General features: G+C 65.8%; 103 protein-coding genes, 2 tRNA genes and 2 pseudogenes (1 of these 107 running past the window's edge). 66 read left to right on the plus strand and 41 right to left on the minus strand.

The annotated features are described in order from the left end of the window. Together JHL17_RS29785 and JHL17_RS29790 are read left to right on the plus strand one after the other, a co-directional pair. Positions 1–374, plus strand: partial view of a TRAP transporter small permease subunit gene (locus JHL17_RS29785; protein ID WP_200198233.1) — the 3' portion only. Its footprint begins 166 nt before the window's first position; the window shows 374 of its 540 coding nt (coding positions 167–540); its start codon lies beyond the left edge, outside the window; the stop codon is at positions 372–374. A gap of 20 nt (positions 375–394) precedes the next feature. Beyond that, positions 395–1906 carry a TRAP transporter large permease gene (locus JHL17_RS29790; RefSeq protein WP_200198234.1) on the plus strand — a complete coding sequence of 504 codons (1512 nt, stop codon included), beginning with the start codon at positions 395–397 and terminating at the stop codon, positions 1904–1906. Between the two features lie 88 nt (positions 1907–1994). On the opposite strand, the gene JHL17_RS29795 is transcribed toward JHL17_RS29790, so the two are convergent. The 4 genes from JHL17_RS29795 to metC all read right to left on the minus strand — a co-directional run bounded on the left by JHL17_RS29795 (position 1995) and on the right by metC (position 5484). Further along, positions 1995–2468, minus strand: coding sequence for a PRC-barrel domain containing protein (locus JHL17_RS29795; protein WP_200198235.1), 474 nt, complete (start codon positions 2466–2468; stop codon positions 1995–1997). A gap of 132 nt (positions 2469–2600) precedes the next feature. Then, a complete protein-coding gene (locus JHL17_RS29800) occupies positions 2601–3281 on the minus strand; it encodes a calcium-binding protein (RefSeq protein ID WP_200198236.1) in 681 nt (226 codons plus the stop codon). 560 nt (positions 3282–3841) lie between these two features. Beyond that, positions 3842–4276: a phosphoribosyl-AMP cyclohydrolase gene (hisI, locus tag JHL17_RS29805; protein WP_200198237.1), complete on the minus strand. Its 435-nt coding sequence runs from the start codon at positions 4274–4276 to the stop codon at positions 3842–3844. Positions 4277–4305: 29 nt separating this feature from the next. Beyond that, positions 4306–5484: a cystathionine beta-lyase gene (metC, locus tag JHL17_RS29810; RefSeq protein WP_200198238.1), complete on the minus strand. Its 1179-nt coding sequence runs from the start codon at positions 5482–5484 to the stop codon at positions 4306–4308. 357 nt (positions 5485–5841) lie between these two features. Here metC and JHL17_RS29815 point away from each other — a divergent pair, with 357 nt between their 5' ends. From JHL17_RS29815 to JHL17_RS29835, 5 genes are all read left to right on the plus strand, one after another. Further along, complete coding sequence (locus JHL17_RS29815; RefSeq protein ID WP_200198239.1) at positions 5842–6861, plus strand: amino acid ABC transporter substrate-binding protein; 1020 nt, start codon at positions 5842–5844, stop codon at positions 6859–6861. A 214-nt stretch (positions 6862–7075) separates the two neighbouring features. Further along, a complete protein-coding gene (locus JHL17_RS29820; RefSeq protein WP_200198240.1) occupies positions 7076–8275 on the plus strand; it encodes an ABC transporter permease subunit in 1200 nt (399 codons plus the stop codon). A gap of 5 nt (positions 8276–8280) precedes the next feature. Then, the gene (locus tag JHL17_RS29825) at positions 8281–9387 is read left to right on the plus strand and encodes an amino acid ABC transporter permease (RefSeq protein ID WP_200198241.1); all 1107 of its coding nucleotides are present in this window, start codon (positions 8281–8283) and stop codon (positions 9385–9387) included. 30 nt (positions 9388–9417) lie between these two features. Next, on the plus strand, positions 9418–10203 hold the full coding sequence (locus JHL17_RS29830; RefSeq protein ID WP_200198242.1) for an amino acid ABC transporter ATP-binding protein: 786 nt from the start codon (positions 9418–9420) through the stop codon (positions 10201–10203). Between the two features lie 162 nt (positions 10204–10365). After that, a complete protein-coding gene (locus tag JHL17_RS29835) occupies positions 10366–11451 on the plus strand; it encodes a pyridoxal phosphate-dependent aminotransferase (protein ID WP_200198243.1) in 1086 nt (361 codons plus the stop codon). A gap of 347 nt (positions 11452–11798) precedes the next feature. Here JHL17_RS29835 and JHL17_RS29840 read toward each other — a convergent pair whose 3' ends face one another. The 8 genes from JHL17_RS29840 to JHL17_RS29875 form a co-directional block, all read right to left on the minus strand. Continuing rightward, on the minus strand, positions 11799–12041 hold the full coding sequence (locus tag JHL17_RS29840; protein WP_345773904.1) for a hypothetical protein: 243 nt from the start codon (positions 12039–12041) through the stop codon (positions 11799–11801). A gap of 140 nt (positions 12042–12181) precedes the next feature. Then, positions 12182–12799 (minus strand): GNAT family N-acetyltransferase, encoded by a 618-nt coding sequence (locus tag JHL17_RS29845; RefSeq protein WP_200198245.1) that lies wholly within the window; start codon positions 12797–12799, stop codon positions 12182–12184. Beyond that, positions 12775–13209, minus strand: a complete 435-nt coding sequence (locus JHL17_RS29850; RefSeq protein ID WP_200198246.1) for a GNAT family acetyltransferase — start codon at positions 13207–13209, stop codon at positions 12775–12777. The genes JHL17_RS29845 and JHL17_RS29850 overlap by 25 nt, the downstream gene beginning before the upstream one ends. After that, positions 13206–14108 carry a rhodanese-like domain-containing protein gene (locus JHL17_RS29855; RefSeq protein WP_200198247.1) on the minus strand — a complete coding sequence of 301 codons (903 nt, stop codon included), beginning with the start codon at positions 14106–14108 and terminating at the stop codon, positions 13206–13208. The genes JHL17_RS29850 and JHL17_RS29855 overlap by 4 nt, the downstream gene beginning before the upstream one ends. A gap of 78 nt (positions 14109–14186) precedes the next feature. Then, on the minus strand, positions 14187–14894 hold the full coding sequence (locus tag JHL17_RS29860; protein ID WP_200198248.1) for an alanyl-tRNA editing protein: 708 nt from the start codon (positions 14892–14894) through the stop codon (positions 14187–14189). A 28-nt stretch (positions 14895–14922) separates the two neighbouring features. Next, complete coding sequence (locus tag JHL17_RS29865) at positions 14923–15924, minus strand: cysteine synthase A (protein WP_200198249.1); 1002 nt, start codon at positions 15922–15924, stop codon at positions 14923–14925. A gap of 157 nt (positions 15925–16081) precedes the next feature. Continuing rightward, on the minus strand, positions 16082–16693 hold the full coding sequence (locus JHL17_RS29870; protein ID WP_200198250.1) for an NUDIX domain-containing protein: 612 nt from the start codon (positions 16691–16693) through the stop codon (positions 16082–16084). Positions 16694–16791: 98 nt separating this feature from the next. After that, the gene (locus JHL17_RS29875; protein ID WP_200198251.1) at positions 16792–17838 is read right to left on the minus strand and encodes a S1C family serine protease; all 1047 of its coding nucleotides are present in this window, start codon (positions 17836–17838) and stop codon (positions 16792–16794) included. A gap of 240 nt (positions 17839–18078) precedes the next feature. Between JHL17_RS29875 and JHL17_RS29880 the strand changes: the two genes are divergently transcribed. Beyond that, positions 18079–18258: a hypothetical protein gene (locus tag JHL17_RS29880; protein ID WP_200198252.1), complete on the plus strand. Its 180-nt coding sequence runs from the start codon at positions 18079–18081 to the stop codon at positions 18256–18258. A 112-nt stretch (positions 18259–18370) separates the two neighbouring features. After that, entirely contained in the window at positions 18371–18613 is a 243-nt protein-coding gene (locus JHL17_RS29885) for a hypothetical protein (protein WP_200198253.1), read from the plus strand. Positions 18614–18620: 7 nt separating this feature from the next. Here the strand turns inward: JHL17_RS29885 and JHL17_RS29890 are convergent, their stop codons facing one another. The 3 genes from JHL17_RS29890 to JHL17_RS29900 all read right to left on the minus strand — a co-directional run bounded on the left by JHL17_RS29890 (position 18621) and on the right by JHL17_RS29900 (position 19507). Beyond that, positions 18621–18872, minus strand: a complete 252-nt coding sequence (locus JHL17_RS29890; RefSeq protein WP_200198254.1) for a hypothetical protein — start codon at positions 18870–18872, stop codon at positions 18621–18623. 264 nt (positions 18873–19136) lie between these two features. Next, a tRNA-Asn gene (locus tag JHL17_RS29895) sits at positions 19137–19212 on the minus strand. 221 nt (positions 19213–19433) lie between these two features. After that, positions 19434–19507 (minus strand) — tRNA-Cys (locus JHL17_RS29900). Between the two features lie 316 nt (positions 19508–19823). Between JHL17_RS29900 and JHL17_RS29905 the strand changes: the two genes are divergently transcribed. The 5 genes from JHL17_RS29905 to JHL17_RS29925 all read left to right on the plus strand — a co-directional run bounded on the left by JHL17_RS29905 (position 19824) and on the right by JHL17_RS29925 (position 25818). Then, positions 19824–20480, plus strand: a complete 657-nt coding sequence (locus tag JHL17_RS29905) for a protein-L-isoaspartate O-methyltransferase family protein (RefSeq protein ID WP_200198255.1) — start codon at positions 19824–19826, stop codon at positions 20478–20480. Between the two features lie 102 nt (positions 20481–20582). Beyond that, positions 20583–20909 carry a rhodanese-like domain-containing protein gene (locus tag JHL17_RS29910; RefSeq protein WP_200198256.1) on the plus strand — a complete coding sequence of 109 codons (327 nt, stop codon included), beginning with the start codon at positions 20583–20585 and terminating at the stop codon, positions 20907–20909. Positions 20910–20911: 2 nt separating this feature from the next. Further along, positions 20912–22315, plus strand: a complete 1404-nt coding sequence (locus JHL17_RS29915) for a TolC family outer membrane protein (protein WP_200198257.1) — start codon at positions 20912–20914, stop codon at positions 22313–22315. A 126-nt stretch (positions 22316–22441) separates the two neighbouring features. After that, positions 22442–23104, plus strand: a complete 663-nt coding sequence (locus tag JHL17_RS29920; RefSeq protein WP_282189377.1) for a DUF2497 domain-containing protein — start codon at positions 22442–22444, stop codon at positions 23102–23104. Positions 23105–23169: 65 nt separating this feature from the next. Further along, positions 23170–25818 carry a valine--tRNA ligase gene (locus JHL17_RS29925; RefSeq protein ID WP_200198259.1) on the plus strand — a complete coding sequence of 883 codons (2649 nt, stop codon included), beginning with the start codon at positions 23170–23172 and terminating at the stop codon, positions 25816–25818. Between the two features lie 84 nt (positions 25819–25902). Here the strand turns inward: JHL17_RS29925 and JHL17_RS29930 are convergent, their stop codons facing one another. From JHL17_RS29930 to purM, 3 genes are all read right to left on the minus strand, one after another. Further along, positions 25903–26046 (minus strand): hypothetical protein, encoded by a 144-nt coding sequence (locus JHL17_RS29930; RefSeq protein WP_200198260.1) that lies wholly within the window; start codon positions 26044–26046, stop codon positions 25903–25905. Positions 26047–26170: 124 nt separating this feature from the next. Further along, entirely contained in the window at positions 26171–26824 is a 654-nt protein-coding gene (gene purN, locus JHL17_RS29935; RefSeq protein WP_200198261.1) for a phosphoribosylglycinamide formyltransferase, read from the minus strand. A 124-nt stretch (positions 26825–26948) separates the two neighbouring features. Then, complete coding sequence (purM, locus tag JHL17_RS29940) at positions 26949–28010, minus strand: phosphoribosylformylglycinamidine cyclo-ligase (RefSeq protein WP_200198262.1); 1062 nt, start codon at positions 28008–28010, stop codon at positions 26949–26951. A 142-nt stretch (positions 28011–28152) separates the two neighbouring features. Between purM and JHL17_RS29945 the strand changes: the two genes are divergently transcribed. From JHL17_RS29945 to JHL17_RS29975, 7 genes are all read left to right on the plus strand, one after another. Further along, entirely contained in the window at positions 28153–29493 is a 1341-nt protein-coding gene (locus JHL17_RS29945; RefSeq protein ID WP_247893891.1) for a DUF2066 domain-containing protein, read from the plus strand. Continuing rightward, complete coding sequence (locus JHL17_RS29950; protein ID WP_200198264.1) at positions 29490–30050, plus strand: CDP-alcohol phosphatidyltransferase family protein; 561 nt, start codon at positions 29490–29492, stop codon at positions 30048–30050. Before JHL17_RS29945 ends, JHL17_RS29950 begins: the two co-directional genes overlap by 4 nt. Continuing rightward, a complete protein-coding gene (locus tag JHL17_RS29955) occupies positions 30047–31114 on the plus strand; it encodes an AI-2E family transporter (protein WP_200198265.1) in 1068 nt (355 codons plus the stop codon). Before JHL17_RS29950 ends, JHL17_RS29955 begins: the two co-directional genes overlap by 4 nt. A gap of 13 nt (positions 31115–31127) precedes the next feature. Continuing rightward, positions 31128–31850, plus strand: coding sequence for an HdaA/DnaA family protein (locus JHL17_RS29960; protein WP_200198266.1), 723 nt, complete (start codon positions 31128–31130; stop codon positions 31848–31850). 39 nt (positions 31851–31889) lie between these two features. Further along, a complete protein-coding gene (locus JHL17_RS29965) occupies positions 31890–32669 on the plus strand; it encodes an SDR family oxidoreductase (protein WP_200198267.1) in 780 nt (259 codons plus the stop codon). 203 nt (positions 32670–32872) lie between these two features. Further along, positions 32873–33361 carry a MarR family winged helix-turn-helix transcriptional regulator gene (locus JHL17_RS29970; protein ID WP_109443402.1) on the plus strand — a complete coding sequence of 163 codons (489 nt, stop codon included), beginning with the start codon at positions 32873–32875 and terminating at the stop codon, positions 33359–33361. 472 nt (positions 33362–33833) lie between these two features. After that, on the plus strand, positions 33834–35504 hold the full coding sequence (locus tag JHL17_RS29975) for an ATP-binding protein (protein WP_282189378.1): 1671 nt from the start codon (positions 33834–33836) through the stop codon (positions 35502–35504). Positions 35505–35610: 106 nt separating this feature from the next. On the opposite strand, the gene hutG is transcribed toward JHL17_RS29975, so the two are convergent. Then, positions 35611–36435 carry an N-formylglutamate deformylase gene (gene hutG / locus JHL17_RS29980; RefSeq protein ID WP_200198268.1) on the minus strand — a complete coding sequence of 275 codons (825 nt, stop codon included), beginning with the start codon at positions 36433–36435 and terminating at the stop codon, positions 35611–35613. A 368-nt stretch (positions 36436–36803) separates the two neighbouring features. Here hutG and JHL17_RS29985 point away from each other — a divergent pair, with 368 nt between their 5' ends. The 5 genes from JHL17_RS29985 to JHL17_RS30005 all read left to right on the plus strand — a co-directional run bounded on the left by JHL17_RS29985 (position 36804) and on the right by JHL17_RS30005 (position 41947). Then, positions 36804–37307, plus strand: a complete 504-nt coding sequence (locus JHL17_RS29985) for a hypothetical protein (protein ID WP_200198269.1) — start codon at positions 36804–36806, stop codon at positions 37305–37307. A gap of 58 nt (positions 37308–37365) precedes the next feature. Beyond that, positions 37366–38610 carry a hypothetical protein gene (locus JHL17_RS29990; RefSeq protein WP_200198270.1) on the plus strand — a complete coding sequence of 415 codons (1245 nt, stop codon included), beginning with the start codon at positions 37366–37368 and terminating at the stop codon, positions 38608–38610. Between the two features lie 64 nt (positions 38611–38674). Then, the gene (locus tag JHL17_RS29995) at positions 38675–39907 is read left to right on the plus strand and encodes a glycosyltransferase family 4 protein (RefSeq protein ID WP_200198518.1); all 1233 of its coding nucleotides are present in this window, start codon (positions 38675–38677) and stop codon (positions 39905–39907) included. Then, on the plus strand, positions 39900–40892 hold the full coding sequence (locus tag JHL17_RS30000; protein ID WP_200198271.1) for a GumC domain-containing protein: 993 nt from the start codon (positions 39900–39902) through the stop codon (positions 40890–40892). The genes JHL17_RS29995 and JHL17_RS30000 overlap by 8 nt, the downstream gene beginning before the upstream one ends. Beyond that, positions 40889–41947 carry a glycosyltransferase family 2 protein gene (locus tag JHL17_RS30005; RefSeq protein WP_200198272.1) on the plus strand — a complete coding sequence of 353 codons (1059 nt, stop codon included), beginning with the start codon at positions 40889–40891 and terminating at the stop codon, positions 41945–41947. The genes JHL17_RS30000 and JHL17_RS30005 overlap by 4 nt, the downstream gene beginning before the upstream one ends. Here the strand turns inward: JHL17_RS30005 and JHL17_RS30010 are convergent. The 3 genes from JHL17_RS30010 to JHL17_RS30020 form a co-directional block, all read right to left on the minus strand. After that, the gene (locus tag JHL17_RS30010) at positions 41857–42324 is read right to left on the minus strand and encodes a helix-turn-helix domain-containing protein (RefSeq protein WP_200198273.1); all 468 of its coding nucleotides are present in this window, start codon (positions 42322–42324) and stop codon (positions 41857–41859) included. The two genes, JHL17_RS30005 and JHL17_RS30010, sit on opposite strands and share 91 nt — an antisense overlap. A 135-nt stretch (positions 42325–42459) precedes the next feature. After that, entirely contained in the window at positions 42460–43254 is a 795-nt protein-coding gene (locus JHL17_RS30015) for a glycosyltransferase (RefSeq protein ID WP_200198274.1), read from the minus strand. Next, a complete protein-coding gene (locus JHL17_RS30020; protein ID WP_247893892.1) occupies positions 43251–46091 on the minus strand; it encodes an SLBB domain-containing protein in 2841 nt (946 codons plus the stop codon). Before JHL17_RS30020 ends, JHL17_RS30015 begins: the two co-directional genes overlap by 4 nt. A gap of 328 nt (positions 46092–46419) precedes the next feature. On the opposite strand from JHL17_RS30020, the gene JHL17_RS30025 reads away from it, so the two are divergent. Further along, a complete protein-coding gene (locus tag JHL17_RS30025; RefSeq protein WP_200198276.1) occupies positions 46420–47454 on the plus strand; it encodes an arginase family protein in 1035 nt (344 codons plus the stop codon). Between the two features lie 77 nt (positions 47455–47531). After that, positions 47532–48107, plus strand: coding sequence for a putative metalloprotease CJM1_0395 family protein (locus tag JHL17_RS30030; RefSeq protein WP_200198277.1), 576 nt, complete (start codon positions 47532–47534; stop codon positions 48105–48107). Positions 48108–48153: 46 nt separating this feature from the next. Here JHL17_RS30030 and aguB read toward each other — a convergent pair whose 3' ends face one another. Further along, positions 48154–49062, minus strand: coding sequence for an N-carbamoylputrescine amidase (gene aguB / locus JHL17_RS30035; protein WP_200198278.1), 909 nt, complete (start codon positions 49060–49062; stop codon positions 48154–48156). A gap of 535 nt (positions 49063–49597) precedes the next feature. Between aguB and JHL17_RS30040 the strand changes: the two genes are divergently transcribed. Further along, positions 49598–50140, plus strand: coding sequence for a MarR family winged helix-turn-helix transcriptional regulator (locus tag JHL17_RS30040; RefSeq protein WP_345773905.1), 543 nt, complete (start codon positions 49598–49600; stop codon positions 50138–50140). 192 nt (positions 50141–50332) lie between these two features. On the opposite strand, the gene JHL17_RS30045 is transcribed toward JHL17_RS30040, so the two are convergent. Continuing rightward, a complete protein-coding gene (locus tag JHL17_RS30045) occupies positions 50333–51640 on the minus strand; it encodes a pentapeptide repeat-containing protein (protein ID WP_200198279.1) in 1308 nt (435 codons plus the stop codon). 176 nt (positions 51641–51816) lie between these two features. Between JHL17_RS30045 and phoU the strand changes: the two genes are divergently transcribed. Together phoU and JHL17_RS30055 are read left to right on the plus strand one after the other, a co-directional pair. Then, entirely contained in the window at positions 51817–52539 is a 723-nt protein-coding gene (gene phoU / locus JHL17_RS30050; protein ID WP_200198280.1) for a phosphate signaling complex protein PhoU, read from the plus strand. Between the two features lie 308 nt (positions 52540–52847). Further along, the gene (locus JHL17_RS30055) at positions 52848–55088 is read left to right on the plus strand and encodes an anthranilate synthase (protein WP_200198281.1); all 2241 of its coding nucleotides are present in this window, start codon (positions 52848–52850) and stop codon (positions 55086–55088) included. Between the two features lie 61 nt (positions 55089–55149). Here JHL17_RS30055 and JHL17_RS30060 read toward each other — a convergent pair. Next, positions 55150–55269: pseudogene (locus JHL17_RS30060) on the minus strand (DUF2312 domain-containing protein); the annotation flags it as partial. A gap of 112 nt (positions 55270–55381) precedes the next feature. Between JHL17_RS30060 and JHL17_RS30065 the strand changes: the two are divergent. The 15 genes and pseudogenes from JHL17_RS30065 to JHL17_RS37775 all read left to right on the plus strand — a co-directional run bounded on the left by JHL17_RS30065 (position 55382) and on the right by JHL17_RS37775 (position 74161). Then, positions 55382–56842, plus strand: a complete 1461-nt coding sequence (locus JHL17_RS30065) for a hypothetical protein (RefSeq protein ID WP_200198282.1) — start codon at positions 55382–55384, stop codon at positions 56840–56842. Positions 56843–56848: 6 nt separating this feature from the next. Then, positions 56849–60340: a VPA1269 family protein gene (locus JHL17_RS30070; RefSeq protein WP_200198283.1), complete on the plus strand. Its 3492-nt coding sequence runs from the start codon at positions 56849–56851 to the stop codon at positions 60338–60340. A 2-nt stretch (positions 60341–60342) separates the two neighbouring features. Next, entirely contained in the window at positions 60343–61122 is a 780-nt protein-coding gene (locus JHL17_RS30075; protein ID WP_200198284.1) for a hypothetical protein, read from the plus strand. Positions 61123–61209: 87 nt separating this feature from the next. Further along, a complete protein-coding gene (locus JHL17_RS30080; protein ID WP_200198285.1) occupies positions 61210–61677 on the plus strand; it encodes a hypothetical protein in 468 nt (155 codons plus the stop codon). Then, on the plus strand, positions 61674–63956 hold the full coding sequence (locus tag JHL17_RS30085; protein WP_200198286.1) for an AAA family ATPase: 2283 nt from the start codon (positions 61674–61676) through the stop codon (positions 63954–63956). Before JHL17_RS30080 ends, JHL17_RS30085 begins: the two co-directional genes overlap by 4 nt. 517 nt (positions 63957–64473) lie before the next feature. Continuing rightward, positions 64474–64827, plus strand: a pseudogene (locus tag JHL17_RS30090) (toprim domain-containing protein); the annotation flags it as partial. Continuing rightward, complete coding sequence (locus JHL17_RS37910; protein WP_345773918.1) at positions 64804–64950, plus strand: topoisomerase DNA-binding C4 zinc finger domain-containing protein; 147 nt, start codon at positions 64804–64806, stop codon at positions 64948–64950. The pseudogene JHL17_RS30090 and the gene JHL17_RS37910, both read left to right, overlap by 24 nt. Before the next feature lie 20 nt (positions 64951–64970). Beyond that, the gene (locus tag JHL17_RS30095; RefSeq protein WP_200198288.1) at positions 64971–65849 is read left to right on the plus strand and encodes a Hachiman antiphage defense system protein HamA; all 879 of its coding nucleotides are present in this window, start codon (positions 64971–64973) and stop codon (positions 65847–65849) included. A 104-nt stretch (positions 65850–65953) separates the two neighbouring features. Next, on the plus strand, positions 65954–68854 hold the full coding sequence (locus JHL17_RS30100) for a DEAD/DEAH box helicase (RefSeq protein ID WP_200198289.1): 2901 nt from the start codon (positions 65954–65956) through the stop codon (positions 68852–68854). Between the two features lie 141 nt (positions 68855–68995). Further along, a complete protein-coding gene (locus JHL17_RS30105) occupies positions 68996–69253 on the plus strand; it encodes a hypothetical protein (protein WP_200198538.1) in 258 nt (85 codons plus the stop codon). A 136-nt stretch (positions 69254–69389) separates the two neighbouring features. After that, complete coding sequence (locus tag JHL17_RS30110; RefSeq protein WP_200198290.1) at positions 69390–70082, plus strand: vWA domain-containing protein; 693 nt, start codon at positions 69390–69392, stop codon at positions 70080–70082. An 8-nt stretch (positions 70083–70090) separates the two neighbouring features. Beyond that, a complete protein-coding gene (locus JHL17_RS30115) occupies positions 70091–70933 on the plus strand; it encodes a PP2C family serine/threonine-protein phosphatase (RefSeq protein ID WP_200198291.1) in 843 nt (280 codons plus the stop codon). Then, positions 70930–72936: a protein kinase domain-containing protein gene (locus JHL17_RS30120; RefSeq protein ID WP_200198292.1), complete on the plus strand. Its 2007-nt coding sequence runs from the start codon at positions 70930–70932 to the stop codon at positions 72934–72936. The genes JHL17_RS30115 and JHL17_RS30120 overlap by 4 nt, the downstream gene beginning before the upstream one ends. Positions 72937–73428: 492 nt before the next feature. Then, on the plus strand, positions 73429–73635 hold the full coding sequence (locus JHL17_RS30125; protein ID WP_200198293.1) for a hypothetical protein: 207 nt from the start codon (positions 73429–73431) through the stop codon (positions 73633–73635). Positions 73636–74029: 394 nt separating this feature from the next. Beyond that, on the plus strand, positions 74030–74161 hold the full coding sequence (locus JHL17_RS37775) for a hypothetical protein (protein WP_282189379.1): 132 nt from the start codon (positions 74030–74032) through the stop codon (positions 74159–74161). 738 nt (positions 74162–74899) lie between these two features. On the opposite strand, the gene JHL17_RS30130 is transcribed toward JHL17_RS37775, so the two are convergent. After that, complete coding sequence (locus JHL17_RS30130; RefSeq protein ID WP_200198294.1) at positions 74900–75157, minus strand: DUF2312 domain-containing protein; 258 nt, start codon at positions 75155–75157, stop codon at positions 74900–74902. Positions 75158–75258: 101 nt separating this feature from the next. Then, entirely contained in the window at positions 75259–75426 is a 168-nt protein-coding gene (locus tag JHL17_RS30135) for a DUF2312 domain-containing protein (protein ID WP_425599659.1), read from the minus strand. A 385-nt stretch (positions 75427–75811) separates the two neighbouring features. On the opposite strand from JHL17_RS30135, the gene JHL17_RS30140 reads away from it, so the two are divergent. The 8 genes from JHL17_RS30140 (at position 75812) to JHL17_RS30170 (ending at position 82235) form a co-directional block, all read left to right on the plus strand. Then, on the plus strand, positions 75812–76960 hold the full coding sequence (locus tag JHL17_RS30140) for a Re/Si-specific NAD(P)(+) transhydrogenase subunit alpha (RefSeq protein ID WP_200198295.1): 1149 nt from the start codon (positions 75812–75814) through the stop codon (positions 76958–76960). A 26-nt stretch (positions 76961–76986) separates the two neighbouring features. After that, positions 76987–77406: an NAD(P) transhydrogenase subunit alpha part 2 gene (locus tag JHL17_RS30145; protein WP_200198296.1), complete on the plus strand. Its 420-nt coding sequence runs from the start codon at positions 76987–76989 to the stop codon at positions 77404–77406. Between the two features lie 4 nt (positions 77407–77410). After that, the gene (locus tag JHL17_RS30150; RefSeq protein ID WP_200198297.1) at positions 77411–78805 is read left to right on the plus strand and encodes an NAD(P)(+) transhydrogenase (Re/Si-specific) subunit beta; all 1395 of its coding nucleotides are present in this window, start codon (positions 77411–77413) and stop codon (positions 78803–78805) included. Positions 78806–78919: 114 nt separating this feature from the next. Further along, positions 78920–79207, plus strand: coding sequence for a DUF1330 domain-containing protein (locus JHL17_RS30155; protein WP_200198298.1), 288 nt, complete (start codon positions 78920–78922; stop codon positions 79205–79207). A gap of 150 nt (positions 79208–79357) precedes the next feature. Next, entirely contained in the window at positions 79358–79486 is a 129-nt protein-coding gene (locus JHL17_RS37780; RefSeq protein ID WP_282189380.1) for a hypothetical protein, read from the plus strand. Positions 79487–79668: 182 nt separating this feature from the next. Next, entirely contained in the window at positions 79669–80697 is a 1029-nt protein-coding gene (locus JHL17_RS30160; protein ID WP_200198299.1) for an ABC transporter substrate-binding protein, read from the plus strand. 30 nt (positions 80698–80727) lie between these two features. Further along, positions 80728–81480, plus strand: a complete 753-nt coding sequence (locus JHL17_RS30165) for an ABC transporter permease (protein ID WP_200198300.1) — start codon at positions 80728–80730, stop codon at positions 81478–81480. Next, positions 81468–82235, plus strand: coding sequence for an ABC transporter ATP-binding protein (locus JHL17_RS30170; protein ID WP_200198301.1), 768 nt, complete (start codon positions 81468–81470; stop codon positions 82233–82235). Before JHL17_RS30165 ends, JHL17_RS30170 begins: the two co-directional genes overlap by 13 nt. An 11-nt stretch (positions 82236–82246) precedes the next feature. Here the strand turns inward: JHL17_RS30170 and JHL17_RS30175 are convergent, their stop codons facing one another. The 3 genes from JHL17_RS30175 to JHL17_RS30185 form a co-directional block, all read right to left on the minus strand. Beyond that, the gene (locus tag JHL17_RS30175) at positions 82247–83461 is read right to left on the minus strand and encodes a threonine ammonia-lyase (protein WP_200198302.1); all 1215 of its coding nucleotides are present in this window, start codon (positions 83459–83461) and stop codon (positions 82247–82249) included. Beyond that, positions 83458–86241 (minus strand): penicillin acylase family protein, encoded by a 2784-nt coding sequence (locus JHL17_RS30180; protein ID WP_200198303.1) that lies wholly within the window; start codon positions 86239–86241, stop codon positions 83458–83460. Before JHL17_RS30180 ends, JHL17_RS30175 begins: the two co-directional genes overlap by 4 nt. A gap of 172 nt (positions 86242–86413) precedes the next feature. Then, positions 86414–88780 carry an MHYT domain-containing protein gene (locus JHL17_RS30185; protein ID WP_200198304.1) on the minus strand — a complete coding sequence of 789 codons (2367 nt, stop codon included), beginning with the start codon at positions 88778–88780 and terminating at the stop codon, positions 86414–86416. A gap of 215 nt (positions 88781–88995) precedes the next feature. On the opposite strand from JHL17_RS30185, the gene JHL17_RS30190 reads away from it, so the two are divergent. Continuing rightward, a complete protein-coding gene (locus JHL17_RS30190) occupies positions 88996–89520 on the plus strand; it encodes a hypothetical protein (protein WP_247893893.1) in 525 nt (174 codons plus the stop codon). A 4-nt stretch (positions 89521–89524) separates the two neighbouring features. Here the strand turns inward: JHL17_RS30190 and cbiB are convergent, their stop codons facing one another. After that, a complete protein-coding gene (gene cbiB / locus JHL17_RS30195; protein ID WP_200198306.1) occupies positions 89525–90487 on the minus strand; it encodes an adenosylcobinamide-phosphate synthase CbiB in 963 nt (320 codons plus the stop codon). A gap of 68 nt (positions 90488–90555) precedes the next feature. Here cbiB and cobD point away from each other — a divergent pair, with 68 nt between their 5' ends. Together cobD and JHL17_RS30205 are read left to right on the plus strand one after the other, a co-directional pair. After that, a complete protein-coding gene (cobD, locus tag JHL17_RS30200; protein WP_200198307.1) occupies positions 90556–91641 on the plus strand; it encodes a threonine-phosphate decarboxylase CobD in 1086 nt (361 codons plus the stop codon). 175 nt (positions 91642–91816) lie between these two features. Next, positions 91817–93478 (plus strand): diguanylate cyclase, encoded by a 1662-nt coding sequence (locus tag JHL17_RS30205; protein ID WP_200198308.1) that lies wholly within the window; start codon positions 91817–91819, stop codon positions 93476–93478. A 93-nt stretch (positions 93479–93571) separates the two neighbouring features. Here the strand turns inward: JHL17_RS30205 and JHL17_RS30210 are convergent, their stop codons facing one another. Together JHL17_RS30210 and JHL17_RS30215 are read right to left on the minus strand one after the other, a co-directional pair. After that, on the minus strand, positions 93572–94540 hold the full coding sequence (locus JHL17_RS30210; protein WP_345773906.1) for a response regulator: 969 nt from the start codon (positions 94538–94540) through the stop codon (positions 93572–93574). 97 nt (positions 94541–94637) lie between these two features. After that, positions 94638–98180, minus strand: a complete 3543-nt coding sequence (locus JHL17_RS30215; RefSeq protein ID WP_247893894.1) for a response regulator — start codon at positions 98178–98180, stop codon at positions 94638–94640. Between the two features lie 360 nt (positions 98181–98540). Between JHL17_RS30215 and JHL17_RS30220 the strand changes: the two genes are divergently transcribed. Further along, complete coding sequence (locus tag JHL17_RS30220) at positions 98541–99287, plus strand: substrate-binding periplasmic protein (protein ID WP_200198522.1); 747 nt, start codon at positions 98541–98543, stop codon at positions 99285–99287. 81 nt (positions 99288–99368) lie between these two features. Continuing rightward, entirely contained in the window at positions 99369–99995 is a 627-nt protein-coding gene (locus JHL17_RS30225; protein ID WP_200198309.1) for a glutathione S-transferase family protein, read from the plus strand. Between the two features lie 68 nt (positions 99996–100063). On the opposite strand, the gene JHL17_RS30230 is transcribed toward JHL17_RS30225, so the two are convergent. The 3 genes from JHL17_RS30230 to JHL17_RS30240 are packed head-to-tail and all read right to left on the minus strand — an operon-like array spanning position 100064 to position 101930. After that, positions 100064–100390, minus strand: a complete 327-nt coding sequence (locus JHL17_RS30230; protein WP_200198310.1) for a DUF1244 domain-containing protein — start codon at positions 100388–100390, stop codon at positions 100064–100066. 32 nt (positions 100391–100422) lie between these two features. Next, positions 100423–101661: a DUF2478 domain-containing protein gene (locus JHL17_RS30235; protein ID WP_200198311.1), complete on the minus strand. Its 1239-nt coding sequence runs from the start codon at positions 101659–101661 to the stop codon at positions 100423–100425. A 47-nt stretch (positions 101662–101708) separates the two neighbouring features. Then, positions 101709–101930, minus strand: a complete 222-nt coding sequence (locus JHL17_RS30240) for a sulfurtransferase TusA family protein (RefSeq protein WP_345773907.1) — start codon at positions 101928–101930, stop codon at positions 101709–101711. 224 nt (positions 101931–102154) lie between these two features. Here JHL17_RS30240 and JHL17_RS30245 point away from each other — a divergent pair, with 224 nt between their 5' ends. Both JHL17_RS30245 and JHL17_RS30250 read left to right on the plus strand, forming a co-directional pair. Beyond that, entirely contained in the window at positions 102155–103192 is a 1038-nt protein-coding gene (locus JHL17_RS30245; protein ID WP_200198313.1) for an SDR family oxidoreductase, read from the plus strand. 104 nt (positions 103193–103296) lie between these two features. Beyond that, positions 103297–104547 (plus strand): Hsp70 family protein, encoded by a 1251-nt coding sequence (locus JHL17_RS30250; RefSeq protein WP_200198314.1) that lies wholly within the window; start codon positions 103297–103299, stop codon positions 104545–104547. Between the two features lie 55 nt (positions 104548–104602). Here the strand turns inward: JHL17_RS30250 and apbC are convergent, their stop codons facing one another. Further along, a complete protein-coding gene (apbC, locus tag JHL17_RS30255; protein ID WP_200198315.1) occupies positions 104603–105751 on the minus strand; it encodes an iron-sulfur cluster carrier protein ApbC in 1149 nt (382 codons plus the stop codon). 172 nt (positions 105752–105923) lie between these two features. Here apbC and hflK point away from each other — a divergent pair, with 172 nt between their 5' ends. From hflK to JHL17_RS30270, 3 genes are all read left to right on the plus strand, one after another. Next, positions 105924–107183 carry an FtsH protease activity modulator HflK gene (gene hflK / locus JHL17_RS30260; protein WP_200198316.1) on the plus strand — a complete coding sequence of 420 codons (1260 nt, stop codon included), beginning with the start codon at positions 105924–105926 and terminating at the stop codon, positions 107181–107183. A gap of 13 nt (positions 107184–107196) precedes the next feature. Further along, positions 107197–108129 carry a protease modulator HflC gene (gene hflC / locus JHL17_RS30265; RefSeq protein WP_200198317.1) on the plus strand — a complete coding sequence of 311 codons (933 nt, stop codon included), beginning with the start codon at positions 107197–107199 and terminating at the stop codon, positions 108127–108129. A gap of 367 nt (positions 108130–108496) precedes the next feature. Then, entirely contained in the window at positions 108497–109975 is a 1479-nt protein-coding gene (locus tag JHL17_RS30270) for a DegQ family serine endoprotease (RefSeq protein WP_247893933.1), read from the plus strand. Positions 109976–110090: 115 nt separating this feature from the next. Here JHL17_RS30270 and JHL17_RS30275 read toward each other — a convergent pair whose 3' ends face one another. Continuing rightward, positions 110091–110264, minus strand: a complete 174-nt coding sequence (locus JHL17_RS30275) for a hypothetical protein (protein ID WP_200198318.1) — start codon at positions 110262–110264, stop codon at positions 110091–110093. A gap of 525 nt (positions 110265–110789) precedes the next feature. Here JHL17_RS30275 and JHL17_RS30280 point away from each other — a divergent pair. Further along, positions 110790–111479, plus strand: a complete 690-nt coding sequence (locus tag JHL17_RS30280; RefSeq protein ID WP_200198319.1) for a LuxR C-terminal-related transcriptional regulator — start codon at positions 110790–110792, stop codon at positions 111477–111479. Between the two features lie 191 nt (positions 111480–111670). Here JHL17_RS30280 and JHL17_RS30285 read toward each other — a convergent pair whose 3' ends face one another. Further along, positions 111671–113077 carry an ATP-binding protein gene (locus JHL17_RS30285; protein WP_200198320.1) on the minus strand — a complete coding sequence of 469 codons (1407 nt, stop codon included), beginning with the start codon at positions 113075–113077 and terminating at the stop codon, positions 111671–111673. Then, entirely contained in the window at positions 113074–113775 is a 702-nt protein-coding gene (locus JHL17_RS30290; RefSeq protein WP_200198321.1) for a response regulator, read from the minus strand. Before JHL17_RS30290 ends, JHL17_RS30285 begins: the two co-directional genes overlap by 4 nt. Before the next feature lie 167 nt (positions 113776–113942). On the opposite strand from JHL17_RS30290, the gene JHL17_RS30295 reads away from it, so the two are divergent. After that, positions 113943–114290, plus strand: coding sequence for a hypothetical protein (locus tag JHL17_RS30295; protein WP_200198322.1), 348 nt, complete (start codon positions 113943–113945; stop codon positions 114288–114290). 6 nt (positions 114291–114296) lie between these two features. On the opposite strand, the gene JHL17_RS30300 is transcribed toward JHL17_RS30295, so the two are convergent. Then, positions 114297–114809, minus strand: coding sequence for a MarR family winged helix-turn-helix transcriptional regulator (locus JHL17_RS30300; protein ID WP_200198323.1), 513 nt, complete (start codon positions 114807–114809; stop codon positions 114297–114299). Positions 114810–114865: the final 56 nt, after the last annotated feature.

The following is a 114865-nucleotide window of genomic DNA, read 5'->3' on the forward strand; positions in this document are numbered from 1 at the left end:
ATTTGTTCGCCGGAGTTTTCCTGTTGTGCGCAGGTTATACCTTCCTGCGCAACGAACATATCCGCATCGACATCGTGCTGGGCCGCTTTTCCCGGCGGGTCCAGGCCTGGGTCGACATCTTCGGGATCATCGTCTTCATGTTCCCGATGACGATCCTGATCATGGTGCTGTCCTGGCCGATGTTCATGGACAGCTTCGTCACCGGCGAAATGTCGAGCGACGCCGGCGGCCTGATCCGCTGGCCCGCGAAGATCCTGGTCCCGATCGGCTTCTTCCTGCTCACCGCCCAGGGTGTGTCGGAACTGATCAAGCGCATCGCCTTTCTCACCGGCCATCGTGACGAGCCGGGCGAGAAGATGCACAGCCATTCCTAAGGACCGGGAGCGCCCCCCAGATGGTAGAGTTCATATCCACCAACATGGCGCCGCTGATGTTCGGCGCCTTGGTGCTTTTCCTGTTGATGGGATTCCCGGTGGCCTTCGCACTGGCCGCCAACGGCTTGGTGTTCGGCCTGATCGGCATCGAACTGGGACTGCTGACACCGGCATTGCTGCAGGCGCTGCCGGAACGCGTGTTCGGCATCATGCGCAACGACACGCTGCTGGCGATTCCCTTCTTCACCTTCATGGGCCTGATCCTTGAGCGGTCGGGCATGGCCGAGGATCTGCTCGACACCATCGGGCAGCTGTTCGGACCCATCCGCGGCGGTCTGGCCTATGCGGTGATCTTCGTCGGCGCGCTGCTTGCGGCAACCACCGGCGTGGTCGCCGCCTCGGTCATTTCCATGGGCCTGATCTCGCTGCCGATCATGCTGCGCTACGGCTATGACCGCCGCCTGGCGTCGGGCGTCATCGCGGCGTCGGGCACGCTGGCCCAGATCATCCCGCCGTCGCTGGTGCTGATCGTGCTGGCCGACCAGCTCGGCCGCTCGGTCGGCGACATGTATGCCGGCGCGCTGATCCCCGGCCTCGTGCTGACCGGACTCTATGCCGGTTACATCCTGCTCACCAGCATCATCAAGCCGGAGATGGTGCCGGCGCTGCCGCCGGAAGCCCGCACCTTGCGCGGGGCAAAGCTGCTGCTGCGCGTCATCACCTCGCTGGTCCCGCCGCTGGTGCTGATCTTCCTGGTGCTTGGCACCATCTTCGTCGGCATCGCCACCCCGACGGAGGGCGGCGCGATGGGAGCGGCCGGCGCCATCCTGCTGGCGCTCGCCAAGCGGCAGCTGAGCTGGAACCTGATGCGTCAGGCGATGGACTCGACCGCCAAGCTGTCCTCCTTCGTGGTGTTCATCCTGATCGGTTCGACGGTGTTCGGTCTGGTGTTCCGGGCCGTCAACGGCGATCTGTGGGTGGAGCATCTGCTGATCGGCCTGCCGGGCGGCGAGCTGGGCTTCCTGATCGTCTGCAACATCCTGGTCTTCGTCCTCGCCTTCTTCCTCGATTTCTTCGAGCTGGCCTTCATCATCGTGCCCCTGCTGGGGCCGGTGGCGGACAAGCTGGGCATCGACCTGATCTGGTTCGGCGTGCTGCTGGGCGTCAACATGCAGACCAGCTTCATGCACCCGCCCTTCGGCTTCGCGCTGTTCTTCCTGCGGTCGGTGGCGCCGAAGACCGATTACATCGACAAGGTCACGGGCCGGAAGATCGGGAAGATCACCACCGGCCAGATCTACTGGGGTGCGGTGCCTTTCGTGGTGATCCAGATCATCATGGTCGCCCTGGTCATCTCCTTCCCGCAGCTGGTCGATGCCGGCCGCGACAAGGGGCCGGTGATCAACCTGAACGACGTGAAGATCGAGATCCCGGCCTTCGACAACCAGGATGTCGCGCCGCCCTTCGGGGATCCGTCGCAGCCGGAACAGAACCCGGCGGACGACATCATGAAGCAGCTTCAGGGGAAGTGACGGCGACCGCCACCGTCCCTGGATACGAAAAGGGGAGCCGGTTCGTCCGGCTCCCTTTTTTATTGGTGTGCTTCCAGCTGGGAAAGGGTCAGCGCGGCCGGGTGGCTCCGGCCCAGTTTGTCGGCGCGGTGCCGGCGGGCAGGGCGCTGCCCATCGAGACCATGCGGTCGCTTCCGCCGACCGGCGGCAGCGCGGCGAATTCCTCCGCCGTCATGCCGGTCAGGATCACGGCCTGGCGGTTGCGGGCGTAGCGCAGATTGTCACTGGCCACCGTCACCTTGTGCTCGTTCGGGAAGCGGGGCGCGCCGACGGTGACGATCGCCTGCTCCACCCGGTTGCTCGGCCCGATCACCAGGTCGGTGACGTTGCCGAGGATGCGGCGGCCGTCCGGCGTCTGGACGGTCAGCCCGACCAGTTCGATCGGCGGCTTCGTCGCCACCTCCGCCGATGGGACGCCTCCCATGTCGGCACTGGCGCAGGCGCCCAGCGCCAGGACCGGCAGGACGGCCAGAACCGGCAGGGTGGGAAGACGCTTGCGCAGGGAAAGGCGGCGGTGGTCCATCGTTCTTGGCCCTTTTGCTGACGGCGCGGAAATGTCCGCTCCTATAACAGCGTAAGCATGGCCGGAGGTCCGCTGCGCCGACGGGGTGATCCCATCGGCGGCCGGAGATCTCCATTCGGACAGGGGGGAGGGTCAGGTAAAGATGAAATCGTGGCCGGCAGTCAGCCCGACTTGATCCACCGTCAGCGACGAGCCGTCGGCAAAGGTGAAGACCGACGAGAAGCCGACGCTGGACAGCGACATCTGAGCCGCGGTGTAGCCGTGGAACTCGATCTGGTCGATCCCCCTCTCGAAATAATTGATGGTGTCCTTGCCGAAGCCGCCGGTCGCCTGCTCCATCAGGAAGCGATCGACCTGACCGTCGGTGTAGCTGACCATGAGGTCGTCGCCGGTGCCCGGACGGAACAGGTCGGCGCCGCCGTCGCGATAGCTGTCATAGAGCGTATCGTTGCCGGCGCCGCCGATCATGGTGTCGTCGCCGCGCATTCCCTTCAGGATGTCGTCGCCGGTGCCGCCGTCCAGCCAGTCGTTGCCGTCGCCGCCGAACAGCTGGTCGTTGCCGGCATCGCCCCACATCGAATCGTTTCCGGCCTCGTTCCCGTAGGGATCGCCGAGCCAGTCGTTGCCGTCGCCGCCATGGAACTGGTCGTTGCCCAGCCCGCCGATCAACGAATCATTCCCCCGTTCGCCATACAGCAGATCGTTCCCGCCGGCGCCGTTGATGCGGTCGTCCCCATCCAGACCGTCGAGACGGTCGTCATAGGCGGTGCCGGTCATGGTGTCGTTGTACGAAGTCCCCCAGAACTGGCGCATGGCGTCTCTCCATCAGTGCCGTTAACGTGCTGTTAACGATTAACCAGATGTTAACCATGGGCCTCGGGCTGTCGAAAAGCGATAAAGGGGCAATACAAAGGGGACCTGTACAGATGACACAGATAACTGGAACTTGCTGAAATTAACGAAGCAAAATATTTATATATCAGAACTATTTGTGGCCGGATGGAGGAGGTTTCTGTGACAGAAAGAAGATTTTCTTCCCCTTCCGGACAGGTTTTGGACGGCGGAAGGGCACAGGGCCGCATGCCGAACGCGATGTATGAATGGGGAAGGCGGTAGGCCGCAGGCAAAAGGCACGGCAGGAACGGATCGACCGAAAGAGGAACCGAGACGCAAACGCGTCGATCGATACCTGCGATTGCGGATCCGTCAGCCTAGACAAAAAATAACCGGGCGCCCAAGAGAGCGCCCGGTGCAGTCGTGTATAGGGAGGGTTAGAGACAAGAAAGTGTATATACCCTTCGGCAGGGGTGCTGCGTTGATGTGGATCAACATGTCCTGCAGGAGCGCCGAATCCGCCACCGGCGTTCCGTTCGTCAGCCGTGGCCGTGCGAATGCCCGCCATAGAGAATGGCGGGATCGGTTTCGACCTCCTGGATCGTCTCCAGCCGTCCGTCGCGCCAGGCACGGAAGAAGCAGCTGCGCCGGCCGGTGTGGCAGGCGACACCGTCCTGTTCGACGATCAGCAGCAGGGTGTCGCCGTCGCAATCCACCCGGAAATCCTTCAGCCGCTGGACCTGGCCGGAGGTCTCGCCCTTGCGCCACAATCCGCCGCGCGACCGGGACCAGTAGCAGACGCGGCCGGTGGTGAGCGTTTCCACCACCGCGTCGCGGTTCATCCAGGCCATCATCAGGATCTCACCCGTGCCGTCGGCCTGGGCGATCGCGGGAACCAGCCCGTCGGCGGTGAAGCGGATGGCCGCCAACGCGTCTTCATAAGCGGCGGAATCGACCGACGGTGTGTCCGTCATGGCAAATCACTCCTCAACTGGTCCGCCCCTCACAGGGCGGCGGCCATCCGGCGGAAGCCGGCCTCGAGATCGCGGATCAGGTCTTCGGGGCTTTCCAGACCGGCGTGCAGGCGCAGCACCTGTCCCGGATCGTTCCAGCGGGTGGCGGAGCGCACCGCCGACGGCCGGGTGGGCAGGATCAGGCTTTCGAACCCGCCCCAGCTGTAGCCCATGCCGAATAGCTCCATGCCGTCCAGCATCGCCGCCAGCGCTTGGCGCGGCACCTGGTCGATGATGATGGAGAACAGGCCGCTCGAGCCGGTGAAATCGCGCTTCCACAGCGCGTGGCCGGGAAAGTCGGGGCGGGCGGGATGCAGCACCCGCGTCACCTCCGGCCGGGCCTCCAGCCAGTCGGCAAGCGCCAGCGCGCTTTCCTGATGCTGGCGCATGCGCACCGACAGGGTCCGCAAGCCGCGCAGGCCCAGATACAGGTCGTCCGGCCCGCCACAGACGCCGAAGCGGGTGGCGGTCTTCTTCACCACGGTCCAGTGCGCCTCGTCGCGGCAGGTGATCACGCCCAGCATCGCATCGGCATGGCCGACCATGTATTTGGTCGCGGCATGGATCGACAGGTCGACGCCATGGTCGAAGGGGCGGAAGAACAGCGGAGTCGCCCAGGTGTTGTCGATCATCACCGTGGCGCCGACGGCCTTGGCCGCGGTGGCGATGGCCGGCACATCCTGCACCTCGAAGGTCAGGGAGCCCGGCGATTCGAGGAAGACGACGCTGGTGTTCGGCCGCAGCAGCGCCGAGATGCCGGCGCCGATGCAGGGATCGTAGAACTCGACCTCCACGCCATAGGGGGCCAGCGTCTCCTTGGCGAAGCGTCGGGTCGGGCCATAGGCGCTGTCGGTGATCAGCACATGGTCGCCGGCCTTGGTGAAGGCTGACAGCGCGATGGCGATCGCGGCAAGGCCGGAGCCGGTGTTCACCGCCCTGTATCCGCCCTCCAGCGCCGCCGCCGCCTCCTCGAAGGCGAAGGTCGTCGGCGTTCCCATGCGACCGTAGTTCACGCTCGTCAGCATGTTCCGGTCGCTGTCCTCCAGCGCGTCCAGCGTCGGGAACAGCACGGTGGAACAATGGTAGACCGGCGGATTGACGATGCCGTGGTTGTTCCGCGGATCGCGGCCGGCGTGAACCAGAATCGTGTCCTTCGTGACGTCCTTCATCGACTGTCCGTTTGGCTGGAGCGGCAATCCGGCCCGTCCGATGCCGCCGTTGCAGGAACCCCCGGGGCGACGCGGGCGCGGCCGAACATTGTGTCATCCCGGAAGCCCTGCGGCCATCGCCGATTGCACGGAAAAGCCATCCGGGACCGGGATGTTTTGGTAACACCACCAATGCACTGAGGATTCGACAAGCCGGATCAAGTTGATACACTCTTGTCCCACGCGCATGGCAGCGTCGCGATCCTCACAGGGTGGGTCCTGCGGGGCTGTCCCACTGGATCATCAAGCCGGCGTGACCAAGCGCGTCGTCAGACCGCTCAAATGCGAAGAACGCAAGAACAGGGTGGAGTTCATAATATGAAGTCAGGGTTCCTCGCCGCCGCCGCGGCGGCTGTGGTCGTTTCCGCCAGCGCCGTCGCCGGTGCCGCCACGCTCGATACCGTCAAGCAGCGCGGCTTCGTGCAGTGCGGCGTCAACGCCGGCCTGCCGGGCTTCGGCAACCCCGACAGCGCCGGCAATTGGACCGGCCTGGACGTCGATTACTGCCGTGCCGTCGCGGTCGCCATCTTCAACGACCCGAACAAGGTCAAGTTCACCCCGCTGTCCGCCCAGCAGCGCTTCCCGGCCATCCAGTCGGGCGAAGTCGACCTGCTGTCGCGCAACACCACCGCCACGCTGACCCGCGACACCTCGGTCGGCCTGAACTTCGCCCCCGTCACCTATTATGACGGCCAGGGCTTCATGGTCCCGAAGAAGCTCGGCGTGAAGAGCGCCAAGGAGCTGAACGGCGCCACCGTCTGCGTCCAGTCCGGCACCACGACCGAACTGAACCTGGCGGATTATTTCCGCGCCAACAACATGACCTACAACCCGGTCGTCATCGAGTCGAACGACGAGGTGAACGCCGCCTATTTCGCCGGCCGCTGCGACGTGCTGACGACCGACGTGTCCGGTCTGGCCGGCACCCGCGCCGGCGTGGCTCCGGTTCCGGACGACCACGTCATCCTGCCGGAAGTCATCTCCAAGGAGCCGCTGGCCCCCGCCGTGCGCCATGGCGACGACCAGTGGTTCGACATCGTCAGGTGGACGGTCTATGCGACCATCCAGGCGGAGGAGTTCGGCATCACCTCCAAGAACGCCGACGAGTTCAACAGCTCCAAGAACCCGGACATCCAGCGCTTCCTCGGCGCCTCGCCGGGCATGGGCAAGGCGCTCGGCCTGGATGAGAAGTGGGCCTACAACATCGTGAAGAAGGTCGGCAACTACGGCGAGATCTTCGACCGCAACGTCGGCCCGGGCACCCCGCTGAAGCTGGAGCGCGGCCTCAACGCGCTGTGGACCAAGGGCGGCCTGATGTACGCGCAGCCGTTCCGGTAAGGCCCGTTACCGCTTGAAGGCCGTCCCCGCCGGGATCTCGGCGGGGACGGCCCTCCGGTCGAGGAGCGGTCGCGAAGGGCGTCAATGAAACGTCCGCGCATCCGGCCGCATTTGGGAGACATGTCGCATCCCCTACGGTGTGGGAAATGCCCGGAAGAACGTCCGGAACCGCGTGGGCACCGCATGGGACGCGATGTTTGGGGGAGAGTAGTCCGTGGCGACCGAGACCCGGACCACCCAAGGCGCTCCGCCGCCGGGTGGCATATCGTTTTCCCTCAGCGACCCGACGTTCCGTGCCATTGTCTACCAGATCCTGGTGGTCGGTGCGGTCGTCCTGGTCGGCTGGTTCCTTATTTCAAACACGCTCGACAACCTCGCGCGGCGCTCGATCGCGACCGGTTACGATTTCCTGGGGCGTGAAGCGGCCTTCGGCATCGGCGAGTCGCTGATCGACTATTCGCCGAAGGATTCCTATGGCCGGGCGTTCCTGGTCGGTGTGCTGAACACGCTGAAGGTGTCGATCATCGGCGTCCTCCTGGCGACGATCATCGGCACGGTCATCGGCGTCGCCCGGCTGTCCAGCAATTGGCTGATCGCCAAGCTGGCCTCGACCTATGTCGAGATCATCCGCAACATCCCGCCGCTGCTGCAGCTGTTCTTCTGGTACGCGCTGGTGTCGGACGGACTGCCGCCGGTGCGTCAGGCGCTGAACCCGATCCCGGGCGTCTTCCTGTCGCAGCGCGGCCTGCGCGTGCCGACGCCGGCCCCCGATCCGGTCTGGGCCAACATGGGCATCGCATTGCTGGTCGCCATCGTCGCCGCCTGGGGCGTGTCGCGCTGGGCCAGGGCGCGGCAGGCCCGAACCGGACAGCCTTTCCCCGCCGGCTGGACCGGCCTCGGCCTGATCGTCGGCCTGCCGGTCCTGACCTGGCTCGCCGGCGGCGCGCCGCTCGCGATGGACGTGCCGAAGCTGACCGGCTTCAACTTCACCGGCGGCGCGGCCATCTCGCCGGAATTCTTCGCCATCCTGACCGGCCTGACTCTCTACACCGCGGCCTTCATCGCCGAGGTGGTGCGCAGCGGCATCAAGGCGGTCAATTGGGGCCAGACCGAGGCGGCCCGCGCTCTCGGCCTGCCGGGCAGCCCGACCCTGCGCCTGGTGATCCTGCCGCAGGCGCTGCGGGTGATCGTGCCGCCGCTGACCAGCCAATACCTGAACCTGACGAAGAACAGCTCCCTGGCGCTCGCCATCGGCTATCCCGATCTGGTGTCCATCGCCAACACGACGCTGAACCAGACCGGCCAGGCGATCGAGGGGGTGACGATGATCATGGGCACCTATCTGGTCATCAGCCTCAGCATCTCGATCTTCATGAACTGGTACAACAAGCGCATCGCGCTGGTGGAGCGGTAACGGCCATGACCGACAACGTGCAAAGCGTCGGCCTGCCGGACGAGCGTCCGCCGGCCAACACCGTCGGCCCGATCGCGTGGCTGCGGAACAACCTGTTCAACAGCTGGTACAACGCCATCCTGACCGTCCTGGTCCTGGGTCTGCTGGCTTCGGCGATTCCACCCTTCGCCAACTGGCTGCTGATCCGCGCCCACGGCTTCGATGCGACCTCCACGGTCTGCCGCCAGGATGCCGGCGGCGCCTGCTGGGGCTTCATCAGCGAGAAGCTGCGCTTCATCATGTTCGGGATGTTCCCGTGGGATGAGCAATGGCGCCCGCTGGTGACCATCGGCGTCTTCATCGCCTTGCTGGTTGCCAGCTGCGACCGCCGATTCTGGAAGCCGTGGTTCGGACTGGTCTGGGCCGCCGGACTGGCGCTGGTGGCGATCCTGATGTGGGGCGGCGTCTTCGGCCTGACCTATGTCGAGAACACCCTGTGGGGCGGCCTGCCGCTGACCATCATCCTGTCGGTGATCGGCCTGGCGGTGGCCTTTCCGGTGTCGATCCTGCTGGCGCTGGGCCGGCGGTCGAACATGCCGGCGGTGAAGGTGCTCTGCGTCACCTACATCGAGCTGATCCGCGGCGTGCCGCTGATCAGCCTGCTGTTCATGGCGTCGGTGATGCTGCCGCTGTTCCTGCCGAACGGCGTGTCGATCGACAAGCTGCTGCGGGCGCAGATCGCCTTCATCATGTTCGCCGCCGCCTACATGGCCGAGGCGATCCGCGGCGGCCTGCAGGCGATCCCGAAGGGGCAGTACGAGGCGGCTGACGGGCTGGGGCTCGGCTATTGGCAGAAGATGCGCAAGATCATCCTGCCGCAGGCGCTTGCCGTCGCCATCCCGCCGCTGGTGAACACCTTCATCAGCTTCTTCAAGGACACCTCGCTCGTCATCATCATCGGCCTGTACGACCTGCTCGGCACCGCCAAGGCCGCGCTGTCCGATCCGTCCTGGCGCGGCTTCTACCGCGAGGCCTATCTGTTCATCGGCGTGATCTACTGGATCTTCTGCTTCAGCATGTCGAAATACAGCCAGAAGCTCGAACGCGATCTCAATCGCGGCCACCGTCGCTAGATCCTCGCCGTCAAGGGAGACGCAAGACCCATGTCCCAGGCCATGTCCCAGGCCGCCAAGCCGAAGCACACCCTCAGCGGCGAGGAAATCATCCGCTGCACGGGCGTCAACAAATGGTACGGCGAATTCCACGTCCTGAAGAACATCAACCTCAGCGTCCAGAAGGGCGAGCGCATCGTCGTCTGCGGTCCGTCGGGGTCGGGCAAATCGACGATGATCCGTTGCCTGAACCGGCTTGAGGAGCATCAGAAGGGCACGATCGTCATCGACAAGATCGAGCTGACCAACAACCTGAAGAACATCGAGCTGGTCCGCCGCGAGGTCGGCATGGTGTTCCAGCATTTCAACCTGTTCCCGCATTTGACCGTGCTGGAGAACTGCACGCTCGCCCCCATCTGGGTCCGCAAGATGCCGAAGGCCGAGGCGGAAGAGCGGGCGATGAGCTACCTGAAGCGGGTGCGCATCGCCGAGCAGGCCAAGAAATACCCCGGCCAGCTTTCGGGCGGACAGCAGCAGCGCGTCGCCATCGCACGCTCGCTGTGCATGAGCCCGAAGGTGATGCTGTTCGACGAGCCGACCTCCGCCCTTGACCCCGAAATGGTCAAGGAGGTGCTGGACGTCATGATCGGGCTGGCCGAGGACGGCATGACCATGCTCTGCGTCACGCACGAGATGGGCTTCGCCAAGTCGGTCGCCGACCGCGTCATCTTCATGGACCGCGGCGAGATCGTCGAACAGGACACGCCGGACGCCTTCTTCTCGAACCCGAAGTCGGACCGCACGCGCCTCTTCCTCAGCCAAATCCTGAACCACTGATCCGGGCGGCAGGCGGGCGGTTCCATCCGGCCTGCCATCTGGAAACAAAACACCTCGATTCCGGGTGCGCGACGCAATGTCCTGTGGCGTCGCGCACCGGTTTGCGGTTCAATCGGTCGCCTGACGTGCTGTTCGACCGATCCGCTTACGGAGATCGAGGTTATGGACCTGCTCAGCCCCCGTCCCAGCGTTGGCCAGATCAAGCCGTACCGTCCCGTTCGTCCACCCCGCGACGGCCGCCGCTGGATCGACCTGTCCCTCACCCACAATCCGCTCGGTCCCAGCCCGCTGGCATTGGACGCCTATTGCGAGGCGGCGACCCGGATCCACTGCTATCCCGACTGGGACCAGGAGCCGCTGCGCCATGCCATCGCACGCCGCCATGCCATCGATGCCGACCACATCGTCTGCACCGCCGGGTCGGAGGAACTGATCCATCTGGTCGCGCAGGCCTTCGCCGGCCCCGGTGACGAGGTGCTGTGCCACGAGCGCGGCTATCGCGGATTTCTCAAGGCGATCCGCGCCGCCGGCGCCACGGCGGTCGTCGCGGCGGAGCGCGACATGGTGGTGGATGTCGAGGCGCTGATCGACCGCGCCAGCGAGCGGACGCGAATCTGCTTCCTCGCCAACCCCAACAATCCCACCGGCACCTACATACCGGCCGATGCGGTGCAGAGGCTGCGCGCCGGATTGCCGTCGCACACGCTGCTGGTGCTCGATTCCGCCTATGCCGACTATTGCCGGCTGCCCGACTACAGCGACGGGACGGAGATCGTCGAGAATTCCGACAATGTCCTGCTGATCCGCACTTTCTCGAAGATGCACGGGCTGGCGGGCTTGCGGGTCGGCTGGGGCTATGGTCCCGCCACGGTGGTCGAGGCGGTGAACGCCATCCGCGGCACCTTCAACGTCTCGCTTCCCGCCCAGCTGACCGCCGCAGCCGCGCTGAGCGACGCGGAGCATGAGGAGGCGACCTTCGCCCACAATGCGCAGTGGCTGCCATGGCTGTCGCGGGAACTGGAGCGGGTGGGGTTGCGCGTCTATCCCAGCGTCTGCAACTTCGTGCTGGCCCGGGTACCGACCGATCCGTCGCTGGGCACCCAGGCGGTCGTCGACCATCTCGCCCGCCGGGGCATCCTGGTAAAGTCGGTGACCGAATACGGCCTGTCCGATTGCCTGCGCATCACCGTCGGCCGCGAGGAGGAAAACAAGGCGCTGGTGGTGGCGCTGGCCGAAATCCTCGGCTGAGGATCGACCGAAGGCTGCGGCGGAACGCCGCAAGAAGTCGACGGTGATCTGGAGAGCTTTTGATGCAGATCAACGAAGGGACTATGCGCTTCGGATAGGGTCCTTCTTGTCTCATAACCCTCCCTGTATCACTGAGCCGGAGCATCTGCATGGATGTCTCCGGCTTTTTCTTTCGGGCGGGAAGGGCCGACAAAAGCGCAGTGGAAAATACCCGTTCGTTGACATGCATCAACGCGAGGGGAGGGAGACGGGCGTAGACCTATGACTGTCTCTAACCCTCCCTGTTTCACAGGAGGCTCCGGTTCCGGTGCCTCCTGTTTTTTTGCCCGAAAGTTGGAGGGGCGCTCTCATGACGGCGGACGCGAGCGATTCCAGCGCAGGACCAGCCCGATCAGCGACAGCGGCACGACGATGACGGCGCCGATCAGGATATAGGGCAGGGCCCAGCCACCGGCGTCGACCATCAGCGCCGCGATGTCCTGCACCGTCTGCCAGCTGTTCGTCAGGATGCTGGCCGGGTCGATGTGCAGGAACGACAGCACGAAGCCGACGATGAAGCACAATACCAGCGTCCGAATGATCCAACCCACCAAGGCCTCACCTCACGCTCGTCACCGCGGAGCATCCGCCCCGCTATAGGAACGCGCCGTCCCGCGACCGGGTTCCGGCATCGCGGGGTAGATGGGGCGCGGGGTATGGGATGGTCAAGGGGGCGGCCGTCACCCCGGTCTCATCCCGCCAGCGGAATATGCGCTCCGGCGCTGCGCGGAAGCGCGCCGTCCAGCCGCGGGTCCCGGACCTCGCGGACGACATGGCGGGTGGGGACGAAGCCCATGCTCTGATAGAGCGGCAGCGCCTTCGGATGGTCGAAGGTGCAGGTGTTGACGACCAGCTTCTTCGCTCCCCCGTCCCAGGCCTTGCGGATGGCGGTGTCGAGCAGCCAGGGCCCCAGCTTGCGGCCGATGAAATCGGGGATCAGGCCGAAATAGGCGAGATCGGTTTCCTGCGTCCGTCGGTCCAGCTCGGCGAAGCCGGCCGGCGTGCCGTCGACCTGGAGCACCCAGACCTCCACCAGCGGGTCGAGAATCGAGCGCTCAAGCTCCTTGCGCGGCATGCGGCGGCGTTCGTGCCACAGCCAGGGCTCTCCCACCGTGTCGTAGAGATAGCGGTAGAAGGACCAGGTCGGCGGGTTGGTCCGGACCAGCGAGAGGTTGGCGGACGGCTGGCGCACCGGCGCGTGGACCGGGGGCGCCGTCATCTGCAGATAGGTGACGATCACCGGCAGATGGCCGGGTCGGCTGGCGGCCGGTACGGCGGGACGGGTCAAAGAGAAGGGTTGGTCAGCCATTTCTGCATCATCGTGACGGGCGACTTGGCATAGCCCAGCCTTTCATAGAAGGCCAGCACCGGTTGATTGGTCTCGCGGACGAGGAGCTGGACCTTCGGCATGCCGGCCGCCGTCAGCCAGCTTTCGGCTTCAGCCACCATGCGGCGGCCGAGCCCCCGTCCCTGCAAGGCCGGATCGACGGCGACGTAATAGATCCAGCCGCGATGGCCGTCCTGTCCGACCATGGCGGTCGCGACGATCCGCCCGTCCTCCACGGCGGCCAGCACCGTCGAACTGGTCTTCGACAGAGCCAGTGCGAAGTCCGCCGCCGGATCGTTCCACGGCACCACCAGTCCGCAGGCTGTCCACAGCGCGACGACCGCGTCGCGGTCCTCGGCCGTGCAGGGCCGGACGGTGACGGGTGCGGTCATGGCCGCCGGGCTTCCGGTTTCAGCGGGCCGGCATCCAGCGGCAGATCCGCGCGCAAGCCCCATTCGGCCCAGGAGCCGTCATAGATCGCCACGTCCGGCTTGCCGGCGGCGGCGAGGCCGAGGGCGATGACGCAGGCGGTGATGCCGCTGCCGCAGGAGGCGACAACCGGCCGGTCGAGGTCCAGCCCGGCGGCACGGGCTTTTTCCACGATGACATCCGGCGGCAGCAGGGTCTTGGTGCCGGCGTCGATCAGGTCGGTATGGGGCAGGTTGAAGCTGCCGGGGATGCGGCCGCTGCGCCGTCCGGGCCAGGGCTCGGCCACCGCGCCCTCGAATCGCGGCTGGGCACGGGCGTCGGTCACCTGATCGCTCCGCAGGTCGATGTTCGCGAGCACCTGATCGGCGCTGCGGATCAATTCGGGCCGCTTGCGCGCGGTGAAGACGGCGGGCTGGACGGCGGCGGGCTCGCCCGATTCCGTCGGGTGTCCCTCCGTCAGCCATTTCGGCAGGCCGCCGTCCAGCACGGCCACGCGGTCGAAGCCGAACAGGCGGAACAGCCACCAGACCCGTGCCGCCGCGGTCGCCATGCCGGCGCTGTCATAGATCACCACGGTATCGCCGTCGCCTATTCCGAGCGCGCCGATCTTCGCGGCGAAGGACGCCTCGTCGGGGGCCATATGGGGCAGGGGGGCGGTGTTCGGTGCCGCCACCTCGTCGACGTCGCACAGCCGGGCGCCGGGGATGCGGCAGGCCGCGAACTCCGCGCGGATGTCGCGCTTCAGGGCCGGCATGTGCCAGGACCCGTCGAGCAGCTTCAGGCCGGGCCGGCCGAGGTTGCGGGCGAGCCAGTCGGTGGAGACGACGGGGCCGGTCAGCGGTTCCACGATGCTGTCGCTCATGCTGCGCGTCCTTGGCAATCGGCGGGGGCAATCGGTCGGGGAGTGGGAGCTGTCGGATGGAGGATCGGCGGGACAGGCTCAGTCCTTCAGCGCGATGACCACGCGCCGGTTCTGCTTGCCCTTGTTTTCGATCTTCGTCACCTCGATTCCGCCGATCTCGCCAGTGCGGGCGACATGGGTGCCGCCGCAGGGCTGCAAGTCGACGCCTTCGACATTCAGCAGGCGCACCCGGCCGCTGCCGCTCGGCGGCTTCACCGACATGGTGCGCACCAGTTCCGGCTTCGCCGCCATCTCGTCGTCGGTGATCCACTGGGTGCCGACGGGCGTGTCGGCGGCGATCAGCCTGTTGACCGAGTCGGCGATGCCGTCCTTGTCCAGGGAGCCGGCCGGCACGTTGAAGTCGAGCCGGCTCTTGTCCGCGCCGATCTGGCCGCCGGTGACCGATCCCGGCACCACGGCGCACAGCAGGTGCAGGGCGGTGTGCATCCGCATGTGACGGTAGCGGCGGTCCCAGTCGATCTCCGCTTCCACGGCAATGCCGGGGCCGGGCAGCTCCTGCCCGTCCTCCGGCACATGGATGACGTCGTCGGGACCGCCGTCGCCCTTCACCGTGTCCGTGATGCGGACCTCGAACCCGTCGAAGCGCAGGATTCCGCTGTCGCCCGGCTGACCGCCGCCGGTCGGGTAGAAGACGGTGCGGTCGAGCCGGATGCCGCGGTCGTCCACCGCCGTGACGGTGGCGACGCAATTGCGGGCGTAGGCGTCCTCGCGGAATAGCGCGTCCATGTCTTCCCTGGATCCCCTTCGGAACGAATCAGGCCAGCCAGTCTGGCACCGGAAGATTCTTCTCACGGAGGAAGTCCGGATTGAAGAGCTTCGATTGGTAACGCTGCCCCCCGTCGCACAGGATGGTCACCACCGTGTGGCCGGGGCCGAGGTCGCGCGCCACCCGCATCGCCGCGGCGATGTTGATTCCCGACGAGCCGCCCAGCACCAGCCCCTGCGTCTTGATCAGGTCGAAGATGATCGGCAGCGCCTCTTCATCCGGGATTTGCAGGGCGTCGTCGATGGGGGCCTGTTCCAGGTTGGCGGTGATGCGTCCCTGGCCAATGCCTTCGGTGATCGAGCTGCCTTCCGACTTCAGTTCGCCCTTGGTGTAGTAGCTGAACAGGGCGGCGCCCATCGGGTCGGCCAGCGTGATGCGGATCTTCGGGTTCCGCTCCTTCAGGGCCAGCGCGATGCCTGCCAAGGTGCCGCCGCTGCCGACCGCGCAGGTGAAGGCGTCGAGCTTGCCGCCGGTCTGCTCCCAGATCTCCGGGCCGGTGGTGGTGCGGTGGCCTTCACGGTTGGCGGTGTTGTCGAACTGGTTGGCCCAGACGACGCCGTTCGGCTCGGTCTTCGCCAGCTCCTCCGCCAGCCGGCCGGAATAGCGGACGTAATTGTCGGGGTTGGAGTAGGGGACGGCCGGGACCAGCCGCAGGTCGGCGCCGATCAGGCGCAGCATGTCCTTCTTTTCCTGGCTCTGTGTTTCCGGCATCACGATCACGGTGCGGTAGCCCAGCGCATTGCCGACCAGCGCCAGCCCGATGCCGGTGTTGCCGGCCGTACCCTCGACGATGGTGCCGCCGGGACGCAGCAGCCCGCGCTGCTCGGCGTCGCGCACGATGGCGAGAGCCGCGCGGTCCTTGACCGATCCCCCGGGATTCAGGAACTCCGCCTTGCCCAGGATCTCGCAGCCCGTCGCCTTCGAAGGCCCTTCCAGCCTGATCAGCGGCGTGTTGCCGATGGCGCCGATGAAGCCGTTGCGGATGTCCAAGACGGGTACTCCCAAGGTCGGATGTGGAATGCTGCCGATACTATCAGGACGGAAAGCCACGGTTTCAAGGCAAGGGTGTGGAATGCTGTATTGAACGACTGCTGTGCGTAAAATTCACGGCGGAGACGCGGGCATCCATCGCCCGCATCCCGCCCCCTCAGCCCTCGCCCAGCCAGCGCCGGCGCAGGGACTCGCGGTGGCGGGCGAGCCAGCCGACGGCGATGATGGCGACCGAGTTGCGCAGGCGGTTCTCGTCCATCATGCGGATCACCTCGTCGGCCGGCAGGGCCATGATCCGGATGTCCTCATGCTCTTCCTCGAGGCCACCGGTCGCGGCAAGGTTGCGGCTGTCGACCCTGCCGCAGAAGACGGTGACCACTTCGGTGAAGGCGCCGGGGCTGACATAGTAATCGCAGATCTGCTCGATCTCGCGGATGGCGCAGCCCGCCTCTTCCATCGATTCGCGGCGTGCCACCTCCTCGGGGGACTCCCCCTCGCCGACCATGCCGGCGACGATCTCCGTCATCCAGGCCGGACCGCCGGCAGCGGCGGAGCCGACGCGGAACTGTTCGATCATCACGACGGTGTCGAGATCGGGGTCGTAAAGCAGGACACCGACGGCCGCACCGCGGTCGCACACCTCGCGCGGGGGCAGCACGTCGGTCCAGGTGCCGTCGAACTTCTTGTGACGCAGGCGGTAGACGTCGATGGTGAGGAAGCCCTTGTAGGGGGTCTTCTTGTCGATGATCTCGATATCGGGATGGTTCATGGTCGGTGCGATTCCAGGGATGGCTGTTTCCGACAAGGTGCTACGCCGTCGCGCCCGCCACAAGCGCCCCAGCGAAGCTCAGGGATTGGGGACTGAACTCACAGCGTCGGATTCAGCCGCAGGAAGCGGACGCGGTCGGCCGAGGTCACCGGGACGGGGGTCAGCGTGGCACCGCGCATCACCTCGAGCGGCACGATGGTCCCGGCCGGCCCCAGGCCCCAAAGCTTGCGGTAGAAATCGGCCAGTCCGCTGAAGCGCTGGCCGCCGATGCCGACGATCCAATCGCCCGGGCGCAGGCCGGCCGACTCGGCAGGACTGCGCGGCGACACCTTGTCCACCAGCAGCCGGCCCATCTCCTCGCGCAGGGTGACGCCCAGCCACGGCCTTGCCGGTTCCTGGCGCCGGCCATAGGCGAGCAGATCGGCGAGGACCGGCTCCAGTGCCGAAACCGGAACGAACATGTTGCCGGGCAGGGGGCGGCCCTCCATCGCCTCCGCCACCAGCAGCGACCCGATGCCGACCAGACGGCCCTCGCGGTTGACCAGGGCCGCACCGTTGAAGGCGCGGATCGGCGGGAAGGTGAACAGCGCCTCGTCCAGCAGATATTCCCAGTAGCCGGCGAACTCCCGCTTGCCGACCACCTTCACCGCCGTGGCCCCGCGGTTGTCGCCGCCGCTGAGTGCCAGCAGGGTATCGCCCTCCTTCACCGCATCGGAATTCGCCAGCCGCAGCCATGGAGCCGTGAATCCCATCTCCGCCCGCAGCAGGCCGAATCCGCTGACGGGGTCATAGGCGACCAGATTGGCGGGATAGCTGCGCCCATCCGCGGCGGTGACCTGGATCTGCGAGGCTTCCATCACCGTATAGCCGATGGTCAGGATCAATCCCGACCCGTCGATCACCACGCCGCTGCCTTCGCGGTCGGTTCCCAGCGTGCGGGAGCTCTGGCTGTCGGGCGGGACGACGGCGCTGATGCCGACGACCGAGCGGACGACGCGCTCTGCGTCCAACGGAGCGGGCTCCGCCGCCCGGGCGGTACCGACTCCGACCGCGCCGCCGGTGATGCCGAGCCCGATAGTCACGCCGACAAGGATGAGGATGGCCGCCGCCAACCGCGGCGCGACCGGTGTTGAAACGACCCGCATGACACCGCACTCCCGCGCAAGGCAGGGCCAAGGGCACCCTCGCGGCCGCGCGGCCCTGTCCGTCGCGACTCGGGTGACACAGGGTAAGACATTGCGCCGGAGTCGCGACTCATCAAGCCGTCGTCACGAGACCGCGGACCGCGGGCTTGGCAGCGATGGCGGAAACATACCGCCGCCGCCCGCTGTTGTCCTGCCGGTGCCCGACAATCCACATGGATTTCCACGAGGAAAGGCGACAGCATGCCCATCGAGAGCGAACAGGAACTGGAACAGGCCGTCCAGGAGTTTCAACGTTTGAGCGACGCACCGGAGGGATCGGAGGGCGGACGCCGCCGCAGCGTTCTGGACGCGGACATCAAGGCGTATTACGCCAGATGCGCCGACACGATGCGGCCGGCCAAGCCGCCGTCCAACGGCTGACTGGCCGGCCGGGAGAAAAGCGGGAGCGGAACCGGATGGTCGGCGCCAGAAACGGCCAAATGGCAAAACGGCCAAATGGCAAAAACGGCCACCAGAAGGAGACCGCTCCGCGATGAAGCGACTCGATACCTGCTACACCTGCCGCTTCTGGGAGGGGCAGGGGCTCCGTCAACGCGGACCGAAGGGGACCTGCCGGCGCTATCCGCCGGTGGTGACCCCGCGCAGCCCCGAAGGCGATTTCCCGATTACCCTGTCCACAGACTGGTGCGGGGAATGGAAACGGGTCGCCATCGCCTCGTCCGGCGGGGACCCGTCGGCATCCGACGACAGCCTCTACGACGATCTGGTGGAATAGGACCTGTTCACCGCGGATGGGGCGGGATCACCAGCACCGGCGTGTTCTCGTAGGCCTGGGGCCGGCTTTCGGTCGTCGACCCGTCCCAATCGGTGCTGAGGGCCAGCAGGGCGAGCAGCACCGCCGCCAGGAACAACAGGGCGGCAGTGACGCAATCCACCGTTCGGACCGGATGATCGTCGGGTTCGGGCGAGCCGCGGCCGGTGCCGTCGAGCGGCGGGGCGGTGCGAAGAGCTTCGGACTGGAATGGCAGAAGCACGGCGATCCTCCATAGGCTGGAGACGCCCGGCCCAAGAGTGAGGCCCGGATTGCTATCAAGTCTAACGCCGTACAGCCCTGTGCGGCATTTCGCTTCCGGCAAATCAGGATCGTCTTTTGGGACTAATTCATGCCGTGTGGGGTGACCGTCGGTCCTAGCCCAACTGCTTTAAACCGAATTCGGTTACTTAAGCGCCACAGTCAAGATGCAATAGCTCGGAAAGAAGAAAAGGCCGGATGCGCTTGGCATCCGGCCTTTTCGATCTGGCTCCCGGTGCTGGACTCGAACCAGCGACAAGCGGATTAACAGTCCGCTGCTCTACCAACTGAGCTAACCGGGATCGGTGACTGGCCTTTCGGCCGCCGCCGTTGTTGGCGTGGCGGGTGTATAGCCGAACCATTCGGCCCTGCCAAGCCAATTCCAACAGGAAAATGAATTTTCTTCCGGCAGGAGCGAGATGGCTTTCCGTCAATGAAAACAAGGCCGAAACGCAAAAAGCCCCGCCGGAGGCGGGGCTGCGTTCGGAGCACCTGATGGTCTCTTCCATGCTATCGTCAGGTATGGAGGCACGGGCGGGAATCGAACCCACGTACACGGATTTGCAGTCCGCTGCATCACCACTCTGCCACCGCGCCATCCTGACCGGCACCGGCGCCCTGTTTCCAGCGCGCCCTCGGTGTGGAGCGGTGGTATAGCGGCCCGGAACGGAGCGGTCAAGGCGAATGGTGACGTTTTTTGAACGACGATTTGCGGACGATTGCGGCCGGCTTCCGCCCGTGTTCTCCCGACCTCTTCGCTGGCCTTTTTCCCGGCAGCCGGCAAAGGCTCCGCGCTCATCGCTCGTGACGTTGTGTTCGCCAAGCCTTTGCGGCTATATACCGCCATGGCAGGAAGCCGTCCGCTGTTCGGCTTGGTGCCGGTGTCGTCACAACACATCAATAAGCGACCGCCATGACCGATTTCGCCGCCGCACGCTATTTCATGGTCGAGGGACAGATCCGCCCCAACAAGGTGACCGATCAACGTCTCGTCGACGTCCTGTCGGAGCTTCCGCGCGAAGCCTTCGTTCCTGAGTCGGCGCGCGGCGTCGCCTATGTCGACGACGATCTCCCCATCGGCAAGGGCCGGTTCCTGCTGGAGCCGATGGTCTTCGCCCGTATGCTCCAGACCGTCGCCGTGCAGCCGACCGACCGGGTGCTGGACGTCGGCGCCGGCGGCGGCTACTCCACCGCCGTGCTGGCTCGCCTCGCCTCGTCGGTGGTCGGCCTCGATTGCGACGAGGGTCTGACCGCCGCCGCGACCGCGGCGCTGGCCGGACAGGGCATCGCCAACGCCAAGGCCGTCACCGGCCCGCTGGCGGAGGGGTACGCCCAAAACGCCCCTTACGATGTGATCGTCGTCGAAGGTACCGTGCCTGATGTGCCGGCGCCGCTGACGGAGCAGCTGGCGGAAGGCGGTCGTCTCGTCGCCATCGTCCAGGGCAGGGGCAGCGTCGGCGAAGTGCGCCTGTTCCAGCGGGTCGCCGGCGTGGTGTCCAGCCGCATCCTGTTCGAGGCCCAGCCGCACGCGCTGCCGGGCTTCGAGAAGAAGGCGTCCTTCGTGTTCTGATCGGATTCGCCGGTCGGACAGGTCTTGAACTGAACCGTGCAGTTTACCTCTGCGCGGTTCTGCGCTACCGTCGCCGTCGCCCTTGCACGAAAGTGAGCATCCATGGCCGCGCCGTTCGAAATCGAGGTTGAAGAGTTAGACCGTCGCCGCACTGCCGGTGACGGGCTCGTTCTCCTCGACGTGCGCGAGGCGTGGGAGTTTGCGCTGTGCGCCATTGACGGCAGCCTGCACATTCCGATGAACGGGCTTCCCGGTCGGGTGGACGAGTTGCCGAAGGACCGCGATGTCGTCGTCGTGTGTCATCACGGTGGCCGCAGTGCGCAGGTCACCATGTGGCTGCGTTCCAAGGGGTTCGACCGCGCCATCAACCTTGATGGCGGCGTCGATGCCTGGGCGCGCCGAATCGACCCGAACATGAAGGTCTACTGAACATGACCGTGCGAAGCCGTTTTGCGCGCCGCTGGCTGCTGGCGACGGCCCTGACCCTGACCGCCACGATGGGCACAGCAGTGACCGGCGGTGGTACGGCCCAGGCCCAGTCCCTGGAGCAGGCCCTCGCCCAGGCCTATGCCAACAACCCGACGATCGGCGCCCAGCGCGCCCGCCTGCGTGCCGTCGACGAGGGCGTGCCCCAGGCGCTGTCCGGCTACCGGCCGACGGCCCGCGTGACCGCGGGCATCTCGCGCTCGACGGGCGAGAGCAAGTTCGACGGCGGCTCGACCGGATCGGAAGCCAATTCCAAAACCGTCGGCGTCACCGCCACCCAGCCGCTCTACGACGCCACCGTCGCCCCGGCCGTCCGGCGTGCCGAACGGCTTGTCGAGGCCCAGCGCGCCGCCCTAATCGCCTCGGAACAGTCGGTCCTGCTCGCCGCCGCCCAGGCCTATCTGGACATCGTCCAGAACCAGGCCATCCTGCAGCTGCAGACCAACAACGAGCAGGTGCTGCGCCGCCAGCTGGACGCCGCCCGCGACCGCTTCCGCGTCGGTGAGTACACCCGCACCGACGTCAGCCAGTCCGAGTCGCGCCTGTCGGCCGCCATCGCCTCCAAGATCTCGGCCGAAGGCACGCTGCGCGCCTCCCGCGCGACCTACGAGCGTCTCGTGGGCGCCGCGCCGGGCGAGCTGAAGGCGCCGAAGCCGGCCTTCCGCCTGCCGAAGAACCTGGACGAGCTGGTCGAGCTGGCCCGTGCCAACAATCCGAACGTCCTGTCCGCCTCCTACACCGAAGCGGCGCAGCGCGAAGCGGTGGACCAGCAGTATGGCCGCTTGCTGCCGTCGGTGAACCTGTCGGCTTCCGGCAGCCGCACCTATGATCCGGGCCGCTCCTCCGGCATCGACCTGAACCGGTCGGACAGCGCGCAGGTCACCGCCCAGGTGACCATCCCGCTCTACCAGGCCGGCCAGCCCGAAGCGCTGGTGCGCGAGGCCAAGCAGACGGCCAACCAGGCCCGCCTGCAGATCGAGGAGACCCGCCGCCAGGTGACCGAGTCGGCGGTCAGCGCCTGGCAGGCCCTGCAGACCGCGCGGGCCAGCACCGAGTCCTACACGGCGCAGATCAAGGCCGCTCAGATCGCCCTGGAGGGCGTCCGTCAGGAAGCCCAGGTCGGTTCGCGTACCGTGCTCGACGTGCTGAACCAGGAACAGGAACTGCTGAATGCCCGCGTCTTCCTCGTCCGTGCGCAGCACGACGAGATGGTCGCGGCCTTCAATGTTCTGTCCGCCAGCGGACAGTTGACCGCCGACCGGCTCAATCTGCCGGTCCAGAAATACGACCCGCAGGCGAATTACGACAAGACGCGGGGCAAGTGGTTCGGAACGTCGGTGACCGAATGAACGAGACGGCCCGCGAAAGCGGGCCGTTTTTGTATTATGGCTTTTTTGCCAACACTGCCCTAGGTTTGGGGCAGGTTGACGTCTCGGGTTGTCACTATGAGCGATAAGGGCCAGCAAGAACCTTCGATGGAGGAAATCCTCGCCTCCATCCGGCGGATCATTTCCGAGGACGGTGAGCCGGCCAAGTCGGAAACCCAGGCGCCTTCGCCGCCTCCGCCTCCGCCGCCCCCACCACCTCCGCCGCCGCCCCCTCCACCGGTCGAGGACGACGACGACGTCCTGGAACTGACCCAGATGGTGGAGGACGAACCGGATGAGCGGCCCGACTTCGGTCAGCCGGCCCTTGATGCTTGGCCGGACGAACCGGCCTTTCCCGAGCCTCCTGCGCCGCCGCCGCCACCCCCGCGCTGGCAGGAGCCGGAGCCCGAACCGATGCCACCGCCGCGCCCGGCCGCCCGGCGGCCGATGCCGGCCTTCGACGATTTCGAGGATGACGAGCCGCCGCCACCGCCGCGCCCGCGCCGCCGCCCGGTCGATCCGGATGCCGGGCTGATCTCGCGCCGGACGGCGGAGGATGCCTCGCATCATCTGACCCATCTGGCGCGTGAACTCGGCGACGACCTGTCCATCGGCCCGATGCCCATCGGCATCCGCACGGTGGAAGAAGTCGTGCGCGAGCTGCTGAAGCCGCTGTTGAAAGAATGGCTGGACGAGAATCTGCCGACGGTGGTCGAGCGGCTGGTACAGCAGGAAATCGACAGGATGATCCGGCGGTCGCAGAAGTTCTGATCCGCCCTGTACCGAGCCTGCCTGTCAGCTTCCGGTTGAGACGTTTCTAGCGAAAGTTTCTGGTGATGTTGGAAAAGACGTACCGGCCCGCCGAGGTCGAGGAGAAGCACTACCGCCTGTGGGAAGAGTCGGGCGCCTTCGCCGCCAACCCGCAGGGCAACGGCAAGCCCTACACCATCATGATGCCGCCGCCGAACGTCACCGGCAGCCTGCACATGGGCCATGCGCTGACCTTCACCATCCAGGACGTGCTGACCCGCTACAACCGCATGCGCGGCCGCGACGCCCTGTGGCAGCCCGGCACCGACCATGCCGGCATCGCCACTCAGATGGTGGTGGAACGCAACCTGGCGAAGGACGGCAAGACGCGCCATGATTTCGGCCGCGACGCCTTCATCGACAAGGTTTGGGAGTGGAAGGCCGAGTCCGGCGGCACCATCACCCGCCAACTGCGCCGGCTGGGCGCCTCGCCCGACTGGCCGCGCGAACGCTTCACCATGGACGAGGGGCTGAGCCGCGCCGTCCGCAAGGTGTTCGTGGAACTGCACCGCCAGGGCCTGATCTACAAGGACAAGCGGCTGGTCAACTGGGACCCGAAGCTGCACACCGCGATCTCCGACCTCGAGGTCGAGCAGAAGGAGATCAAGGGCAACCTTTGGCACTTCCGCTATCCCATCGACGGGGAAGAGGGGCGCTTCATCGTGGTCGCCACCACCCGTCCGGAAACCATGCTGGGCGACACCGGCGTGGCGGTGCATCCGGAGGATGAGCGCTACAAGGACCTGATCGGCAAGATGGTCCGCCTGCCGCTGGTCGGCCGGCTGATCCCGATCGTCGGCGACGAATATGCCGATCCGGAGACCGGTTCGGGTGCGGTGAAGATCACGCCGGCCCATGACTTCAACGACTTCGAGGTCGGGAAGCGTTGCGGGCTCGAGCAGATCAACATCATGGATCGCGACGCCCGGCTGAACGACAATGTGCCCGAGGCCTACCGCGGGCTCGACCGCTACGAGGCGCGCAAGAAGATCGTCGCCGAGCTGGAGGCGCTTGAGCTTCTGGAGAAGATCGAGCCGCACACCCACATGGTCCCGCACGGTGACCGCTCCGGCGTCGCCATCGAGCCCTGGCTGACCGACCAGTGGTATGTCGATGCCGCGACCCTGGCCAAGCCCGCCATCGAGGCGGTGGAGACCGGCAAGACGGTGTTCGTGCCCAAGCAGTGGGAGAACACCTATTTCGAGTGGATGCGCAACATCCAGCCCTGGTGCATCAGCCGCCAGATCTGGTGGGGCCATCAGATTCCGGCCTGGTACGGTCCGGACGGCACCTTCTTCGTCGAGGAGACCGAGGAGGAGGCGCGCGCCGCCGCGAAGGTGCATTATGGCAGCGATGTCGAGCTGACGCGCGATGCCGATGTGCTCGACACGTGGTTCTCGTCGGCGCTGTGGCCCTTCTCGACGCTCGGCTGGCCGAACCAGACGCCGGAGCTTGATCGCTACTACCCGACCGACGTGCTGGTGACCGGCTTCGACATCATCTTCTTCTGGGTCGCCCGGATGATGATGATGGGCCTGCACTTCATGAAGGACGTGCCCTTCCGCACGGTCTACATCCACGCCCTTGTCCGCGACGAGAAGGGCCAGAAGATGTCGAAGTCGAAGGGCAACGTCATCGACCCGCTGGAGATCATCGACCAGTACGGCACCGACGCGCTGCGCTTCACCCTGTCGGCGATGGCCGCGCAGGGCCGTGACATCAAGCTGGCGGTGAACCGGGTCGAGGGCTACCGCAACTTCGCCACCAAGCTGTGGAACGCAGCCCGCTATTGCCAGATGAACGGCTGCGAGCCGGTCGCCGGCTATCGGCCGGTCGGCCTGACCCAGACAGTCAACCGCTGGATCGTCGGCGCACTCGCCGATGCGGCGAAGAAGGTCGCCGAATCGGTCGACGCCTACAAGTTCAACGAGGCCGCGGGCGCCGCCTACCAGTTCACCTGGGGCACCTTCTGCGACTGGTACATGGAGTTCACCAAGCCGATCCTGGCCGGGACCGACGAGGCGTCGAAGGCGGAGACTCGGGCGACCACCGCCTGGGTGCTCGACCAGATCCTGCACATCCTGCATCCGCTGATGCCCTTCATCACCGAAGAGCTGTGGGAACAGCTGTCGCCGGCCCGTGCCAACCGCCTGATCTCGGCCGAGTGGCCGGAGTTCGCCGCCGACATCGTCGATCCTGCGTCGCGCGACGAAATGGATTGGGTGGTGCGGCTGATCACCTCGGTCCGCTCTATGCGGTCGGAGATGAACGTCCCGCCGGCGGCGCAGATCGAGCTGAAGCTGAAGGATCCGAACGCGATCAGCCTGAAGCGGCTGGACACCCACCGCGACCTGATCCTGCGCATGGCCCGCCTGTCGAGCGTCGAGCCGCTGCAGGGCGAGGTGCCGAAGAGCAGCGTCCAGGCGGTGCTGGACGAGACCACCCTGGTGCTGCCGCTGGAAGGCATCGTCGATCTCGACAAGGAAAAGGCGCGCCTGTCCAAGGAGATCGAGAAGCTGGCGGGCGAGATCAGGAAGATCGATGCCAAGCTGTCGAACGAGCAGTTCGTCGCCAAGGCCCCCGAAGAGGTGATCGAGGAGCAGCGCGACCGTCGCGAGACCGCCGATCAGGCTCGCGACAAGCTGCAGAAGGCGTTGGAGATGCTGGCGGGCTAAAGTCTCCCGCAAAGCCCCCGTCCCCTCTCCCGCATAAGGTGGGAGAGGGGGCGGAAGGGGCGATGCGCCGCGAAATTCAGCCGGTTACAGTGTGAAGATCGCCAGCAGCACCAGCACCGCAATGACGCCGGCGATGCCGAGTTTCATGAAATGGGTGAAGGCGATCCAGCCCGCCTGATGCGCGCGGACGGTTTCCTCACTGACCGGGTTGGGACTGGCGGCAGCCATTTCGATGAATCCTCCGATGGTTTCCTTTACCCGCGATTTTTGACGCGGGCCGCCAGAAACGCAACAGATTCCGAGCGCAACCGTCAACCATGCCGGAAGCTAGGCGGCCCGAAGGGCGGCGCGCCTAAATCGGCGGATTCGTCAGGGTGGCAAGGTCCGGAACAGGGCCGTGGATTCTCACCAGATCGCCGTCGACTCGGGCGCGACCCTCGGCGATCAGGCGGACGGCGTGGGGGTAGAGCTTGTGCTCCGACTCCAGAACGCGGTCGGCCAAGCTGTGGGCATCGTCGCCGGGCAGGACCGGGACGGCGGCCTGGGCGATGATCGGACCCTCGTCCATTTCCGGCCGCACGTAATGGACGGTGCAGCCGTGGAAGCGGACACCGGCGGCCAGTGCCCGCTCATGGGTGTCGAGCCCCTTGAAGGAGGGCAGCAGCGATGGATGGATGTTGATGAGCGCGTCCCGCCATTGCCCGACGAACCACGGCGACAGCAGGCGCATGAATCCGGCGAGGCATACCAGTTGAACACCCGCTTTCCGCAGGGAGGCGTCCATCGTCGCCTCGAAGGCCGGCTTGTCGCCGGGATAATCGCGGTGGTCGACCGTCGCGGTGGCGATGCCGGCTTTCGCCGAACGCTCCAGGCCGAAGGCGTCGGCCTTGTTGGACAGCACCAGCGCGATCTCGGCCGGGAAGTCCGGCGCGGCGCAGGCGTCGATCAACGCCTGCAGATTGCTGCCGCGCCCCGAGATCAGGACGCCGAGCTTCAACTTGCTCATCGAACTATCCTTGGATCGGACCGCTTGCAGTCAGCAGCGATTTGACGCGGGAATCCGATCGTCAATCAAAGCACCATGGCGTCGTGCGTTTCTTGATCGAACGCACGGCGCCATGGGGCGTCCCTTACGCGGTCCAGGCGGCGTCCATGCCGTTGACGGTCACGCGGGCGTCGCCGTCCTTCAGGGCGGTGACGGTGCCGACGGTGAAGACCGTCTCGCCGAGTTCGCGCAGGATGCCGATGGCCTCCTCCGCCTTGTCGGCCGGAACCACGACGACCATGCCGAGGCCGACGTTGAAGGTGCGCGCCATCTCGTACGGAGCGATCCCGCCGGTCTTCATCAGCCAGGAGAAGACGGGGGGCAGGGACCAGGCCGAGGCGTCGAGGACGACTCCCAGCCCGTCCGGCAGGACGCGCGGAATATTCTCGATCAGGCCGCCGCCGGTGATATGGGCCATGGCACGGACCGTGCCGGCGCGCACCGCCTTCAGCGTGCTCTTCACATAGATGCGGGTGGGGGTCAGCAGCGCTTCGCCCAGCGTCTTCGACTCGTCCCACGGGCAGGATGCGTCATAGCCGAGGCCCGACTTCTCCACCAGCTTGCGCACCAGCGAATAGCCGTTGGAATGCACGCCGGTCGACGCGAGGCCGAGGACGACGTCGCCCGCCTGGACGGCGGAACCGGTCAGGGCGTGCTGGCGTTCCACCGCGCCGACCGAGAAGCCGGCGAGGTCGTAATCGCCTTCCGCGTACATGCCCGGCATCTCGGCGGTCTCGCCGCCGACCAGCGCGCAGCCGGCCTGACGGCAGCCTTCGGCGATTCCGGCGACGATGGCGCGCCCGGCGGCGACGTCCAGCTTTCCGGTCGCGTAGTAATCGAGGAACAGCAGCGGTTCGGCGCCCTGGACCACCAGATCATTGACGCACATCGCGACGAGGTCGATACCGACCGTGTCATGGCGGTTGGCGAGAATCGCCACCTTCAGCTTGGTGCCGACACCGTCGGTGGTCGCGACCAGAAGCGGATCCTGATAGCCGGCGGCGCGCAGGTCGAACAGGGCGCCGAAGCCGCCCAGGCCGGCGTCGGAGCCGGAGCGCGCAGTGGAGCGGGCAAGGGGCTTGATCGCTTCGACAAGCGCGTTGCCCGCATCGATGTCCACACCGGCCTGCTTGTAGGCGTCGGACATGTTATAGGACTGGGTGCTGATGGTATCCTCGCTTGGGCTGAGCTATATACCGGGCCTTGGGCTCGGGCCGAACATACTCGAATCGGAAGGCTTTGCAATGCTCCACCGCCGCCGCGCGCCGCTCCTCGCCGGTCTTGCTGCCATGTCGACCGCTCTGGCGCTGACCATGACCGGACCGGCGGGGGCGCAGACCGGTTCCCTGCCGCCGGCCGCCGTCTCGTCCGCCGCCGATCCCTTCGCCGTGTCCGGGGTGAAGGTCGACATCAGCGGCAGCAATCCGACCACGATCCGCGATCAGGCGATCCGCGAGGCGCAGGCCAAGGCCTGGACCGAACTGTATGGGCGCCTCGTACCCGGCGGCGGCAATCCGCCGCGGCTGTCGGACAGCCAGATCGCCCGGATGGTCCAGGGATTCGAGATCGACGAGGAGAAGGTGTCGGCCAGCCGCTATGTCGGCTCCATCACCGTACGCTTCCGCCCCAATGCGGTGCGCGATGCGCTCGGCCAGAGCGGCGGCACCGCCCAGTATGTGGAGCCGCCGTCCCGGCCCTTCGTCATCCTGCCGGTGACCCAGACCGACGGGCGCACCATCCTGTGGCAGGACCGCACCCCGTGGCGCGCTGCCTGGGAAGCGCGGCAGCCCGCCGCGTCGCTGGTGCCTCTGGTGGTGCCGGACGGGGAATTGTCCGATGCCCAGGCGATCAGCGGCGAGGATGCGATCGCCGGCAACACCGATGCCATGGCCCGCATCGCCCAGGCCTACAAGGCCGGTGGCGTGGTGGTCGCCCGTATGGACATGCCGGCGAACGGTCCCGACCCGGCGCGCGGCCTGACGGTGGATGTCACCCGTTACGGGCTGAACGGCACCCGCGACAACCAGACGGTACAGGTCAAGGGCGGGGGCAACGCCGACGACATGCTGAACCGCGCGGTCGCGGCGGTCGGCACCCAGCTCGACGAGTCCTGGCGGCGTGAACACACCACCGCTGCCGGTCCGGAGCAGAACACCATCGTCCGCGTGCCGCTGACCGCGGTGAACGACTGGGTGGAGACCCGCAAGCGGCTGTCCGCCGTGAATGCGGTGAGCCGCAGCAGCGTGCTCTCGATCAGCCGCAGCGAGGCGCTCGTCATGCTGACCTATCGCGGCGACCCCGACCAGCTGGCCCAGGCGCTCGCACGCCAGGATCTCGCCTTTGCGCGGACGGCGGCCTCGGCAGCCGGCACGCCTCCCACCTATCCGGGCGCGCCGGTGCCGGTGCAGTCCGCCGACTGGCAGCTGACGCTGCTTCCGCGCGGGTCGGGAGCCGCGTCGGCCGGCGCCGTTGCCGGCACGGCATCCCCGGTGGCGTCCCCGGTGGCGTCCCCAACCACGCTGGCGCCCTCGGCGCCGATGGAGTCCGGCGGCATGGGTGCAGCCGGCACGAGCACCATGGGCGCGCCGCCGCGCAACCTGGGTACGCTTCCGGCCAAGAGCGTGCCGTGAGCGTTCCCAACATCATTACCTTCCTGCGCATCGTGGCGGTTCCGGCCGCGATGTACATGATCCTCACCGGCAAGATGGAGTGGGCCTTCGCCCTCTTCGTCGCCGCCGGGCTGTCCGATGCGCTGGACGGGGCCATCGCCCGCATGTTCCGGGCGCGCACGGTGCTGGGCGGCTACCTCGACCCGCTGGCCGACAAGGCGCTGATCGTCGGCGTGTATGTCGCGCTCGCCTGGGTCGGCACCATCCCGCTCTGGCTGGCGATGATGGTGGTGTTCCGCGACATCATGATCATCGGCGGCGTCATCCTGCTGTTCACGCTGAAGGAGACGCTGGCGATGCAGCCGCTCTACATCAGCAAGGTGAACACCGTGGTGCAGATCGCGCTGGCGGCCGCGGTGCTGGCTCCGCCGGCATTGGGCCTGCCGGACTTCCACCTGAACGGATGGGAGCTGGTCGACCTGCTGGTGTACGCCTGCACGGTGACGACGGTGCTGTCCGGTGTGTTGTATGCCCGGCGCGGCGCCCTGCTGTTCAACCGGCTCGGCGGCGTTCCGTGACGCCGGCCAAGCAGCTCCGCTTCTGGCTGATCGGGCTCGGGCTGTTCATCCTGGCGCTGTGGCTGCTGGCCGACATGCTGCTGCCCTTCGTCGTCGGGCTGGCCATCGCCTATCTGCTCGACCCGGCGGTCGACCGGCTGGAGGCGGCCCGGCTGCCGCGCTGGCTCGGCACCACGCTGGTGCTGCTGGGATTCGTCCTGGTCATGGTGCTGATGGCGCTGCTTCTGCTGCCGCTGGTGCAGGGACAGATCTCCCATCTGCTGGAGGTGCTGCCGAACTATGCGACGCTGGTGAAGGAGCGCCTGATCCCGGCGCTCAACCGCATCATCCACCGCCTGCCGGCCGCCGACGTCGAGCGGCTGCGGGCCGCCGCCGGCGCCTATGCCGGGGAGGTGGCGGGGCTGGTCGGCCGTATCGTAACCCACATCCTGTCGGGCGGGCTGGCGCTGTTCGACATCGTCACCCTGATGTTCATCACCCCCGTCGTCGCCTTCTACATGATGCGGGACTGGGACCTGATGGTCGGCAAGGTCGATTCCTGGCTGCCGCGCCAGCATGCCGAGACGGTGCGCGAGCAGGCGCGCGAGGTGAACGTCACCCTGTCCGGCTTCGTGCGCGGACAGGCGACGGTCTGCGTCGTGCTGGGCGTCTTCTATGCATTGGCGCTGTCGGCGGCGGGGCTGGATTTCGGTCTGGTGATCGGCCTGCTTGCTGGGCTGCTGTCCTTCATCCCCTATGTCGGCACCCTGTTCGGCTTCGTCGCCAGCACCGGTCTTGCCCTGTTGCAATTCGACGAGTTCTGGCGGATCGCCATCGTCGTCGGCATCTTCCTGTTCGGCCAAGCGGTGGAGGGCAACGTCCTGACGCCCAAGCTGGTGGGCGACAAGGTCGGGCTGCATGCGGTGTGGGTGATGTTCGCCCTGCTGGCCGGCGGCAGCCTGTTCGGCTTCGTCGGCGTGCTGCTGGCGGTGCCGGTGGCTGCGGTGATCGGCGTGTTGACCCGCTTCGCGTTGCGACAGTATCTCTCGAGCCCGTACTACCGCGGCACCGAGGCGGAACGCTGATGGGTGTATCCGCATGAGCTTGCCGGCGCAGATACCGCTCGACCTCGGGCACCGGACGGCGATGGGCTGCGAGGATTTCCTCGTGGCGCCCAGCAACGCCGATGCGGTGGCGTGGCTGGACCGTTGGCCATCCTGGCCGGCTCCGGCGCTGACGCTGTTCGGTCCGGCCGGCTGCGGCAAGACCCACTTGGCCCAGGTGTGGCGCGCCCGCAGCCATGCCGTGGTGACCAGGGGCGATGTCCTGGAGCCGGCCATGGTGCCGTCCCTGCTGGTGCCGGCCAACGCCGTGGTGGTCGAGGATGCCGACATGGTCGCCGGCAGGCCCGAGCGGGAGGAGGCGCTGTTCCACCTCTACAACCTCGCCCGTGAGCAGCAAGGCCATCTGCTGCTGCTGTCGCGCAAGGCGCCCTCGCGCTGGCGTACCAGGCTCCCCGACCTGCGATCGCGCATCAAGGGTGCGCCGGCGGTGGAGGTCAGGCCGCCCGACGATGCGCTGCTGGCCGCCGTGCTGGTCAAGCTGTTCGCCGACCGCCAGTTGCGGCCGGGGATGGAGGTCATCACCTATCTGCTGGCCCGGATGGAGCGGTCGCTCGATTCCGCCCGCCATCTGGTGGCGGCGCTGGATCATGCGTCGCTCGCCGCCCATCGCGGCGTCACCGTGCCCCTTGCGCGCGAGGTTCTTTCGGACCTGCAACGGACGGAACCGCAACGATCCGGTTCCAAAATGACCTTCTGAAATCGACAGGCCATCCGAGACAACTGGGAAGAGACGATCATGGATTTTGGGATCGCCGGCCGCCGCGCCATCGTCTGCGCCGCCAGCAAGGGGCTGGGCCGCGCCTGTGCCTTCGCACTGGCCCGCGAAGGCGTTCACGTCACGCTGACCGCCCGCAACGCCGATGCGTTGGAGGCGACCGCAGAAGAGATTCGCGACGCCACCGGCGTCACCGTCACCGTCGCCCCCGGCGACATCGCGACGGAGGACGGGCGTGCCGCAGCGCTGGCCGCCTGTCCCGAGCCGGATATCCTGATCAACAATGCCGGTGGTCCCCCGCCCGGCGACTTCCACGACTGGGACCGCGACGACTGGATTCGCGCGCTCGACGCCAACATGCTGACGCCGATCTTCCTGATCAAGGCGACCGTGGACGGCATGATCTCCCGCCGGTTCGGCCGTATCGTCAACATCACCTCTGGTGCGGTGAAGGCGCCGATCCCTATCCTGGGCCTGTCGAACGGCGCGCGCAGCGGCCTGACCGGATTCGTCGCCGGCCTGTCGCGTCAGACGGTGAAGCACAACGTCACCATCAACAATCTGCTGCCCGGCCCCTTCGAAACCGATCGTCTTCGCAAGACGATGGAGGGGGGAGCCAAGGCTGCCGGACGCAGCATCGATGAAGAAATGGATGTGCGGCGCAAAGCGAATCCGTCCGGTCGATTCGGCGATCCAGAGGAATTCGGAGCCGCTTGCGCCTTTCTTTGCGCCGCTCAATCCGGTTTCATGACCGGGCAGAACATCCTTCTGGATGGCGGAGCCTTTCCCGGCACGATGTAATCTGCCGGACTCGGGAGGGGACAGCCTCTCAGTCTCAAGTTTGTCTCTCCAATTCGCTTTAAAATCCGCCCATCGTCTGAGGCCATTAAGAAACGGCAACGGGAAGGGGTGCTGCGGCACCCTTTTTCCGCCCTGCCGGTTGCGGGCGCGGCAGTGCCACGGCAACCGGACAACGGCTTCACCAAGCCACTGGCACAGGAACGATGAGCATGCAGCAGAGTGTGGCGGCCCCCGCGGTCTACACCGACCTTGGCCGCGTGATGGAAAGCATCACCCGGCGCTTCCTCGACGTGCTTCGGATGGAACTGGCCCGCATCGGCGTGACCGACCTCAGTCCGACCCAGGCACTGATGCTGCTGCACATAGGAACCGAGGAACTGTCGGTCCGAGACCTTTTGGAACGAGGCTATTACCTGGGCTCCAACGCCTCCTACAACCTGAAGCATCTGGTGGAGGCCGGCTATGTCGACCGCAGCCCGTCCCAGCGCGACCGCCGGGCCGCCCGGCTCAAGCTGTCCGATCGCGGGCTTGCGACCTGCGAGGCGCTGAAGAAGCTGGAGGCGATGCGTGCCGACAGCCTGTTGCGCACCGACAGCGACGGCGCGGATTTCGAAACCACCTATCGCACGCTGCGTCGGCTGGAGCGTGCCTGGACCGACTTGATCCGCTACGACGACGCCGATCCCGCCTGAGAACCCCCCGCTTTGGACACGTAACTTTCCAAACACCTATCCGTTCGATCTGTGTCCGGAATGGAACACCGGAGATCATAACGAGAACATAGACGGAACTGAACGATTGCCGTTCTTCGTCCGTTCTGATAGCTCTATCAGAACAAGACGCGAACAATGGAGGTTGGCATGTCGGTTCTGGCTTTCCTGCGTGAATGCATGACGCTCGCCCTGTTCCTGGCGGTTCTCTATGGCTGGGCCACCGTCGGGCCCATCCTGATCGGCTGAGGACGTCCGGTCGTCGAGGGATGCAAGTCCTTCGGAAGAAGTCTCCGAATGGAGAATGCCGCGTCGGTATTATATCCGAAATCCCAGCCCACCCTGGCCGGCGCAGCGCTTACATCGGGAACACGCGGAACCGTCCCTGGCCCATCCGAGAAGCCGAAAGGGGGCCGGTTCCGCGAACGCCGACAACGCGTGGGGATTGGGACGGATGCGGAATTTCTTTCGAAAGCGTCGTTCGGCCGCAGTGACGGACGAACGGCTGCCGGCCACCGGCGCTGCCGGTCTGGGTGGCACCGGGCATGGCGGTACGGCACCGGGCGGTGCGGGACTTGGCGGTGGCATCACCGGAGGAGGTCTCGGCGGCAATCCGCTGACCGGCGGACCGGGTATGGCCGGCCCCGGTGCCGGCGGCTTCACCAATGCACCGGGTTTCGCCCGGCCGGCCGGAGGGCACCTGCGTCCGATCGACGGAAGCCTGGGTGCCGGCCCTGGCGGGCGGGGTGGCTTCGAGGCGATGCGCGGCCCCGTCGCCCCGCGTCTGCCCGACGTGATCGACAACGAGGCCACCGGTGACCATCGTGGCCACATGTTCCCACAGCCGGGCGGCCGCGATGCCGAGGGCGAGCATGACTTGCCGCGCTTCACCATGTCGGTCAACGGGGGCTATCGCGGCGGAATGGGCGCCAATGCGCCCGCCATGCTGAAGGGCCTGACGCCGGAACTGAACGGTCTCCTGCGCGAAGCCTTCACCCCGACCCGGCCGAAGCAGCAGCTGAACGGCCTGTTCATCGGCCGCAACGACACCCTGCGCCGCATCATCTCCGCCATCGAGGAGGAGCGGGCGCACGTCATCCTCTATGGCGACCGTGGCCGCGGAAAGACCTCCGTCGCCAACGCGATCGAGAAGATCGCCGGGCAGGCGGGCTATCTCTCGCTGAAGCTGACCTGCAGCGGCGAGCTGAGCTTCGAGGACATCTTCCGGCACTTCCTGAAGAAGATCCCGTCGACCTACTACCGTTCGGCGCTCGACAACCCGTTCGCGGCACGGCGCAACTTCGCCAGCTTCAACGAGTTGCTGCCGGAGGGCACCTTCAGCGTCACCGAACTGAACGAGGTGCTGTCGGGCATCCACGCCACCCATGTGCTGCTGATCCTCGACGAATACGACCGCGTCACCGACGAGGATTTCCGCAACAAGCTGGCGGAGCTGTTCAAGAACCTGACGGACAGCTCGATCCCTGTCACCCTGCTGGTGGTCGGCGTCGCCGAGAATCTCGACCAGCTGCTGGGCAAGCATCCGTCGATCCAGCGCTCTCTGGTGCCGGTGCATCTGCCGCTGATGACCGATCAGGAGATCGGCCGCCTGATCCAGGCCGGGGCGCAGAATGCCGGCATCGAATTCTCTGCCGACGTGGTGCGGCGGATTGCCGAATTCGTGCGCGGCCTGCCCTACTATGCGCAGCTTCTGGGCCTGCATGCGGCTCGCAGCGCCGTCAGCCGAGGCAGCAAGCTGGTGGAAAGGCCCGATCTGGCCTATGCCGTCGCCCGCTGCCTGCAGGAAGCGGAACGCGGCATCGTCGAAAGCTATGCCCGCGCGCTGGCCGCCGACCGCCGGGCCGAATTGGAAGATGCGCTGCTGGCGGCGGCGCTTTGCCCGGCCGATGCCTATGGCGTGTTCGATCCCAACGATCTGGCGGGCGACAGCGGAGAGCTTCCGAGCGCCGCTACGCTCGATCTGCTGAAACGCCTGACGCGGGAGGACCATGGCGGGGTCCTAGCCCCGGTGGTGGAGCCGGGACTGGAACGCTATCGTTTCCGCAATCAGATGATGCGCCAGTACGTCCTGATGCGCCAGGCGAGCGAGCGCGGCCAGATCTGATCCATCCCCGATCAGGCCGTCCTTAGGCCCTTCCCCGGCGACGGGGGAGGGCCGCTCTTTCATATCCGCTCTTTCCCGCCAGGAGCGGCGTCGACAGGCCGGGGCGTTACAGGAACGCCGCCCGCCGTTGTCCGCTGGCTTTCTGCCAAGCCCATTCGACGGCGACGCTCAGCAGCCGCTCCAGCGGGGGCTTGACCTCCGCCGCCAAGTCCGGGCGGAAATGGTAAGGAGAATCCTCGTCCATGTAGGTGGACTGGGTCAGTTCCAACTGGATCGCGTGGATGTTCTCTTCCGGCTGGCCATAGCTGCGGATGATGAAGCCGCCCCGCAGGCGATCGTTCAGTGCGGCGGAATAGCGCTCCGACGCCGAAAGCACGTTCATCAGCCGGACGACCAGGGATTGGGCGGCACTGCTGCCGTCGCCGGTTCCCAGGTTGAAGTCGGGCAGGGTACCTTCGAAGAAGCGCGGAACCCGGCTGCGCACCGAGTGGGCATCGAACAGAATCGCCACCCCGTAGCGGTCGCGCAAGGCCCGCAGCTCAGTGCGAAGCTGATCGTGGTAGGGACGCCAGTAAGCGCCGACCCGCCGGTCGATCTCAGCCCGGTCGGGCTCAAGCCCCGGCCGGTAGATCGGCAGGCGATCGAAGGTGGTCAGCGGGCAGATCTCGGTCGGATCGAGTCCCGGCTGGAGGACGATGCCGGCGGGGTCGCGGTTCAGATCCACCGCGTAGCGCGAACAAAGCGCCGTCATGAAGCCTATTCCGAGTGCCGGGGCAAAGTGGTACAACCGATCGAGATGACGGTCGACGTCGGGCTGTGCCAATCCGTCCCCTGTCATCGTAGCGGCGATGTCCGGCGGAATCATGGTCCCGACATGCGGAATGCTGAGCAGGACCGGGGTTTCGCCCGGCTGGAAGCGGAAAGTTTCCATGGCTCGTCTCGTCATCGGAACGGCTTGCGATGGGCTGTGTGCAGTGCGGCAGCAACAGTGGAGGGACTATGGGGCGCAGTGCCGCGCCCCGTCAAACAGATTGCGTTTTTTTGAAAGCGACATGCCTCCGCACTGCGGAAAACCCGTCCTCGCGCCTTGGAGTCCCCGGCGCATCCTGCTGAAAAGCCGGTTGACCGTGGACCGCACTTGCCGGAGACTTGCGCGCAATCGGCGAGTGCCCGGCAGAAGGCGCCGCCCCGCACCGGACAAAGCTGTTCCCCGGCGACCGGAACAAAGACTTCCACGATACACGGCGCCAAGATTTCGCAGCCCCGGTGACGAAGCAACGCAGCAGGGGAGAAGCGACCATGAGCACTGCCACCCGTCTTGGCGCGGCCATGCCCGGCCGGCGCCAGATTCTGTTGCCGCTTGCGCTCGCACCCGTCGCCGGCTGGGCCGTCTGGGCCACCGGAACGTCGGATTTGCCGAGCCATCCCACCGGCCCCTTCCATTTGCCGTTGGACGAGACCACGACGATCTGGCGCGACCTGAGGGCCGTGCGGATGGGGGGCCTCGCCGGAGATCCGCAATTCCCGGTGAAGGTGTCGGCGTTGGACGGCCAGCCGGTCGTCGTCCGTGGCTTCATGGTGCCGCTGACCAATGGCGCCGCCCACAATCGCTTCATCCTGTCCGCCAATCCGATGGGATGTCCCGCCTGCGAGAGCCCCGGCCCGTCGACGATGATGCATGTCCACAGCGGGATCGCCCTGCTGGCCACGCGGGAACCGCTGATCCTTGCCGGTACATTGCGTCTGCGCCCGCAGGAGGGGCTGTTCTATCGACTGGACCGCGCCGAGCAGCGCTGGGCCTGACCGGCATCGTTTCTCTCCCCGGCCTCGGGCTGTCGCTGCGACGGACAGGCGGGGCGCCATGACGGCGGTGGCTATCAGGGGCGGCGCGCTGTCGACGGTGGCGGCGATGCTTCTCTACGGTGGGTTCTGCGTTCCCGCCCCACCGGCCTTGCGTGCCGTCGAGTGGCTGATCGGCCTGCTGACTGTCGCATCCATCGGCTGGAGATGGCCGCTTTCGGTGGCGATTGGCCATGCTTTGCGGACATCGCCGAACGAGGGGCCGAACGAGGGGCCGAACGAGGGGTGGATGCCGGTGGCGGTCGCCGCGTTCGCGTGGCTGCTGTGGGTGCCGCTGCTGCGCGGCGCGGCGTTGGGATGGGAGGCGGCCGATATCCTGCGCGACGTCGTGCCCCTGGTCTTCCTCTTCCTTCCCGTCCTTCTGGTTCCGGTGTTGCGCAGCGGCGGGCGGGCGGCCGTGCGTGCGTTGACCCTGTCGGTGGCCTTGGCCGGGCTGCTGTTGACCTTGCGCTGGTGGCAGCAGGCCGGGTGGGGGTTCGGCGCCATCGGCCGGCGGGCCATGGCCGATGGCGGCGTCTATCTGCTCAATGCACCATCGGTGCTGTTCGCCGCGGTGGCGCTGCCGGCCCTGGCATTGTCGCTGATCGGGGCCGGCAATCGGGTCCGGAACTGGTTTGCGGCATTTCCTTGTGCCTTGGGCGGGGCGCTTTGCCTTGGTGCGCTGGCTGGTGCGGTCCATCGGACGGCGCTGGCGCTGGCAGCGCTTTCACTCGCCCTGACCGCCTTGTGGTGGGTGCCGAGACGGCCTTGGCTGGTCATCCCGCTGCTGCTGGGGTTCGGACTGCTGGCTTATCTTCTCGGGGACGTGCTGGTCGGCGCATGGCAGCAGGTGGCGGAAAAGACTCGGCTGACCGGGGGCAATGCCCGTTGGGAGGAGGCCGCAGCGGTGATCGACAATGCGGTGGAGACGCCTTGGGCCTTGTTGTTCGGCGACGGATGGGGCGCCCGGATCGCCAATCCCGCGGTGGGGGGCTGGCGGGTCGGTTACACCCACATGCTGGCAAGCTATAGCCTGTTGAAGACCGGGCTCGTCGGCACGGTCGCATTGGGCGCCTATCTGGGGGCTCTGGTGCGGCCCTGGTTCCGGCTTTTGGTCGCCGATCCGCCATTGGCATTTTCTGTGGTTCCGCCATTGCTGATGGCGCTCTGCCTGCATACCAGCTTCAAGTATTTCGATACCGGTATCATCCTGTCATTGATGGTTTTGGCTGCGGAAGGCAGGAAAGGGTTGTCAGAACCGCGTTAGATATGCACACTTATGCGTGCAATTTTTGATCCGGTGTGCCGTGCCGATCGATCACGCCTCCGTCATGTTCGTCAATAGAGTGTTTCCGCCGCACCGTGGTGCAACCGGTCGCTGCCTATCGGACCTCGTCGGCAGGATCGCGAAGGCAGGCTGGCGGGTTACGGTGGTTTCGGACGGGCCGCGGTTCGATTGCGAGTCCGACGGGCACGACATCCTTCCCGGAGTCACGCTCTGCCGCACCGGCGGCGCGGTCACGGAAGGGGACCGGCCAGACGTCCGGGCCTATCTCGATTCGCTGTGTCGGCTGACCGGCAGGGCCTTGCGCCAGCCGAGGCACGACCTTGTCGTGACCATGACCGATCCTCCGCTGCTGGCATTGGCAGGACCGGTCCTGGCTGCCCGCCACGGAGCGGCTTCGCTGCACTGGTGCCAGGACCTCTACCCCGACTTGCTTCCCGTGCTGGGCGTGCGGATGCCCGCCATGCTTCGGCGGCTCGCCGGGCATGGCATGGCGCAGGCCTTGCGGCGGCATGACGGGGTGGCCGTCATCGGGCGCTGCATGCGCGAGCGCGTTATCGCGGCAGGGATGGAAGAGGACAGGGTGACGCTGTTGCCGAACTGGCCCGATCCGGCGATCCGCCCCTTTCCACAGGACGGCAACGGCTTTCGCCGGTCGCTGGGGTTGGAGGCGGGGGATGGCCGCTTCCTGGTGGTCCATTCCGGAACGCTTGGCTTGGCTCACCCGATGGATGGTGCTCTTGACGCCGCCGCCCGGCTGCAGGACAGCGATCCTGCCGTGCTGTTCCTGGTGGTGGGCGAGGGGAAGGGAATCGCCGCGCTTGAGGAGGCTGCGCGTCAGCGGGGATTGCGCAACCTGCGTCGGCTTCCCTGGCAGCCGGGCGACCGGTTGGCCGAGTGCCTGTCCGCGGCCGACCTGCATCTGGTGGCGATGGATCCGGCGGCCGAAGGAATGCTGGTCCCGAGCAAGCTCGCCGGGGTCCAGGCCGCCGGCCGTCCCTGCCTGTTCCTGGGACCGCAGGGGAGCGAAGCGGCCGCGCGGGTCGGGGGCTGCGGTCTGGTGGTCGATCCGTTCGATGGCGCGGCCATTGCCGAGGCGGTGCGTGCCTATGCCGCCGACCGCGACCGTTGCGTGGCAGAGGGACGGCGCGCTGCCCGTCTCGCCGCCGCCTGGACGGCCGACCGCGCCGCGGTGGCCTTCGCCGGGCTGGCCGAACGTCTCGTGACGGACCGCCGGGCAGTCCGGCCGGCGATGGGAAAGCCGCTACCCTATGCCTGACGGTGTCATCAACCCGCCTGTTCCGCAGGCGATGACGCTTGCCCTGCCGCCAGCGCATGGCGAGGAGGGCGATCTGCGTACGATCCTCCGCTCCCTCCGGGCGGGATGGCGCTGGTTGCTTGCCGGATGGTCGGCTGGGTTGGCGCTGGCTGTCATCGCCTTGTGGCTGGTGACCCCGGCCTACACCGCCACAATGGTCATCGGCCCGATGGCGCGGATCGGCGCCGCTGCGACGGGAAGCCGGGTCCCGGTGTCGAGCGGCCGCGACTCCGCGACCGGCGCCGAATCGGGAGCGGCGGACGAATCGCTGTCCGACTTCGCCCGCTATCTGGAACTGTTCGGCTCCGGTCCGGTGGCGGAGCAGTTGGCGCGGGAACCCGATGTGCTGCACGCCCTGTTCCCTGACCGCTGGGATGCGGGAGAAGGGCGCTGGCGCCCTCCACCGGGGCCGCTGCCGATGGCGAAGCGTGCATTGCTGGCTCTGGTCGGACGCCGGGACTGGGTGGAACCGGACGGGGACCGGGTGGAGCGCGCCCTGCGGGAGCGGTTGCTGATCGATATGCTGCGGTCGGGGCCGATGCGGCGCATCAGTTTCCGCCATGCCGACCGGGCGACGGCGGTCGATCTTCTCGGAAGGATCGCTGCCGCGACCGACGCACATCTCCGGTCGGAAGCGGCACGGCGCAGTGCCGCCCAGATCGCCCACATCAAGCTCCGGCTGGATGCGGTGACCGTGGCGGTGCACCGCCAGGCTTTGAGCGACCTGCTGCTGGACCAGGAGCGGGTGGCGATGATGATCGGCGTTGATCTGCCCTATGCCGCCGACATGCTCCAGCCACCGGCGGCCGGGATGCTGCCCGACTGGCCGAACCCGGCTGCAGTGGTTCCGCTGGCCGGACTGGTCGGACTGGTGGCCGCCGGTTTCGCCCTGTCGGCGCGCCATGCGCTGAAGGAGCATGGGACAGGCATGGAGAGGGTGCCATGACCGCGATTCCGGTCTCCGTGGTGGTGATGACGCGCAACGAGGCGGCGAACCTGCCGCTTTGCCTGCGGGCGCTTGACCGATTCGCCGAGCGCTTCGTGGTCGACAGCGGCAGCGACGACGGCACGCCGGACATCGCCCGCTCCCACGGCGCCCGGCTGGTGCCCTTCCACTGGGATGGCCGCTATCCCAAGAAGAAGCAATGGTGCCTGGACACTCTGCCCTTTGCCCATGACTGGGTGCTGTTCGTCGATGCGGACGAGCGGCCGACCGTGGAACTCGTGGAGGAGATCGACCGGCTGATGGCCAATTCACCGGCTGCTTTGCCGGCGGGTGGCCTGCACCCGGCCGCCTACTGGATCGACGGCCGGCCGGTCGTCCGTGGCCGGCGGCTGCGCTTCGGCTGCTGGAATCGCAAACTTGCCCTGCTCGACCGCCGGCGGGTGCGATTCCCGGAGCAACAGGACCTGGATGTCGCCTCCATGTGGGAGGTGGAGGGGCATTACCAGCCGCTGGTGGACGGCACGACCGGACGCATGCGCCACCCGATGGACCACGATGACGCCAAGCCACTTTCAGCTTGGTTCGACCGTCACAACCGCTATTCGGATTGGGAGGCGGCATTGCGCGCCGACGGCCGGATGAAGCGGCTGATCGACGCCGAACCGGATGGCGCTCCGGGATTTTTGCCCGGACTTGCCCCTGTCATCGGCCGGCGGGTGCAGAAGCGGCTCTTTCAGCGCATGCCCGGCCGGCCGCTCTGGGCTTTCCTGCATGCCTATGTGCTTCGCCTCGGCATTCTCGATGGCGCCGCAGGATTCGACCACGCGCTGGCGCGCGCATTCTATTACTGGCAGGTCGGGCTCAAGCTGCGCTCCGCCAGGCAGGCGGAGACGCCCGATGCCCGCCTCCCGCCGATGCGCAAGCCCTCCGAACATTCCCGGACCGCCCCGTCCGGGGATGATCCTTATTCCTCGACCAGCGCGATCCGGTCGCCTCCCAGTGCCTTCAGCAGGTCGAAGGTGCGCTTGCGCACGCCCGGATCCTCGATCCGGTAATAGGCCCGAACCAATTCCAGCGTCTCCCGGCGTGCCATCGATTCGAATTCGTCCGTCTCGCTCATGCTCTCGACCGGCATTTCGGCCGTGATCTGATCAGGCGATGGCATGTCGTCGAAGAAATAGCTGACCGGCACGCCGAGAACCTGCGAAAGGTTGTAGAGGCGGCTGGCGCTGATGCGGTTCGAGCCCCGTTCGTACTTCTGAAGCTGCTGGAAGGTGATCCCGACCGCTTCCCCGAGCTTTTCCTGACTGAGGCCGAGCAGGGTGCGGCGAAGCCGCAGGCGGGCTCCGACATGGATGTCGATGGGGTTGGGACCTTCGCCACGGCGCGACAGGGTGTGGGCGGAGGCGAGTTTGGTCTTGGTCGCGCTCATAAGGTCGTACCTCGAAGGGAAAGCCATGGGGCGGGCGCCGCGAAAATACTTAGTTCAGGAAGTAAATTCTATGCAACCATTTGTGCGTATCAATGGCCCGTTTGGGTGAAAGTGGGAGGTCCGTTGCGAAAGCCATTAAGTTTCCGGGCGCCGGAAACGTAATTTCGCGTATAGTGCGGGGAAATGATGGCGTACTGCCAGCGCGACTCGCTGCAGTGCGGCAATCGCAGCCGTGCGAGCCATCCCGTGGCCGAAATGGCGTTGTCTGATCGCAGCCTGTTCGTCTCGTCCTGCATCGGCGTTGCGTTGCGATAAGCCGCCGGGTGCGAACACGCAGACGGGCCAGCCCAGCCGCACCGCCCGCCCGCGGTCCAGAACAGCGAGCGTGAAGGCGTAATCGGCGGCGATCCGATAGGCCGAGTCGAAGCGAAGCCCCGTCAAGGCACCGATGCGGTAGGTCATGGCCTGATGGTGGGTGAACATGCCGAGAAACGCCCAGCGGTGGGACCGGGCGCGCTTCAGAAGGATACGTCCGTCGCCCTGACGTTCCAGCGCATCGCCGTAGAGAAGAGCGCAGTCCAGATTCCGGGCAATCGCCTGCGTCAGCCGCGCCGCGCCGTCATCCGCCGCCAGCCGGTCCCCGGCGTTCAGAAACAGGACATGGCTGCAGGCGAGCCGCCGCGCCGCGTCGAGCGCGTCGTTCATCGCGTCGTAAGGCCCCGAGTCGGGAGACGAACGCCACCAGACGGTGACATGCGCATGGGCGGCCAGCCACTCGGCCGTACCATCGGTCGAAGCGCCGTCGGCGACCATCCAGATGACATCCGGACCCAATTGCCCGCAAAGGCTTTGATAGGTGTCGGCCAGACCGGCACGATCGTTGCGGACCACGGTCAGGATGCCCAGGCGGAACGGCGGGGGCGCCGTCATCGCGTGATCACCGAAACGGACGCTGCCGTGATCGCCAACTGGCTCAGAATGTTTCCGATCGCCTTGGTGGCGTCCAGCCCGTCGAAGGGGTGTGGATCGCGCGGCACCACCAGGATGGATCCCGGTGGGATGACGTCCACACGATGGTTCCAGGAAGACAGGGCCAGCGGCCGTGCCCGGCCGTCGGGCAGGATCAGAAAACTGCGGCCGGTGTCGGCGTCGCGTGTGGTTCCGCCCGCCTCGTCCAGGTAATCCTCGGCGGTCTTGCCGCTGACGAATTGCGCCGCGGTGGGGTGGAGGACCTCGCCCGACACCGCCACGGTCAGCGGCCGTTTCGGGATCAGGATGCGGTCGTCGGGTTCCAGCAACGGGTCGAGGTCCCGGCGGGTTCGCAGGACGGCTGGATCCGCCTCCACCACCACGCGGCCGAGAGGCTCGGCACCGCGAAGCTGGGCGGCGAGCTGGCGGGCCAGCGCGACATTCTCCGCCTTTACCGGCTCTCCCTTTTCCACCTCCAGCGCCAGCGAGCGCTCCAGCTCGCGCGCTTGGCGCTGGAACTGTTCCTTTTCGCGGCGGCGCTCGCTCTCGCGGGTCACGATGGCCCCGGCGGGATAGGCATCGTCCATCAGCCCGCCGGCCCGCGCGATCAGGGACGACAGCGTCTCGCCCCTGCCGATGTCATAGCGGCCGGGACGGCGTACCGCCCCTTCGATGGAGACGGCGCGCGCCTCCAGCGCCTGCGGGCGGGGATTGATCCGCAAGGCGTCGCCGGGAGCGATCGGGCGGGTAGCGTCCCGGGCGAGATCGACGCCGCTGCGCATGCCGTTCGCCTCGGTCAGCTCCGCCGCCGCCGGGTCGGCATCGGCGGACAGACCGCCCGCCGCCGCGACCAGGGACGCCAATGGTGTGCGGTCGGCGAGCGGATAGCCGCCGGGGTCGCGCACGGCGCCGCGCACCTGGACCGTCCGCTCGCCGACCACGGCGACGATGGCGGGGTCGAGCAGCGCTGCCAGCATCGGCGGTTCGCTCTCGGAATCCGCCGCGGCTTCCGTCCCCGGGGGGCCGGACTTCACAAGGCTGCGGATGTCGTCGGCCGCGAACAGGTGGATGCGGTCGCCGTCGGCCAGTCCACGGTCCGCACGGCCGGCGGCGACCTCCTGCGGAGAGAAGGGCAGATAGGCGCGGATCAGGGTCCGCCGATCATAACGTTCGACGATACCCAGCAGCGGATAGACGTCGCGCTTCAGCGCCTTGCCGTCCGCCAGCGCCTTGCGCAGCGTGGTTCCGGCCACCAACCGGCGGGTTCCGGGGCGGCGGACATGGCCGATCAGTTCATAGTGGGGTGCATCCGATTCGACGATGGTCTCACGGGCGCCGGCGGTTTCGGTCCCGGCTTCCAGACCGCCGGCGATGGGATAGAAGCCGGGGCGCGGCACGCCGGTCAGGCGCAGCACCGAATGGCCGAGGGCGAGCGGCAACAGGTCGGGGACCGTCGTGAACACCGGCGGGCAGGGAGTGCGGGCGCCAGTCAGGGTGGCGGCGGCGCGGGCCTGCGGACCGGTGGCGAGCGGCCCGTCCGGTTCCGCCGCCAGGATTCGGGCCAGTGCGACCAGACCGGGGCAGGCATCCTGCGGTGGCTGGCGTTCTCCGCGGAGCAGGTCCAGCACCGGCTCCGAGGTCAGGAAGTCGATGTCGGAAGCCCCCAGCACGAAGAGCGTATCGCCCTCCGCCAGCCGGCGGCGATCGCGCCCCTTCAGAACGGCTGAAAGATCGACCGGCCGCAGGCTGCGCTCCGCGGTCGCGGGGGTGGTGCTTTCCAGTGCGGCGAAGGGCAGATAGGGACCGGGGAGCAGATCGGCCCGGGACAGCAGCCCCTCCAGGGTCGTCTCCTTGGTCCAGGCCCGCGGACCGGGACGCAGGACATGGCCTTCCAGCCGGACCTCGCCGCGGCGATCCTCGCGCTGCGGCGCGAACATCAGCAGGTCGCCGTCGCCGAACCGTCTGGCGTCGGCGTCCGTGATCTCCTCCGCCGTTTCTTCGCCCGCCGGGCCGATGCCGAATCGCAGGAACCGGCCACGGCCGGGTCGCAGGGACCCGCCGGCCAGATCGCGCAACTCCATGGCAGACAGTGGGTTGCCGGACGGGAGCAGTTCGTAGATTCCCGGCCGCTTCACCGGGCCGGCCACCGCGACCGTGGCGCCCAGCGGCGGGATGAACAGGCGATCGCCGTCGTGCAACGGAACGTCCGCATTGCCGGCGGCCCCTGCGATCTGCAGGGCGTAGAGGTCGACGGTGACGCTGCCGCCGGCCCGCATCAGACGGACGGTGCGCAGGCTGCCGCTGCGCTCGACGCCGCCGGCCGCCGACAGCGCATCGAGCACGGTGGCGAAGGCGCTGATCTCCTGCCGGCCGGGACGGTGGACGGCACCGGTGACCAGCACGCCGATCCGCCGCACCTCCGCCAGCGATGCGAAGGCTTCGGTGCCGGGCCAGGTGGCGGTGACCAGGGCGGCCAGTTCCTGCCGCAGGGTGTCGAGCGTCAAGCCGGCCGCCGTCAACGGGCGCAGGTCGTCCACCACCAGCTGGCCGTTGCGGTCGATGGTGAAGCGCTTGCTGTAGGATTTCTGCCCGCGCAGGGTCACCAGCAGGGCGTCGCCGGTGTTCAGCACATAATTGCCCTGAATGGCGCCGGGCGCGGCCCCGATTCCCGCAGTCGCGTCTCCGGCGGGCGCGAACAGCCCATAGCCGAACTGGCGCAGGGGTTCGCCGGCACGGGCGGAATAGGCGGCTTCGAGGGGAGTGACGGGGAGGGGGGAGGGCGATGATTGTGCTGGCAATTGCGCGGGTGAAAACTTCGTAGGCGTCGGCTCGGCTGCCAACACGGCGAACGCCCACAGAATCGATGCCACCACCGGCACCAAAAGGGCGAATATCCTGCACGCAGCAGCCAGCATCGACGTCGACCACCCTCCCAGAGCACCCGTATGGCGCGAATATCGATCGAAGTGCACTATCGCGCGTGTCGGGACCGAAGGCAATGGTTTACATCCGGGACGCCATGCAAAAGCGCGGCATCGGTCGGCCGGTGGGCGGGTCTATGATGGCCCCCATATCGGCCGTCCCGACGGGCTCGGCCACGGCAAAACGGTCAGGGAAGCAAGTGGCGTGATCGTCATCCACAGCGAAGAGCACCGGCTGCAGGCCGGCCGGTCGGAACTCAACGACGGCCAACTCGTCCCCTGCTACGAGAAGCCGGCGCGCGCCGACATCGTCCGGGCACGGATCGAGGCGGTAGGCATCGGTCCGATCGTGAACCCCACCCGCCACGGCATCGCACCTCTTGAACGGGTGCATGATGCCGGATACCTCGATTTCCTTCGGACGGCCTGGGACGAGTGGGTGAAGGAACATGGCGCGGACATCGACGCGCTCCCCCTGAACTGGGTTGCTCCGGGCATGTCGCGGCGGCGGGTGCCGCGGTCGATCGACGGTCGGCTCGGATTCTACTCCTTCGACGCGGGTACGCCGATCACCGCCGGCACTTGGCGCGCCGCCACCGCTGCCGCCGACAACGCGCTGACCGGCGCCGATCGTCTGCGTGCCGGTGATCGCAGCGCCTTTGCGCTGTGCCGTCCGCCGGGGCACCATGCCGGGCACGCCTTCTATGGTGGATATTGCTTCCTGAACAACGCGGCCATCGCGGCGCAGTCCCTGCGCGACGGAGGGGCCGCGCGGGTGGCGGTGCTGGACGTCGACTATCACCACGGCAACGGCACCCAGGAAATCTTCTGGGAGCGTGGCGACGTGCTGTTCGTGTCGATCCATGCCGACCCGGCCGACGAGTTTCCCTATTTCTGCGGTCATGCCGACGAGACCGGCGCCGGTGCGGGGGATGGAGCCAACCTGAACCTGACGCTGCCCTGGGGAACCGACTGGAGCGGCTACGCGCAGGCGCTGGCGGCGGCGGCGGCGCGCATCCGCGATTTCGGCGCCGACGCGCTGGTGCTGTCGCTGGGGGCCGACACCTATGGCGGCGACCCGATTTCCCGCTTCCGCCTGCTCTCGGAGGACTTCCTACGCATGGGGTCGGCCATCGCCGGGATCGGGCTGCCGACGCTGTTCGTGCTGGAGGGCGGCTATGCCGTCGACGACCTGGGCGTGAATGTCGCCAATGTCCTGACCGGCTTCGAACAAGGCTGAAGCGGAGGAGTGGCCGTACCGTTGCCGGTTCGGTCGAATCGTCCTAAATTGATGGGAGGTTCGGCATCTGATCGAGGATGCGGGCGGTGGCAGCCGACCTTTCCATCACCAGCCCGTCCATCGGGGCCTACGCCACTCCGCGCAGCCTGCCGCCGCGGCGGGATGGCAAACACGCGTCCGGCGCGAAGGACAGCGGGAGCGCCGGCCCCACCGACATCGTTGCGCTGTCCGAGGCGGCCCAGCAGCAAATCCAGAAGCTCAAGCAGGCGGACACCAGCGTCCGCCAGCACGAGGCGGCACATCAGGCGGCCGGCGGCAGCCACGCCGGCGGCGCCTCCTTCACCTTCACCCGCGGTCCGGACGGAAAGAACTACGCCACCGCCGGCGAGGTTCCGGTCGACGCCAGTCCCGAAGCGGAGCCGGCCGCCACCGTCGCCAAAATGGAACAGGTCAAGGCCGCAGCGCTTGCGCCGGCCGATCCGTCTCCGCAGGACCTGCGCGTCGCCGCGCAGGCCGATGCGACGAAGCTGCAGGCGCAGTCGGAACAGCGCCGGCAGGGTGGGGGGGATGGGGCGTCCGGACGCGCGGCTGCGGCCTACGGCGCAGCGCAAGCACTGGGCAAGGCCGACCCGGCGCGAGGCCTGACGGTCTGAGGCCGTAGCGCCGGTACGGATTGCGTCGGCTCTTCCCCCGGTCCGATCAACGGCGCGGAGTCGTTTCGCCGTCCAGCGTCAGCAGCGCACCATACAACTCCGGGCGGCGGTCCCGGAACAGCCCCCAGGAGGCGCGCTGGGCGGCGATGCGGTCGAGGTCGAAGGTGGCGGTCAGGACCATACGGCTTTCGCGGTCGGCCTGTGCGACGATTTCCCCCTGCGGCCCGGCGATGAAGGACGAGCCGTAGAAGGTCAACGCGCAGCTGTCCCCCTGTTCCATCCCGACGCGGTTGGAGGCGACCAGCGGCATCAGGTTGGCGCCGGCATGGCCCTGCATCACCCGCGTCCAATGGCCCTGGCTGTCGATCGAGGAATCCTGGGGCTCCGACCCGATGGCGGTGGGATACAGCAGGATTTCCGCCCCCTTCAGCGCCATGACACGGGCGGTCTCCGGAAACCACTGGTCCCAGCAGATGGCGCAGCCGATGGTGGCGTAGCGGGTCTTGAACACCGGGATGCCGGTGTCGCCAGGACTGAAATAAAACTTCTCCTGATAACCGGGGCCATCCGGAATGTGGGATTTGCGGTAGATGCCGAGCAGGCTGCCGTCCGCATCCACCATGGCCATGGAATTGTAATAGGCGTTGCGCGCCTTCTCGAAGAAGCTGACGGGAATCACCACCGACAGCTCGCGTGCCAGGACCTGCATCCGCTCGATCACGGGATGGCCCTCGGCGGGAGCGGCCAATTCGAACAGGGACTGCTTCTGATCCTTGCAGAAATAGGGCGTCTCGAACAATTCCTGCGGCAGGATGATCTGCGCGCCCATGGCGGCCGCTTCGCGGATCAGCGATTCCACGCCGTCGACGTTGGCGGCACGGTTCCAGCTGCAGGCCATCTGGGTGGCGGCGACGGTGACGGCACGGGACGAAGGGGCGGACGGCGAAGCGGTCATTGCGGTCTCGGAGCTCCCTATGGAACGGCGATCGGTGGGCGGCGGTTCGAGGCTTGTGTGACAAAAGGTCGCAGCGGATACAAGCGGCCAGAGGCTGTTTGTCAATAATTTCGCGAAACAATCACTTTACAGGGTCTGTTCAGTACGAACCGACAAATGAAACCGACATAGTCGGTAATGATCATATCGGGCATCATATGCGGATATGGTATCTTTCGGTCGCGCGAAAAAGATGGGCGTGACACAGGGCGGCCATGCGAAGAGTCGGTATGGGCGTTCTGTTTGCGCCGACGGTGATTTCGCGGCTGCGGAGCGACATATCATTGCATGTCGGTGGCCGGCGGCCACGCAATTGATTTGCGCTTTGCACACAACACGTTATGATTGGATGACGCAGCCATGCCCATTCGTGTCAAGGTGGTGTTGTCAGACAAGGCCGGACAGAGATGGAACCGACGGTGGCGATGCCGCGGCCGCGCCTTGACAGGCGGCTGCCCGGCATTTTCGACCGGTTCGCGGGAATGGTTGTGGGCGTGTGAATGACGGCAGAGAGATTGTCGGTATGGAGGCGTCTGTCAAGGGGTGGGAGCCGGAACGCCCCGCTGAATCGGAGGCCGCGGCCGGGTCGGCCGACGGTGCTTTATCGTTCGTCGTCCGCGAAGTGAATCGTGCCTTTGCCCGTGCACTGCAGACGCGCATCGCGCGATCCGGTGTCAGCATGGGGCAATGGTTCTTCCTGCGTGCCCTGTGGGAGGAGGACGGATTGACCCAGCGGGAGTTGAGCCACCGGGTCGGCATGATGGAACCCACCACCGTTACCGCGGTCAATGTGATGGAGGGCCTGGGGCTGGTTCAGCGCGTACGCAACAGCCACGACCGCCGCAAGATGAACATCTTCCTGACCGACAAGGGACGGGCGTTGCGCGATACGATGATGCCCAGCGCGTCCGAAATCGCCCGGATCGCCATCCAAGGCATCGCGCCGGAAGATCTGGATTTGACGCTTGATGTTCTGCGCCGTGTCGGCGCCAACCTCAATGCCGTTTCAGCCGCCGCCCGCGACGGTGAAGAGGAGTAGGACGGGCGGGGCCTGCTGCCGGCGCCATCCTGTTTTGCGGCATTGCCTGTCGGGCTCCACCCGGTGTCATACCGGATTCGGAAAGTTCTGACTTTTCGAACCTGGTATCGCCCGCGACTGCGGGCGCGCGCCGCTAGGCGCGAAGCCTGCGTGGCGTATGAACGCAGCGGTCAGAATTTTTCTGACCGCGTATCAGTCGTCATCCGGGTCGGGCGGCGGGGGCAGGCTGGCGCCGGTCAGGTTGGCGCCGGTGAACTTCGCGTCGCGGATATTGGCGTCGCTCAGGATCGCGCCGGTCAGGTTGGCGTTGCTGAAATCGCAGTCGGACAGGTTGGCGCCGCGCAGGTTCGTGCGGACGCAGGAACTGCCGGTCAGCCGGGCGCCGGTCAGGTTCGCCGCCCACAGCCGTCCCGTCGGCTGGCCGCTGGGTCCCTTGATGTCGACCCAGCCGACCCCGGCCCCGTCCAGCCGCACCTCGTCCATGTTGGCGCCACGCAGATTGGCGCCGTCCAGGATCGCTCCGGTGAAATCGGCACCAGCCAGCACTGCTTCGGAGATGTCGCACATGATGAGCAGCGCCTCGCGCATCTTGGCGCCGCCGAGGTTGGCCCGCTTGAGGTTGGCGCCCGACAGGTTCACGCCCGACAGGTCGATGTGGCTGAGATCGGCGCCGGTCAGGTCGGCTCGCGCGCCCATCGTCCCGTTGGTGTTGATCCAGGTATAATGGCTGTGCAGCGCCTGCTGGATCTGGACAGAGAAATTGTCGGCCGACCGCGCCAGATTGGCGCCGGTGGTGTCGGCCCCGGCCAGATCGGCCCCTTCCAGCTTCGCGCCCTGCAGGTCGGCGTTGCGCAGATTGGCGCCGGCCAGCATCGCGCCGGTCAGGTTGGCGTCGCGCAGCACCGCCCCCTGCAGGTTCACGCCGGAGAGGTTGCTGCCGCGCAGGTCGGCGCGGGCGAGGTTGCAGCTTTTCATGCTGGCGCGCATCAGCGTGGCGCCGGTCAGCAGTGCACCCTCGCAGTCGGCGCCGTTCATCGACACATCGGTCAGGTCGGCGCCCGACAGGTTGGCGTTGGTCAGCGACGCGTCGTCGAAATCCGTCCCCGACAGGTCCGACCTGACGAAATCCAGTCCCTTGCCGTTGCCCGGCCCGCCATACAGCAGGGCGCCGCCGCGCAGATCGGCCTCCTTCAGGATGGCGCGCTTCATCTTGGCGCCACGCATGTGGGCACCGCGGAGGTCGGCGCGGTACAGGTTGCAGCCGGACAAATCCGCTTTCGTCAGGTGGGCGGCGAACAGGTCGGCGGTGCTGAGATTGGCGTTGGACAGGTCGCAATGGGACAGGTTGGCGCCGGACAGCTTGCCTTGCGCCAGATTGACCCCGGATAGGTTCGAGCCTTCCATGTTCGCCATGGTCAGGTTGGCGCGCGAACCGCCCGACTTGCTCTTCAGCCAGCGCTCGTGCTTTTCCAGCACGGCAACCACCTCGTGCGGTGTCATCGATCCTGTCCGGTCTGCATGGTTGCGTGGTCCATCGATAGACCAGTGTCTCGGAATAATCTATGTCAAAGGTTAAAGCCGCTTCAGTGCCGGTCCGGCTTGGCGCAGGCGGCATCAGGCACCATCTGCGGGGCGTCCGGCATCGTACTGCCTGTAACAGCAAGGAGCTGGGGATCATGTCGGGTGGACACACGCTTGCGGCTTTCGACGCCGAACTGGCGGCCCTGCGCGCCGCCATCGACCGCATGGGCGAGCTGGTCGAACGCCAGGTCGGGTTGGCGCTCGATTCGCTGGCCGGTCCCGATGCCGAAATCGCGGCCGAAGTGCTGAAGGGCGATGCCGAGATCGACCGTCTGGAGATGGAGGTGGAGGCGATGACCGTCCGCCTGCTGGCCCTGCGCCAACCGATGGCGAAGGATCTGCGCGAGGTCGTCGCGGCGCTGAAGATCGCGTCAAACCTGGAGCGGATGGGGGATTTCGCCGGGTCGGTGGCCAAGCGGGCGGTCACGCTGGCAACCCTGCCGGTGGCCCCGCCGGTCGCTTCCCTGGTCCGCATGGGCCGGATGGTGCAGGCGATGATCGGCGAGATGCGCCGTGCCTATACGCAGCAGGACGCCGACCTCGCAGCCTCCGTCCGCGATTGCGACGGCGAGGTCGACGCGGCCTATACCGCTCTGTTCCGTGAATTCCTGACCTACATGATGGAAACGCCGGCGCAGATCAGCGGTGGCACCCATCTGCTGTTCGCGGCCAAGTCGATCGAGCGCATCGGCGATCATGTCACCAACGTGGCGGAGAACATCAGCTTCCTGGTCAAGGGCCGCTTGCCGTCCGACGAGCGCCGCAAGGAGGATCTCAGCAGCTACGCCGTCGCACCGCCGCCCGAGCGGGGTGCCTGAGAGATATGCCCGAGCGATGTGCCCAAGGGACATGAATGAAGGCTTGACAGCCGAGGTCGGCGTGTGTTGCGGTTGCAGCCATGAACATCTCCTCGCCCCTCCTGTCGCAGCATTGGTGGTGGCCCGTCTCCAACGGGCCGGCCTGGCGACGCGCGTGAGCGTGGATTGAGAAGCAAAGGCCGCCCGGTGCATCCGGAGCGGCCTTTTTCCTGACCCGACCGCGGGTCGTGCAACGGAAGAACGGACAGGCAAGCGGAAGCACCGGGCGGCGTCACCGACAAGACGCCCGAACCCGGAGCACCAGCGCAATGATCCCGTCCCATCTGTTCCTCGCCGAACCCGCCTTCCTCGATCCGTTGGCCGTCCGTACCGGTGGCGGTCTGGTCGTTCATCGCACCGCCGAACCGGTGGCGCCGGCCGACTCGCTCGATGCGCTTGTCGCCGCCCTGGACGAACGGCGGGGCCTGCTGCTGTCGGGCGGCGTGGAGGCGCCCGGCCGCTACCGGCGTCAGGCGCTGGGATTCGTCGATCCGCCATTGTCGGTGACCGCACGCGGCCGCACCGTGCGCATCGATGCGCTGAACCCGCGCGGCCGGCTGCTGCTGCCGGCCGTGGCCGCCGCGCTGGACGGGCATGAGGCACTCGTCGGGCTGGAAGCCACTGCGGGCCGCGTCACCGCCCTGGTGCGCCGTCCTGCCGGCGTCTTTGCCGAGGAGGAGCGCAGCCGCCAGCCTTCCGTCTTCAGCGTGCTGCGGGCGCTGATGGCGCTGTTCGCCTGTTCGGACGAACCCTTCCTCGGACTTTACGGCGCCTTCGGTTACGACCTCGCCTTCCAGTTCGAGGCGATCCGCCGCCGGCTGGATCGGCCGGACGACCAGCGCGACCTTGTGCTGTATCTGCCCGACCGGCTGCTGGTGGTCGACCATGCCGCCGGAGTGGCACGCCGCTTTGCCTACGAGTTCCTGGTGGATGGCGTTTCGACCGGGAGGGTCGTCGGCGGCGGACGGGTTCATGCCTACCGTGCCGACACCAATGCCGCCGCGGAGTGCGATCATGCCCCGGGCGAATACCAGCAGGTGGTACGGGCGGCGAAGGAGGCCTTCCGCCGCGGCGACCTGTTCGAGGTGGTCCCCGGCCAGACCTTCGCCGAGCCCTGCACCGACAGCCCGGCCACCATCTTCCGTCGCCTTCGCACCGCCAACCCGGCGCCCTATGAAGCCTTGATCAACCTCGGCGACGGCGAGTTCCTGGTCGCTGCCAGTCCCGAAATGTATGTGCGCGTCGGTGGAAGACGGGTGGAGACCTGCCCGATCTCCGGCACCGTGGCACGCGGGGCCGACGCGCTGCACGATGCGGCGCAGATCCAGACCCTGCTCAACTCCGCCAAGGACGCGGCGGAACTGACCATGTGCACCGACGTCGACCGCAACGACAAGGCGCGGGTGTGCGAGCCGGGCTCCGTCCGCGTCGTCGGCCGCCGGATGATCGAGCTGTATTCCCGCCTGATCCACACCGTCGATCATGTGGAGGGGCGGCTGCGCGACGGCTTCGACGCGCTGGATGCCTTCCTTACCCATACCTGGGCGGTGACGGTGACCGGTGCGCCGAAGCGCTGGGCCATGCAGTTCCTGGAGGATACCGAACGGTCGCCGCGCCGCTGGTACGGCGGAGCCTTCGGCCGCATCGGTTTCGACGGGGGGATGGACACCGGGCTGACGCTGCGCACCATCCGCATGAAGGATGGCGTCGCTTTCGTCCGTGCCGGCGCCACCCTGCTGTCCGACAGCGATCCGGCTGCGGAGGACGCCGAATGCCGCCTGAAGGCCTCCGCCTTCCTCGATGCGGTGCGCGGCGACGGTGCCGGTGCCGGCCGCCGGCTGGCGGTGATTCGGTCCGGGGTCAACCGGAGCGGGGAGGGCAGGCGGGTGCTGCTGGTCGACCATGACGACAGCTTCGTCCACACGCTTGCCGACTATTTCCGTCAGACGGGGGCCGATGTCACGACGCTGCGCCACACCCATGCGCAGGCTGCCCTGCACAGAGAACCACCCGACCTGCTGGTGCTGTCGCCGGGGCCCGGCCGGCCCGCCGACTTCGATGTCGGCGGCAGCGTGCAGGCGGCGCTGGACCTCGGCGTGCCGGTGTTCGGCGTCTGCCTGGGCCTGCAGGGCATGGCCGAGCATTTCGGCGCGGAACTGGAACGCCTGCCGGAGCCGATGCATGGGAAGGCATCGGCCCTGCGGCACCAGGGCGCCGGAATGTTCGAGGGACTGCCGCAGGGCATGCGGGCCGGCCGCTACCACTCGCTGGTGGCGCGGCGCGACAGTCTGCCGCCGGAGCTGCGGGTGACGGCGGAGACCGAGGACGGAACGGTGATGGCGATCGAGCACCGGACGCTGCCGCTGGCCGCGGTGCAGTTCCATCCCGAATCGATCCTGACGCTGGACGGCAGCGCCGGTGGTGGGCACGGGCTGGCACTGGTCGCCAACGTCATGGAGAGGATGACGGGGCGGACGATCGAAGTGCCGGAACGCGAAGCGGCGGCCTGAGGGGCCGCCACGACACGGATCGGCTGGGCAGATCAGATGGTGGGAGCGACGGTGGAAGCCGTCACTCCACCATGCCCAGCGCTTCCTTGTAGAGCTCCAGGATGGCTTCCTGCTCCTGGCGGTCGGCCTTGTCCATCTTCCGCAGGCGGATGATCTGCCGAATGATCTTGGTGTCGAAACCCAGTACCCCCCTACGAAAATTGTATCATAACACCATAAACACGTTGCGAGCGTCCCAGAGGCAGGATAAAATCCCCCCATCGTGATTCTGTATTATAAGGCGGGAGGGGCGGTTGGATTCGGTACTCAACATCGACGATTCTGATCCCGGCCCACCCTATGCAATGGCTCAGGTACTCCCCGTTATCAACGAAGGCATCCAACAGCATCTACCTGTTATGTTTATTAAGGAGCCATCTGGCGAGGTAGTCCGGAGCTACGAAGCTTTGGAATGGGCACGGATGTCGCTGTCGGGATTTTCGCTGTCCAAGATTGAGGCGAACATTGAGGTGCTCGCGAGGTTCATCAACTTCTATCGCGTCTGGGGCTATGGCAGACCAATAGAGGATGGCGAGCTCGACTACTTAATCTACGCCTATTTGATTTTCCGGTACGCGGGCACGATGGATCCGGAGGGCTGCTGTTCGCTGGGGGGCCTTAATTGGCGCCCGATTGCCTATGGCGCGCTCAGAAACGAGTTCAGGTCTCTCGTTCGGTACCTGCGTTTCTGCGCGACGACCTGGGGGTACGTTGACCTGACCCCAGAGCGCTTTCGAGCCAACGAGGCTGATCCTCCCTTCACGCGCATGGCTGCGCACGAGAGGCGGAAGGAGTCTGACTTCCTTGCCCACCTCGCTGCCGCGCGCGAATACTGGCGGGCCAAATACTGTAACGGCGATCTCAAAATGCCGCCCATCGCCAAGGCGCCGCCGAAACCGCGGATACTCCGCCAGTTTCCACCAACTGCCGAGGTTTGGGCTGTCATTGAGGCCGAAAGCAATCCTATCTACAAGAGCCTCTGGCTGGCCGCCGCGTTCGGTGGCCTGCGAATCAGCGAGCAACTCAACGCGTGGCAGGTCGACATTCTGCCGGGTAGCAGCCGAGAACATTTTTTCAGGGCCGACTTCACGGAATCGACGGGGACGATTCTGTTCCTGCGCGCGGACCCTGTTGAATCCCGATACATCGACGATCCCGGCCGGAGGGGGCCGACGCGCCGCCAGTACCTCATCGAACGCTACGGCTTTGAGCCTCGTAAGCTGTTACCGAGATCGCATCCGATGTACGCGGGCTGGAAGGGAACGGTCTATTCGGGAGAGTTCCTGACGCATCAGGTCTTCTGGACCGATGATAGGGCCGCTTCACTCTTCGCTGATTGCGCTGCGGAGATCAGGCAATTTCACCGGCATCACCAGACGAGCAGACGGCACCCCTGGTACTACGTCAACATCGCCGATCCGACGGGCGAGCACCGAGGCAACCCGGTGAGGATCGGTCGAGTTGAAAAGGCGCTCGATGACGCCTACCGACGTGTCGGCTTGGAACCTCACAAATGGGGCCGAAATATCCACGGCTTCCGTCACTACTACAAGTGGGTGGCTGAAGAGGAGTTGAAGATTGCGAAGGAGCACCTGCAGATCATGCTGGGGCACCGCAGCATCGGATCCCAATCCGACTACGGGCGGAACGCTCAGACCGCCCACAAAGAACTCAGTTCGGCGATCGAACACCGGAAACTACTAGCCGCAGGTTAAGCCGACATGTATTCGTGGGAATACGTTAACGATGCCAATGTCCGCCTCCTGAACGAGGAGGGGACGGCCTTAGCCTCGGAGTCGCCAGATAAAATCGTTGTCCTGCGTGAAGTCACGCTTGCTGAACTCCGGGCCAAGTTCGCTGCCTTCAGGCAGGAGCTTTATAGGAATATCTACGAAGTCTTAGCCATGACTCCAGCCGAGTTCTCCGCTTGGCATGGCGGTGACAAGTATGACTTCGAAGCGGGTATATGCCCACCACATTCCTGTGTCGCCTTCAAACGGATCAGCGTCGGGGACAATAAGCTGCATTGGCTCAAACAGGCGCCGGTCGTGACCGCGTTCATCGACCGTGGCCATATTCCGGCCGTCACCCCTCATGGTCGGTCCCGGAAGAATATGGTCCGAGGTGGCGGTGGTGCGGTAGATTTCGCCCAAGGGCTGCAGCTTGAAGAGCAACGCCATCTGCTCCACAGCTTGCTCTTCGACTACAATCTCGACCTTGACGAGATTTTTAGCGGATTCATCAGCCAAGCGACCATGTTCGCCCTGCCCGAGTTGGAGGAGGTCCTAAAAGGCGCCGTCGATGCGGAGGAAGCTTGGGACAAGCTTTCCGAGTTGTTCACGTCTTTCATGACCGAGCAGAAGGCGCACAAAAGAAGGGGAGAAGCGAAAGGCGACGGTCGTCATTTCGCTGCTCCTTGGTTCCTCGCCTATCTCACCCGCGAGGGAATCGTTTTCTGGCCCCTCAAGGCTTTCGTGCGTTTGGAGGGCCTTCTTCCTCGTGTGCTAAAGCCCTTTTACCGGACGTTTTTTGTGCCGGAAGACGGACGGGCATTGGCTTGCACGCTCATAGGACCGGAAGTCAGGACGCAGGAAGCAAGTTATTGCTGGAACGTCTACAGAGAACTGCTGTTGACGACCAACTTTTTCGAAGAGATTTCGTCCTTCTGTCCCGATCACCTGCTGCACCTCAAGGAACGGTATCACTCACCGGAATACGACAACGCTCAAAAGGGGCACGGATCCAACCTCCTGTTCGCCGCCGCGCTGTCGTATTATGGCCTTACGCACGAGGACATAGGTGCTGTGGCCGATTATTTCGGCGGCAGGCGGCGTCTTACGGCGGAGCACGGGCGTGATGCGTTCAGCTGGGTGGACCGACCCCGGCAGCATCGGCTCAGGAAATATAAAGAGGTCTTTGGCGCGGAACCACCGACGCGATTCCCGGACTACGTGGTTCAATGGGCCGCCGATCTGCGATCACTGCTGCCCGGTTTCAACGTCAGGACTATTGATCGCAAGCTTGTAGAGTTGACCCCGTGGCTCTACTGGCTGATCGCCGTTGGGGAGGAATACGCTCCCAAGACATGGCAGGAGATCAATCGCGAAAAGCATATCAACTCGATGGGCAATGCGGCCTACACACCGTACTTGGACTTTCTCAAGTCGAAGATCGGCGGCGCCCGGGTTGACCAGTGCATTTCAAGTTTGAGACAGGCTTGGACCCTCGCGGCCACACGGGACGGCTTCGCTGGTAAGACACCGTGCCCCATTGACCCCGAGATCGACATCGTAGAACTCAGCGACGCCAATCAAAACAGGATGGGCCGGACGAGACGAAAGGCTCTCGATGAGTTTATTCTCGAAACACTAATTGATGAGAACCGGCGCCCCGACGCGGTAGGCAATCCCTTTGCCTTTGCTCGGAGCTTGGGGCGCTTTGATCGGCATGTCGTTGACCACCAGGATAGGCAGAAGAAGACCGTCTTCTGGCCCGCAATGCCGATCATCCTCGACGCGATCCTCAACATGGGCATGCGCAAGATCATGGCCCAGTGGATGGACTCCGGTGAGGGAGATGAGATCTGGGTGGATCCGGAAACCAAGGTCGAGTATGCGAACCCGCTCTCGACGGCGACGGCAGGTCGAAGGATGGCGTTCCTGCGCCTCGTCCAGATCAGCAATAAAGAGTGTGTGCTCGGATCCTATTTTCCCATCAATAAGTCGGGCCCGTACGAGGCCCCTTGGGTGGAGGCACAGACGGCGCGTTTCTTCACTATGATGCGCGACTGGCAAATCCGGTACTATCCGCGTAAGAGCGTGGTCCTTGCCGAACGCGCCGCCTTGACGAGACAGTACGCAGCAGAAGACAGCATCCCTGAGGTCTACCCGCTGTTCCGTGATCCGCAGTCAAAAGGCCAAGCTTATCCGCCAACTGATGGGTCGATTTACCGATACTGGAGGGAGTTGCTTGCGCACTGCGAGCCCATCATAAACGAGAAACGTAGATTAGCCGCCGAAGCCACCGGAAAGTCCTTCGTATGGGAACCGCTGCTGATTGACGGTAAACCCCGTTGGGACATCCACTCTCTCCGCGTGACGACCGTAACGACTCTCATCGAGTCCGGGGTCTCCCCAGAGATTGTAGCGCTTCTTGTTGGCCACAAATCGGTAGCGATGACTTGGCACTACGTGGAGGTCAACAACCGAAAAACGCACAAAGCGATCCAGAAGGGGATGGAGGAGAGGCGTAAGCGGGCTATTGCAGATTTGGATGCTCTCAAGACCGAGGATGACATAGAGAATGCTCTGGTTCGAGTCCTGGGAGGGATCGTCAATCTGAGGGGCGATCAGGCCCAGGGCGCCGAATTGCTGAAGGAGCACCTCATCTCAAAGGAGCCAGGGGCCTATGAGGTGTTCGCTCATGGGATCTGTCCCGGTGGGGACTGCAATACCGGTGGGGAGCGTTTCAAGGGCACCTATCACCCCGTGTTCCGCCCTCGTGCGTGTTCCCGTTGTCGGTACCGTGTCACAGGCCCTGTGTTTTTGAATGGGTTAGTCCACCGCCTTAACGCCTTGATGATTGAATTGAACCACTCTTACGAGCAGGAACGGGATCTGCACGCGCGGATTGAGGTCGTTGAAGATGAAGGCGGTAACGCCAAAATCCTGGAGGGTCTTATCAACTGCGAGCGCGAGGCGCGCGATCACATCTGGGCCGAGTGGGCTGCCGAACTCAAGACCGTACGGCAGGCCGAGAGCATGCTCGAACAGGAGGGAAACGCCTCGAACCTGCCGATGGTGACCGGCATGGACGTTACTGAGCTTCAGTCAAAGTTCAAATCGGTACACCAGATGGTACTGCTGCACCAAGTTGTTACGGAGGCTGATGTAATAACGGGCGCCTCTCTTGAGGTTCCTCCGGGTGCGAGGGCGAAGCGCGACGAAATGCTCCTGGAGATCGCCCGGCAAAACAACGCGAGTTCGTTCTTCTATAATCTAGCCCCTCATGCCAGAAAGCGAGCGCTCGACGCATTTGGCGACCTGCTCACCCATCACTCCAAATTGAAGGGCTGTGACGAACTGGCGGCTGACCATCTTGAGGCCCTCATCCAGGGTTTAGAAACGATGCCTCAACTGGGCCACACGGCAGAGAGGATCTGCATGCTCGCTTCTGATCAGGCGGCGCCTATTGATGCACTGGAGGAGGCTTGATCATGGCCGAAAGAGCTTCGGAAATGGTCTTGAGACGCCTGCGTGAGGGCGCCAAGCGGATGGGTAGGTCCGAAGTCCGAGACGCCACCATCGACCGGCTGGTGGAAGCGTGCAACGCCATCGAGTCCGGCGCCGCAGCTAACTTAGTCAAGGCTGTTACTGGCAAAGACCACGGCCTACGCCTGAATCCAAAGATCAACCCGTCGACGGTCGAAAAATATGTCAAAGCGCGTGGGAAGACAGACAAAGCCTGGACTGGGCCGACGAGGGTCACGATTCAGAAGGATCCTGATCTGCTCGCGTATGTGGAGGCGCGCGACGACGAGCGGGTCAAGCCAGATTTGCCGAAGCGCCCGACCCCGAAACGCAGGCAAATCGAGGACGCGATCTCGTTGCTGCCCTCTGTCGAAGTTCGGATGGAACTACGTCATGAACTTGATGCCGGGCGCGCCGCACAACGGCACTTGGATATCCTGCGGGCAGGCCTTCGCAAGATCCCTGGGGTCGACATAAATGCCCTTCTGCATGGCGCCGGCGCACCGCAGATTGAGGCCAAATCGACCCTGGCCAACGGTCAAGCAGGCAACGCTATCCCGGCCATGTCGGACGAGGATCGTGGCATTCTCAAGATGCTGATCGACCGTCTTAACAACCCAGATGAACTCAGCCGCGTCGGCATGGAGTTCGAGAACAACCGCGTCCGGCACAAGACAACCCGCCAAGCGCTGGTGAAGCCTGCCGAAATGGCGCTTCTGCGGCGCCTTGCAGGAATGACCGACTAACCGAGCCAATGCAATCTCGCTGAGATCCTGATGGTCCTTGAGCTCAACTCGGGTTTGGAGCAGCATTTCAGGAGCTGAGGAGGATACATGCCGCCGCCGCCTATTGTTCCTCAGGTACTGCCTCTGCTCTTGCCCTATCTCCAAGCCCTGGAGCAGGAATGGATGGCACAGCCCGCAGATCGCCGCGTGCCGACGCTGCCCTCGGTGTCGGGCAAGGTCAACCTTGCGGAGATCGTTAGAGTCCTTGGGCTCAATCCGAACTGGGACCAGCATTTCCACCACAAGAAAGATCTGTCTGGACCAGTTAACGCCTTGGCCCGCGCGCAGGGGCTCGAGGGCATTGGAAGCCGCTCCGCCAAGGCAGAGCCCGAGGACGCGGTGAAGAAGGTCATCGCCCGACAGGGCGGCGACAACAAACGCTTGGCCGAACAGTTGGCGGAGGCGCAGGCCGTCATCATCCGACAACAGCGTGAGATCGTCAGCCTCAAGGCCCAGCTCGGGCTCGTCCAGGACAGCGGCGTAGTCCTGCGCACGGCACCCGTGAGAACCGCATGAGCGTCGCCGTCATCGACGAGGACATCGCCTATGAGGTGGCCATCAAGAAGGTGGTCAGCCTGCGTCTGAACGGGGCGATCTTCGCCGGAACCGTGACGGCCCCGTTCGGCGATCCGAAGGAGGGGGCGCCGATCCGCATCGTCGTGCCCGGCGGCGTCCTGCACGGCGCTGACCCGATCGAAGGTGAGATCTGGCATGTGCGCGGTGGTTGGGCGGCTTCCAGCCGATACGGCGATCAGTTTCACGCTCAGCGAGCCTACCGGGCACGGCCGTCCGGACGCCTCGTGGTATCCTACTTGGCGCACCACGTGCCGGGCATCGGACCCGGGCGCGCGAACAAGCTCTGGGATGTCTTCGGCGAAGGTCTGCCGAAGGTGCTTGACGCCGGGGACATCTCGGCACTTGCCGAGGTCATCGCGCCGCGCTTCCCGTCGCTGTCCGTGCGCCTGGCGGCCGACGTCGTCAGCCAGTGGAAGGAGGCCACCGTTGAGCCGGCCGTCATAGCTTGGCTTGACGGACTTGGCGTCACGGATACCCGCTTTGTGCGGCGGATCGTCAAGATTCTGGGTGAGCACACCCGCCCCACCTTGGAATCGAACCCGTACATCTTGGCGGCCTTCCTGAGCCGGTGGTCGAAGGTGGACGAACTCGGCAGACGCCTCATGGCCGAGGCCGGCGTCGCCGCGGTCGAGAACCACCCCAACCGGCTGGTCGGCGCGGTGGACTTCGTGGTCCGGAAGGCCATCACCGTGGACGGCCACACCCTCATCGATGAAGCGTCGTTGCGGAACGGCCTGGCGAGATGCCTGGACGGCCAGCCCACCGCGCGGCGTGTGGCCGCGGCGATCCGGCTCGGGGAGATCAACGAGGCCATCATCCCGCACGGCGAAGGCCTCTGGCGTGCGCCTGGTTGCGCCGCGCTCGAGGACAGCCTCGCGGCACGCTTCCAGGCGATGATCGACGGCCGGGAGCAGACGGAGGTCCGCACCCCCGCCAGGGACACCCTGGAGCGCATCTTGGACAGCCTTGGCCACGGCCGGGACCAGCTGCACCCGGAGCAGCGTGACGCGGTCCTGCGGTGCGTTGCGGCGCCTCTGGCGGTGCTCACCGGCGGCGCTGGCGTGGGCAAGACCACGACGGTGCGGGCCGTCGTCGATCTCTGGGAGGCGCTCGGCGGCCGCGTCGAGATGGTCGCGCTCGCCGGCAAGGCGGCGCTCCGCATGTCGCAGGCCACCGGCCGGTTGGCCCGCACGATCCACCGCTTCTTGAACGAGCTGGCGAACGCGGAGGAACAGAACGTTGAGGTGGAAGGGGCGGCCGCCCTGGATGCCAAGACCCTCCTGATCGTGGATGAGGCCAGCATGGTCGACCTCGGCCAGTGGCACCGCCTCGTCCAAGGCATGCCACCGGGCTGCCGCCTGCTGCTCGTCGGCGACGTCGGACAACTCCCACCCATCGGCTTCGGCCTGGTCTTCCACCGCCTTGCTCTCGCCCCCGCCCTGACGGCGGAGCTGAAGACCATCCACCGTCAGCGGGAAGGCAGCCGCATTCCGATGGCGTCGCACGCGATCCGCAACGGCGCCCATCCGGATCTCTTGCCGTTCGATGGTCCGGCGGAGGGGGTGTTCCTGCTGCCATGTGGCAGGGCCGAGATCCCGAACAAGATCGAGGACGTCGTCTCCAGGCTCGGCGGCTTCGGCGGCGACCACGCCGTTCAGATCGTCGCACCACTCAACGCCGACCCCGCCGGTGTGGACGGTCTGAACCAACGGTTCCACGAGCTGTACCGGCAGGCGTATGGGTACGACGTTGTCACGCTGGACAGCCCTGAGATCCAAGAGGTCAAGGGCTTCCTTGGCAATGCGTTCTGCGTGGGCGAGCCAGTGATCCACCGCCGCAACGACTACGCCCGCGGCTTGTTCAACGGCTCCCTCGGCCATGTCGTCAGCATCGATGTCCCGAAGCGGGCACTCAAGGCGAGCTTCGACGGCGCCGAACACGAATTCGTCGGGGACGAGCTGATCGAGCTCGCGTTGGCCTACTGCCTGACATGCCATCGCCTTCAGGGCAGCCAAGCCGAGCGGATCATCGTCTCCCTATTCGACCACCCGCTCGTGGACGTCTCCTGGATCTACACGGCAGTCACCCGCGCGGAGAAGCAAGTGGTGCTAGTGGGCGACCCTACTGCGCTTGCATCAGCCTTGGGCCGACCTCCTGCTTGGACCCGACGTCGTGTCGGGTTCGACTTTCATACGGTGCCCATGCGGCCATCCTGTTAAGAATGCCAAGCAAGCTTCCAGAACTCACATTTGACGTGTGTCGCAGAAACCTGCTGATCTGGTGTTGATTCCTGTGCCTTTGGCACTGGGAGGCAGGCACGGGACCGACAGTTGCGGACTTGGTGGCGAGGATCATCGACCGGATCGACGAAACGGCCCTGTAGCCCTGGACGTCCGCCGGTGCGGCCAGCAGGTCGATCAACGCGTGGCGCTCCAAATCCATGAGGATCGTGTCATGGTGGTGGCCCTTGCGCCACGCGAAATCAGCGATGCCGACGAGGTGCGGCACCAGAGCCGGATCAGACTCGGATCGACGCACCTGCCAAAGCAGTACATTGCTGCTGGTCAGCATTACTAGAAGACACTTCCCGCCGTTATCTTAGCCCATCTCGCGCTTTGCATAAAAACACGGCGCAACTAGCGGGGTGTTGAAATCGACACATCGCATCAAAAAATTGTCCTTACCATATTGTATGCTATTGACTAACGCCAATGGCTTGGTCAATTCTAGTATTTCATGAAGATCGTCGTCATTGTCGAAGCGCCGGTCAAGGCGAAGACCATCAATAAGTATCTGGGCGACGACTATACCGTCATCGCCAGCTTCGGCCATGTCCGCGACCTTCCGGCGAGGGACGGATCGGTGCGCCCGGATGAAGACTTCGTGATGGAATGGGAACTGGGCGACCGCTCCAAGCGCCACATCGACGAGATCGCCAAGGCGGTGAAGTTGGCCGACCGCGTCTACCTCGCAACCGACCCGGATCGCGAGGGAGAGGCCATCGCCTGGCACCAGTCGGAGCTGCTGCGCGAGAAGCACCTGACCGACAACCGCGGCGTCCAGCGCATCACCTTCCCCGCCGCCACCGAGGACGGCCATGACCCGCGCGCCTGCCCGGTCTGCCGCGAGGGCCGGCTGCGGCTGAAGCTGGGCAAGATGGGTGCCTTCATCGGCTGCTCGCAGTATCCAGAGTGCCGTTACACCGGCCACTAACAGATAAGAGTAATTTGTTAATGCAAAACACAACTCCTTTGGTCTGCATTGTTGATGACCTAGACTTCGACTTCGCACAGGCGGCATTATGGTTCCAATTTGATCAGAGCGCTTCCTATCAATTGGTGCAAGTGAGCGACGAGCATGCAAAGCTGTTGGCTGACAATCTCGGCCTTGCGGTGCGACGCTGTTACGTGAACGACTCCACCATCAACGAAAGAGCAAAAGCGCTTGACGTTGACAAGACTGAGATCATCGCAGCACGCCTTCCGGATGCTGGCGCCACAATGGCAGGTGACTTCGGAGAAATCCTCGTCTACTTTTACCATAGTGCGAAAGAGCTCCCGAGAACGGCCTTCGGACCAAAAAAGTGGCGACTGAAACAAGATCGGACGAAGCCGGCGCCTCACTCCGACGTCATCCATTTCGTCTTGCCAATGTGGCCAGAGTCGAGTGCCGACGATGTTCTTCTTTGCTCTGAAGTCAAAGTGAAATCGACTGACGCGCCCTCGACGCCGATTAAGAATGCGATCGAAGATTGCGAGAAGGATCGCACAAGCCGACTAGCGCGCACACTTGTTTGGCTCCGTGAGCGCGCCTTACTGGAACCAATCGGTGATGTTAAAATCGCGCATCTCGATCGCTTCATTAAAGCTTCGGAACATCCACCAGCAAGCAAGCGCTTTCATGCTGTCGCTGTAATCTGCAAATCTCTGATTGACGAGGAGCTGAAGAGCGCTCCCACAACAGCTTCACCAGAGTACACGCTTATCGTGATTGTGGTGCCCGATTTGAAAGATGTCTATCACGCGGTCTTCGACGCTGCCCAAAAAGCACTTCCACGGGTAAGTCATGAAATACCTGCCCAAAAATCAGTGATAAAGGCTAATGAGGAATGACGTCTACACTAGAAAGATGGATATCTGATGCCGATGCCATTCAGCATCTAAATCATTTCCAAGTCCGTCAGACTACCCAGGATTTCGCGCTTACTCGAGAGCGAATGGATGACTACTATCTTGCTCTTGTTGGAGAATTGTTCGAAAGGATGCGCGATGCTTCGGAGGATGCTGCAGGCTGGGCACGTTTAGGCAATGCATTCGTTCATTTTGCTGATACAGGGCAAGACAACCTGCGTCAGAGCCTTGGGATCCCAAAATCCGAAGCTACTCTGTTTGCTGCTGCCGCATTTTATTGTGGAGGATTCCCGGCATCAGCGTATCTGACGCTGCGAGGGAGCGCTCCGGAGCAGAGTGACACAGAAATCTATCGAGCGTGCTTCGACCTCCTGGCTCGTCCTAAGAATTTAAGCTCGCAAATCGGGCAGATTCTTGTCAAAGCTCTCCTGCATGGTGACATGGCGACAATCTACCAAATTGATAAGAACGCGATCACGCGGTCAGAGGAGGCGCTACAGAAGGGGCCAGACGAATGGATTCCTGCACGATTGTTCGAACAGCTCTTCACGCGGTTTCTGAATTCTAACGTCCGTGCGGTGCTTCCACTTGGCGATAGCGATATCTGGACTCCTTTTATTGAATCGTTGCTCAGCCGACAACCTCCATCTTGGGAGTTCTTCCCCTCACAGATTGACGCAATAAAACAGGGCCTGCTCGTACGTAACGAAACGTTCTCGCTCCAGATGCCGACTGGCGCGGGCAAGACGGCCTTATGTGAAACTCTCCTGTACTGGCACGCAAAAATCAGAACACATGATGTAGCCATTCTGCTCGTACCGTACCGCTCACTAGCCTCGGAGTTACGCTACAGCGTCGTAAAAAGACTGAATAAACTCGGCATCTCCGCGCGATGCGCTTACGGTGGAACCGTTCCAACTAAAGACGAAGTGCAAATTCTTGAAGATGCACGTGTTTTAGTTTCGACTCCAGAAGCGCTCTCCGGCCTATTGGGTGCGAGTGGAAGCTTGTACAGCCGAGTCTCATTAGTTATTTGCGACGAAGGACACCTCCTCGATAGTGAAGGACGGGGCGTAGGGCTCGAGCTTCTCTTGGCGAGGTTACGGGCACGTGAGGGTGGGGCGCCGCGCTTTGTGTTCGTCTCCGCTATAGTCCCAAATATTGAAGAAATTAACGCATGGCTTGGGGGGGCATCCGATAGCGTCGTGCGAAGCAACTATAGACCGTCGATTGCAGAATATGCGGTACTAAGGCCTGTTGATGAAGGAAAGAACAAAACTGTCTCGCTCGATATGCATCCACATGAGCCTAGTCCAACACGCTATCAGGTGCAAAATTTTCTTTCCAGAGCGGACTTTAAGTTCAGGAATTCCAAGACCGGTCGTTCAAACACCTATGATTTTACGTCGATGAAAACGCAGGCTATTGCAGCGGGTCGTAAGGCACTAGCGATGGGTGCTGTAGCGGTCTTTGCTGCGAACAAGCGAGGCAATCAAGGCGCGATTGGGCTCGCGGACGAACTTGTCAAGCAGTTACAATGCGAACTTAGCTTGCCAGAGCCAATCAAACACGTTTCAAAGGAAAAGCTAGCCCCTGTCATTAAGTACCTTGAATTGGAATATGGCTCAGACTGGTTAGGAACGCGTATTGTCGCTGCGGGTGCGGTCCTCCATCACGGAGATATTCCCCAAGAGGCACGAGAAGTTCTCGAGAATTTGCTGCGCTGTGGCGATATCCAGCTTGTAATCTGCACGAACACGCTTGCCGAGGGAGTGAACCTGCCGATTCGGACGCTAATCCTCTACTCGGTGCAACGTCGCCAAAAGAATGGTCAACAAAAGAATCTTCTTGCGCGAGACATAAAAAACCTCGTGGGACGCGCAGGACGAGCCGGTGCGACAACTAAGGGAATGGTCATCTGCGCGAACCAGCAACAATGGTGGCAAATCGAGCAAGTAGCACGCCAGACGTCTGTCGAGACCGTGCATGGAGCATTGTGGTCTTTGGTTGAATGGCTATCTCAAAATCTTGCTAAAAATCACGTACAACTAACAAATGTTTACATAGAGGCGCTTCCCGCGCTACACAAGCTGGTAGATGGTATTGATTCTACTCTCATTGATCTTGCGGCTGAGGAAATCGGGGAAGATGCGCTTGTAGCAAAGGCCATTCATCTTGCGGATGAGACTTTCGCATCTCAGCAACTGAACGAAGCATCCAAGCAGATACTTCAGAAAATTTTCGAACTGCGCGCTCGCCGCGTGTTGAATATTCATGAAGCCGGTCGAATCAACTGGATTCGCGAGACGGGCGCACGCCTTCGGATGCTCGAATCCGTCGAGACGGACCTCTTCAGACGGCGATCGACGTGGGACGATATCGCTAATCCGCTCGATCCGAGCGTTATACGCATTATGCTTGAGTGGGCATGGGGACAGGCCGACGTTCAAGAGGCAGTACGTGAAGCATATCGGTATGAGGAAAATGCGGATACTTTGGAACTGAAGCAACAGTTCTTTGACACGGTAGACGCATGGCTCCGGGGTTGCCGCCCGGTAGAGATCGCGGGGATTTCAAAGCTGAGTGTCGATGATCTGCTGACTGTTCATGGGAAAGTTGTATCGTATGTGATGCAATCAACGATTGAGCAGGGAGTTGCGCTCCTTGCTAAGGTATGTGAAGATCATGGTAACGCTTTAGCTCCAGCCGTCATCATGTTTCCGGAGCATCTAAGATTTGGCGTGCCGACCACAGTTGGTCGCGTTCTTGCGGCCGGTGGTGTCCGTCACCGAAGTGCTGCCGTAGAGCTTGGTAATGCAATGGAGGGGGTTGGCATTGCTAGCGAAGATCGATCAGCTGTTTTCGGCGCCGCGCAAACGTTGATCTACAATAATCCCGATTCTTGGAAGGCTCTTCTTGGCATTCTAGTATTTCAAAACACCATCAAGGATTTATCAGGCAATGAGAGTGGGGTGGCAGAGTATTGACACGTCTGTAGGACATAAGTGCCTGTTTGAGAATGCAGTGAACATACAATAAGTAGTGGGCAACCCAGGATAAATTCCACTGCATCTTGCATTTCTGACCAATTCTCAAACAGGCTCTAAGAGCCCCCAACAGAACCATTTTTGGACGAATCGCCAGCAGATGAGGCTGGCGGCTATTTGATAGAATGCGGTGAAGATGTCGGCGCGGCGTTCATATCGGACGGCGAGCCCCATAGTTCCGGGCTCGGCAAAGTCCGATGCGTTGTCGAGCACGGCTGTGCTTGGCTGCTCGCGAACAAACGCCTGGATCGGCGGCAGGATTGGCTCGAAAGGATTGTCATCTCCTTGCTCACTGCCGCCGCCATCTTCATCATGGCAAACCGCCTCAGTACATTCTGAAAACCGCCCCCAAGCCCCGCGGCCCAATTACCCTCGTGTTAACCAAGCAGCCGTCGATTTGAGGTTGTCGAAAGCAGTGGCGCGCCAAATCGAAAGAGGTACAATTCGGCCGCCTACCATTCATTCGTGACGAACCATGAGCTACGATCCGCAGGTCCCGTTCCAAGCCTCTGGCTTTGCGTCGGCAGAGTTCGCCGAGAATCCCGAACCGCGCTGCCCGTGTGTCCTTCTGCTCGACACCTCCGGGTCGATGAGCGGTGCGCCGATCACGGAGCTGAACGCCGGTCTCGTCACCTTCAAGGACGAGCTCACGTCGGACGAGATGGCCGCGAAGCGCGTCGAGGTAGGGATCGTTGGGTTCGGTCCCGTCCGGATCTTCACGGACTTCACGACCGCGGACGCCTTCCACCCGCCCCACCTCTCGGCCACCGGTGATACGCCGATGGGCGCTGCTATTGAGCAGGCCCTCGACATGATCGAAGCTCGAAAAGCCGTCTACAAGCAGAACGGGGTGTCCTACTACCGGCCCTGGATCTTCCTCGTTACCGACGGCGGGCCGACCGACGCCTGGGCGAACGCCGCCGCCCGCATCCGGGAGGGCGAGGCCAGCAAGAAGTTCATGTTCTTCACCGTCGGCGTCGAGGGCGCCAACATGCAGACCCTCGCGCAGATCGCCACGCGCGAGCCGCTGAAGCTCAAGGGGCTGCGGTTCCGTGATCTGTTCTCCTGGCTGTCCTCCTCGCTCGGTTCGGTGTCGCGATCCAACCCCGGCGACACGGTCCCGCTATCGAACCCGGTCACGCCAAGTGGCTGGGCAACCACGGACTGAGAACGACGATGTCGGGATCCTGGCGCCATGTCTCGGCCTCGGTGGCCGGGACAAGCCATCTGCGCGACGGGCGCCCGTGCCAGGACGCCAGCGTCTGCGTGACGCTCCTGGACGACGAGCGCCGCGAACTGCTGGTCGCCGCTGTCTCCGACGGCGCGGGGAGCGCGGCCCATTCAGACGTCGGGTCCGCGCTCGCCTGCTCGCTTTTCGTGGACGAACTGCGTGCGCTGCTCGAGACCGGCGGATCGGTCGCCGACGTGACGCCCGACTTCGCCCGCGACTGGCTGCGGCGGTTCGCCGCCGAGATCGCCGTGCGCGCTGAGGCGATGGAGAGCACCCCCCGCGAACTCGCCTGCACGCTGCTGGCGGCGGCGGTGTCCGAAGACCGCGCGGTGTTCCTCCAGGTGGGGGACGGCGCGATCGTCTTCGCGACCGAGGAAGAGCCCGGCGCCCTGGACGTGGCGGTCTGGCCCCAGCAAGGCGAGTACGCCAACGTCACGTTCTTCGCCACCGACCCGTCCGCGGCCGACCGGATCTCCCATCGCGTGGTGGAGCAGCGCGTCGACCGTCTGGCGGTGTTCAGCGACGGCCTCCAGATGCTGGCTCTGTCCTTCGCCGACCAGAGCGCCTTCCAGCCCTTCTTCGAACCGTTGTTCGGGACCCTGGAGGGAGCTTCGGAGGAGGCCGTGGCCGAGCTGGGGGAGCCGCTGGAGGCGTTCCTCGGCTCGCCCCGGGTCAACGCGCGCACGGACGACGACAAGAGTCTGATCCTGGCGAGCCGTAGGTGGCAGCGGGAGACCGGTGAAGGCGCAGCGCGCCGCAGACAGGAAGCGGAAGCCGCCGGACCATGAAAGTGTTCGACCGCCATGGCCAAGCCGTCCCGCTGGGAACGAAGCTTGGGTCCGGCGGCGAGGGTGACGTCTTCACGGTGAACGACCACCGCAAGCTCGCGGCGAAGGTCTACCATCAGTCGCTCTCGACCGAGAAGGCAGCAAAGCTCGCCCACATGGCCGAGATCTCCACGCCCGCGCTGCTCCAGCTGAGCGCGTGGCCGGTGGACGTGCTGTTCGACCGGCCCAGAGGCGAGGCGGTTGGCCTCGTCATGCCCAAGGTGGATGGGCACAAACCCATTCACCTCCTCTATGGTCCCAAGAGCCGCCAGAAAGAGTTCCCGAACGCCCAGTGGCCGTTCCTGGTCCACACCGCGGCGAACGTTGCGCGAGCCTTCGCAGCCGTGCACGAGCATGGGCACGTGGTCGGTGACGTGAACCACGGCAACCTCCTTGTCTCAGCGGACGGGATGGTCAAGTTCATCGACTGCGACTCCTTCCAGGTCCATGCCCACGGGCGCCACTACCTCTGCGAGGTTGGGGTATCCACGCACACGCCTCCGGAACTCCAGGGCGTCTCCTTCCGGACGACTCGGCGCACGGCGAACCACGACGCCTTCGGCCTCGCCGTCATGGTGTTCCAGCTGCTGTTCATGGGGAGGCACCCGTACTCCGGCGGCTACCTCGGCAAGGGCGAGATGTCCTTGGAGGACGCGATCAAGGAAGGCCGCTTCGCCTACGGCTCTGGGGCGGCATCCCGCCTGATGAGGCAGCCGCCGGGGACGATTCCCCTCGAGGCGACCGGGCCCGCCGCGGTGTTGTTCGAGCGCGCGTTTGCCGCGGCGGCGCCCCAGAGACCGACTGCAATCGAGTGGCGCGACGGACTACAGGCGCTGATGCAGGGGCTCCGCCATTGCCAAGCGAACCCGAGCCACCACTACCTGCGAACCCTGGCAACCTGCCCATGGTGCACGGTGGAGCGGCAGTCGGGCTTCCTGTTCTTCACCATCACCGCCGCCCAGGTCACCGGCGCTGCTCTCCACTTCGATGTCACCGCGCTGTGGCGACAGATCCAGACCATCCGTCCGCCACAGGTTGTGCCCATCGTGGCGCCATCCGCGTTCCAGCTGCAGCCGTCATTGGCGGTCAAGGCAGCGAGGGAGGAGAGGCAAGCCAGGGCGGCTGCGAGAGAGGCTGCGAGGAGGGAGGCAGAGGCTCGAGCAAAGCAATTGAAGTTCATCGGCTGGCTGGTCGCCATTGCGGGCGTCATCATCGGCTTCGGACCGGCAATCAATCACGGCGGTATCCTCATCGTCATCGCCGCCGCGTTCATCGGCACCAAAATCGGCTCATCCTCCTCACGCCCGTCCGACTTTTACAGCTCGTATTCTTCAGACGACACCGTGAAGCTGTGGGCTGCGAAACGTGACGCCTCGTCCACCTACGAGGATGTGAAGCGTCGTTGGGATGCGGCTACAAATTCCGGGCGCTTTTCTAGCAAACTCCTAGAATTGGAGCGGCTGAAGGCCGAGTACGACCGACTCCCGGAGGAGCGGAGACAACGACTGAGCCGTCTTGAGAACGGGCGGCGCGCCAAGCAGCTCGAGGTCTTCCTCGACCGCTTTCGGCTCGACGCTGCAACGATCCCGGGCATTGGCGACGGCCGGAAGGTGACACTGCAGTCCTACGGAATCGAGACCGCTGCGGACGTAACTCGGGATCGGATACTAAACATCCCTGGCTTCGGTCCGGCGCTCACGAACAAGATCATGAATTGGCATCGGACCGTTTCGACCAGGTTCGTTTTCAATCCGAACCAGGGTGTCGATCCTGTTGAGATCAACAAGGTCGAGGCCGAGATCCTGAAGCGAAAGCAGGAGATCGAAGTGACCCTCGCCCGCGGGCCAGCCGAGCTGCAGGCCGTCCTCTCCCAGGCCGAAGCTGCGCTGGCGGCGCTCCGTCCTCAGGCCGAGGCGGCTGCGCGTCAGCTTGCGCAGGCCGAGGTCGACCTGCGTGATGCCTGATTGCGCGGGAGATGCTCGGCACCCGTTGCGCTGCCAGGTCTGATTTCGTCCTGCAGGACGACGGCTTGTAGCGCCGCCGGCAAAGCGGGCTGGATCCACTCATCGACCGGTAGGCGCTGTTCAACGGGCGGGGGTCGGCCATTCCGGGGACTCCGAAAGGCAGATTGCGCTTAGAACAAAAAAGGAACAAAGTCTCCGCCCGGGCAGAAAAGGGGAGCTCGCATGGGCGCGTTGTACATCGTCGTTCCGTACTACCGCACGTTCCGCGGGGACGCCGTGCAACCCGGCCCTCACGTCCCGTACCGCACTGAGCAAGACGCCCTCTCCGTGGCGCGCCAGCCGTTGCGAACGCGCGGCCAAGCGCTTGGGTGCCATGTGCTGGTCGCCCCGGCCAACCTAGCCGGAGGGATGACCGACACACCGCGCATCCTCCACCGATTCGGCTGGTGCCCCGACACCTCCCCGGCGCGAGCGGCTGGTTGAGGTGGCGCCATGCAGGAGTTCGAGGCAGGCGAGCGGGTCGGCAGGTGGGTGGTGCTCGTTGACGTGGACGGGCGGCTGCACGCCCTGAACGGCAATTCGATCCAAGGAGTGAGCCAAGACGATACGGACCCCGGCGAATGCGTGGTGACTGTGTCAGGCGGGCGGATGCTGCGGATCCCGGCGCCGTTCGGCCGCATCCTTGAATGGCTGAGATGAGCGCTTCTGACGAACCGACCCCTGGATTGATGATGGGCCGGGTTCCTGTCGAGCCGCATTCACTCGCCAATGGGTCGCGATGCTATGGCCTGACGACGAAGGCTGGCAGTGACGCGTGGCAACGTTCGACGCCGAGGCCGGCGCCGGCGTCTGCGACATGGAACACGAGGCCAAGGGCGCGGCGGAGGTGGCCCTGCGCGCCGCGGCCAATCGGTGAACACAAAGGGAGGATGGGATGGCCGATGATGAGGTGTTGATCCCGACCCCACGGCCCGTGCGGATGGGGGCGGACGGATCGCCCTGGCCCTTATGTCCATGCGGCGAATACCAAGCCGCAGCACCGGGCGGCTGGCAGGGATGGCGGACATGTCCCTGCGGCGGCGGCGCGGGGCAGGTGACGTCGGTCGGAACGGCGCATTGGGTACTGTCCGACACTGGGCTGGTCGAGCGGCGGCGCGAAGCCCGGCAAGCGCGCATCGAGGCCGCCGTGGCGGAGCGGCTGCGGGCGAAGCCCTACAAGCGTTGACTGATCTGGGCGCTGCTCGCGAGGACTGTTAGGCTCAATTCCTTTTGGAACCAGCGGGCGGGGGCTGGCATGACTAAATCATTGATTCAATCGGCTTTGTCCGGCATTTTCATGTTTGTGCCGATTTGCCGGACAAAACCAATCAAATCAAATGTGTAGGGTGCCTTTCGGGCGCCGTACGACATCGCTGTCATTTAATACGACGTCACTCTCTTGATGGATGTGCTCATTTCGGCCGATAAGGTTTCATAGCCCCATCATGTAAAATCTGCGGAAATCCTCATGAAATCGCGCTCAAGTCTCTAAGTAGGGCGCATAAGCGAGAGCCGTGTTTTTCTTCGCAGAGGCTGCATTTGGAGGTGCGGGAGAGTACGCCCGGGTTAGCCGATTACTTGAGAGCTATGTGATGCCTTACCCACCTACGCGCCGCATGTTTGCTCCCTTGGTTGTACAAACGGATCCCGCGCGGCTAGCATTCGGGTGGCCCACGAACGAACGACGGCGCCGCAGAGAACTGCGGCGCCGAAGTCATCTTGTCGGTCATCGCCGTCCCCGGCTGTACCGAATGCCCAGCTTAGACGCAGCCGAAAGCAAAGTCATCTTGTTCAAATATCCTAGGGGGGTGAATGCCGGGCCCCCGGCACGGCAGAGGGGCCGCCAATGAGGCCCCTCGGTTGCCGCACCAAGACAATTTTAGACGGAGAACTTTTTAGGGGTTTTGTCGTTGCTAATATTGGATTATTCCATCCCGAGAGCCTGCTTGTAGAGGTCAAGCATAGCTTCTTGCTCTTGTCTATCCGCTTGGTCCATTTTTCGCAGTCTGAGAATAGCGCGGATTGCCTTTACGTCAAACCCGTTCCCCTTGGCTTCCGCCAAGATTTCCTTGATGTCGTCCTGCAAACCTTTCTTCTCTTCCTCAAGCCGCTCAACGCGCTCAATGATGCTGCGGAGCTGAGAGGCGGCGATGCCCTGCACTTCGTCGGACGTGGTGCTCATTTGTCTCTCCGAGACGGCTGGTGATGGTGTGTAGCCCAAGAGCGGTTCGGACGGCTGCGCTACGGGTCGCGCCACACCAGAACTCCGCTATCCCCTTGAACCTACATACAGACTACAGTCGAGTGGGGGGAATACAGGCCGGTGCCCTTCGCCTCGGCGTAGACCTCCTTGATGTCTTCCTGCAGACCGCGCTTTTCCTCTTCGAGACGCTCGATGCGCTCGACGAAGGACTTCAGGCGATCCGCCGCGATGCCGCCGACGTCGGACATAACAAAACCTCAAACGATGGGGGTGTTCGTGAACGGGGCGGGACAATATCGGCGGCAGGGGGGAATGGCAAGCCGGCGATGCGCCGCAAGAGCGCACGGCAGAGGTCCGGCTGCGTCATCGGGTCGCGGCGATCCCTTCGTACCAGCGGAGCCTCGGCCGGAATTTGAACAGCTCTTGGCTGATTTGTCCTGTTGCAGGAAACAATCGTACGATGGACCTACGCGGCCATTCCCTTTGTTGCGGCGCACTCTATAGGCTGGTATTACCATCAGTGGGTTCGGCTTCACAAAGTCACATGGATCCGGCATGTATGCGCGTCGTCTGGGCCGATAACCCATGGGGGATGCCGGGATCAGCGTATCTGAGGCAGGGGAGTCTTATCTAATGAAAGTCGCCATTCCAAAGGAGCGACGTGCGGGCGAACTTCGCGTGGCCGCCTCACCGGAAACGGTGAAGAAACTGAAGGGTTTGGGACTGGACGTGGTGGTGGAGAGCGGGGCCGGCCTCGGTTCCAGCATCACCGACGCGGCCTATGAGGCGGCGGGGGCCGCCATCGCCGCCGATGCCGCGTCGGCCCTGGCCGATGCCGACATCGTGCTGAAGGTGCAGCGGCCGCTGATCGCTGCGGAGGGCGGCGTGGATGAACTGGCGCTGCTCCGCAAGGGCGCGCTGCTGTTCGCCATCCTCAATCCCTACAACAGCCGCGACCATGTGAAGGCCTATGCCGATGCCGGCGTGAACGCCTTCGCCATGGAGTTCATGCCGCGCATCACCCGTGCCCAGGTCATGGACGTGCTGTCCTCCCAGGCCAACCTCGCCGGCTACAAGGCCGTCGTCGATGCCGCCAGCGAGTATGGCCGCGCCTTCCCGATGATGATGACCGCCGCCGGCACGGTGCCGCCGGCTAGAGCCTTCATCATGGGCGTCGGCGTCGCCGGCCTCCAGGCCATCGCCACCGCCAAGCGGCTCGGCGCCATCGTCTCGGCCACCGACGTGCGCCCGGCGGTGAAGGAGCAGGTGCAGTCGCTGGGCGGCAGCTTCGTCGCGGTCGAGAACGACGAGTTCAAGCAGGCCGAGACCGCCGGCGGCTATGCCAAGGAGATGTCGGACGACTACAAGCGCCAGCAGGCAGCCCTCGTCGCCGAGCACATCAAGAAGCAGGATCTCGTCATCACCACGGCGCTGATCCCCGGCCGCAAGGCGCCCATCCTGGTGACGGCGGAGCATGTGGCGTCGATGAAGCCGGGTTCGGTGATCATCGACCTTGCGGTGGAGCAGGGCGGCAACGTCGAGGGCTCCAAGCTGGGCGAGGTGGTGACCACGGCCAACGGCGTGAAGATCGTCGGCCATGCCAACTACGCCAGCCGCATCGCCGAGAGCGCCTCGCTGCTCTACGCCAAGAACCTGCTGGCGCTGCTGACGGCGCTGCACGGCAAGGACACCGGCGTAGCCGTCAACTGGGACGACGAGATCGTCAAGGCCATCGCGCTGACCCGCGACGGCGCCGTCGTCCACCCCGCCTTCGCCGGCTGACCGGGCGTCCGAGGAGACTTATCGCAATGGATCAGATCCAACTGTCCGCCCGTATTGCCGAGCTCAAGGCGAACCTCGCGGCGCTGAGCCAGCAGGCCGACCAGCTTGCCGCCCAGGTTGCCCATTCGGCCCAGCCGGTCGTGGAAGCCGCCGGCGGCCACGGCAACTTCTTCGTCACCGGCCTGACGGTGCTCGTGCTGGCCTGCTTCGTCGGCTACTACGTCGTCTGGCGCGTCACTCCGGCCCTGCACTCGCCGCTGATGGCCGTCACCAATGCCGTGTCGTCGGTCATCATCGTCGGCGCCCTGGTCGCCGCCGGACCCGCCGGCTTCGACTTCTCGAAGGTCCTGGGATTCCTCGCCGTCATCCTGGCAAGCGTCAACATCTTCGGCGGCTTCCTGGTGACCCAGCGCATGCTCTCCATGTTCAAGAAGAAGGGCAAGTAAGACCATGGAAACCTTGTCGGCCCTTCTCTATCTCGTCGCCTCCATCTGCTTCATCATGGCGCTGCGCGGGCTGTCCAGCCCCGAGACCTCGCGCCAGGGCAACATCTACGGCATGGTCGGCATGACCATCGCCATCCTGACCACGCTGGCTTCGCCCATCGTCCAGTCCTATTGGATGATCGTGCTCGGCATCGCCATCGGCGGCGCCATCGGCTATGTCGTCGCCAAGAAGATCGAGATGACGGCGCTGCCCCAGCTGGTCGCCGCCTTCCACTCGCTGGTCGGCCTCGCCGCCGTCTTCGTCGCGCTGGCCGCCTTCTATTCGCCGGCGGCCTACGGCATCGGCCTGCCCGGCGCCATCGCCAAGGGTTCGCTGATCGAGATGGCGCTCGGCACCGCGGTCGGTGCGATCACCTTCACCGGCTCGATCGTCGCCTTCGCCAAGCTCCAGGGGCTGGTCACCGGCAAGCCGCTGGTCTTCCCGATGCAGCACCCGCTGAACGCGGCGCTCGGCGTGTTGACCGTCATCCTGATCATCTGGCTGGTCCAGTCGAACTCGACCACCGCCATGTGGCTGATCATCCTGGTGGCGCTGGCGCTGGGCTTCCTGCTGATCCTGCCGATCGGCGGCGCCGACATGCCGGTGGTCATCTCGATGCTGAACAGCTACTCGGGCTGGGCGGCCTGCGGTATCGGCTTCACCCTGCAGAACAACCTGTTGATCATCACCGGCGCGCTGGTGGGGTCCTCGGGCGCCATCCTGTCCTACATCATGTGCAAGGGCATGAACCGCTCGATCTTCAACGTCATCCTCGGCGGCTTCGGTGGCGAGGCCGCTGCCGGCAGCGGTCCCGCCAAGGGTCCGCAGGGCTCGGTCAAGGCCGGCTCTGCCGAGGACGCCGCCTACATCATGAAGAACGCCCAGTCGGTGATCATCGTCCCCGGCTACGGCATGGCGGTGGCCCAGGCCCAGCATGCCCTGCGTGAGATGGCCGACGTGCTGAAGCACGAAGGCGTGGACGTGAAATACGCCATCCATCCGGTGGCGGGCCGCATGCCCGGCCACATGAACGTGTTGCTGGCCGAAGCCAACGTTCCCTACGACGAGGTGTTCGAGCTGGAGGACATCAACCGCGACTTCGGCACGGCGGACGTGGCCTTCGTCATCGGCGCCAACGACGTGACCAATCCGGCCGCCAAGACCGATCCGACCTCTCCCATCTACGGCATGCCGATCCTGGATGTGGAGAAGGCCAAGACGGTGTTCTTCATCAAGCGCGGCATGGCCGCCGGTTACGCCGGCGTCGAGAACGAGCTGTTCTTCCGTCCCAACACCATGATGCTGTTCGGCGACGCCAAGAAGGTCACCGAAGAGGTCGTCAAGGCGATGGAAGCCTGACCGGCTTCCATCGCGGTTGACCGGAAGCCGTTGAGCGGAACGGGCGCGGGGAGCAAGGCTTTCCGCGCCCGTTTCCTTTGGGCAGGGATAAAAGACAAGAGAGGATGCGGAACCATGGCCGCCTACATCATCGCCGACGTGCGCGTGACCGATCCGGTCGCTTATGAGGTCTACAAGTCGCTGACCCCCGATGCGATCGCCAGGAACGGCGGACGCTTCCTCAGCCGCGGCGGCGAGACTGCGGTGCTGGAAGGCGAGTGGCAGCCCAACCGTGTCGTCATTCTGGAATTCCCGGACATGGAGACCGCCAAGGCCTTTTACGACAGCCCGGAATACCGCAAGGCACGCGAGGCGCGGCGCGAGGCCGCCGATTTCAAGATGATCGTGGTCGAGGGGCTGTGACGGGCTGCCGGCGGCCGATGCGGTTACCAACCGTTACAAAAGACCATCCGTGGGACACACCGCTGCAACACGGCGCCGTTAACGCTTGCCGTCACCCGGATCCGGCGGTTTCCCTCCGCCGGATCACCCCCCAGCGCCGGAAGTCGGGCCATGGACGACGACGATCTCTCCGAACCGTTCGATTCGCACATCACGCTCTGGACACGCATCGCGGTGGCGATCCTTATGGTGGGCGTTTCGCTCTGCTGCGTGTCGCTCTACCTGCTGACGGAGAGCTGAGCCGGACCGCGGATACCTTGCCGAACCCATGATTTACGTGGCATTCCAGCGGATCGGCGGCCATAAACAACAAAAGAAAATCGCTATATTGTGAATTCCCTTCCCCTGTTATGTGAAAATCCCTCTTCTCTGTCTGTACAACCGTGCTAAATAGCGTCGGAACCCCAGTTGAGGACGATCCGATGCTCCGCTTGACCCGCCGCTCCACTCTTGCCGCTCTGGCCGTCCTGGCGTCGGCTGCCGCCGCCATGCCCGGCACCGTGCGCGCCGCCGATCCGGTGAAGCTGGAAATCGGCTATATCCCCATCCTGGCGGCGTCGCCGTTGTTCATCGTCGATGGGCAGGGCTGGGCCAAGGACGCGGGCATCGAACTGAAGCTCACGCGTTTCGAATCCGGTCCGCACGCCATCCAGGCGATGGCGGCCGGCAAGATCGACCTGCTCTATGCCGGCGTCGCTCCGGTCCTGGTCGCCCGCACCAAGGGCGTCGACATCTCGGTCATCGCCAACTCGGCGGTGGAGGAGATGGTGGTCGCCGCGCGCGGTCCCTTCGCCAAGGCGATGGGCGCCACCCCGACCGCCGAGTCCTTCAAGAAATTCGCTGCCGACACCGGCCGCAAGCCGAAGATCGGCACCCAGCCGCCGGGCTCGGTCCCCGACACCGTGCTGAAGCATTGGCTGTTCAAGGTGGTGAAGGTCGATCCGGCCGACGTCGAACTGGTGCCGATGGGCATCGAGAAGACGCAGCAGGCCCTGCTGGCCGGCGCGCTCGATGCCGCCACCATCCGCGAACCGACGGTGACCGTCACCCAGCAGATGGACCCGAACGTCGCCCTGCTCGCCACCGGCGCCCAGATGTTCCCGGACCAGCCCGGCACGGTCGTCGCCGCCCGCGCCGAAGTGCTGAAGAAGAACCCCGACGCCATCAAGGCGCTGGTCAAGGCCCATATCCGCGCGGTCGACCTGATCGCCAAGGATCCGGCCGGCTCCGCCAAGATCGTGAACAATTATCTGGGCAAGGGACTGATGGAGCCGGCGACGCTGGAGGCAGCCTTCAAGGGACCGGGATCGAAGTTCGTCGCCGATCCGCACAAGGTCGTTCCGGCAGTCGAGCAGATGATGGCCTACACCAAGGAAATCGGCTCGGCGACCGAGACGGTTCCGGTCGCCGAGGCCTTCGACTTCAGCTTCTACGACGCCGCCGCCAAGTAAGCCGGCCGGGCCAGGGACATCGACAAGCCGATGAAGACCTATAACAAGATCGCCCTGTCGGCGCTGGGCGTCATCGTCTTCCTGCTGGCGTGGGAAGCGGTGGCGCGCAGCGGCGTCGTGCCGGCCCGGCTGCTGCCGTCGCCGAGCGCGGTGCCCGCCGCCTTCCTGACCGAGTTCAAGAGCGGCATCTGGCAGGCGATGGTGCTGGCCAGCCTGTCGCATTACCTGGTCGGCCTGTCGCTGGGCACCTTCCTCGGCGTGTCGTTCGGCACGGCCGCCGCGCTGTGGGGCAAGTGGGACGCCTTCCAGGCCTGGGTCGTGCGCATGCTGCGCCCGATCCCGGCCATCGCCTGGATCCCCTTCGCCATCATCTGGTTCGGCGTCAGCGAGGGAGCCGCGTCCTTCCTGATCTCGCTGACCGTGTTCTGGATCAACTATTACGCCAGCTATGCCGCGGTGCGCGGGGTGGACAAGGACCTGATCGAGCTTGGTTATGCCTTCGGCCAGGGCGGTCTGATCCCGCGCCTGTTCAAGATCATCCTGCCGGGTGCCCTGCCCGGTATCCTGTCGGGCGTCCGCGCCGGGCTGGGGCAGGGCTGGATGACCGTCGTCGCGGCGGAACTGTTCGGCATCTCCGGCCTCGGCATGCGGATGATGGAGGCCTCGGGCCTGCTGGCGACGCACATCGTCGTGCTCTACATGGTCACCATCGCGCTGCTCTACGGCGTGTCGGACTTCCTGTTCATGCAAGTTCAGTCTCGGGTGCTCTCATGGCAGCGGTGACCTTCCCCAAGACCTCCACCGCGTCGGTCATCGACCTTGAGGACGTATCGATCGGCTATGGCAGGGATGCGCCGCCGGTGCTGGTCGACGTCAACCTGTCGGTCGAGCGCGGCAGCTTCGTCGCCATCGTCGGCCCGTCCGGCGTCGGCAAATCCACCCTGCTGCGGGTCGTCGCCGGCCTGCACAGCGCCCGCGGCGGCGGGGTCACCATCCATCAGGACCAGCGCCCCGGCCATCGCCCGGTCGGGCTGGTGTTCCAGGATTCCCGCCTGCTGCCCTGGCGGCGGGTCATCCGCAATGTGGAGTTCGGGCTGGAGGGCCTGCCGGTCAGCCGCGACGAGCGCCGCAGCAGGGCGGAGGCGGCGCTGAAGCTGGTCCGGCTCGACGGCTACGCCCGCCGCTGGCCCTATGAGCTGTCGGGCGGCCAGCGCCAGCGCATCGGCATCGCCCGCGCCATGGCGGTGGACCCCGACATCCTGCTGATGGACGAGCCCTTCGGCGCGCTCGACGCCATCACCCGTCACAACCTGCAGGACGAGCTTCGCCGCATCCACCAGGAGACCGGCAAGACGGTGCTGTTCGTCACCCACGACCTGGAAGAGGCGGTGCATCTGGCCGACCGCATCATCGTGCTGGGCGGCACCCCGGCCCGCGTGGTGCGCGACGTGCGCAACAGCGCCGGCCGGGACGGATCGGTGTTCCGCGATCAGGTGGAGCAGCTGCGGTCGGAGATCGCCGACAACTACAGCATCTGAGGAGTGGGGCCCTACCCCACCTCCACCATCAGGCTGGTCGGGTAACCGGCGTCCTTCATGCGGGCGATCAGCGCGTCGACATGGGTCTGGTTGCGGGTCTCCAGCACGACGTCGACCTCGGCCATCTTCACCGGCACATTGTGGAACAGGCGCTGGTGGTGGACCTCGACGATGTTGGCGCCGGCCTCTCCCAGCAGGCGGGTGACGCGGGCCAGCGCGCCGGGGGCATCGGTGATGCCGATGCGCAGGCGGACGATGCGGCCCTCGTAGACCAGCCCGCGCATCAGCACCTGCGCCATGATGCGGGAATCGATGTTGCCGCCCGACAGCACGATGCCGACCTTGCGGCCGCGGTAGCGTTCCGGCTGTTCCAGCACGGCGGCGAGCGCCGCCGCACCGGCCCCCTCGGCGACCAGCTTCTGCACGGTGGCGAGGCGGTAGACCGCTTCCTCCAGCCGGGCCTCGCCCACCTCGACGACCTCATCGACCAGCGCGCGGATGATCGGCAGGGTCAGGGCGCCGGGTGCCTTCACCGCGATGCCTTCCGCCACCGTGGCGCCGCCGCAGGTGATCGGCTGGCCGGCCAGCGCCTGCCGCACGGCGGGGTAGAGGCTGCACTGCACCCCGACGATCTCCAGGTCCGGCCGCAGCGCCTTGGCCGCGGTCGCCATGCCGGCGATCAGCCCGCCGCCGCCGATGGGGACCACCAGCACGTCCAGATCCGGCACGTCCTCCAGCAGTTCCAGCGCCGCGGTGCCCTGGCCCGCGGCGACCAGCGGGTCGTCGTAGGGATGGACGAAGGTCAGCCCGTCGCGAACCGCCAGCTCATGGGCGAAGGCGGCGGCCTCGCTCAGCGTCTCGCCGTGCAGTTCGACGGTCGCGCCGAGATTCTCCGTGCGCTCCACCTTGGTGAAGGGGGTGAAGGCGGGCATGACGATGGTGGAACGGATGCCGAGCCGCGTGGCATGGCAGGCCACCGCCTGGGCATGATTGCCGGCGGACATGGCGATGACGCCGGCGCGGCGCTCCGCCTCGCCCAGCGACAGCAGCTTGTTCAGCGCGCCGCGCTCCTTGAAGGAGCTGGTGGCGTGCTGGTTCTCCAGCTTCACATGCATCCGGCAGCCCGCCATGTCCCCCAGGCGGGGCGCCGGTACCGTGGGCGTTCGGGGCAGGTGCCCCGCGATGCGCGCCGCCGCGGCGCGCACATCCTCCAGAGTTATGGTCATTTCGTGCTTGTCCCGGTGTTGCGTGGTGTGAGTGTCAGCACCTCCGCCCCTGCCGAGACCAGCGTGCCACGGTCGCCGGCCAGACGCAACGAACCGCCGTCGCGCCACAGCTCGACCAGATCGCCCCAATGACGGGACCAGATGTTGCCGGACTGGCCGGTGGCGATCACGAAACGGGAGTTGTCCAGGTCGGCCAGGTCGTAGACGGCGCGGAACCCGGCGCCATGGACATGGCTGAAGGGGTTCGCCGGATCGCGGGTCGCGGTCGATCCGCGGTTGACGGTGAAGAAATCGCCGTCCGTTTCGACCGACAGGTCGGCCTTGCCGCCGATCAGCGGCAGCCGGCTCAGCATCCGGTGGGTCAGCGCCACCCTGTGGTCGTCGCCCCAGCGCCAGCCCTTCGGGCTGGAGCCGTGCCGTTCGGCCAGCATCGCCACCGCCGCTTCCAGCGAGCGGCCGACCATGTCGGCGCAGCTTTCCTTCTGCGGGGTGGTGATGTCGTCGCACCATTCCGGCCGCTCGTTCAGGACATGGCGCAGCGCCTCCGGCCGCAGTTCCCAGTAGGAGGCGAAGTCCGGTCCCAACTCGTCGGCGAAGACCGCCCGCACCAGTTCCCGCAGCCAGGCGGTGAAGATCAACGGCTCCGGCCGGTCGCGGTCCATGCGGCCGTCCCAGCCGCGCAGCAGGGCCGCGGCGTCGCTGGCGAGGCCGGGAGGCGCAGGGTATTTCAGCAGTTCGGGCAGGAAATCGCGGCCGGGCAGGGAGACGATGTCCATCTGCTGGCGCGCCGCGTCCTCGACGGAATGGCGCCCGTTGCCCAGCATCTCGACGATGCGCTTGGCGCGGGAAGGATCCGGCCATTCGGTGGCGAGGCGATAGGGATAGTCGCGCCCGACCACCGCGTTGTTGGCATTGACGAACTGCCCGGACGGCGGGTTCACCGCCTGCGGCAGGGCGTAGTAGGGCAGGAAGCCGGTCCAGTCGTACTCGCCGGTCCAGCCGGGAACCGGCACCCGCCCATCGCTCTTGCGGCGGATCGGCACCCGGCCGGTGGTGATGAAGCCGACCTCCCCGGTCACGTCGGCATAGACGACGTTCTGCTGCGGGGCGACATGCAGGCGCAGCGCCTCGCGCGCGCCCTCCGCCGAACCGGCATGGTTCAGGCGGTAGAGAGCCTCGGCGCTGGTGTCGTCGTCGGCCAGCCCGGGGAAGGAAAGGGCCAGCATCGGAGCCGGCGGGCCGCCGGCCGGGGCAGCATCCAGGTCGGAGAGGATAGGGCCGTGCCGCGTGCTGCGCACCGTCAGGGGCTGCGACGCCTCGCCGGCAATGGCGATGGTCTCGGCATGGGTCTCGAAGGGCTGGCTGCCGTCGGGGGTCAGGTAACGGGCGGGATCCTGCGGGTCCGGCTTTTCGACGAACAGATCCTGGGTGTCGCCATGGGTGGTGGTGAAGCCCCAGGCTATCTTGCCGTTGTGGCCGAGGATGGTCAGCGGCACGCCCGGCACGGTGGCGCCGGTGACGGTGAAACCGGGCGTCACGATGCGGGCGAGGTACCAGAGGATCGGCGCCTCCAGCCCCAGATGCGGGTCGTTGGCGAGGATCGGCTTGCCGGTGGTGGTGCGGGCGCCGGTCAGCGCCCATTCGTTGGACGCGGTATCGAAGCCGATCCGCGGCAATGCCGCCAGGGTGCGGCGCACCGTTTCCCGCAAATCCATGCCGCGCAGGTCGCTCGCCAGCGTGGTGGGAGAGCCGGGGGCGTCGGACGGGAACAGGTCGTCGACTTGGCTCGGCGACAGCCGCTCGAGCAATCGGGAGCGGAACAGCTCGTCGCGGTAGTTGGCGGAGAGCTGCAACGCCATCAACTTCGCCCAGACCAGGCTGTCGGCGACCGTCCAGGGTTCCGGCGTGTGGCGCAGAAGCTGGAATTCGACCGGCAGCCCCTCGGACCGGGTGACAAGATAGGCGTTCACGCCGTCGGCGTAGGCTTCGAAGGCGGAGCGGGCTTCGGGCGACAGGGTGGCTTCCATCGCCTCGGCCGCGCGGCGGACGCCCAGCGTGCGCATGAGCCGGTCGCTGCGCAGGGCGAAGTCGCCGTATTTCGTGCCGACCAGCTCGGCCAGCCGGCCGGCACCGGCCCGGCGCATCGTCTCCATCTGCCACAGCCGGTCCTGGGCGTGGGCGTAGCCGAGCGCGCGGTAGGCGTCGCGTTCGGTCGCGGCGAAGATATGGACGACGCCTTGGCGGTCGCGGACGATTTCAGCCGGGGCGCCGTTGCCGGGGATGGCGACCGAGCCGCTGGTCCGCGGCTGTTGCGCCTGCATCCACCAATAGGCGCCGAGCAGCATCGCCGGAGGCAGCAGCACCAGCACGCCTGCGGCCGCCGCGACCCTGCCCCAGCGGCCGCGCGGCAGGCGGAACCGCGGACGGCTCGGCGGCTGATTGGGGGGCGGGGATTGCGGAGGAAACTGCGGCGGCGGTGCGTAGGGGGGAGCGCCTTGCGGCGGCAAGCCGTGGGGAGCCCCGCCGTAGGGCGGCATCGGCTGCTGCGGATAGGGATAGGGCTGTCCCGCCTGCTGCGGGGCCTGCGGATAGGGAGTGTCGGGGTAGGGCGCGCCCGGATACTGGGGCAGCGTCTGCTGCGTCTGGTATGGCGGGGCCGGGTAACCGGCGGGGGGCGGGGGGGCGGCAGGCGGGGCGGGGCGGGACAACGCACGCGCCAGGGCGGCGCGGAGATGGAAAGCGCAGGTCTCGCCGGCGCGGATCAGGGAACGGCGCAGCATCACGGTCCGTGAGAGAGAAGGGGGCGGCGACGGGCGGGGGCCGCCAGGGGCTCGTTCGGGTGGCGGATGCTAGTCTCCCGGCCGCCGGCCCGTCCAGGGTTGCATCGGTGGAGCCGAGTCCTTTTTCTTTCCGCCGCCGGGCCTGCCGCAGCGGCGGAAGCGGGAAAGCGCCCTACGCGGCCGTGTTCAGGATCTCGCGCAGCATCGGGGCGGAGACCGGCTTGTGGATCAGGCGGTGGCCGCTGCGCTGGACTTCGGCGATGCGGGCGGGGTCGGTATCGCCGGTCAGCACCACGGCAGGGACACGCACGCCGCAGACGCCGTAGATGTCGCGGATCGCCTCCACCCCGGTCCGGCCTTCGCGCAGGCGATAGTCGGCGACGATCATCGCCGGCTGGCGGCCGAGATTGAGCAGCGAGGCGATCGCTTCGTCGGCCGACACGGCGGCGACCACCTCGTATCCCCATTCCTCCAGCATCGCCCGCATGCTCAGCAGGATGATGGTGTCGTCGTCGACGACCACGATCAGCCCCCTGGCATCCGGCAATTCAACCGGACAGCGCACCGGCTTCGGGATCGGCCGCGGCACGGCGGCCGGCAGATCGAGGAAGAAGCCGCTCCCCCGGCCGGGGGTGGAGCGGACCGTCACCCCATGCTCCAGCAGACCGGCCAGCCGCCGCACGATGGCCAACCCCAGTCCGAGCCCCTTGCGCCGGTCGCGCTCCGGGTTGGCGAGCTGGATGAATTCCTGGAAGATGTCCTGCGTCTTGTCTGCAGGGATGCCGATGCCCTGGTCCAGCACCGCCAGCCGCAGGTTGCCGCCGCGATGCTGGCAGCCGACCAGGATCTCGCCGTGTTCGGTGTAGCGGATGGCGTTTTCGATCAGGTTGCGCAGGATGCGCTCCAGCAGGGCGGGATCGCTGCTGGTCCAGGCGGAGGTCGGGACATGGCGCAGCACCAGCCCCGATTCCGTGGCGCGGACGCGGTATTCCTCCGCCAGACGCTCCAGCAGCGGACCGAGAGCGAAGTCGGTGACGCTGGGCTTCACCACTCCGGCGTCCAGGCGCGAGACGTCCAGCAGGCTGTCCAGCATCACCCGCAGGCCGATGAGCGACTCGGTCATGCTGGCCAGCAGCGGGGAGGTGGGATGGTTCTCCAGCTTGTCCGACAAGGCATGGGCGAAGAAGAACAGCGATTGCAGCGGCTGGCGCAGATCGTGGCTGGCGGCGGCCAGGAACTTGGTCTTGGCGCGGTCGGCGCGCTGGGCATCGTCGCGGGCCTTCACCGCCTCCACCCTTGCCGCCTCGGCCTCGTCGCGGGCCCGCAGGATCGCCTCTTCCGCCGCCTTGCGGGCGGTGATGTCGCGCATGATGCCGGTGTACATGCGGCGCTTGCCGACATGCCACTCGCCGACCGACAGGTCGAGCGGGAAGGTGGATCCGTCCTTGCGCAGCCCCTCCACCTCGCGGCCGATCCCGACGATCCGCCGCTCTCCCGTCCGGCCGTAGCGGTCGAGATAGCCGTCATGGGCGCTGCGGTAGGGCTCGGGCATCAGCATGTTGACATTGCGTCCGATCACCTCGTCGGCCCGATAGCCGAAGGTCGTCTCCGCGGCGCGGTTGAAGGATTCCACGGTGCCCTGGTCGTCGATCAGGAGGATGGGGTCGACCGCGGTATCGACGATGGCGCGATAGCGTGCCTCCTGTTCCGCCGAATGCTCTGCCCGCTGGCGGCGGTCGAGCATGGAGGACAGCATCGCCAGCGACAGCAGAAGCAGCGTCCCGAGACCCGTCATGATCGCCAGCAGCGGGGTGGACAGCGCGATTCCCCGTCCGGGGCCAGTCGCCGTATGGCTGGCCATGCTTCGATGGAGGTCCGCGCCGCTGATGGTTGCGGCGCCCAGATCGGTCAGCGGCTCCATCCCGGCTGCGGCCATGCCGGTGTAGTGCATCGTCACCACCCCCAGCCCGAGCAGCACGGCGCCGGCGGCGCGCTGGAGGGGACGGCTGGTCCGGAAGGCCAGCCATAAAGCCGCGGTGGAGGCGACGATGGCGATGATCACCGAGGCGGCGACCAGACCGACGTCGTAGGACAGATCCATGTCCATGCGCATGCCCGCCATTCCCACATAATGCATGCTGACGATGCCGAGCCCGGTCAGGGTTCCCGCTATCGGCAGCGTGAAACGGCGGGGCCGTTTGCAGGCCACCGAGAAGAGGCCGGCGCCCGAAACGGCGACGGCCAGCAGGAAGGACAGCGCCGTGAGCCCGGCGTCGTAGCTGATCGGTATGTCGCTCCGGTAGGCCAGCATTCCGATGAAATGCATCGACCATATGCCGGCCCCCAATGCCAGCGCCGCACCGGCCAGCCGCCGTCCGTCGCCCGGAGCCCGGCTGCCGGAACCGCGCAGGTCCGTTCCCAAGAACCGGCCGTCCGTACCGCCCCGGGTGTGCTGGGCGAGATCCAATGCCACATAACCGCCGAACACGGCGATCACATAGGACAGTGCGACAAGAAGAGGGTCGTAATGGCCAGGCACGGTGGATTCGGCTGTTGTGTGGAGGCGTCGGCGGAGGGAGCTGGATCGATCATGCTTGCGGAATAACAATTCCGGTGAAGGTGCCAGCCTCTTCCCGCAAACGAAAGGCTTGCCTTGGTGGTAGACAGGGACCTAGGACATCCGTCGGGATATCTCGAATGAACAGCTCTCCTCCTCCCCGAGCACGGAACCGGACCGCCCCGACGGATGGGCCGATGCAGCCGCGCCGGCTCCTGATCCGGCTGTTGCGTCCGGTCGCCACCGTGTTCGCGGTCGGCTATTTCGTCCTGGACGCGCTGGCCTATTGGGTGGTGCGGCCGGCGGTTCTCCGGATTGCTCGGCTACCGCTGTTTTCGCGACTCGGCCGATGGGTCGCGGGGCTGCGGCCTTACCCGTCGCTGATCCTCGTTCTGGTGCCTCTGGCCGTGCTGGAGCCGGCGAAGCCGGTCGGCGCCTGGCTGTTCGCCACCGGGCGCCCGATGGCCGGCGTGGCCGTGATCGTCGGGGCGGAACTGATCAAGATCACCCTGGTGGAGCGCCTGTTCCACGTCGCCAAGCCGAAGTTGCTGACCATCGGCTGGTTCGCCTGGGGGTATGTGCGGGTGACGGCTTGGCTCGCCTGGCTGAAGGAGACCGCCGCCGTCCGCGCCGCCCGTGGCCTGCTCGATGGTCTTCGCCGTTTCGGGCGCCGCGTCGGCCGGCGCCTGTCGCTGATGATGCGACGGGCCGGGCGGGGTTGAGCGATCACCCCAGCAGGGCCAGCACCAGTGCGCCCGCGATCAGCAGCCCGCAGGCACGGCGGTAGAGCGCCAGCGCCCGCCCGATGTCGGCCGGCGTCGCGGCGGTGCGTCCGGCGCCGAGCCAGACATCCTCGATGCGGGTCGCGCCATAGACCCGCGGCCCGCCCAGCCGCAGGTCGAGCGCCCCGGCCATCGCCGCTTCCGGCCAGCCGGCATTGGGAGAGCGGTGGCGGTGTGCATCCCGCCGGACCGAACTCCAGGCCTGCCGGGCGTCGGCCCCACCCGTCATCCGGGCGGCTCCCACCAGCAGCAGGGCGGTCAGGCGCGACCCCGGCAGATTGACCAGATCGTCGAGCCGCGCCGCCGCCCAGCCGAAGGCCTCGTGCCGCGGGGTGCGATGGCCGATCATGCTGTCCGCGGTGTTGATCGCCTTGTAGAGGACCAGCCCCGGCAGCCCGCCCACCAGCAGCCAGAAGGCCGGCGCCACCACCCCGTCGGAGAAATTCTCCGCGAGGCTTTCGATGGCGGCGCGGGAGACCGCGGGTTCGTCGAGCGTCGCCGGATTGCGGCCGACGATCATCGATACCGCCTTGCGGGCGTCCTCCAGCCCGCCGGTGCGAAAGCCCTTCGCCACGGCCGCGACATGGTCGTGCAGGCTGCGCTGGGCCAGCAGGGTGGAGGCCAGCACCGCCTCGATCAGCCAGCCGAAGGGCAACAGCCCGCAGGCCCAGGCGACCGCCGCCGCAACCCCGCCCACCGTCAGCAGAAGCACCGCCACCGCCAGCACGCCGGATGCCTTGCGGCGACCGAAGCCGTCAACCTGGCGGTTGAGCGCGCCATCGAGCTGGGCGATAAGCGCTCCGATCCACACGACCGGGTGACGGATACGGGCGTAGAGTGGATCGGGATACCCGACCGCCGCTTCGATGACGAGCGCGGCGGCGAGCAGAAAGGGATGCAGCGGCACGGGAGGGGCGTTCCAGGCAATGGGGCGGCCCGCTGGCCGCGCGACGGTGAGAAGGAAGAGGCGCGATCATGGCCGAAGACAGCCCGGCGACCAAGCCGCGCGTGGCGGAGGAACGGGGGATGGAGGAGCGGCACGCCCGGAATCGGGAAACCGGACAGGCGGTCGCCGCGGGCGGGGCCATCCTGCATGGCGGCGATCTGGACGGTGCCCGCGCCGCGTTTCCCGGTGCGCCGGAACCATGGGTCGACCTGTCCACCGGCATCAATCCGTGGCCCTATCCGCTGCCGCCGATACCGCAGGATGCCTGGAGCCGGCTGCCCGGCCGGGGCGAGGAGGCAGTGCTGCTTCTGGCCGCCGCCGCCTGCTATGGGGCGCCCTCGGCTGATCTGGTCGCCGCGGCGTCGGGATCGCAGGCCCTGATCCAGTTGCTGCCGCGCCTGCGCGGTGCCGGCCGCGTGGCGGTTTGGGGGCCGACCTATGGGGAGCATGCCCGCTGCTGGGCACTGGCCGGCCATGACGTCAGGATGGTGGGGGAAGCGGAGGAGGCTGATGTCCTGGTCGTCGTCAATCCCAACAACCCCGATGGGCGCCGCCTCCCTTCCTCCTTGCTGCTGGACCTGGCGGAAAGGCAGGCGGCGCGTGGCGGCTGGCTGGTGGTGGACGAGGCCTTCGCCGACATGCGGCCCGAGGACAGCGTCGCCGCGTATGCCGGCCGGCCGGGATTGGTGATCCTGCGCTCCTTCGGCAAGTTCTTCGGCTTGGCGGGGCTGAGATTGGGAATCGTCCTGGCTTCCGCCGAACTGGCGGCGTCCTTGCGCGAGGCCATCGGGCCCTGGGCGGTGTCGGGACCGGGATTGGCCGTCGCCACCGCGGCGTTGGGCGACCGCGACTGGATCGCGGCGACGCGCGGCCGCCTGGCCATCGCCGCGGCGGAACTGGACCGCCTGCTGGAGGAAGCCCGGCTGCGCGTCGTCGGCGGCACCGAGCTGTTCCGCCTGGTCGAGAGCCCGCGGGCGCCTGCGCTTTATCGTGCATTGGGGGACGCCGGAATCCTGGTCCGCCGATTCGAGCATCGTCCGGACTGGCTGCGGTTCGGACTGCCGCCATCCGACCAGGCGTGGCGGCGCCTTGAAGCCGCATTGGTCCAGGGATGACGGCAAGGCGAAGCCAGGCATGGAATGTCAGCGTATTGAACAATCGTGAAAAATTTTATACACTCAACCTGTTTTAGAAGTCTGTTCTAACCAGTTCGACCTCGTCGGAAAATGCCGGCGTTGCGGGGGTACGAAGCTCTATGGGAAACTCTTGGCCATGCCGGTTCCGGGTTGCATGGCGATGATCTCAGGCCGTGGTCTGCATGACGAGCGGGATGCCGCGCCATCGCTCTTCGACCGTCTTCCGGTCGGGGTTTGCATCGTCACGGCGTCGGGGATCATCCTCCAAGCCAACCCGGCTCTGCATGACCTGCTGGGCTGCGAGCAGGGTGGACTGCCGGGGCGGAGCTGTCGCGAGTTCGGGTTCGACCTCCAGGGGGCCGGTGAAGCGGCGGAGGACCCGACGCCGGCCTGCCGGGCGGTGCGCAATGACGGTTCCACCCGTTGGGTGACGGTGGACGAGGCACCCTGGACCTTGGCGCCTTTGGATATGGACGCCGAAAGCGCGACGGATCGGCTGCGGCTGCTGACGGTGACCGACGTCGATTCGGTGTTTCGGCAGGCTCGGCCGGCGGGCGAGAGTGCGGGTGGGAGTGCCGCGCAAGACGAGATGCCGGTGGTCGACGCCCTGCTGGAGGCTTCACCGGTGCCGTTGTTCGTCAAGGACGCCGCCGGTCAGTACATCGCGGTCAACCACGCCTTCGCCCGCCTCACCGGCATAAGCCGGGACGAGATGCTGCAGCGAACCACCTTCGCGCTCACCAGCCCGAACATTGCCGAGGAGCATGTCGGACACGACCGCGACCTGTTGGAGCGTGACGGCAGCGTCCACTACGAAGCGCCGATCTGCACGGCCGAGGGGGCGATGCGGATGGTCAACCTGACCAAGGCCGCCTTCCGCGACGGATCAGGCAAGCCTGCGGGCATCGTCGGCGCCATCCACGAGTTGACCGAATCCCGCCCGCACGAAGAGCGGCTGGAGGCCATCCTCGAACAGAGCCCCATCGGCGTTTCGGTGTCGCGCCGCGACGACGGCCGGATCATTTTCGTCAACACCCGTTTCGCCGAACTGATCGGCCTGTCGCGGGAAAAGCTGATCGGCAGCCGCGCCCGCGACTATTACCTGGACAGCCACCAGCGCCTGCGCGTGCTGGAACGGCTGCGCGGCGGCGGCGGCGTCACCAATATGGAGGTCCAGTTCAAGCGGGCGGACGGCTCTCCCTTCTGGACGTTGTTCACGGTGAATCAGGCGGTGATCCAGGGTATGCCGGTCAATCTGGCCTGGATCTACGACTATACGGAACGCCGCAGCATGGAAGAGGCCTTGCGCGACATGGCATCGCGCGACCCGCTGACCGGCATCTACAATCGCCGCTTCTTCATGGACATGGCGCGTGCCCAGGTGGCCCGTGCCCACCGCTTCCACGAGCCTCTGTCGATCTTCGTCCTGGACGTCGACCATTTCAAGCGGATCAACGACACCTTCGGTCATGCCACCGGCGACGATGCGTTGCGCATGGTGGCGGCCGGCTGTCAGGCCATCCTGAGGGAATACGACGTTCTCGGCCGGCTGGGTGGGGAGGAATTCGTCGTCGTGCTGCCCGGCGCCACCGCGGAGGAGAGCCGTGTGGTGGCAGAACGGGTGCGCCGCCATCTGGCCCGCATGCCGATCGAGGCACCCGAAGGGACCTTCCGCCTGACCGCCAGCATCGGCATCGCCGGGCTGGAGGGCGCCACCGACACGCTGGAACGTGCGATACACCGGGCCGATCTTGCGCTCTATCGGGCCAAGCATCTCGGTCGCAACCGCGTTGTGGTGTTCGAACCCGGGATGTGAGCCTCCGGTTGGCGGTGGGTGAAGTACGGCCATCCGCGAGACCGTTGCACGACGTTGCGAGCCGGCGGTGTCCCGGATCCGTCAGTTTGGGGATCAGTCGGCTCGGCTGTCCGGCGTCCGATCGAGATCGACGATGCCGATCACACGATTTCCGTTGCCGACGAAGGTCAACTGGTCGAACCCGACCATGCGGGCCAGCGCGATGCCGCGGCCATGGGTGGCGTTCGATTGCGAGGCATCGACCGACAGGTAGCGGTCGAAGTCGAAACCCGTCCCCATGTCGGTGACGGTGAAGATCACGCGGCTGTCGCTGCGTTCCACATGCAGGGTGGCGAATTTGTCGCGGTGCTCGGCCGAGGCCAGCCGGGCCTCGATCTCGCGCGTCAGCAGGCCGCCGGCCTTCAGCCGGCCCTTTGCTTCGAATCCGATGCCGAGATTGCCGTGCTCCACCGCATTGATCAGGATTTCCGACAGCCCGAAGGTCAGGCTGTGGCCGGTCGTGGCGATCGGCGAGAGGGTGATCGCGAGATTCTGCGCTTCCTGCGGGGTGCGGAAGCGGAAAAGCCCGTCGCATAGCAACCCGATGGCGTCGGACCGTGAGCGCAGGTCGCCCTGCAGGCTCTTCAGCCGTCCCGTCGTCTCTTCCGCCGCCCGGACGACGGAGCGCAGCAGGGCGCCGTCATAGGGTTTGACGAGGTAATAGAAGACGCCGGCGCGGATGGCCGCCGCAATGTCCGCGCCGCTGTCCGACAGGGTCTGGATGATGACCGGGATATCGGCCAGATGCGGCTCCCGCTTCATTTGTTCGTAGAGTTCCAGCCCGTCCCCATCGGCAAGCCGCCGGTCGAGCAGCACGACGTGGATCGTCGATCCGCTGGCCGACAGGATCTCCCACGCCTGCGCCTTGGTTTCGGCCTCAAGGGTCCGATAGCCGATGCGGGAAAGATAACCGGCGACGATGGCGCGGGTCATCTCCTCGTCGTCGACGACCAGAGCGGTGACGGCATCGGCCATGGTCGGCATGTACTCCGGCGGTTCGGGATGCGCGATCGGAACATCCACGGCATTTTACTGAAAAGGGGGCCATCGCACAATCTCCGGCGGCATCGCGTCGCAGCATCGTGATCCGATCCAAACGTCCGGCCGGTCGGTCGGTCAGTCAGCCGGCGATCCCGTCGAGCGCTGCCGCGGCGTTCCTTGCGCCGGACAGTTCGTCGGCGACCCGCTGTCCCGCGGCGACGGTCAGCGCTTCGTGGTCGCGGCGGCGGGCGGCGGCGACCAGATGATCGACTGTGGCGGCCAGCCGATCGAAGCCGACATTGGCGGCTGAGCCCTTCAGGATATGAGCCTCCCGTTCGATGTCGTCGCAGTCGTTGCGCGCGAGGGCTTTGCACAGCCGGTCGAGATGCTGCCCGCTCTCGGCGAAGAAGGTTTCCAGCAGCAGGGCAAATCCATCCTTCTCCAGCGCGTCCCGCAGTTCGTCGATCTTCTCCGCATTGACGATGGCCGGCTCCGCCTGCGGCGGCATCGGTCCAGGGGGCCGTCCGGCAGCTTCGGCAGCGTCCGGGATTGGACGAACGAAGCGGGCAAGGGTATCCAGCAGCTTGCGGGCGTTGATCGGCTTCGACAGGTAATCGTTCATGCCGGCTTCCAGGCAGAGGGCGGCATCGCCCTGCATGGCGTTGGCCGTCAGCGCCACGACAGGAACGCGCGCGGCCGGTCCGGACAGCCGGCGGATCCGGCGGGTCGCCGTCAGCCCGTCCATCACCGGCATCTGGACGTCCATCAGGACGAGGTCGTAGGGCCGGGCTATCACCGCCTCCACCGCCTCCTCGCCGTTCGACACGGCTTCCGCGCCATGGCCGGCGCGGCGCAGCAAGGCCAGCGTCAGCTGCTGATTGACCGGATTGTCCTCGGCGACCAGCACCCGGGCGCGCGGCTTTGCCTCCGGCTGTTCAGCGGGCACCATCTCGGCCGTCACGCCGGCCTTCCCAATGATCGGCAGGCGGATGGGGATGGGAACCGCGCCGTCGGCGGTCCCGCTTTCCGGCACGACATGCGGCCAGGATGCCAGGGTGGCTGCCGGCGATTTGGCCGAGGGTACGAATTGCGGTTCCAGCAAGCGGGCGAGGCATTGGCACAGGGAGCTGAACCGGATCGGCTTGGGCAGGTCGGCATCCACCGGTGCCCGTTCCGGTTCCTGTCCCTCCAGCCTCTGGGAGGAGGCGAGGGCCAGCCGGATGCCGGTCAGTTCCGGAAGGGCGCGGATGCGCCGTGCCAGCTCGGGTCCGGTCATGCCCGGCATGCGATGGTCCAGGATCGCGGCGTCGAACGGCACGCCGTCACGGGCGGCGGCGATCAAACGGTCCAGTGCCCGCTCCCCGTTTTCCGCCGTCTCGGTCAGGATGCCGAAGCCGTCGAGTTGCCTGGTCAGCAGGTCGCGGTTGACGGCGGTATCGTCGACCAGCAGCAGGCGGCGCCCGGCCCATTCGCCCGCCGGAACGGGCGGATGGGCGCCGCCGGCACCGCGCTTCAACGGCACGGTGACCCAGAAGACGCTTCCCTCCCCCGTCCGGCCGTCCATCCCGATCCGGCCGCCCATCAGTTCCGTCAGCCGCTTGCAGATCGCCAGTCCGAGCCCGGTGCCGCCATGGCGCCGGGCAGGGGAGGAATCGACCTGGGTGAACATGGCGAAAAGGCGTGGACGTTCCTCCTCCGGAATGCCGATGCCGGTATCGCGGACCTCGAACCTGACGAAGACATCGTTGTCCGATTTGTCGGAACGCGTATCGCCGGCGGCAGGCCGCTCCTCGCTCAGCAGGATGGTGACGCTTCCCGAATCGGTGAACTTCACGGCATTGCCGGCAAGATTCAGCAGTATTTGCCGCAGCCGTCCCGCATCGCCCGACAACGGGCCGCGCAGTTCGGTCGGTACGAAGCTGGCGAGGTCGAGCCCCTTGGCCGCGGCGCGCGGCGCAAGGATCTCCGCCACGCTTTCCACCATCGGCACCAGTTCGAATTCTCCGATCTCCAGGTCCAGCCGGCCGGCGTCGATCTTGGAGAAGTCGAGGATGTCGTTGATAATGACCAGCAGAGATTCGGCGGAATCGCGGATCGTCTCGGCATAGGCGCGCTGCTCCGCTTCCATCCTCGTGTCGAGCAGAAGCCCGGCCATCCCGATCACGCCGTTCATCGGCGTGCGGATCTCGTGACTCATGGTCGCGAGGAATTCCATCTTGATGCGCTGGCCGTCCTCCGCCCGCTCCTTGGCGTCGCGCAGCGTCCGCTCCAGTCGTTTCTCCTCCGTCAGGTCGCGCAGGATGGCGGCATAGAGCGGCCCGGCCGCGGTTTTCACCAACGCCATGGAATAGGCCAGCGGGAAGCTCTCGGTTTCTCCGATAACGCCGGACGCCGCCGGACGCAGGGCGATGGTTTCGCCGCGGGCGGTGGGATCCATGGTGTGGCGCCGATGTGCGATCCCGTCCAGCGCCCGGGCGGCATCGGCACGTCTTTCCACCGGCAGGAGATCCACCACCGACCGGCCGACGAGTTCGCCCGGCGTGCAGCGGAAGATCGCATGTGCGGCCGGGTTCCCGGCCTCGATCACGCCATCCGGGCGTGCGGTGACGATACCTTCCGCCGCGGTGTCGACGATCGCCGATAGGCGGGCGTTGGTCTCCTCGAGTTCCTTTCCCTGCCGACGCTGCGCCGTCAGCGAGCGGGCCAGCAGCAGACCGAACAGGCACAGCAGCAGGATCATTCCCGCCGACAGCAGCATCGTCGTCCGCAGATTGGCGCGCCAGGCGGCCAGCACCGCGTCTTCCCGCACGCTGACCGTCAGGACCAGAGGCCAGACCGGCGTCGTGCGGTAGGCAACGATGCGCGTTTCCGGACCGGCACCGATATCCGTTCCGGGGTGACGGAACACGCCGTATTCGGCTTGCGGCAACTGTTGCCGGAACAGCGGGGTCGCAGCGAAGGATCTGGCGATCTCGTCCCCCGCCTGCGGCTGGACGGTCAGCAATGTACCGTCATAGCGGTACAGCGCGATGCGATCGGCCACGCGGACGATGTTTCCGCCTTGGACCGCTCGGTACAATCCTTGGAAATAGTCCGGATTGACGGTGGCGACGACGACCGCCTGCATCGTGCCTTCCGGGTTGCGCAGGGCGCGGCTCATCGGCAGCAGCCAGCGCCCCGAGCGCTCCTCGCCGGCGGCAGCGTCGATCAGGCTGCGTCCAGGGCGCGGATCGCCGATCACCAGTCCGTTTCCCTGACCTGCCGCCTGGAGGCGGAAAACGTCCAACTCGGTCAGGTGGGCGTCGGCAGGGTGTGCCCCCTCGGTGCTGGCGAGGATGCGACCGGTGCGGTCGAGCAGGGTCAGCCCGCGCAGATGCGGCGAATGATGCAGCCTGTCGGTCAGCATTGCCGTCGCATCCGAATCGAACGCGCCGTCGTCGCCAGTCCAGTTGGCATCGGACAGCGACTCGACGATGGACGATAGTGTCACATCCACCGACTGCACCGTGCGGGTGGTCGACACTTCGAGAGCCGCGGCAAGGTTGGCGAGGCTGGCGTCCGCCGACTCCAGAGCATCCTGACGGCCCGCGATCAGCTGTTGCCCCTGGTTGACCAGCAGGGTCAGGACTGCCAGAAGGGCGAAGGCGAAGATGCCGCCCGGCCTTTCGAAAAGACCCTTCAAAGCCGCTTTTGCTGAGGACGGGGACAGGGCTGCATTCCGGACTGTCAGGGGTGGTCGAGCGGCAAAGCGGCGGATTGCACGGATCCGATGCGGAACCGTGACCGGATCGCAGTCGGATGAAAGCGCTGGGTGTCGGCTATGGTCGAAGCTCTTGGCTGGAACATTAGCAGTTGGACGTCCTGAACGCCAAGCATTCGCTGTCGACCTGGCTCGGTTGATGGTAAGATGCTGATATGGCTTTTCAGTTATACGCTCGATATTCGAAGATATGGAAGATTGGTTAACGGAAGGTGACCAATGGCAACGCGGATTTTTTGGGCGATCTGCTCGGCGTTTTTTTTGGCTCTATCTAATTATGCCATGAGCGCTGCCTTGGCAGAAGATGGAAGACTTCAGAAAATTGCGGAGAATAAGCAACTTCGTGTCTGCATTTGGCCCGATTACTACGCGATCTCGTTCCGGAATCCGCGCACCGGCGTGCTTGAGGGGTTGGATGCGGATTTGGCTCGGGCCTTTGCCGACGATCTCGGTGTCCGGCTCACGGTGGTGGAGAGCAGTTTTCCCCACTTCATCGACGACCTGCTGGCCGACCGGTGCGACATCGGCATGTTCGCCATCGGCATCACCCCGGCGCGGGTGCGGCAAGTCGCCTTCAGCCAGCCCTACCTGCGCAGCGGCATCTATGCGGTGACCTCCCAGACCAATGACGCCGTTCGGCGGTGGGAGGATCTCGACCGCATCGGCAATGTCGTGGCGGTGCAGAGCGACACCTATATGGACGGTTACGCCCGAGCCTCCATGAAGGCCGCCCGCATCGTCGGCGTGAACCGCCCGCAGGAACGGGAGGAGGAGGTGCAGTCCGGCCGTGCCGACGCCTTTCTGACCGATTATCCCTATGGGCAGCGCATGCTGGCCTTCCATCCCTGGGCTCGCCTGATCGTGCCCGACGTTCCGGTTCAACCCACACCCTATGGCTATGCGGTGGCGCCCGGCGACGCGGCTTGGCTGGAGCGGGTCGATGCCTTCGTCGCCGCGATCAAGGCCGACGGGCGACTGGAGAGCATCGCCACCCGCTACAATCTGACTCCCATCGTGGTGCGGGACTGAGGCGCGTTGGACGAATACGTCTTCGGGATAAATCCATAGTAGGATGGATGGGATCTCCAGCATTCAGCAGGAAAACCGTCGATGATCCTGATCGGACAATACGACTCTCCCTTCGTACGCCGCGTCGCCGTGGCTCTCCATGCCTACGGCATGGCTTACGACCACCGGCCCTGGTCGGTCTTTTCCGATGCTGCGGAAGTCGCGCGTTTCAATCCGCTGAAACGGGTGCCGACCCTCGTGCTGGAGGATGGCGAGGTGCTGATCGAAAGCGGCGCCATCCTCGACCATCTGGACGAGGTCGCCGGAGCGGATCGCGCCCTGATCGCCCGCCAGGGGCCGGAGCGCCGCCGGGCCTTGAAGCTCTGCGCGCTGTCGACCGGGCTGGCCGACAAGGCCGTCAGCCTCGTCTACGAGCGCGTGTTGCACAAGGAGCGGTCCGACCTGTGGGTGGAACGCTGCATCGGCCAGATCGGTGCCGTTCTCGACATGCTGGACTCCGATCGCGCCGCCGCTCCCGGTCCCTGGTGGTTCGGCGACCGCATCGGCCATGCCGACATCGCCGCGGGCTGCGCCCTCCGCTTCGTTGGCGAAGCCCACCCTCAGGTCTTCGATCGGTCCCGTTGGCCGGCGCTCGCCGCCCATTCCGACGCCTGTGAGGCGATGGCGGAGTTCCAGGCGGTGACGCAACCCTTCTCGGTGAACGCCTGAACCGGCGCCCCCCTCCTGGCCGATGTGCGGCATTGGACGGGAAGGGGACGGCGACCTATAGCCGCGGCTTAACGATGGCCGCTGATCTCCGCATGCAGTGGCTTGCTGTCCTCGAACTTCTGCTGCTGTTCGGCGCTGGCTTCCTTCTGGTGCTTCTGCTTCCATTCGGAATAGGGCATGCCGTAGACGGCGATGCGGGCGTCTTCGTCGGACAATTGGACTCCGCGTTCCTTGGCGGCGGCCGCATACCATTTGGATAGGCAGTTGCGGCAGAATCCGGCGAGATTCATCAGGTCGATGTTCTGCACATCGGTGCGCTTGCGCAGATGCTCGACCAAGCCGCGGAAAGCTGCGGCTTCCAGTTCGATGCGGGTCTGATGGTCCAGATCGGCCATGGGGTCTCTACTCCTCCGATATTCTTGTTCGTTTAAGAATGGGGTGGCCGGTGCAGCGTGACCATCCGGCCATAGGGGTGAAAATCACGCGATCCGCCGCCGGCGGCGATGGTGCGCGCCACCGCCTCGCGGTTGATGGCGACGAAGCCGGCCAGCGCGTGGATGCCGTAGTCGAACAGGCGTGGGGTCAGCGGCGTGCCGGGGCCGATCATCGCCACCGTCGCGCCGGGCGAAACCCGCAGCAGGCGGGGCAGCGTGCGGTTGGCGAAGGCCGAGGCGGTGACGGCCACCGCCTCGGCGCCCGGCAGCAGCCAGTCGCAGGCCGCTTCCGGGTATTCGCCCTCCCGCGGGCTCATGTCGATCACCTGGGCGCGCGGCAGGCGGCGGGCAAGCTGGGGAAAGCCGCCGACCACCACCACCCGGCCCTCGACCGAGGCGAACAGGTCGAGACCGTTGCCGGGAGCGCCGGCAAGGTCGGGCCGGTTGTAATGGGTGTTCAGCGCCGCGACGCCGACTGCAATCTCGACCGCATCCCAGGACCGGGCTGCCATCGCCGCCAAGTCGCGCAGGGACAGGCCGGTCCAACGCCGCGGATCTTCCTCCGTTGCAGTGGTCTCTGCCGGAGTTTGCCGGGCGGCGACTCCCAGTCCGTCGGCGGTTTCCACCAGCACCCACTTGGCGCCGGTGACGACGCGGCGCACCTCGGCGTCGGCGACACCCTGGACCAGATCCTGGTACATCCGCTGCGGACCCCACCAGCGCCACAGCGCCTCGGACACCGGCGAAAGCAGGTCGCAGAAGCCGCCGGTGGCGGTCTGCCATTCATTGAGATAGCGGCTGCCGACGCTGGTCAGCACCGGAATGCCGTCGGCGATCGCGGACAGCATCTCGTCCGACAGTCCGTCGCCATGCGATTCCAGACCGGCGAACTTGTTGACCACCAGCAGATCGACACCCGAGGCGACGGCGTTGCGGATCGCTTGGCTGGCCTCCGCCACGCCTGTCGGGTCGACTCGGCAGGACTGGGAGTCCCGCCCCAGCTTCTGGGTGATGTCATAGGCCCGGCCGCTGGCGACATCGACCAACTCCATCCGCTCGGCACAATCGTCGCCCGGTCCGTGGTTGCGCTGCACCAGCCCGCCGACGCGGAAGCCTCGACGCTTCAGTTCCGCCGCAAACCCGTCCAGCAACGCGTCGATTCCATGGGATCCGGGACCATGGATCACGGCGCCGGGGCGCAGCGGCGGCGGAGAGGCGAGGGGAAGCGGCATCGGGATGGAACCTTTCGCGGAACGGCGGACGGATGGCGACGGGTGCCTCAAACGCCGCGGCGGATGCGGTAGACAAAGACCGTTCCGTGGACCTCGTCCACCCTGGTCTCGTGCGACAGCAGCGCGTTGTCGGTCGTGTTGCAGAAATGCTTGAAGTCGATGACGGAGGCCGGGTCGGTCGCATGGACGACCAGTTCCTCGCCGGTCTCCATCCCGTTCAGCAGGGCGCGGGTACGCAGGATGGGCAGCGGACAATGCAGCCCCTTCACGTCAAGCTCTCTTGCCGGCACCGCGCCCGCTCCACGCTGGTTGAGGAGGAAATCCTTACTGGACGTATGACTGTAGCGGGTTCCCGCCCGCTTCTCCAGACCGGCGGCCGAAAGGTCGCATCCACCACGGGCGGCCGGCCAAAGCTGGAAGGTATCCGAGATTTTCCGCCGGCCGCGCTGTTGTACGGCGCAATCGGACGATCTTGGACGAAAGGATTGCGGTCATGGCGAAGCGGCCCGGCGACAAGATGGGCAACAAGGTGGTGGTCATCACGGGCGCCTCCAGCGGCATCGGGCGGGCGACCGCACTGGAGTTCGCCCGACAGGGTGCCGCGGTGATCCTCGCTGCGCGGCGGATGGCCGCATTGCACGAGGTGGCGGAGGAATGCGTGGAGGCCGGCGGCCGGGCCATGGTGGTGCCGGCCGACGTCACCGACCAGCGCGCCATGCAGCAGCTTGCCGACCGTGCCATCGAGGCCTTCGGCGGCATCGACGTCTGGGTGAACAATGCCGGCGTCATCGCCTTCGGCCGGTTCGAGGACATCCCCGACGAGGTGTTCGAACAGGTGGTGCGCACCGACTTCTTCGGCATGGTGCACGGCTGCCGTGCCGTGCTGCCGCATTTCCTCGACCGTGGCGAGGGGATCATCATCAACACGGCGTCGATGGTGTCCAACATCGGGCAGCGTTATGCCACCCCCTACACCGCGGCGAAATTCGCCGTGCGCGGCTTCTCCGAGTCGCTGCGGCAGGAACTGGTGGACGAACCCGACATCCACGTCTGCATGGTGATGCCGGCCTCCATCGACACCCCGCTGTGGCAGCATGCCGCCAATTACACCGGCCGGGCGATCAAGCCGCTGAGCCCCATCCACCCGCCGGAGGAGGTCGCCGCCGCCATCCTGTCGCTGGCGCTCAATCCGCAACGCGAGCTGTTCGTCGGCACCGAGGGACGCCTCGCCGCCGTCGGCAACGCGATGGCGCCGCAGATGACCGAACGGGCGCTGGCCCACACCATCGAGCGTGACATGTTCCAGAACCGTTCGGCACCCGACACCCCGGGCGGCGTGCTGACGGCCATGCCGGAATATCAGGGAGCCAGCGGCGGCTGGATCGAGCGGCGCCCGGAGCGCAGCCGGGGCCGGGGTGGAGGGGACGGGCCGCAGCGCTCCTTCTCCTGGACCAACCTGACCCTGTTCCTCCTGCCTGTCGTGCTGGCGAGCCGTCCATTGGGCAACGGCCGGATGCGCCACGTTTGGTGATTCACCGGCAGCGCCCTTGATCCGGCGGTCCGGAGCCGTTATACGCTCGGCCCTTTTCCGGTGCGGCGGCTGGCCGCACCGGACATCCGGGCAGGAGGCGGGACATGACGGCGTGCGGGCTCGATTTCGGCACCTCGAACACGACGCTGGGCGTGCAGGACGCGGACGGCTTCCGGCTGCTGGCCCTCGACGGCACGCGCACCACCCTGCCGACCGCGGTGTTCTTCGATTTCGAGCATGACCGGACCACCATCGGGCAGGCGGCCATCGACGGCTATGTATCGGGGGTGGAAGGTCGGCTGATGCGCTCCATCAAGTCGATGCTCGGCACCGATCTGATCGACGCCGACACCGCGCTGCGCAAGGGCCGTATCAGCTTCCGCGCGGTGATCGGCACCTTTCTCGACCTGGTGAAGAAGCGGGCGGAGGACGCGCTGGACGGCCCGCTGGGCGACGTCGTCGTCGGCCGCCCGGTCCATTTCGTCGACGGCGACCCGGCGGGCGACGCGGCGGCCGAAGAGGCGCTGGGGCAGATCGCGCGGGCGGCTGGATTCCGCAACGTCTCCTTCCAGTTCGAACCCATCGCCGCCGCGCTCGATTACGAGCAGCAGGTGGCGGGAGAGGAACTGGCGCTGATCGCCGACATCGGCGGCGGCACGTCGGATTTTTCCGTCGTGCGCATCGGGCCGGGCCGGCGCGGCAAGCCCGACCGGTCCGGCGACATCCTGGCCAATGACGGCATCCGCGTCGGCGGCACCGACTTCGACCGTGACCTCAGCATCGCCACCGCCATGCCCGAGCTGGGGCTGGGCAGCGCCCTGAAGCGCGCCGGCCTGCTGGCGCCCAGGAGCATCTATTTCGATCTGGCGACCTGGTCGAAGATCAATTTCCTCTACACCGCCAAGGCGATGGCGGAGCTGGAGCGTCTGCAGCGCGATTCCGCCGAGCCGGAGAAGATCGAGCGCCTGATCGGCGTGGTCGAACATCGCCAGGGCCATGCGCTCGCCATGGCGGTGGAGCGCACCAAGATCGCCCTGTCCGATCGGGAGGCGGCGGAGCTGGCGCTGGATTGGGGCGACGGAAAACTGGCCCTGCCGGTGGACCGGGAGGCGCTGAACCGCGCCACCGGATCGCTCGCCGCGCGCATCGGGACCCGCATCCGCGACTGTCTGGCCGAGGCGGGCGTGACTGCCGACCGCATCGACGCGGTGTTCCTGACCGGCGGCTCCACCCTGCTGCCCCAGGTGCGCGAGGCGATCCTGGCCGAAGCGCCCGGCGCGCGGGTGGTGGAGGGCAACATCTTCGGCTCCGTCGGCCTTGGGCTGACGGTGGAAGCGCTGCGGCGCTATGGCTGACGAAGTTTGGGTGTGAAGGCGGCGGGGGTGGGACGTCGCTCCCACCCCCGGCCGCTCACTGCACCACGATGCGCGGCGCGGCGCGGCCGCCGGTGCCGCCGCCGATCTTTTCCCAAAGGCGGGTGGCGATGCGGCGATAGGACTGGGCATGGTCGGACTCCGGCTGCGACACCACGATCGGCTGGCCCTGGTCCGAGGTTTCACGGATCGACAGGTGCAGCGGGATCTCGCCCAGGAATTCCATGCCGAGGTCGTCGGCTTCCTTGCGGGCGCCGCCGTGGCTGAAGATGTCGGTGCGATGGCCGCAGTTGGGGCAGCAGAAATAGCTCATGTTCTCGATGATGCCCAGCACCGGCACATCGACCCGGCGGAACATGTTCAACCCCTTGCGGGCATCCAGCAGGGCGATGTCCTGCGGGGTGGAGACGATCACCGCACCCGCCAGCGGCACCTGCTGGGCCATGGTCAGCTGGGCGTCGCCGGTGCCCGGCGGCATGTCGACGACCAGGATGTCGAGAGTGCCCCAGTTGACGTCGCGCAGCATCTGCTGCAGCGCGCTCATCACCATCGGGCCGCGCCAGATCATCGGCGTGTCCTCGGCCACCAGGAAGCCCATGGACATCACCTTGATGCCGTAATTCTCCATCGGCTCCAGGCGCTTGCCGTCGGGGCTGTTGGGCCGGCCGGAGATGCCCATCATGCGCGGCATCGACGGGCCGTAGATGTCGGCGTCGAGCAGCCCGACCTTCAGACCGTTGGCTGCCAGCGCCAGCGCCAGATTGGCCGCGGTGGTCGACTTGCCCACACCGCCCTTGCCCGACGCCACCGCGACGATGGACTTCACGCCGGGGACGAGCGGCTTTTGCGGGTCGGTCTGCGGGGTGCCGTGGGAATGTCCATGGCCCCCGCCATGTGAATGGGCATGCCCCTGTTGGGGTGCGGCCTGGGGCGTCGCGCGATGGGCGGTGAGCACCGCGGTGACCGACAATACGCCGGGCAGGGCGTCCACCGCCTTCTCGGCGGCGTGGCGCAGCGGTTCGGCCTGGGCGCCGCGCTTGGGATCGACTTCGATGGAAAAAGCGACATGCCCGTCGCGCACCACGAGGCCCGACAACATGCCCAAACTGACGATGTCGCCGCCCCGGTCCGGGTCGATGACCGTCTTCAGCGCCTGCATGACTTGAGCTTCGCTGATCTGCGCCATGGTTGAAAACTCCGCTGTCTTCACGATATTGGCGGATATCCGTTGGTGGAATCCTTGCCGAAGGGTATGGGGGACTATAGGACCGGCGGACGAGATCGGTAAAGGGATGCGCGGGGCTTAAGCCATTGCGCTTCCACATGATGGGACGAATCGCAGAGGGGGACGCAGTCGGATGCCGTGGAACAATCAAGGTGGGGGCGGTGGTGGTGGCCCCTGGGGTCCTCCGCCGGGCAACAACGGCCCGGGCAACCCGTGGGGGCGCCCCCAGGGCGGGGGAAATGGCGGCGGTGGCGGTGGCCCGCAGCCTCCCGACCTTGAGGATCTCCTGCGCCGGAGCCAGGACCGCCTGCGCCGCGCCATGCCCGGCGGCTTCGGCAGCGGCCGCGGCGTGGCTCTGGTCGTGGGCGTTCTCGGCCTGATCTGGCTGGCCAGCGGCATCTATCGCGTCGAGGCGGACGAGCAGGGCGTCGTCATGCGCTTCGGCCAGTGGACCCGCACCGAGCAGCCCGGCCTGCGCTACCGCCTGCCGTCGCCGATCGAGGCGGTGCTGCTGCCCAAGGTGACGCGCGTCAACCGGATCGAGGTCGGCTACCGGTCTTCCGGCGGCGGCGGTCGCACCGACCGCGACGTGCCGGACGAATCGCTGATGCTGACCGGCGACGAGAACATCATCGACATCGATTTCACGGTTTTCTGGGTCATCAAGGACGCCGGCAACTTCCTGTTCAAGATCCGCGAGCCGGAAGTGACGGTGAAGAAGGCGGCGGAAAGCGCCATGCGCGAGGTCATCGGCCGCACCGACCTGCAGCCGGCCCTGACCGAGGCCCGCCAGCAGATCGAAACCTCGACCCGCCAGCTTCTCCAGACCATGCTGGACGAATATCAGGCCGGCATCGAGATCACCCAGGTCCAGCTGCAGAAGGCCGATCCGCCGCAGCCGGTCATCGACGCCTTCAACGACGTGCAGCGTGCCCGCGCCGACCGCGAGCGCGCCCGCAACGAAGCCGAAGCCTACCGCAACGACATCATCCCGCGTGCCCGCGGCGAGGCGGAGCGGCTGGTGCAGGAGGCCTCGGCCTATCGCGAGCAGGTGGTCAGCCTCGCACAGGGCGATGCCGAACGTTTCCGCAAGGTGTACGAGGCCTACGCCCTGAACAAGGACGTCACCGCCAAGCGCATGTATCTGGAGACCATGGAAGAGATCTTCCGCGGCCGGAACAAGATCATCGTGGACGGATCGGCGCAGAACGTCGTGCCGTATCTTCCGCTGAACCAGCTGGCTCCGAACGCCGCTCCGGCGCAGCAGGCTCCGCGCCAGGCGCAGCCGAGCCAGAGCGGCAATCAGGGTGGCGCACGGTCCGGCACGCAGACGCAGCCGCTGTCCGCGCTGCCTCCGAATTCGCCCCAGACCCCTTCAATGTCCGGCCAGTGAGGAGGATCGCATCATGAAACGCACCCTCGCCATCGCCGGTATCGCCATCGTCGCCCTGGGCGTCGTCGCGTCGTCCGCCCTGTTCACCGTCAACGAGGCCCAGCAGGCGCTGGTCCTGCAATTCGGCGAACCGCGCCGGATGATCCAGGACCCGGGCCTGAAGGTGAAGATCCCCTTCATCCAGGAAGTCCGTCTTCTCGACCGCCGCGTGCTCGACCTCGATCCGCCGGTGGAGCAGGTGATCCTCGCCGACCAGAAGCGCCTGGACGTCGACGCTTTCGCCCGCTATCGCATCCAGGATCCGCTGCGTTTCTACCAGACCGCCGGGACCGAGGCGGTGGCGGAAACCCGCCTGAACTCGATCGTCAACTCCTCGCTGCGCCGCGTGCTCGGCAACGTCACGGTGCTGGCCGTCCTGTCGGACGAGCGCGCCCGCATCATGACCGACATCAAGGGGCAGGTGAACGACGAGGCCAAGCGCTTCGGCATCGAGATCGTCGACGTGCGCATCCGCCGCGCCGACCTGCCGGAGGAGACCAGCCAGTCGATCTTCGCCCGCATGCGTTCCGAGCGCGAGCGGGAGGCGTCGGAAGCCCGCGCCCAGGGCCAGGAACAGTCGCAGCAGATCAAGTCGCGCGCCGAGCGCGAACGCACGGTCATCATCGCCGAGGCCCAGCGCGACGCGCAGATCCTGCGCGGCGAAGGCGACAACAACGCGCTCAAGCTGATCGCCGAGGCGACGTCGCAGGACCCGGGCTTCTATGGCTTCTACCGCTCGCTCGAGGCTTATCGGAAGTCGCTGAACGGCAACGACACCACCATGGTGCTGTCGCCGACCGGCGAGTTCTTCCGCTACTTCAACGGGACCGGTCCGCAATCGGCCGGCGGACCTTCCGCTCCGGCTGCTGCGCCGGCACCGGCACCGGTTCCCGCTCCGGTGCAGTAAGACCGCAGACCGGAACAAGCTGCATGCGGCCGGATCGGGTTCCCCCTCGATCCGGCCGCAGCCATGTCCGGGTAGGCGGTGTCCGGCGGGCGGTCCGCGGCAATGCTTCAAAGGAAATCCTAGGGCTTAAGATTTCCACTGGTGCCGACTGGACCGGCACGCCATCTTGCGGCCATACTCATGGACCAACACATATACGGCCCAGAACTGGGCGGCCGCTCCCGCTCACGGAACCGGCCGGACGTCTGGTAGGGAGAGCACGTTGATTCGCATACCCAACTTCGAACCCGCCACGCGCGGCGCCGTGGCCGAGGCCCGGCCCCGCAAGGCGGGCGTCCGGCCGCTGGTCGCCGCCATCGTCTGGGGCATGACGTCGGTCATGGCCGGTGGCGCCGTGACGGGCGTTCTCGCCGCCGCACCGGCCCAGGCCCAGGCGGCGACGCCGAGCCGCAACGCGCCGGGCAGCTTCGCCGACCTGGCGGAAAAGCTGCTGCCGGCGGTCGTCAACATCTCCACCAGCCAGAACGCGCCGCAGCGCCCGCAAGGCCAGCGGCCGGAAATCCCGCAGTTCCCGCCGGGCTCGCCCTTCGAGGATTTCTTCAAGGATTTCTTCGACCGCCAGCAGCAGCAGGACCAGCCGCAGCGCAAGGCGACCTCGCTCGGTTCCGGCTTCATCATCGACGCCAAGAACGGGTACGTGGTGACGAACAACCACGTCGTTCAGGACGCCGACGAGATCACCGTCATCCTGCAGGACGACACCAACATCAAGGCCGAACTGGTCGGCAAGGACAGCAAGACCGATCTCGCCCTGCTGAAGATCAAGACCAGCCATCCGCTGGTCGCCGTCCCCTTCGGCGACAGCGATGCCATGCGCGTCGGCGACTGGGTGCTGGCGATCGGCAACCCGTTCGGCCTGGGCGGTTCGGTGACCGCCGGCATCATCTCGGCCCGCCAGCGCAACATCGACGCCGGCCCCTACGACGATTTCCTGCAGACCGATGCCTCGATCAACCGCGGCAATTCCGGCGGCCCGATGTTCAACCTGAACGGCGAGGTCATCGGCATCAACACCGCCATCTTCTCGCCCTCCGGCGGCTCGGTCGGCATCGGCTTCGCCATTCCGTCCAACCTCGCCAAGCAGGTGGTGGCGCAGTTGAAGGACTATGGCAAGACCCGCCGCGGCTGGCTGGGCGTGCGCATCCAGGCGGTGACGCCGGAGATCGCCGAAAGCCTGGGCCTGCCCGGCCACAAGGGGGCGCTCGTCGCCTCCGTCACCCCCGACGGCCCGGCGGCCAAGGGCGGCATCCAGGCCGGCGACGTGGTCACCAAGTTCGACGGCAAGGAAATCGACGAGATGCGGCGCCTGCCGCGGGTCGTCGCCGAAACCGGCATCGACAAGGCGGTTCCGGTCGAGGTCTGGCGCAAGGGCAAGGCGCAGACCGTGCAGGTGAAGGTCGGCGAGCTGGAGGCCGCGGAGGAGCAGGGCCTGCTCGCCGCCGGTCCGGATGACAAGCAGCAGCCCAAGGACAAGGCGCCGGCCCAGAAGCCGACCGAATCGCTCGGCATGAAGCTGACCGCCATCACGCCGGAGCTGCGTCAGCAGTACGAGATCAAGCCCGATATGAAGGGCGTGGTCATCACCGAGGTGGCGGGCAACTCCACGGCGGGGGAAAAGGGCCTGCGTGCTGGCGACGTCATCATCGAGGTCGGCCAGGAAGAAGTGCGCAAGCCCGAGGACGTGACCGCCAAGGTCCAGAAGGCGAAGGAGCAGAACAAGAAGTCCGTCCTGCTCCTGGTCGACCGCAAGGGCGACTTGCGCTTCGTGGCGATCCCGCTCAGCTGATCGGTCGCGGTGAAAGAAAAAGGGCGCCGGCGGGAGACCGCCGGCGCCCTTTTTGTATGCCGATGATGCAAAGATGGCCGACGCAGGGAGGGCCTAGGCGGGAACCGCCTGTGCCCTACACCCCGTCCAGCAGCATCGCCACGGCGACCGTGCCCGCCAGCAGGGCGCACAGCGCAGCGACGATGGCGAGACTGCGCAGGTACTGGCGGAACTCTCCCTGCTTCCATGCACTGCGCCCGAGCAGCACCAGATAGCCCGCCACTGCGGCGGCGATGATCTGCCAACCCATCCTGCCCTCGTCCCCATCTCCGCCGGGTGGCGGAACTTGGCGGAAAAGCGCATGCACGGTCGCGCAGGGTCAAGCGTCACGACGGCTGTCGATGGCGTTTCTATACCGAAAGCATGCGTTCTCCTTTCGGGTTATCTGTTGGCATCACCACGTCGGCGATCATCGGCACAACTTCATGTGAGATTTTTGCGGCATACCTCGCTTATGGGTCGCAGTCATACGCAAATAAGTGGTGGTTAACAAAACAGTTAATGCCTTCGAGTGCCGCAATGTTCGCTGTTGTGATATCTTTGGATCCTGAAATCTTGGGGAGGCTTTGCGCATATGCCCAATGCGTTCTTCTTTTAACTCTGGAGAGTGGTACCGTAGGACACGACACGGGGGTAACCTCCCCCTAAATAACGGCCTGTCGAAGCCATCGGGGGGTAGTCGCAGCATCGCCAATGCGCCGCGACCGTCCTTTGTACAACGGCTTTCACCGGGCCAAGACGTCATGACGATGGACCAAAATTGCGGGAGCGGACGATGGACTCAGTGCGCGCTTTTCTAGTCGACTCGAACAAGCTGTTTCGCGAGGGGCTGAAGCGGCTGCTCGATGATTCGCCCTTCCAGATCGTCGCTGAGGCGGGAAACCTGCGGGAGGCGCTGGGCTCGGTCGAGAACGGCCTGCGGCCGCAGCTCGTCCTCCTGGACCTGCAGAATGGCGGCGACGAGGAAGCCGACGGCATGCGCCGCCTGCGTGCCCTGCTGCCGGATACCCGGCTGGTCATCCTGACCAGCGATCTGTGCACCCGCCGTCTTGCCAATGCGCTCGAAGCCGGTGCCGACGGCTACCTGATGAAGGATCTGTCGTCCGATGCGCTCGCCCAGTCGCTGAAGCTGGTGATGATGGGCGAGAAGGTGTTCCCGACCCATCTGGCGGCGCTGCTGATTTCCGGCCGCGTCAACGGCAACGGCACCGAGATGCCGGTGTCGCGCAAGGGCCTGTCGCAGCGCGAGGTTCAGATCCTGCGCTGCCTGCTGAACGGCGACAGCAACAAGATGATCGCCAACCACCTGAACATCACGGAAGCCACCGTGAAGGTTCACCTGAAGAGCCTGCTGCGCAAGATCAACGCCTCCAACCGCACTCAGGCCGCCATCTGGGCGCTGAACAACGGCATTGGCGGCGAGTTGGCCGGTGCCAACGTGGTCGCGGCGGCGGCGAACCAGTAACGGCGCACCCGTCCATTACCCCCATCCCGGTCTTCCCCTGCGGGCGGACGGATCCTTCGATCCGTCGCTCGCCGGGGGAAGGGCAGGGACGAGGCGGTCGTTGCATGACATGGATTGCCCGCCTGATTGAAGGCGGGCTTTTTCATGTCCGTGGTGTCGGAATTCACAAAATCCGGGCAGCCTGTCGGGCATCAGACCGGCAGTCGGATCACCGCGCGCAGGCCGCCATAGGGGCTGTCATCCAGGGTGATGTCGCCGCCGTGGCTGCGGGCCACGTCCCGTGCGATGGTCAACCCCAGGCCCGAGCCGCCGGTGTCGAGATTGCGGCTGCTGTCGATGCGGAAGAACGGCTTGAAGACGTCGTCGCGCAGATAAGTCGGAATGCCTGGGCCGTCGTCGTCCACCGTGATCTCGATCACGCCGCCCTGCCGTTCGGCCTTGACCCAGGCGGTCCCGGCATGGCGCCCGGCATTGACCAGCAGGTTGGCGATGCAGCGGCGGACCGCGTTCGGACGCAGCGGCAGGGTAAGTCCATCCGGTGCCGTCAGCGTTACCTCCGTTCCATCGCGCCGGGCGCCGGCCGCGACCTCGTTCAGAAGCCGGGTCAGGTCGGTCGGTTGCACCGCCTCAGTTCCTTCGCCGCGGGCGAAGGCAAGATAGCCTTCGATCATCTCCTCCATTTCGGCGACGTCGGCTTTCAACTCCTCGACCTCCGGGTCGAGATCGGGATGCTCGATCATGTCCAGCGCCAGCTTCATCCGGGTCAGCGGCGTGCGCAGATCGTGGCTGACCCCGGCGAGCATCTCCGTTCGCTGGGTGAATTGGCGCTGGATGCGTTCGCGCATCAGCAGGAAAGCCGAGGCCGCCTGCCGCACCTCGGTCGCCCCTTCCATCTTGAAGTTGGAGACGTCGCGGCCCTTGCCCAGCGCGTCGGCGGCGACCGCCAGCCGCTTGATCGGCCGGATCTGGTTCCGCATGAACAGGATGGCGACGGCGAACAGCACGATTGCCGACCCGACCATCCACAGGATGAAGATATAGCTGGTGGGGGTGAACAGGCGGCGTTCCGGCGACATCACCGACAACACCCCGTCGGCCATCTGCACCCGGATCTCATACCATTCATGGGCGACGCGGGTGTTGATGGCGAAGGGACGGCCGACCCGGTCGTCCAGCGCCTTGCCCAATGTACGCTCCAGCAGGCCGCTGAGCTGCGGCCGGACGTCAGGCAGGATTTGGCCGGGCTCCAGCGTGACGATCAGGTCGGTGGTGCGGGCGGCGGTGGCCAGTGTAAAGTCGCGCCCGTCCTGCGACGGATCGCGCTCGAGCATGGCGATCACGGTGGCGATATCGCCGGCGACGGCATAGGCCAGCCGGTTGGTCACCGTGTCCCAATGACGGTCGTAGAAAATCCAGGTCGCCACCGCCTGCGCCAGGATCACCGGCGTGACGATGATCAGCAGGGACCGCCCGAACAGGGTCCGCGGCAGGAATCGCTTCAGGAACGGCGTGCGCCGCCGCCGCTCGGCCCGCCGTGCCGCTGCCCTGCCGGCCGCGCTACCGTCCGCCCCTGCCTGTCCGCCGTCGGCCGCCGTCACGGATCGGGCCTCAGGACATAGCCCTCGCCACGGACGGTGTGGAGGTATCGGGGTTCCCGCGGGTCGGCCTCGATCTTGCGGCGCAGGCGGGTGACCTGGACATCGACCGTGCGGGCATTGCCGGCGACCTTGCTGCGTTCCGTCAACTCGTCGCGCGTGAAGGTCATTCCGGGGGAAGTGGCGAGGATGCGCAGCAGGCTGGCTTCCGCCGTGGTCAGGCGGATCACCTCGTCACCCTGGCGCAACTCGTCCCGGTCGGGCAGGTAGGTGAGGGGGCCGAGACGCACCGGCGCCGCCGGCGGAGCCGCCGGTTCGGGCGGGCGGGCCGCCTGCCGGCGTAGGATGGAATTGATGCGCAGCAGAAGCTCGCGCGGGTTGAAGGGCTTGGCGAGATAATCGTCGGCTCCGGCCTCCAGTCCGGCGATGCGGTCGTCCGGCTCGTCGCGGGCGGTCAGCAGCAGGATCGGCAGGTCGCGTTCCCGCCGCAGCGATTCGGTCAGCGACAGCCCCGACTCGCCCGGCATCATGATGTCGAGCACCAGCAGGTCGAAGGCCAACCCGCCGAGCTGTGCCCGCGCATCGGCGGCGTCGCGGGCCGTGCTGACCAGAAAGCCGTTGCCGGCAAGGTATTTGCGCAGAAGCTCGCGCAGGCGGGTGTCGTCGTCGACGACCAGGATATGGGGCTGATCTTCGGTCATGGCGGGACTATAACGCGCCTCCCCGCAATCGACATAGAGGTGCCATGCGGGACATATCTTGGCTATGCATGGCGGGCAGTCGTGTAAGCGCTTGGCCGTTTCGGCCCCGTTCCGTGTTATTGTCCGTATGTCCTCTTCGAGGGCTGAGAGACACAGGAGCGATCACGATGGCCGATCACCACAGGTCCAATGACTCCCGGGACCTGGACGCCCAAGACCTCGCCGACATGACCCGTGCCTTCCTGGCGAAGGGCGGGAACATCGTCCAATGCCCACCAGGCGCTTCCGAAAACGTGGTGTACCGCAAGGGCGGCTTCCGGCGCCGCAATCCCAATGACGTGAAGACGGCCGCGGAGACGCCGGCCGGCGCTGTGGCGGAGACGGTGGCCGACGCCGGTTCAGCGGACATCAACGCAGCGGACATCAATGCGGTGGATGCCAATCCGGCCGACACCAATTCAGCCGACGCCGGTACGGCCGTTCCGGCGGCAGCGGCCGAATCGAAGGCCGGCTGATCGGGTTCAGCGTTTCACGGCGAGACGGGCGGGGGGAACGGGCGGCGCGAATTTCGCCCGGTCCCCCTCGTCCAGCATCCCCATCATCACCTTGCGGAATCCCTCCACCGCCTCCGCCCCCGCCATGCGATAGGCGCGGGCGATGCGCTGGCGCTGGGTTTCGGACAGCTGGCGTTCCAGCTCCACACCCTTTTCCGTCAGTTCCAGCAGTCGTTGCCGCCGGTCGCGGGCACCGGTCTGCTGGTCGATGAATCCCTGGCGGACCAGTTCGCCCAGTACGCGCGACAGGCTCTGCTTGGTGATCTTCAGGATCGCCAGAAGCTCCGACACGGTGATCCTGGGATAGCGCCAGACGAAGTAGATCACGCGGTGATGCGCCCGGCCGAAGCCGATCTCCGCCAGAATTTCATCCGGTTCGGCGGTGAATTCACGATAGGCGTAGAAAAGCAGCTCCATCCCGGTGCGGAGTTCCTCCTCGCGGAGGAAGAGCTGGTTCACGCCTGCTTTAAGGTCAGCCATGGCGACGCGATTGGTTCGATTTGTTCTAATTAGGACAGCAACTCAGACATAAACAA

This window comes from Azospirillum endophyticum, assembly GCF_016595245.1.
In the GTDB taxonomy this organism is placed as follows: Bacteria; Pseudomonadota; Alphaproteobacteria; order Azospirillales; family Azospirillaceae; genus Azospirillum; species Azospirillum endophyticum.

Coding starts and splice junctions, on each gene's coding strand:
- JHL17_RS29790 (WP_200198234.1), top strand. CDS start 395: ATGGTAGAGTTCATATCCACCAACATGGCGCCGCTGATGTTCGGCGCC.
- JHL17_RS29795 (WP_200198235.1), bottom strand. CDS start 2,468: ATGGACCACCGCCGCCTTTCCCTGCGCAAGCGTCTTCCCACCCTGCCG.
- JHL17_RS29800 (WP_200198236.1), bottom strand. CDS start 3,281: ATGCGCCAGTTCTGGGGGACTTCGTACAACGACACCATGACCGGCACC.
- hisI (WP_200198237.1), bottom strand. CDS start 4,276: ATGACGGACACACCGTCGGTCGATTCCGCCGCTTATGAAGACGCGTTG.
- metC (WP_200198238.1), bottom strand. CDS start 5,484: ATGAAGGACGTCACGAAGGACACGATTCTGGTTCACGCCGGCCGCGAT.
- JHL17_RS29815 (WP_200198239.1), top strand. CDS start 5,842: ATGAAGTCAGGGTTCCTCGCCGCCGCCGCGGCGGCTGTGGTCGTTTCC.
- JHL17_RS29825 (WP_200198241.1), top strand. CDS start 8,281: ATGACCGACAACGTGCAAAGCGTCGGCCTGCCGGACGAGCGTCCGCCG.
- JHL17_RS29830 (WP_200198242.1), top strand. CDS start 9,418: ATGTCCCAGGCCATGTCCCAGGCCGCCAAGCCGAAGCACACCCTCAGC.
- JHL17_RS29835 (WP_200198243.1), top strand. CDS start 10,366: ATGGACCTGCTCAGCCCCCGTCCCAGCGTTGGCCAGATCAAGCCGTAC.
- JHL17_RS29845 (WP_200198245.1), bottom strand. CDS start 12,799: ATGGCTGACCAACCCTTCTCTTTGACCCGTCCCGCCGTACCGGCCGCC.
- JHL17_RS29850 (WP_200198246.1), bottom strand. CDS start 13,209: ATGACCGCACCCGTCACCGTCCGGCCCTGCACGGCCGAGGACCGCGAC.
- JHL17_RS29855 (WP_200198247.1), bottom strand. CDS start 14,108: ATGAGCGACAGCATCGTGGAACCGCTGACCGGCCCCGTCGTCTCCACC.
- JHL17_RS29860 (WP_200198248.1), bottom strand. CDS start 14,894: ATGGACGCGCTATTCCGCGAGGACGCCTACGCCCGCAATTGCGTCGCC.
- JHL17_RS29870 (WP_200198250.1), bottom strand. CDS start 16,693: ATGAACCATCCCGATATCGAGATCATCGACAAGAAGACCCCCTACAAG.
- JHL17_RS29875 (WP_200198251.1), bottom strand. CDS start 17,838: ATGCGGGTCGTTTCAACACCGGTCGCGCCGCGGTTGGCGGCGGCCATC.
- JHL17_RS29880 (WP_200198252.1), top strand. CDS start 18,079: ATGCCCATCGAGAGCGAACAGGAACTGGAACAGGCCGTCCAGGAGTTT.
- JHL17_RS29885 (WP_200198253.1), top strand. CDS start 18,371: ATGAAGCGACTCGATACCTGCTACACCTGCCGCTTCTGGGAGGGGCAG.
- JHL17_RS29905 (WP_200198255.1), top strand. CDS start 19,824: ATGACCGATTTCGCCGCCGCACGCTATTTCATGGTCGAGGGACAGATC.
- JHL17_RS29910 (WP_200198256.1), top strand. CDS start 20,583: ATGGCCGCGCCGTTCGAAATCGAGGTTGAAGAGTTAGACCGTCGCCGC.
- JHL17_RS29915 (WP_200198257.1), top strand. CDS start 20,912: ATGACCGTGCGAAGCCGTTTTGCGCGCCGCTGGCTGCTGGCGACGGCC.
- JHL17_RS29920 (WP_282189377.1), top strand. CDS start 22,442: ATGGAGGAAATCCTCGCCTCCATCCGGCGGATCATTTCCGAGGACGGT.
- JHL17_RS29925 (WP_200198259.1), top strand. CDS start 23,170: ATGTTGGAAAAGACGTACCGGCCCGCCGAGGTCGAGGAGAAGCACTAC.
- JHL17_RS29930 (WP_200198260.1), bottom strand. CDS start 26,046: ATGGCTGCCGCCAGTCCCAACCCGGTCAGTGAGGAAACCGTCCGCGCG.
- purN (WP_200198261.1), bottom strand. CDS start 26,824: ATGAGCAAGTTGAAGCTCGGCGTCCTGATCTCGGGGCGCGGCAGCAAT.
- purM (WP_200198262.1), bottom strand. CDS start 28,010: ATGTCCGACGCCTACAAGCAGGCCGGTGTGGACATCGATGCGGGCAAC.
- JHL17_RS29945 (WP_247893891.1), top strand. CDS start 28,153: ATGTCGACCGCTCTGGCGCTGACCATGACCGGACCGGCGGGGGCGCAG.
- JHL17_RS29960 (WP_200198266.1), top strand. CDS start 31,128: ATGAGCTTGCCGGCGCAGATACCGCTCGACCTCGGGCACCGGACGGCG.
- JHL17_RS29965 (WP_200198267.1), top strand. CDS start 31,890: ATGGATTTTGGGATCGCCGGCCGCCGCGCCATCGTCTGCGCCGCCAGC.
- JHL17_RS29970 (WP_109443402.1), top strand. CDS start 32,873: ATGAGCATGCAGCAGAGTGTGGCGGCCCCCGCGGTCTACACCGACCTT.
- JHL17_RS29975 (WP_282189378.1), top strand. CDS start 33,834: ATGCGGAATTTCTTTCGAAAGCGTCGTTCGGCCGCAGTGACGGACGAA.
- hutG (WP_200198268.1), bottom strand. CDS start 36,435: ATGGAAACTTTCCGCTTCCAGCCGGGCGAAACCCCGGTCCTGCTCAGC.
- JHL17_RS29985 (WP_200198269.1), top strand. CDS start 36,804: ATGAGCACTGCCACCCGTCTTGGCGCGGCCATGCCCGGCCGGCGCCAG.
- JHL17_RS29990 (WP_200198270.1), top strand. CDS start 37,366: ATGACGGCGGTGGCTATCAGGGGCGGCGCGCTGTCGACGGTGGCGGCG.
- JHL17_RS29995 (WP_200198518.1), top strand. CDS start 38,675: ATGTTCGTCAATAGAGTGTTTCCGCCGCACCGTGGTGCAACCGGTCGC.
- JHL17_RS30000 (WP_200198271.1), top strand. CDS start 39,900: ATGCCTGACGGTGTCATCAACCCGCCTGTTCCGCAGGCGATGACGCTT.
- JHL17_RS30005 (WP_200198272.1), top strand. CDS start 40,889: ATGACCGCGATTCCGGTCTCCGTGGTGGTGATGACGCGCAACGAGGCG.
- JHL17_RS30010 (WP_200198273.1), bottom strand. CDS start 42,324: ATGAGCGCGACCAAGACCAAACTCGCCTCCGCCCACACCCTGTCGCGC.
- JHL17_RS30015 (WP_200198274.1), bottom strand. CDS start 43,254: ATGACGGCGCCCCCGCCGTTCCGCCTGGGCATCCTGACCGTGGTCCGC.
- JHL17_RS30030 (WP_200198277.1), top strand. CDS start 47,532: ATGCGGGCGGTGGCAGCCGACCTTTCCATCACCAGCCCGTCCATCGGG.
- aguB (WP_200198278.1), bottom strand. CDS start 49,062: ATGACCGCTTCGCCGTCCGCCCCTTCGTCCCGTGCCGTCACCGTCGCC.
- JHL17_RS30045 (WP_200198279.1), bottom strand. CDS start 51,640: ATGACACCGCACGAGGTGGTTGCCGTGCTGGAAAAGCACGAGCGCTGG.
- phoU (WP_200198280.1), top strand. CDS start 51,817: ATGTCGGGTGGACACACGCTTGCGGCTTTCGACGCCGAACTGGCGGCC.
- JHL17_RS30055 (WP_200198281.1), top strand. CDS start 52,848: ATGATCCCGTCCCATCTGTTCCTCGCCGAACCCGCCTTCCTCGATCCG.
- JHL17_RS30070 (WP_200198283.1), top strand. CDS start 56,849: ATGTATTCGTGGGAATACGTTAACGATGCCAATGTCCGCCTCCTGAAC.
- JHL17_RS30075 (WP_200198284.1), top strand. CDS start 60,343: ATGGCCGAAAGAGCTTCGGAAATGGTCTTGAGACGCCTGCGTGAGGGC.
- JHL17_RS30080 (WP_200198285.1), top strand. CDS start 61,210: ATGCCGCCGCCGCCTATTGTTCCTCAGGTACTGCCTCTGCTCTTGCCC.
- JHL17_RS30085 (WP_200198286.1), top strand. CDS start 61,674: ATGAGCGTCGCCGTCATCGACGAGGACATCGCCTATGAGGTGGCCATC.
- JHL17_RS30095 (WP_200198288.1), top strand. CDS start 64,971: ATGCAAAACACAACTCCTTTGGTCTGCATTGTTGATGACCTAGACTTC.
- JHL17_RS30100 (WP_200198289.1), top strand. CDS start 65,954: ATGGATGACTACTATCTTGCTCTTGTTGGAGAATTGTTCGAAAGGATG.
- JHL17_RS30110 (WP_200198290.1), top strand. CDS start 69,390: ATGAGCTACGATCCGCAGGTCCCGTTCCAAGCCTCTGGCTTTGCGTCG.
- JHL17_RS30115 (WP_200198291.1), top strand. CDS start 70,091: ATGTCGGGATCCTGGCGCCATGTCTCGGCCTCGGTGGCCGGGACAAGC.
- JHL17_RS30120 (WP_200198292.1), top strand. CDS start 70,930: ATGAAAGTGTTCGACCGCCATGGCCAAGCCGTCCCGCTGGGAACGAAG.
- JHL17_RS30125 (WP_200198293.1), top strand. CDS start 73,429: ATGCAGGAGTTCGAGGCAGGCGAGCGGGTCGGCAGGTGGGTGGTGCTC.
- JHL17_RS30130 (WP_200198294.1), bottom strand. CDS start 75,157: ATGAGCACCACGTCCGACGAAGTGCAGGGCATCGCCGCCTCTCAGCTC.
- JHL17_RS30135 (WP_425599659.1), bottom strand. CDS start 75,426: ATGTCCGACGTCGGCGGCATCGCGGCGGATCGCCTGAAGTCCTTCGTC.
- JHL17_RS30140 (WP_200198295.1), top strand. CDS start 75,812: ATGAAAGTCGCCATTCCAAAGGAGCGACGTGCGGGCGAACTTCGCGTG.
- JHL17_RS30145 (WP_200198296.1), top strand. CDS start 76,987: ATGGATCAGATCCAACTGTCCGCCCGTATTGCCGAGCTCAAGGCGAAC.
- JHL17_RS30150 (WP_200198297.1), top strand. CDS start 77,411: ATGGAAACCTTGTCGGCCCTTCTCTATCTCGTCGCCTCCATCTGCTTC.
- JHL17_RS30155 (WP_200198298.1), top strand. CDS start 78,920: ATGGCCGCCTACATCATCGCCGACGTGCGCGTGACCGATCCGGTCGCT.
- JHL17_RS37780 (WP_282189380.1), top strand. CDS start 79,358: ATGGACGACGACGATCTCTCCGAACCGTTCGATTCGCACATCACGCTC.
- JHL17_RS30160 (WP_200198299.1), top strand. CDS start 79,669: ATGCTCCGCTTGACCCGCCGCTCCACTCTTGCCGCTCTGGCCGTCCTG.
- JHL17_RS30165 (WP_200198300.1), top strand. CDS start 80,728: ATGAAGACCTATAACAAGATCGCCCTGTCGGCGCTGGGCGTCATCGTC.
- JHL17_RS30170 (WP_200198301.1), top strand. CDS start 81,468: ATGGCAGCGGTGACCTTCCCCAAGACCTCCACCGCGTCGGTCATCGAC.
- JHL17_RS30175 (WP_200198302.1), bottom strand. CDS start 83,461: ATGACCATAACTCTGGAGGATGTGCGCGCCGCGGCGGCGCGCATCGCG.
- JHL17_RS30180 (WP_200198303.1), bottom strand. CDS start 86,241: ATGCTGCGCCGTTCCCTGATCCGCGCCGGCGAGACCTGCGCTTTCCAT.
- JHL17_RS30190 (WP_247893893.1), top strand. CDS start 88,996: ATGCAGCCGCGCCGGCTCCTGATCCGGCTGTTGCGTCCGGTCGCCACC.
- cobD (WP_200198307.1), top strand. CDS start 90,556: ATGGCCGAAGACAGCCCGGCGACCAAGCCGCGCGTGGCGGAGGAACGG.
- JHL17_RS30205 (WP_200198308.1), top strand. CDS start 91,817: ATGGCGATGATCTCAGGCCGTGGTCTGCATGACGAGCGGGATGCCGCG.
- JHL17_RS30220 (WP_200198522.1), top strand. CDS start 98,541: ATGAGCGCTGCCTTGGCAGAAGATGGAAGACTTCAGAAAATTGCGGAG.
- JHL17_RS30225 (WP_200198309.1), top strand. CDS start 99,369: ATGATCCTGATCGGACAATACGACTCTCCCTTCGTACGCCGCGTCGCC.
- JHL17_RS30230 (WP_200198310.1), bottom strand. CDS start 100,390: ATGGCCGATCTGGACCATCAGACCCGCATCGAACTGGAAGCCGCAGCT.
- JHL17_RS30235 (WP_200198311.1), bottom strand. CDS start 101,661: ATGCCGCTTCCCCTCGCCTCTCCGCCGCCGCTGCGCCCCGGCGCCGTG.
- JHL17_RS30245 (WP_200198313.1), top strand. CDS start 102,155: ATGGCGAAGCGGCCCGGCGACAAGATGGGCAACAAGGTGGTGGTCATC.
- JHL17_RS30250 (WP_200198314.1), top strand. CDS start 103,297: ATGACGGCGTGCGGGCTCGATTTCGGCACCTCGAACACGACGCTGGGC.
- apbC (WP_200198315.1), bottom strand. CDS start 105,751: ATGGCGCAGATCAGCGAAGCTCAAGTCATGCAGGCGCTGAAGACGGTC.
- hflK (WP_200198316.1), top strand. CDS start 105,924: ATGCCGTGGAACAATCAAGGTGGGGGCGGTGGTGGTGGCCCCTGGGGT.
- hflC (WP_200198317.1), top strand. CDS start 107,197: ATGAAACGCACCCTCGCCATCGCCGGTATCGCCATCGTCGCCCTGGGC.
- JHL17_RS30270 (WP_247893933.1), top strand. CDS start 108,497: ATGACGTCGGTCATGGCCGGTGGCGCCGTGACGGGCGTTCTCGCCGCC.
- JHL17_RS30275 (WP_200198318.1), bottom strand. CDS start 110,264: ATGGGTTGGCAGATCATCGCCGCCGCAGTGGCGGGCTATCTGGTGCTG.
- JHL17_RS30280 (WP_200198319.1), top strand. CDS start 110,790: ATGGACTCAGTGCGCGCTTTTCTAGTCGACTCGAACAAGCTGTTTCGC.
- JHL17_RS30290 (WP_200198321.1), bottom strand. CDS start 113,775: ATGACCGAAGATCAGCCCCATATCCTGGTCGTCGACGACGACACCCGC.
- JHL17_RS30295 (WP_200198322.1), top strand. CDS start 113,943: ATGGCCGATCACCACAGGTCCAATGACTCCCGGGACCTGGACGCCCAA.
- JHL17_RS30300 (WP_200198323.1), bottom strand. CDS start 114,809: ATGGCTGACCTTAAAGCAGGCGTGAACCAGCTCTTCCTCCGCGAGGAG.